The organism is Empedobacter sp. UBA1574, assembly GCF_002322895.1.
Lineage (GTDB): Bacteria > Bacteroidota > Bacteroidia > Flavobacteriales > Weeksellaceae > Empedobacter > Empedobacter falsenii_B.
This window is the reverse complement of record NZ_DCOI01000032.1, coordinates 66,715-182,057: the sequence shown is the minus strand read 5'-3', so window position 1 is coordinate 182,057 and position 115,343 is coordinate 66,715. Positions and strand designations below refer to the sequence as shown.

Here is a 115,343-nt window from a genome sequence, read left to right as displayed (position 1 = left end):
TCCTTTGTCCGATTTTTCGCCACTAAATAGCAAGCGAACCATGTCTTTTATGTAGACTATTTGTAAAAATCCGGTGCGAATAGAGAAGTAAATTCCTGTTAAAGCGCAAAGTCCAATCAAGGCATATGACCAAACGTAGCTACTTATTAGATTGATGATATCATCCATTTGAGTAAAAAATTTTGTTCTTGTGTTTATTTGTGGTGCTAAAATGCTAAAAAAATCTTAATTATAAGATTTAATCTGTTTATTTATTCGAAAAAATAAATACAAGCAAGAATTTTATTCTAAATTTTGAAGATATATTATTTAAACCTTTAGTTTGATAAAAGGTGTGTAATTGGTTAAATACAAATAAAAAAGGTTGCAAATTACTGTAACCTTTTTCTGTTTTTTTATTATGATCGAATGATTTTTAGTTTTGCAAAATTTAAGAGTAATTTTTTTTCTCCTGCATTATCAAAATGAATAATTGCTTTCATATCTGATGGTTCTCCTTGCAAATCTTTCACAATTCCTCGTCCAAAACGATCGTGAACAACAACTTGACCAACTTGCAAACCTTGTGCATTTGCTGTTGATGAAGCGTTACTTTTTGTTTGATTTACTGGTTTGAAATTTGACCTTGGTTGAGCTGGTTCTACACGAGCTCTTGGATTTGGTCTTGCAACTGATTTTTCTCGTTGTTGATAGTTTTGTGGTGTTGGTTCATCTCCAAATAAATCAGCCGATAATCCACTATTATTAGAAGCTCTTGCAGAAATATTCAGATTTTTCCATTCTAAGAAACTATCATCAATTTCTTCTAAGAAACGAGAAGGTTCACAATCGATAATTTTTCCCCAACGAAAACGTGAAACAGAATAGGTCATATAAGCCACTTTCTCAGCGCGTGTTAAGGCAACATAAAATAAGCGACGTTCTTCTTCTAATTCAGCGCGCGTGTTAACACTCATCATAGAAGGGAAAAGATTTTCTTCTAAACCTGCAATAAATACAACAGGGAATTCTAAACCTTTTGCTAAGTGGACCGTCATCAAATTGACCTTATTATCGTCATCTTCTTCGTTATCCGCATCAGTTGCCAAAGCAATATTTTCTAAGAAACCACCTAAAGAAGCATCTCCTTCGTCTAATTGTTGTTGTTCTTCGACATAACCTTGGATCGAATTTAACAACTCTTGAACGTTCTCTAAGCGAGAAACACCTTCTGGTGTAGAATCTTCTTTCAACGCATTCAACAATTGTGTTCTTTTAGCCATTTCCATTGTTACTTCATACACATCATGTGATTTTAGCATCACTTGGAAACGCTTAATCATCAACACAAAATCATTCAATTTGTTTGATGTTCCTGCATTTATTCCAATGGTTGGAGCATACATCGCAATATTTTCAATCAAAGAAAATAAACTAATTTGATGTTGATCTGCCGCAACCAAAAGTTTTGAAATAGTCGTTTGACCAATTCCACGTGCCGGATAATTGATTGTTCGCAATAAAGCTTCTTCATCATTTTGATTAATCAATAATCGCATATAACCAACCATATCCTTAATCTCTTTGCGTTGATAGAAAGATGTTCCGCCATAAACACGGTACTGAATTCCTCTTTTTCTCAAGGCTTCTTCTAACGCACGAGATTGTGCATTGGTACGATAAAGAATAGCAAAATCTTTTGGTTGAAGATGTTCATTTATCTGTCTTTCCCATATCTGCGTTGCAATATAACGCGCTTCATCAGCATCAGAAAGTCCACGATAAACGGCTATTTTTTCACCAGTTTCATTCGCAGTCCAAACATTTTTTTCTAATTGATCTTGATTTTGTTTGATAATCTGATTCGCAGCTTCCACAATCATTTGCGTCGAACGGTAATTTTGTTCCAATGGATACAATTTCGCATCAGGATAATCGGATTTGAATGATAAAATATTTCGAATATTTGCACCACGGAAAGCATAAATAGATTGCGCATCATCACCAACTACACATAGGTTTTCGTAACGAGAAGCCAATGCTTTTACAATCAAATATTGAGAATGATTGGTATCTTGGTACTCATCTACCATAATGTATTTGAAACGTTCTTGATATTTTGCTAAAACCTCAGGAAAACGCGTCAAAATTTCGTTGGTACGCAACAATAAATCATCAAAATCCATTGCACCAGATTTGAAACAACGATCTACATAAGCTCTGTAAATATCACCCATTCGAGGGCGCATTGCTTCATTATCTGCTTCAATTAAAGCTTGATTATTGTGATAAGCTCTAACTGTAATCAAGTTATTTTTGTATTGAGAAATACGTCCCAAAACTTGTTTTGCTTTGTAAATATCTTTATCTAAATGCATTTCGTTAATAATCTTTGTCATTACAGAAACTGCATCTTGTTGATCGTAAATTGTAAAATCTGATGGATAACCTAAAAGCGGAGCTTCAACACGTAGAATACGCGCAAAAACAGAGTGGAAGGTTCCCATCCAAAGTGCTTTTGCATTCGCTTCACCAACCACATGTCCGATACGTTCTTTCATTTCTCGGGCAGCTTTATTGGTAAATGTTAAAGACAATATATTGAAAGCATCAACTCCTTTATTTAGTAAATGAGCAATGCGATAAGTTAACACTCTCGTCTTTCCAGAACCCGCACCCGCAATTACCATTACTGGACCTTCGGTAGCTTCTACAGCCAAACGCTGTGGTTCGTTCAGTTTTTCTAAATAATTTTCTTCCATCGTGTGCAAAGTTAACCTTTGTGGTGTAAAGGATAAAATAATTTTGAAAGATTATACGTTTTCTTATATAGATATATTGTTAATTATACGTTGTTATAAAGATTTACTATCAAGAGATAGAAAAAACGTACGAATTGAAAGTTGTTTCGTTACATTGATAAGGAAATATTCTGTATATTTACACAAATTTTTTATATGACAGACGAATCAGTAAAATCAAGTAATTACGAAATAGTAAAGCAAGTGTTTACGAATTTTTTGGAAGACAATGGACATCGTAAGACACCTGAACGTTATGCTATTTTAGAGGAAATTTATTTTACAGATGATCATTTTGATATTGATATGTTGTATATCAAAATGAAAAATAAGAAATACCGCGTTAGTCGTGCTACTTTATACAATACTATCGAGCTTTTGATGGAAGCAAAATTGGTGCGTAAACATCAGTTTGGAGATCAACAAGCGCATTACGAAAAATCATATTTCGACAAAAATCATGACCATATTATTTTGTCTGATACAGGAGAAGTATTGGAGTTTTGTGATCCAAGAATCCAATCTATCAAACAAACGATAGAAGATATTTTTGATATCAAAATTGATAATCATTCATTATATTTTTACGGAACTCGTAAGAATAAATAACCTTGATTTTATAAAATAAAAAGACCTTTTACGATTTCGTAAAAGGTCTTTTTTGTTATTTTTAATTAGAAAATTGATCTAACAAATCAAAAGAAGGAACAAAAAATAAAGTTCCAGTTTTAGCTTTACTAAAATCTAATATTCGATCATAGTTTCCGATAGGTTCACCAACAAACATGCGTTCTAACATTTCTTCTACAATGCTAAACTTTCTAGCATAAGCAATAAAATAGGTTCCCATTTCATTTGTCGACATATTTCCAAAAGGCATATTATCGCGAACAATTTTTTTGTCATCTCCAACATTTGCTAATGCAGAATGTGAATTCGAGGGTTTTTCATCGTCATTCATTTCAATATCATCAACTTTAGATCTTCCAATTACTTTTTCTTGTTCAGAAATTGGTAAATCTTTCCAAGCTTGCATATCATGAATGTATTTTTGCACAAATAAATAACTTCCATTTGTATAAGCAGAATCTTCATTGCCAATCAAACCAAAATTTATTCTTTCGTTACCTTGTGGATTTTCAGTTCCATCAACAAAACCTAAAATACTACGACCATCCCAATATCTAAAACCATGAATTTCTTCTTGACAAGTAGCAACATCATTCAATAAATCAGTCAAATTAGAAACAATATCAACGCAATAGCTTTGTTGCGTAGAGCGGATATGAAAATGAATATCGCCTTTTGTAGAAACGGCTTCATGCTTTTCTCCTTTAATGGCAACAAAAGGTTTTAATTCTTTCGGCAAAGGTTTTGGTAAATTTAATTTTATCCAAGCATCGTAACTAATTCCTAAAATAACGCTCGATTGCGTTTTCGGAAAACGTGTATTGGCTGAATGATTGAGATTGATAATTAAAGCGCAAAGCTTTTTGAAAGCATCTTTGTAAGCAGTATTTTCCTTAAAATTCCAAACCATAAAAATAGTATTGGTGTTTGGACTGTCTAATACATTTTGATATTGAGGCATTTAATAGATTTATAAAATTGAATATGAAGTTAAGAATTTTAAAACTGAATTTGATGAATAATCGTTATTTTTTTAATTAAATTAAGACTTGAAAATCTATCATATTGATTAAAATATTATGAAAATTTTAAGTATTAAAGCACGTTTTAACGTAATAATTAATTTTTAGGACTAAAAAAATAATACTAATTTTGGCTAGCACTTTTTTGAAGTGAAATAGAGATTAAATAAAAATAATAAGTAATTGTTAATTAATTATATAAATAGAAATAAAACAGGCTTGAAAGTTGCTTTTTTACTTTCATGTTTTATGACGATAAGTGCTTTTGCGCAACAGAAACCTAAAAAAGAAAAAGTTAATCTAAGGCATGCTGATTTAGTAGAACATGATCCGAAACGTTTTGAGGGAAATGATTTTTTATCAGGAAATGTTGTAATCGAATATAAAGGTGATGTAATTTCGGCTGATAGTGCGGTTTTGTATCGTGATAAAAACTTGGCTGTTGTTTGGTCGAATGCACGTTTGGTGAGCAAAGACAAAACAATTACGGCGCATAAAATGGAGTATGACGGAAACACAACAATTGCAAAAGCTTTCAAAGATGTGGTGTTGACTGATCCAAGTTCTCGTATTACGGCAGATTATATGGATTATAATCGTACAACCGAGATTGCGACTGGTATTGGGAAAGTAGAAGTGAAGATACCTACGCAACAAATAAGTTCTGAGAAAATGATTTACGAACGATTGACAGGAAATATTATTGTAAATGATACTTACAAAACAATTGGTTCTGATGGAACTTTAGTCGAAGGACGAAATGTTGTGTATAATGTAAAGTCTAAATCGGCAAATTTTGGTTCAGAAGTTTTTATTACGAATAAAGATTATACGATTTATTCGAGAAAAATGACGACGAATGATATTACGGGAATTACAACTTTCCGCGATTATTCTAAAATTACACGTCGAAATGATCCATCACAATATATCATTACTTCGGATGGAGATTTTAATAAAAAAACAGGTGAAGCTTGGTTAAGAGGAAATTCAAAAGTTTATTATCAAAACAAAACGTTGACGGCTAAAAAACTTTATTTCAACGATAAAACAGGTTTTGGTAAAGGTGAAGGCGATGTTTTTTTGGATGATCCATTAGAAAAAAGATTTTTGAAAGGTGATTACGGAGAAGCTTTTAAATACTTAGATTCGGCTTTTGTAACGAAGAACGCGTATGCTGTGAAAGCGTTTGATAAAGATTCGCTTTACATAAGTGCTGATACGTTGTTGGCGGTAAAACGTCACGATGTTGATTCGACTTCATTGGTGAAAGCTTTTCATAAAGCGCGTTTTTACAAATCGAATGCGAACGGAAAAGCAGATTCTTTGGTGTACAATCAAACTAAAGGATTGATGCAATTTTACAAAGATCCAATTTTATTTTCTGGTGATAACCAAGTTACAGGAGATTATATCGAAGCGTATACAAATGCGAAAACAGAAAAATTAGACTCGATGAAAGTGTTTAATAATGCTTTTGTGATTGCTAAAGTGGATTCGCTTGTGGAAAATGAATATCATCAAATCAAAGGAAAATATTTAACTGTTCTTTTTCAGGATGATAAAATTGATTTTATAAATGTAGAAGAAAATGCTGTCGCGTTGACGTACATGGATGATACGGATCAAAAAACGAAAGTGAAAGAACGTTATGGAGTTAATATTTCTTATTGCGGAATTATAGAAGTTGATGTTGTAGGAAAAGATGTTGAATTGGTTGCATGTCGCATAAAATCGGACGGAAAAATGTATCCATTGTCTAAATTTCCTGAAGAAATGCGTTATTTACCCGATTTTAAATGGCGAATTTCTGAACGATTAAACACTTGGCGAGATATTTTTATCGAATCGAAATAATCTTTTCATAAATTAATCGTTTAATTTCTAAAACTATAAATGAAAACTACATCTATCATATTATCTATTCTATTATTATCAAGTTGTTATACTTACAAAGCTTTTGATCCTGACGAATATGCTTTGGAAATGTCTAAAGGCAATAATCAGACGGCTAACTCTAATGAAAGAAGTCGTTCCAGAGCTGATATTGCTGAATTGAGAAGAGAACGCAAAAGTCCTAATGAAAATGCAATTAGTTCATCTCTTTCAGAAAGTAAAGAAAAATTAGCTGCATTAAAAGCTAAAAAACAAGAGAATAAAGAAGAGAAAGTAGCGATAGATCCTTCTACAATTAATATTTCGGATGTTATCAAACCCGATCAATTTTATAAAGTAGATGCGCAAGGAAAAGAATATACAATAGAGGCAAAGCAATGGAAAGCTGATACCTTATATGCTGTTGTAAAAGGAACAGAAAAAGAATTGAAGTTTCATAAAAATGATATTTCATCGTTCAAAATAAGAAAATTTTCGAAAGGTAAATCAGATGCTCTTACTGTTGCAGCGTATGCAATGGGCGGTGCAGCTGTGCTTTTTTTATTAAAATAAAATGGGAACATTAAAAGAAGGATTTTTCAAATATCAGGCGCAAACAACAAATTTTGCATCTGGTTTTGAAGTCGATTACGCAAAGGGCTCTTATATCTATGGAAAGGATGGAAGAGCCTATCTTGATTTTGTGGCTGGCGTTTCGGTGAATACACTTGGACATAGCCATCCGCGTATCAATCAAGCGATTATAGATCAGGTAAACAAATATATGCATGTCGCTGTTTATGGTGAATATGCGCAAGAAAAACCAGTCGAATTATGCAAGCGATTGGTTGATTTAACACCAGAAGGATTGGATCAAGTTTATTTGGTGAATTCTGGAACAGAAGCGATTGAAGCTTCGCTTAAATTAGCGAAACGTTTTACAGGTCGTCGTCAATTGATTTCTTTTCGTAATGCCTATCATGGGAATACACATGGTTCATTAAGTGTTTCGGGTGATGAACGTAAGAAAGCTGCTTTCCGACCATTGTTACCAGAAGTTTATTTCATCGATTTTAATAACGAAGAAGATTTACAAAAAATTACCAAAGAAACGGCTGGTGTTATTGTAGAAAGTATTCGTGGTGCTTCTGGTTTTAGATTACCAGAAAATGATTTCTTTATCAAGTTGAAAAAGCGTTGCGAAGAAGTTGGTGCATTATTGATTATGGACGAAATTCAGCCAGGATTTGGACGTACAGGGAAATTGTTTGGTTTCGAGCATTTTGGTGTTGTGCCAGATATTGTGGCAATGGGAAAAGGTATGGCAAGTGGTTTACCTGTTGGTGCGTTTATGACTTCTGATAAAATTATGAGTTCTCTTAAGCAAAATCCTCAATTGGGACATATTACGACTTTCGGAGGAAATCCTGTGATTGCAGCTGCAGCTTTAGAATTACTAAATGTTATAGAAGAAGAGAAATTAATGGATGATATTGATCGTAAAGAACAATTATTCAGAGAAAATCTTCAGCATCCAAAAATTAAGAAAATTCACGGAAAAGGTTTGATGTTAGCTCCTGAGTTATCATCGCCAGAATATACGTTGCGCGTTCAGCAAGAATGTATGAATAGAGGCTTGATTCTTTTCTTTTTAATGTATAGCATCGAGAATTTACGAATTACACCGCCAATTAATATTTCGGATGAAGATATTATAAAAGGTTGTGATATCTTAAAATCTGTATTAGACGATTTAGATTAAATTTTAATAAACAAAAAAGAGAATCATAATTGATTCTCTTTTTGTTTAACTCTTTCTTCCATACAACAATATTCTCTTAAAGGAATAAATTGCAGGAAAAGTCTTATAATATTTCTTAATTCTCGTTTTAAATTCTGTCGTAAATAATTCTTGATGTTTAGTCGTTAAACGCTCCATATAAGGAATCAAAGCAGAACCAGAAATGAAATTATAAAATTCTGTTTCGTCATTTCCGTAAATTGGATAAACTTTCATGTTTATGTTCAAATCCTTCAATCCATTATCAAATATGATTTTCGCATAATCATCTATCGTTAACAAAGGAGAATCTCGATGAAAATTATTCAAATAATCCGCAAAAGGTTTTTCTCGTGCTAAATCACTCAAAATAACATTCAATACATTATCTTTTTGACAAGGCATTTGCACTGCAAATTGTCCATTAACATTCAGTTTTGAGATTAATTTAGGAAACAATTCTTCATGATTATCCGACCATTGTAACGCTGCATTACTAAAAATTAAATCCCAAGTTGTATCTGAATTTGCAAAATTTTCAATCGTTTGTTGTTGAAATGTAAGATTGGCTAAATCAAATTCTTTTGACTTTTCGAGCATTTCCTTAGAAGAATCAATTCCTAAAAAATTAGCATGTTCAAATTTATTAGCGAGAATTGCTGTTTGTTCGCCAGTTCCACAACCTACATCTATGCAATTTTTCAAATTATTAGTAGAAATTAAATCCGCTAAATCATAAAAAGGTTGATAACGAATATTTTTGAATTGATTATATCTTTCGGGATTCCAAGGCATTTTATTGAGTTTTGAATGTGATTAAAGTTAATGAAATTTTATAATACTTAATCCACTGTGTATTTTGAATAAAAATTTGTCAGTTCGAGTGATTTGAAGAAATGAAATGAATAAAAATTCTAAAAGAATTTTACTCGAATTGACGGTTTAATTGCTAAAATTATCAAAATGCACAATAGGTAATATTATGATTAATGTAGTTTTTAACATATAATTATTCTAAAATGTCGTTTATTTGAATTTTGTAAGAATAAAGATGAGTCAAGAATTAGAAACTATTGCAGATTATTATAATAAAATTAGTTTAGAACAAGCCGAATTGATGAATTCTGCTAACTTTGAACACGATAAAGCGCATTTTAATATTTCTTTGCGTAAATATTGTAGTTTTAAAAGTCCATATAGTCGGCGAGATTATTACAAAATCAGTTTGTTGATTGGTGAAGGAATTTTTAAATATGGAAATAATGAAAGATATATTTCTAAACCGGTTTTATTTCTTCCATCTCCGCATATTTCTTATACTTGGGAATGTAAATCGAGTTTGCAAGAAGGTTATTTTTGTTTATTCAATCAACAATTTTTTTCTGAAAATAAAGAGTTTGATGTCTTCAAAAAAACATCTTTGTTTAAAGATTGGAGTTCTCCTTTTATTGAGATTTCTGATGAACAATTGCCTTTGATTTTGTCTTATTTTCAGGAAATGTATCGTCTTAATCAATCCAATTATCAATTGAGATATTTTAGTATTCGTAATCATTTATCTGCTATTTTTCATTATGTTTTAGAACAAAAAGTTGATGAAATACATGCGGTTGAATTGCCATCAAATGTGAGATTGTATAAGAAGTTTGATGAATTATTAAATAAACAATTTCCACTAGATTCTCCTGCTCATCCACTTATTTTGAAAACACCCGCTGATTTTGCAACGAAATTAAATATTCATGTAAATCATCTCAACTCATCTGTGAAATCTGTAACAAAACAAACAACGACACAAATTATTAAACAGAAAATAGTTGAAGAAGCTAAAAACCTGTTGTTGTATACTGATTGGGATATTGCGCAAGTTGGTTATACATTAGGTTTTGAGGAACCTGCTCATTTTAATAATTTTTTTAAAAAACATACTTTAACTTCTCCATTAAAATTTAAACAAGAAAATTAATTTATTTGATTTTTGTAATTTTTTATTTGTCTTTTTTAATTCCTCAATTTCACATTCATTTTACTTTTGCATAGTAAAAAATGATTTATGTTGAGAGAAGCATCAGAAAAAAGGAAAAAAATTATAAGTATACTTGGTTTCTTTTCGATTCCAATTTCGGGATTTGTAACAGATATCTATTTGCCGTCATTTCCGTCGATGGCAAAATCGTTGATAGTTCCAGAAAGTAGTATTCAATTAACTCTGACTTGTTTTTTATTGAGTTATGGTTTATCTCAATTGTTTATTGGAAGTATTTTGGATGCAATTGGACGATATTATCCAAAAATTGTAGCATTATTTGTCGTATTAATCACAAGTTTAGTTATCGCGAGTACAGATAGCATTTTGTTGATTTGTTTTCTTCGAATTATTCAAGGAATTTCAGTTGCGATTATTGTTATTGCAACTCGAGCACTTTTTATTGATATTCATACACCAGAAAAGGCGAAACATTATTTAGGTTATTTCACGATTGTTTGGTCATGCGGACCTATTTTGGCTCCATTTTTAGGTGGATATTTAGAAAAGTTGTTCAATTGGCATGCGAATTTTTATTTTTTAGCTATTTACGCTGCTTTAATTTTAATTTTTGAATTGATTTTTAGTGGGGAAAGTATTGTTGAAAAGACTAAATTGAATTTGAAAAACGTTATTGATACTTATAGAATGATGCTTAGCAATCAATTATTTATAGTTGGAATTATGATACAGGCTGTTGCTTATTCTATTGTAATGATTTTCAATATTATTGGTCCGTTTTTAATTGAAAATACCTATCATTTTAATTCTGTAGTGATTGGTTATTCAACTTTAATTTTAGGTTTTTCGTGGATGATTGGCGGATTTGTAGGAAAGAAAAGAATGCATCTTGACTTTAAAGAAAGTATAGCTTTACCTATTATTGTACAATTAGTTTTGATTTCTCTTTTGATTATCGCAGGTTTCTTTGTTCAAAATCTATTTGTTTTATTATTCTTTGCGTTTTTCATTCATATTTGTTCGGGAATTTTATTCACATCATTCTTTACTTCAAATATGATGGCTTTTCCTAAAAATGCTGGTGTTGCTGGTGGTTTGATGGGAGGAATGACGTATATTATTACTTCGCTTACAAGTTTTATTATCTCAAGTACTGGTAAAGTTGATACTCAAAATGGGTTAGCAATCCGATACTTTATTTTTTCATTTCTATTATCTGTAATTATTTACGTTATGTATAGAATGAAGAAATCTACACGAAAAAAAGCTATAATCGTATAATTAAATCCGAGCGAATGCTCGGATTTTTAACATATTATTTTCTTTAAATACTCTTTTAAATCTTAAAACCAAATTCTTAAGGTTTATTAAACGTTTAAATTTCTTGTAACTATTACCTTTTTTATGACTTTTAGTTAAAGCTTTCTTAATTATTAAGTAACACCATATTGTGAGGTAAAAAATAATTTTGGGTTTCAAATAAAACATATACATGAAACTTAATTTATTTCAACTATCAGCAGTTGTTTTTGTGATGGGAGCAACTACTGCAGTTTATGCACAGGGAGATTTAGCAGGTATATCGGGAAAAATTACTGATGCTAATGGTTCGGATTTGCACAATGTAACCATTGTTGTGAAAAATGAATCGACAGGATTTACAGCTTCTACGAAAACGAATGAAAAAGGAGAGTATAACTTAAAGCAGTTGCCATTAGGTTCTCCTTATACAGTTACTATTATTTCGGAAGAACATGGTGAGGAGATCTTAGAAGGATATAGTTTGAATCAAGGAGATTTAATTTGGGTTCCGTTCAAATTTACAAATGGAACGACTGAATTGAATGAAGTGATGGTAAGTGGGCAAACTTTAAAAAGTTCTATTAAACAAGTTGGTGCGTCTACTTCTGTATCGGCAAAAGATTTACAAACTTTACCTGTAAATGGACGAAATTTCACTTCTTTAATAGATTTATCTCCGTTGAGCAATGGAACAAGTATTGGTGGTCAATTATCTTCGTCTGTTGATTATACGATAGATGGAATGTCTAATAGAGGTACTATTGCAGGAGGTTCTACTTCGTCTTCTTATTCTATTTCGATGGAAGCGATTCGTGAGTTTAAAGTGGTAACAAATGAATATGATGTAACAAACGGGCGTGCTGGTGGTGGAACAATTAGTACTGTTACAAAGTCTGGGACGAATAAAATGCAAGGAAGTGCATTTTTGTATGGTCGTACAGATTGGCTTTCGAGTCCGTATGATATTCGTGGAAATAAACGAGATAATGAGTTCTCTACTTATCAATATGGTTTTTCTTTGGGAGGACCAATTAAGAAAGATAAAGCGCACTTTTTTGTTGCTTGGGATAGACAAGTTGATAAACGTCCATTATTCATTGCAAATATTAATAATGAAAGTGATGAAGCTTTATTTAATGTAACGCAATCTACTTTAGATCAATTTTTGAGCATTGCGCGTGAAAAATATGGTGTTTCGAATAATCCTCAGTTTGGATCATTTAATAAGAATAAAGATACAAATGCTGCATTTTTACGTTTAGATTGGCAGATTAATGCGAGAAATTTATTAACGCTTCGTAATAATTTTGTACATGAAAAAGATTTATTATCAGAAGGAGATAATACAACAATCAATATGTACGAATCGTATATTGATCGTAAGAAAACTGATAATAGTTTGATGTTATCGTTGAGAACTGATATTAATGATGATATTACAAATGAATTAAAAGTTCAGTATTTTTTAGAGAACCAATCTGTATTAGCATCAAAGGAATTACCAACTGCATCTATTCCGCGTGCGATTGTAGAAGGAATTAGTTCTACGATTAATGGTAAAAATCAGTTTACAAATATTCAGTTAGGTGGACAACGCTTTTCTCCAGAATGGTTTAAAGGAGATGTTGTGCAATTGGTGAATAATATTTATATCAACCGAAATAATATCAAATATACTTTTGGTGGAGATTTCTCGTATTACAGAATGGTAAATGTGTATGGTAGTGAAATGAACGGACGTTTTTATTTTACTGGTATGGACAATTTTAAGAACATGACACCTTATCGTTATGCAAGAGAGATTAGATTGACGGATGATCCTTCTACAGTTATTAATCAACTAAGTTCTGCGGTTTATGGACAAATGGAAACAGAGCTTTCTCCTGGTTTAGACTTAATGGCTGGTTTGCGTGTAGAGAATATGCAATACTTGAATGGTGCAAACTACAATGAAATTGCTGATAAACAATTGGGTGTTAGAACTGATAATAAGATTAATACGTGGCAAATTCAACCTCGTTTTCAATTGACTTGGGATGTTAATCAAAATAGAAAAGATTTCGTAAAATTTGGTGGAGGTATTTTTGGTTCTTCACTTAATCCTTATTCTATGATTAATAATATGTTGTTTGATGGGACCAAGGTTGCTGCGGTAGATATTGAAGGTGCTTTAGTGCCAACGCCAGATTTTATTGGTTATAGACAAAATCCTGATACTGCTCCGGGAAAAGATTTGTTCAATAATCCTAATATTGAAAAATTAATCACAATAAATGCGAATAGTAAAGATGCGAAAGTGCCAACGGTGTATAAGTTAAATGCTTCTTATAACCATTTTTTTAGTGATCGTTTGCGTGTAGGAATTAGTGCTTATGCTAACTGGGCGCGTAACAACTATATGTATGTGGATCGTAATATGGTTGATGAACCATTTTTTAGAATTGCAGAAGAGGCGAATCGTGGTGTTTATGTGCCAGCGTCAACAATAAACCCTACAAATGGAGCTGCCAATTGGGTAAATGGACGTAAAACGAAAGACTTGGGTCGTGTTTTAGAATTAATTAGTGATGGTAAAAAAGATCAATATGCATTTGTGTTAGATGGTACGTATCGTTATTTCAAGGATGGACAGATTTCTGTTTCATATACTTGGAATGATTCGAAAGATAATACTTCTTATAATGGTAATGTTGCGAATACAGCGACGTTGAGTTTGATGGTTGCTGAAGATCCTCGAAATTTAAGTAAAATGAATTATTCTGATACACATTTCCGTCATAAACTGGTTGTGTATGGACAATCACCAACTTTTTGGGGAATGACTGCTGGTGTTCGTTTTAGTGGAATAGGAGGAACTCGTTATTCGTTGGCAGTGAATGGTAACATGAATGGAGATTTTGTGAATTCGAATGATTTGGCTTATATCTATGATCCAAATAGTGCATCAACACCAGATTATTTAAAGAAAGGAATTCAGGCAATTTTAGATAATCCAGAAGTAGAAAAACATACAAAAGATTATATCCGCAAAAGTTTTGGAAAAATAGCAGAAAGAAATGGAGGTATTAATGGGTTTGCTGGAACGTTTGATTTGCGTTTAACAAAGAAGTTCAATATTGTTGAGAAGCATAAATTTGAAGTTGGTTTTGATATTTTCAATGTAGCGAATTTATTGAGTAAAGATTGGGGTGTTGGTCCTCGTATTGGAAAGCAAAATATTTATTCAATTAAAAGTTTTGATGCGACAGAGAAGCATTTTGTATATAATGTAAATACTAATACAGGAAAAACAAGTTATGCGTTTAGTCCTTATCAAATTCAGATAGGATTTAGATATAGTTTTTAATTATCATTTTTATGAAAAGAATAATTAGTTTATTGAGTGTTTTAGCCACAGTTGCTGTGGCTAATGCTCAGTTGCATACGGTTGATATTAAGAGTTTTGATGAGTTGAAATCATATTTTGAACAAGATGAAAATAAACCTGTTATTATTTCGGGACATAGAGGAGGTATGATGCCTGGTTATCCTGAAAATAGTATTGAGGCTTTTGAGAAAACCTTGTCTATTATGCCTTCTTTTTTTGAGATAGATCCTCAACTTACAAAAGATTCTGTTCTTATTTTGATGCATGATGATACCTTGAATCGTACGACAAATATGCAAGGAAAGGTAAAAGATTATACCTATGCTGAAATAAAACATGCGAAATTAAAAGATAGGGAAGGAAAGTTGACTGATTTTAAAATTCCGACACTAAAAGAAGCTTTGGATTGGAGTCAAGGAAAAACTATTTTTCAATTGGATAATAAAGGTGTTCCGTATGCAACTTATGTGAAATTTCTGAAAGAAAATCCTTATCCTAATGTAGTTTTAGGTTTGCGAAAAGATGATGAGGTTGCTTATTATGCAAAACATCTTGAGTATGTAATGTTTATGAAACCTTTTCATTCGATGAAAGATGTTGAAAGTTTTGAGAAACTAAATGTTTCGTATGATAGAATGATTGCTTGGATTGGTTTGGAAGTGAAAGAAGAACAAAAAGAAATGATAGCTTATTTGCGTAAAAAAGGTGTTATGGTGATGATTGCCATTGCGCCTTCTACGGATAAATTGCCAACCGATATAGAAAGGGCAAGGGGTTATATTCAGCATTTAATTTCTCGACCAGATATTATTGAAACAGATTATCCTTCGCAATTCATTAACTACAAGTAATTTTATTAAAATATTTAGCAGAATACATCCTATTTGTTTCGAATAGGATTTTTTTTTGGTTAACTAAATTTATTTCAGTTGTGCATTTTTCATGTAAAAAGATTCTTTTCATTTTGTGATTTTAGAGTCTTGGATGATTACAGCCTTATTATCTTCTTGAGAGGCTATTTTCTTCATTTATACAACAAGCTTTGTGAGTTAAATGCTTAATATATGGTATTATATTTTATTTATTTGTAAATTAGTCATTATTAAATAATTACCAATGTGTATTGTTTTTATAAAAGCTGTAGTATGAAGGAAACAGAATTTACATTTTTGGAACTTCAGCAAATCTATGCGGAGTTTGTAGAACGTTATAGTACAAAGGATTTTAAATTGACTAAAGATGAGTTGATGACGGATCAAGAGGTTGCTGAATTGTTTGGTATATCTGAAAAGACTCTGGATAGGTGTCGCAAAAAAGGTGAGATTAAGTTTTTTAGATTAGGTTCTAAGAACTACTATTTGAGGAGTTTATTGTTTTTGGATATTTTGAAGAGGTATAATGATTGACAATTTTATGTGGGTCATTTAACTTTAATATTCCTAAGGCTAAATATGATTAGATTATTTTAGCCTTAGGAATATGTTTTTAAGTACTAATGGCACCTAAATAAACTGAGTTTGACACTTGGTCTTCTGTTTGTGAACGGAAGGCAATCCAAAAGTGTAGGGTTTTACCTATTTGAAAGTTGGATAGGCTTAAAGTGTAAGTTTCGTTCATTCGTTCTGTTGCATTTTCAATAAAAAATGTATTGTTTTCGTTTTCTACTGCTACTAATATTTGCAACATATCTGTAGCTGTGTCTGATGTGGGTGAAGCATTGTTCTGCCAGTTTATCTCGACCATTGCGGCTGATACTAAAGTAATAGATAATGGAATGGCGGCTAATAATGCACCTTTGGAGAAACAAATATTTTGGTAATTTGGTGTTATAGTGGCTGTTGAATAGTCTATTACAAGGTTTGTTGTGATGTTGGTAAACGCTTGATTGTAAGAAGATCGCATGCCTGTACGATAACCATAGTGTTTGCAAGCATAGGCTCTGTATGAGGTCATAAAGTCTATGGCAAGTTTCATTCTTTGCTGAACGAGTAATTGTTTTTCTGATGGTGCTTTGGTTCTTTTTTTAGGTCTGATTCTTGAAATCTCGTGACCATTTACATTTGCTACAACTATACGCCCTGTGCGTCCTGAAGAGCCTGCTAAAAGTGAATCATAAATTTTTCCCATTGTTTTATTTTTTTAGGGGTTATTATGCTAAAGTTCAGCAATATATATTGACAAAAATTCTATTTTCTTAAAATTTCTCTAATTGTCAGGTTTTTTCCTTATTTTTCTTTCTTTTTCCTTGGTTATCTGTTTTTGTCTTTTCTATTAATTGATTATCAATTGATTATAAGTTATGTACTGTTTTTATGTGTTTGTTTTTTCGATGATTCTTCGATAGTTCTTCGATGGTTTTATATCTATTCTATATTTGTTCTTCGATGTTTGTTCGATGTTTGTTCGATGAAGTGGAGTAGAAGTTTTTATGTAGAAAATATGTAGAAAATTTTCATAAAGTTTGTTTTGATTGGCTTTGTTTACAAAAAAATATAAGTGCAAATGATGTTATATTGACAAAAAAGGTGCTGCTATATAACTAAAAAATCCGAGCTATGAGCTCGGATTTTTTATGTGTGAATGTATAATTATTTTGCTTGTTTATCAATTTCGTTTTGAATTATTTGCCAATCATAGATTTGGAATGTTTTTCCATTGCTCATAGCAACAAAGAAACCTTTTGGGAATTTAGTTCCAAAATTGAAGTTTATAGCATCAGCTCCGTCACATTCGATAGTAGAAACTGGGATTTTAGCAATCAATTTGTGTTCATTCGGATTTGAAGCTTCACCTTGTCGTTTGTATACATTAAAATAATTTGCTTGTTGATCCGAAATTAAGATATAGCCATCTGTTGCATTGGTTTTATAAATTGCAATTCCTTCGTGGTCGCGTTTAAAATCTTTTTGCCCAAAAAATGCAATTTCTTCGTTTCCTTTTTCTGGATCAGCATAATATTTTCTAATTCCTGCTGTTTCGTCAGCATAATAAATAAAGCCTAATTCTTCGTCAACTGCAATGGCTTCAATCTCTTTATTACCCGAATAATTTCCAAATTTGCGTACTAAAGTTGCTTCTATTTTTCCGTTCTTGTTTTCTAATGCATATTGATGTAGGTATTCGCCACTTACACCATCTTTACGACCAACGATTGCATAAAACTTGTTGTTTTTGCTTTTGTAGAGCGCAATTCCCATTGGGTCTCGTAATGTTTCGTCTTTGAAAACTTCGACTCCGCCATTGTCAATCAATTTAAAATCTGGAAGCGAAACAATTCTAATTTTATTGTTTGCACGTTCGGTAAGTACTGCAATGTCTACGTTTTTTCCATTCAGAGGAAAACCGTACATAACATCTACATTATTTGGACGATTAAGTGGAACGATTTGGTTTACGATTTTACCATTCAAATCATAGGCATATAAACCGCCCGTTTCTTCTTGTTTATCTGTTCCAATAATAAGTGATTTTTCAGGATTCTGATAATTGATCCAAATTGCAGGATCATCAGTGTCATTTGGTGTTTGCTCTGTTGTAACAGTTGGTTTTACTGCATTTGTAGGAACTGGAGCCAGTTTAGAGGATTCACAAGAAAATAGAATAGTGAATAGTGATAATGTGATGAATATTTTTTTCATAATTGTTTAGAAATCAAACTTTAGACCTAAAGTAAAACGTGGTTGATAATATTCGAGTTGCATTGTTTGACTCGAAACTCCTTGGTAGTAACGTAAAGGTTGATTTGTTAAATTGTTTGCTTCTGCAAAAATTCGTAATTGCTTCGAGAATTTATACGACGCATTTGCATCTAAAAATAATTGTTTGTCATAGTAACTATCCTCGAAAGCATTTCCTCCAATTTCGTCTAAATAAGCGGCTGTATAATTAACCGAAATACGTGCAGAGAACTTTTTGTTCTCGAATGCTAACGAACCATTGAACATGTGTGGAGCTGTTTTAGGTAAATCAAGATCTTCTCTCAAATCACCATCTTCATTGGTAATTCCTTTGGCTTTCGAATCGGTGTATGTATAGTTAAGGTAAATTCCCAAATGTTTGAAAAATTCGCCTGGAATGAAATCTAATTGACGCTGAAATGCAACCTCAAACCCAAAAACATTCACGTGATCTCCATTTCTAGCTTGTGTCATTTTCCAGTTTTCTCCAGCAGGAACTGGGTTTGCTACGTCAGGAAAAAGTGTTTGGAAATCATTTGTTGTAAATGTATTGTTTTTGTATGTATAGATGAAATCGTTTAATTTTTTGTAGAAAAATCCTCCCGAAACAATTCCGATATTTTCGAAATAGTTTTCAACCATTAAATCATAGTTTATGGCGTAGGTCGCTTTCAGATTTGGATTACCTGCAAAAAGCTCTGTATCTTCTTTCAAAACACTTACAAAAGGTGCTAAACTGTAATAATTTGGTCGTGCAATACTTGTTGTGAAAGCCGCTCTTAGAATAAAATCATTTGTAAATTTATGTTTCAAAGAAAGACTTGGTAAAACGTTTGTATAATCGTTTTTGTGCTTGATTTCTCCAATTAAATCTTCTTCATCTTGAACATAATTCCCAGTATAATCTATCGAAGTATTTTCGATACGAACACCAACGATCAAAGATGTTTTAGATGATAGATCTTGATCCCAACGAATGTATCCTGCCGAAATATATTCTTTCGCTTTATAGTTAGAGGCTAGATATTCAGAAGGTTCTAAGTTAGATTCGAATAGATTTGTATTGTTTAAATCTAAATTTCCTAATTGATGATTTGAATAGAAATATCCAGCTTGGTATTTTTTACCAGCATTGAAACGATTGCTTGACCAATTTACAGGATTTTGAGTACTCAAATTTCCCATTCCATCTATGCTTTCGTATGAATAGAAAATATTTTCGCGCTCTTTGTCTTTCAATCGAAGGCGACCACCAAAGCGTAAGCGTCCTTTCTGATTTGGAATAAGACTTAAGGGAACTCTGAAATTAAGCTTTGCACCAAATTCTGTTTCATCTGTATAATCGTGTTGTTCTGATAATGATCCAACTTTGAATTTGGTCAAATCTTCTGCAGAAGTTGTTGTTACATTTGGATATTTTGCATCAGATAAATCTTCATTAAACGTAACACCTTTTGCACGATAATCAATGTAGCGCTCATTTGGTCTGTCTTCGCTCGCTTTTGAGTAAGAAACAGCCCAATCCATATCGATTTTTGGTGATAATAAATGCTCTCCTCGTAACGAAACATTGTAAACACGTTGATCTTCTAAACGCGTATTTTTATTGCGGTTATTATCAATTCCACCTTTTGTTTGGCGACGTATATTTCCTTTGTAAGTTCCTGTTTTTTCATCAAATTCTAAATCGCGATAAGTTACTCTATAACGATTTTCTCGGTCGTCACGCCAATTGTAAATAGCAGAAAGATCAATTCTATTGTTTTCATTAAACTTATAATCTGCCGAAAAAGACGCACTTCTTCTTACGCGTTGAATGTCATATTTACGAATCTGAAATTGTGACAAATAGGTTTTATTTTCATCTTTGTCCCAAACTGCTTCGATATTATCCGAACCAAAATTTTGAACCTGATAACTTCCTGAAACAACCACACCTAATTTCTTGTCAAAGAATCTATTTCCATATAAAAAAGCTGAATTGTACAAGCCTTTTTCGCGAATTGGTGCATAACCACCAGAAGCCGTTATAGAAATACGCTCTTTGTTTGGAACAGCACGCGTAATCAAATTTACAGCTCCACCAATTGCGTCTGCATCCATATCTGGTGTCAAAGTTTTGTTCACTTCGATAGATGAAATCATTTCCGCAGGAATCAAATCCATTTGTACATTTCGGTTATCACCTTCGGCAGATGGAATACGATCTCCATTTAACATGACCGAATTTAATTCAGGCGATAAACCTCTAATGATAATGTTTCTGGCTTCACCTTGATCGTTTTGCATTGTAACTCCAGTCACACGTTTTAACGCATCTCCGATGTTAGAATCTGGAAAACGACCAACTTGATCTGAAGAAATAATATTGGTAATATTTCCGTTATTTTTTTGTTGATTCAATGCTTTTGCTTGCCCTTTTAAATAATCTCCAACTATAACAACTTCATTTAGTTCATTGTAACCTGCGTTTAGAGAAAAATCAATAACGGCTGTTTTATTTTCGGTAACTTCTATTTGTTTTGAAATGGTTTCGTATCCCAAATAATCAATATAAATGGTATAAATACCAGGCGTAAGATTTAGAAATTGATAATTACCATTTTGGTCAGATACAGTATATTTATTGGAATTCTCGATGCGAATTGTAGCTCCTGGTAACGAAAATTGATCGTTAGAATCTATAACTTTTCCTGAGATAACGCCGCTTTGAGCCAAAACGAATGGACCTAGAATGAATAAGGAGAGTTTTAAAAGATGTTTCATTAGAAATTAAATTTCGTCAAAAATACACTTGCTATACATCTTAATTGTTAAATATTTATTAAGAAATATTTAACAATTATAAAATTACTTCAATGATTAGTATGTAATTTGATATTTAATCTAGCTTTTTACTAATTTTAGATGCGTAGTAATTGTTACTTTTGCATGAAATAAAACTTCTGATGTCGATTGCTGAATATTTAAAATTCAATCAAAAAATAAATTATAAAAACGAAATATTAGCCGGCTTAACTGTTGCTATGACAATGATTCCTGAATCGCTTTCGTTTGCAATTTTAGCTGGTTTATCACCTTTAATAGGTTTATATGGTGCATTTATCATGGGAATTGTAACGGCGGTTTTTGGAGGAAGACCAGCGATGGTTGCGGGTGGAGCAGGTGCTACCGTTATCACTTTAATCGCGTTGAATGCTACGTATGGTGAGCAATATATTTTTGCTGCGGTTGCTTTAGCAGGAGTTTTCCAGATAGTAGTTGGTGTTTTCAAATTAGGAAGATTTGTTCGTTTAATTCCTCAACCTGTTATGTATGGCTTTCTAAATGGTTTGGCGGTTGTTATTTTTATGTCACAAATAGAACAATTCAAATCAACTACGAATGGAATAACGAGTTGGTTGAGTGGTACACCTTTTTATACGATGGCTGGATTGACGCTAATTACAGTTCTGATAGTTTATTTCTTTCCGAAATTAACGAAAATTATTCCAGCTTCTTTGGTTGCAATTCTTGTGACTTTTCTATTGGTAATCGGATTTCATATTGATACAAAGACTGTTGGTGATATTGCGAGTATCAAAGGAGAACTGCCAAGTTTTCATATTCCGAGTGTTCCGTTTACGTTAGAAACCTTGAAAATTATTTTGCCTTATTCGATTATTATGGGTTCGGTTGGGTTAATTGAAACTTTGCTAACGCTTACTTTGGTGGATGAGGTGACTGAAACGAAAGGTTCGTCGAATAAAGAATGTTTGGCGCAAGGTGCTGCAAATATTACAAATGGTTTTTTCGGTGGAATGGGAGGTTGTGCAATGATTGCTCAGACATTTGTTAATTTAGATGCAGGTTCTCGTTCGAGATTAGGACCAGCAATTGGTGCAATTACAATCTTGATTATTATTCTAATTGGTGCTCCAGTGATTGAGAAAATTCCAATGGCAGCACTTGTTGGTGTAATGATGATGGTTGCGATTTCGACTTTTAAATGGGGATTTTTTAAATTAATAACAAAAATGCCAAAATCGGATGTGTTTGTAAGTATTTTGGTGGCGATTATCACGATTGTGTTACATAACCTTGCTTTGGCTGTTTTTGTAGGTGTTATCGTTTCGGCTTTGGTTTTTGCTTGGGATAATGCTAAACGTATTCGAGCACGTAAATTTGTTGATGAAAATGGACGAAAAATATATGAGATTTATGGACCACTTTTCTTTGGTTCGACTTCTACTTTTTTAGAGAAATTTGAAATTAATTCTGATCCAAGAATAATTGTTATAGATTTGAAAGAGAGTAGAATAGTTGATATGAGTGCAATTGAATCTTTACATATTATTACATCTAAATATGCACAACAAGATAAAATTGTAATTTTGCGACATTTGAGTAAAGATTCTATTCGATTATTAGAAAATGCAAAAAGCGTTATTGAGGTAAATATCGAAGAAGATCCAACTTATAATGTGATGCCGAAATAAAAAAGTCAGCTTTTTAGAAGCTGACTTTTTTTATAAATATCGTTCATTAATTACATTCATATGATGGATGGAATGACCAGCCATTACATAACCGATTTTCTCAACAGAATACTCTCGATTACCAACTTTTCCTATTTTGTTTAAAGTTTGATCATTAAAAGATTCAAACTGAAAGTAAGTTGCTTTCATCAAATTAGTCCATTCTTTTATTAATTCTTCAGGCTTTCTTTCATTTGCATTCGAAGTCAATACATAGGCGTTTTCATCGAAGAAATTTAATGTTTGTGAATCTTCTCTCGCAATATGTTGCGCACGATAAGAAAAAATACGTTCGCAATCTATACAATGTTGTATCATTTCTTTGATAGTCCATTTACCTTCTGCATATGCATAATCCCATTTATCTAATTCTGTTACAATTATTAATGTTTTCTTGATGTCAGCAATACGTGTCTGTAAAGCATCTACAACTTCTATTCCATCGTAAATAGAAGTATAATTGTCGTGGTTTATTGTATTCATTTTTCAGTAATTTTTTACAATTTAAGGATAATTTGATGGAGTTATTTTAAGTATTTGTTAAAAATAAACCTTCATTTTTTTGAATTCATTTTTGATTTTAATAAAAAAATACGATTCTTTTAGAAATCATAAATCTTGTATTTGATAAATTTATTTTCCTGAAAATCGTTGTTAAGTTTGAGTTGGAAAGTAATTTTAAAAACATAGAATATAAGCGCATGATTTCTAACTTATCATACTCAAGTGGTGCATCACAATATCCTCTTTTAGGAGAAACAATTGGCGAAAATTTACGAAATACAGTTGCAAAATATCCGCAACAAGAGGCTTTGGTTTGCGTAGATCAAAATTATAGAGCGACGTATACAGAATTTTATTCACAAACCGAACAAATAGCAAAATCATTGATTGCAATTGGTTTGCAAAAAGGAGATCGCGTAGGTATTTGGGCGCCAAATCGTGCGGAATGGACATTGTTACAATATGCAACGGCCCGTGTGGGAATGATTTTGGTTAATTTGAATCCTGCTTATCGTGAAAATGAACTCGAATTTGTATTAAATCAAGCTGAAATTTCTGCAGTTTTTGCTTCTTTAAGCTTCAAAACAAGTGAGTATAAAGTGATGTTGAATAATGTAAAAGAGAATGCGAAATTACTAAAACATATCATTATTTTTGAAGAAAATTGGGATGATTTTTTGATTAAAGGAGAAGAAATTTCGACTTCAGAAGTGCATCAAATAGAGCAATCTGTTCAGTTTGATGATGCTGTAAATATTCAATATACATCTGGAACAACAGGCTTTCCAAAAGGAGTAACTTTAACGCATCATAATTTATTGAACAATGGTTTTTTTATTGGTGTTCGATTAAATTATACGCATCGTGATCGTGTTTGTATTCCTGTTCCATTTTATCATTGTTTCGGAATGGTAATTGGTAATATGGCGTGTACTTCGCATGGCGCTTGTATGGTAATTCCTTCGGATAGTTTTGATCCTGCAAAGACTTTAAATGCAGTCGAAATGGAAAAGTGTACATCACTTTATGGAGTTCCGACGATGTTTATTGCGGAATTAGAATTACCAAATTTTGATCGTTTCGATTTAACATCTTTGAGAACTGGTGTAATGGCTGGTTCGCCTTGTCCGATTGAAATTATGAAGAAAGTGCAAGCTAAAATGAATATGAAAGAAGTTTCGATTTGTTATGGGATGACAGAAACTTCGCCAGTTTCTACACAAACTATTATCGGAACACCTTTAGAAAAGCAAGTTTCGACGGTTGGAACAGTTCAAGATCATTTAGAAATTAAGATTATTGATCCGCAAACAGGAGATATTTTACCTCGTGGAATTGCTGGTGAATTTTGTACAAGAGGTTATTCCGTCATGCAAAAATATTGGAACAATCCGGAAGCAACTGCGCAAGTTATTGACGAAAATAATTGGTTGCATACTGGTGATTTAGCGACTATGGATGTTGATGGTTATATTAATATTACTGGACGAATTAAAGATATTATTATCAGAGGAGGAGAAAATATTTCACCAAAAGAGATTGAAGATTTTTTGTACGAACATGAATCAATTTCTGATGTTCAAATTATTGGCGTTCCAAGTATCAAATATGGAGAAGAAGTAATGGCTTGGGTGAAAGTGAAAGATGGTATTAGTGTAACAGAAGACGAATTGAAGGCTTATTGTTTATCCATTGCTCATTTCAAACGTCCTAAATATTGGAAGTTTGTACAAGAATTCCCTATGACTATCTCAGGGAAAATTCGAAAAATAGAAATGAGAGAAGTTTCTATAAAAGAATTAGGTTTAGAAAATGCACGAAAAGTGAAAACATCTTAAAAAAAGTATTAAAATCTATATCAAAAGTAGACTCAAAAATAATAATTTCAATTATCTTTGAGTCTATTTTAATTTTACAAAAATAAACGATCTAAACGATGTCAAATATCTTATTAATCGAAGATGAACAGGCAATTCGCAACGTTTTGAAAAGCATTTTAATGGACGAAAATCCAAAATGGAATGTGGATGAAGCTGAAAACGGAGCTATAGGGCTTGAAAAAATAAAAGAAAAAGAATACGACTTAATTATAAGTGATATAAAAATGCCGTTGAAAGATGGGATGGAAGTTTTATCGGAAGCGATGGAATACAATCCTGATTTAACAATGGTGATGATAACGGGGCACGGAGATGTTGATTTGGCTGTAGATGCGATCAAAAAAGGTGCGTACGATTTTATTTCAAAACCACCAGATCTTAATAAATTATTGACGACTGTTCGTAATGCTTTAGACCGTAAATCGTTGCTGTCTTCGAATAAAGAATTGAAGAAAGAAAATAAAGCTTTAAAGAAAAAAGTTGCTAAAAAATATGAAATGATTGGTGATGCTCCTGCAATTGCAGAAGTAAAACAAATTATAGATAAAGTGGCTGCTACAGACGCTCGTGTATTGATTCTTGGTCCAAATGGAACAGGTAAAGAGTTGGTTGCTCATCATTTACACGAGAAAAGTAATCGTAATGTAAAACCTTTGGTTGAAGTGAATTGTGCGGCAATTCCAGCTGAATTAATCGAAAGTGAATTGTTTGGTCATGTGAAAGGATCGTTTACTGGAGCTGTTAAAGACAAGCAAGGTAAGTTTGAATTGGCAAATGGAGGAACAATTTTTTTAGATGAAATAGGGGATATGAGTCTTTCTGCTCAAGCAAAAGTTTTGCGTGCGCTACAAGAAGGAAAAGTTTCGCCAGTTGGTTCTGAGAAAGAGATTAATGTAAATGTTCGTGTAATTGCTGCAACAAATAAAGACTTACGAAAAGAGATTGAGGAAGGTCGTTTTCGCGAGGATTTATACCATCGTTTAGCGGTAATTATCATTAATGTTCCAGCACTTAATGATCGTAAAGATGATATTCCTGCTTTGGTTGAACATTTTATTACTGATACAACAAGTCAAAAATCTTTTGATAATTCAGCGTATGATGCTTTGAAAGAATTAGATTGGTCAGGAAATATTCGTGAGTTAAGAAATGTTGTTGAACGTTTATTGATTTTGGGTGATGATCCAATTTCGAGAAAAGATGTTGAACAATTCGTGAAAAAATAATTCATCTCAGATGAAAAAGATTTTCTTTTTGCTATTTATCAGTCAACTCTTTTTATTTTCTTGTAAAAAGGACAATGTAGAAGTGGATAAAAGTTCAGATAGCTTATCGCATGAAGATGTATTGTCTTTAGAAAAAAATTCTGTTTTTACAAATGAAACGCTTGTTTATAAGGGTGTTTTTGAAGGAAAATATTTTGGGGATAAAATTGTTTTGAAATTAGCAGATGATAAATTTACTGCTGAATACAAAGGTCAATCTTATAACGGAGAATTATTCAAAAAAGATGATGGATCGTTGATGGAGATTGATTCAAAAAAGAAAAAATTACCTTTTCAATTTTTACGTTGGTCGGACAATTCGGAGATTATGATTCTCAATGAAGATGGAATGGCTGATGATAATGGTGAAAATTATTTAACAAGAATTTCAGACAAATGAAAATAAAATTTACATGGATTTTAAGTCTTATTGCAATTACTTTTTTAGTAAGTTGTAATTCTTCTTCAGCCAGTAAAAATGATGAATTAGGAAAACGTTTTTTCGAAAATTATTCATCTCGAAAAGATTACAAGAAAATGTTGTCTTTTTACAATGATAGTTTGGTATATGAAAATGTAGCACAATATTCGGGAGGTTCTACGGTAGACCCGCGTTATTTATTGAATGATATTATTCGTTGGAGTGATCAAACGATGCAATATGAAAATAATAAATTATTGAAAGTAAATGAATTATTTTCTAACGATTCGATGATTATTGCAAACGGAGAATTTTCGCCTTATACCTATAATGGAATGAAGTTTCCAGCGATGAAATTCACGACATATTTGTATTTAGATCAAAATTCGAAAATCAAAAAACAAGTTGATTGGTTTAATTATCCAATTGAGGATATTATAGAGTTGTATCAATTGCAACAAGGTCAAGACAAAATAAAACTAGATAAACAATAGTTTTTAGTAAATCCAGTTAGAGTTTTTTAACTGGATTTTTTTATTTTTAGATATGATAAGAATTGCCGTAGAAAATGATATTCCTGAACTGAAAAGAATGATGATAAAATTGTTACAACATCATCAAGAGTTTAATGCATTGTATCAAATAGATTTGACCTACAAACATGATATTGATGATTTTTTCAAGGGAATTTTACATCAACAGAATATAAAAATATTTGTAGCCGAAATAGAAAATCAGTTGACGGGATATATTATTTGTTCGAAACATCTTCGTCCGAAATATTTTGTGATTAAATCAAAAGGAAGAATAGATTCGTTGTATGTTGATGCAAATTATCGCAATCAAAACATCGCTTCTAAATTGGTTAAAGAAGCGATAAATTTCTTGAACGATCAAGCATATATTGAATTAGAATTTACAGCTGAAAATCAATTTGCAAAAGGTTTTTGGCTGAAAAATGGTTTTGAGATTTTGAATCATCAATGTATTTTGAAATTGAATTAATATCAAAAAAAAAGCTCCAAAATAGGAGCCTTTAATTTATTGTTCAGAATTGAAATAGACTTTATAATAATACATTTTCTTTTCTTCGTCAAAACCACGCTCCAAATATTCTTCAGCTGCATCAGGATTTGTCAAATCTAATTTGATGTTAATCTTTGTATCTAATTTAATTTCACTTTTAATTTTCTTAGATTCTTTCATCAAAGTTGGAACTGAAACTTCGAAAGCTTCCACAAATTCAACACGATTATTTTCGCTATAATCTTTCTTATATTCTTTGAATTCATCAATAATTTCGAAAGGTTTCAAAACTTGATCTTCAAAAATTTCATTCGTTACAACTTCATTCGAATTCAACACATTTATCGAATTTGAGATAAATTCTGCTTGTTGTTTTTTGTCTGTTTTATCCAAAAGAAAATCATTCGAGAAATCTGTAATCAACTCCATATATTTCTTCGTATGGTAATTGTTGTCCTTAATCAAATCAATTTCTAAGAAATTTTTCTTCCAATATTCTGACTCCACATTTTTATCATCGATAGAGTAGACGCGGAAACCTTCGTCGCGATAAGCATCAAGAATAAGACAGGCTTTGTCGATTCCTTCTAGCTTATAACCTTTCCAAATGTTGTAATCTAAACCACGTGATTCGTCAAAACGCAAGAATTTCTTCTTATTCTCTAATTTATAAATTCCAATTCCACGGCAAGGAATTCCGTCGAACATCATATTTTCGAAAAGGGCAATAAAAACTTCACCACTTTTGATCTGCGGATGTAATGATTTCTCGTATAAATGACTTAAAACTTCTTGCGAAAAATCGATAAAATCTATTTCTTCATCAAACATTTGCTTGCATTGATTATACAAAACATTAAATTCTAACTTTTCTGTATAATGCGTGAAACGATTAATTTCGAGTGTTTTTTTGAAAGGACTTAATAAGAAAGGTACCAATTGTTCTTCCTTAGATTCATCGTATTCTAGTGTTTTATCGGCAAAAATGTTAGCTTCTTCTCGAACTTTATGTCCAACTTTTTGTAAACTAATAAAGGCGATGTAAGCATTTTTAACGTCAATCATTTTATATAATTTCTTAAAAACAAAAGTAATCAATTCAGAAATCAATACAAACGATGTCAGGAATAAAAATATTTAACAAAATTGTCAAACAAAATTGTTAATGCAATTCATTGAATTTGAATGGCTTATAAATTATTTTGATTGTTATAACATTTTCTATGGTTTAAACTTATAATTATGGCACGGAAATAGTATTAGGAGAAATGTCTTAATTTATTAAAAAGTTGGGTGATGAAAAAAATTAAATTTACACTTTTAGGAGTAGCTTTTACAGCCATGTTAGCTGTTGGTGTAAATGCTCAAGATAGAGGTCAAAGAGGTGGTGAGAGAAGTTCTTCTTCAAGAGAAGCAACTTCAAGAAGTCAAGGGAATGGACGCTCTGAAATGGCTAGAACAGAAAATAGAACTAGCCGTATTGAAGGAAATAGAACAGAAAGAATAGGTCGTGGAAATTCTACGAATGAATCTTGGAAAAATTCTACAAATAGAACAGAACGTGAAACTAGTACACGTATAGATAGAAATAATACTGCTATTGTAGGTAGCAGACCAAGTTCTAATAAAGATTGGAATAATAGTAGAAATAGCCAAGGAAATCAAGGCAATAGATCTGAGAGTTTAAAAAACAGAGATTTCTACAACAATCCAGTTCGTATAAATTCTAGCTCATACAACAGAGGAAACCGACCAGTTTCTAATGTGAATGTAAGAAACTATAACAAGTATTCGTATAACAGTTATAACTTCTACGGAAACAATGGTATTTACTATCGTCCTTATAACAATGGATATGTGAGATATATGCCATATGTAGGATTTAGAATTAATATTTTACCAGTAGGTTATGTAACAATTAATATTGGTAATAGAAATCCATATTATTTCTACGAAGGTGTTTATTACAGCCCAAATAGAAATTATTATGAAGTAGTTCAAGCTCCACTAGGTGCTATCGTATATGCGTTACCAGCAGGATATGAAAGAGTAGATTATGGAGGAGAATATCTGTATGAATTTGGAGGTGTTTTGTACCAAAAAATTTACAATAGAGGAACAAGAGCTTATCAAGTAGTAGGTTATTTAGATTAGTATAGGTTTTAGTAGTTAAGTAAAAGCCCAAACAGATTGTCTGTTTGGGCTTTTTATTTGTAGCGAAGAGCAGAATCGAACTGCCGACCTCAGGGTTATGAATCCTGCGCTCTAACCATCTGAGCTACCTCGCCTAAATTTTAATTTTTGCAAAGGTAATTTTTTTTTGATTTTATAACAAAACTTATTTTGATTTTCTTTGGTAGATACAATTCATTTTATATCTTGCGACTTCAATAAAATAGAATTATGCCAAAAAAGAAATATCAAGTAGAATTTTCAATCAAGTCTTCACCGTCTTTGCTATATAACTATATTTCAAACCCTTCTGGTTTATCAGAATGGTTTGCAGATAACGTAAATTCTCGTGGAGAAAAATATACTTTTATTTGGGATGGACACGAAGAATCTGCATTTTTGATGAAATCTAAGCAAGATGGATACGTGCGCTTTCAATGGGAATATGATGAAGATACAAAATATTTCTTCGAATTAACAATTGTAGAAGACGATTTAACGAACGATGTATCATTAGTTATTACAGATTTTGCTGATGAAGACGAAGTAGAAGAATCAAAACAATTGTGGGAAAGTCAAATTGAAGATCTAAAAAAAATCTTAGGATCTGTTTAAAATCTATTATTTTGAAAATTAACTTAGGTGGCGTTATTGTCGAAAAAGCAAATGCAGAAATAGGAATTCAGAACAGAGCTTTTCGTAATGGTGATGCTGTAAAAGAAATTTTGCGATTTGTAAATGGTGAAATTATTGATTGGGAAGATCATTATTTCAATTTAATGGCTTCTATGCGTATTTACCGCATGAATATTCCGTTAGATTTTACACCAGAATTTTTTCAAGAACAAATCAATTTATTAGCAGAAGCAAATCAGACCAAATCAGGGAAAGTAGAATTTTTTGCGTTCAGAAATGATGAGGAAGATTATCTAAAAGCATCCATCAATTATTTGATTTCCATTGAAAATAGTGAAAATGATTGGGAGTTTTTACAAGCTGAAAACGAAATTGATGTTTACAAAGATTATGCGATCAATACTGCATTTTATTCACTTGTGAATACGTATCGTCCAGAAGAAAATATTGCAGAAATCTATCGTTTAGAGAATGATTATGCTGATATTATTTTGCTAAATGCAAACAAAAAAATGGCGCGTTCTTTACGAGGAAATATTTTTGTTGTGAATGGAGAAACGATTCGTACACCGAAAAAAGAAGAAGGTGTTATTACTAGTGTTTTGAGAAATAATTTCATTACAAAAATTAATAAAGCCGAAGAATTTAAAGTAGAAGAAGTCGAAATTTTTCCATTTGAAATTCAGAAGGCAGAAGAAGTTTTCATTTTGATTGATGGAATTGGAATTTTACCAATTACCAAAAATCGTAAAAAAGAATACACTTTAGACAAAACAAAATCGATTTTTAAGTATTTATAATTGATTAATTCATAGAAGGATCAGCGGGGGTGTTTAGCCAAATTAAGTTCTCACCTCCAAGCTGTTTCATCAATTTTTTCCACAAATCAGCATCCCAACGCTCAAAAATATCAAAATCCAAATCCGTTACAGCCCACGAATTATTGTTTAATTCATCTTTGATTTGCTTTGGTGCCCAACCACAATATCCAATAAAAAACTTGATTTCATCTTGACTAATCAAATTCTGATTTACTGCATCACGCACATCTTCATATACGCCAGACCAATATAAATTTTTAGTAATTTTTTCACTATTTCTGATTAAATCAGGTCGTTTGTGAATATAATAGATGTTTTCTTTATCGACAGGTCCACCTTCAAAAACAATAGATGCAGACTCCATTTCAGATACAAAAATACTAATCGGAATATGAGAAGAATGATTAAGAATAAAACCAATACTTCCAGATTCTAAGTGTTCTGTAATTAAAATTACACTTCTCTGAAAAATATCGTTACTTAATGTTGGTTTTGCGACCAAAATAACTCCTTTTTTTATACTTTTGATAGACATTTTTGTTTCGGTTTTGTTACGTGAAATCTTAACGAAATATACAATTAGCTGTTTAAAAATATAAAATAATCATTAATGAAACAAGATTTAAGTTATAAAAGAAAAGTTTACGAAAAACAGTCGATGAATTTTGATTCGTTAAGAGAAAATCCGATCGAACAATTTCGTGATTGGTTTCTGCAAGCTGAAGAATCGGATGGAGTGGATGAAGCAAATGCGATGTCTGTTGCAACGATTGGTGAAGATGGATTTCCGAGAACGCGTGTTGTTTTATTGAAAAGATATACGGACGAAGGTTTTATTTTTTATACGAATTACAACAGTCAGAAAGGAAAAGCTTTATTAGAAAATCCGAAAGTTTGTTTGTCATTTTTTTGGCCATTTCTAGAAAGACAGATTATTATAAAAGGTGTGGCTGAAAAAACTTCGGATAATAATTCGGATGGATATTTCGAAACACGTCCAAGAAGTAGCCAGTTAGGCGCTTGGATTTCGGCGCAAAGTTCTGTGATTGATGAGCACGAAGATTTAGCGACAGAGGAATTGGAATTAGAAAAAAAATACGAAGGAAAAGAAATTCCTCGTCCAGCACATTGGGGAGGTTTCTTGATTCGTCCAACTGAGATAGAGTTTTGGCAAGGACGTCCAAGTCGTTTACACGATAGAGTTCGTTATGTTTTACAAGACGATTTTGATTGGAAAAAAGAGCGTTTAGCACCTTAAGATATAAAACAAAAGCCTCTAATTAAGAGGCTTTTGTTTTTGATGTATAGTCTAATAATGGTTCGTATTCTTTTAGGAAAGCAGCTTTTTTTTGAAACAATAAGTTATTTGAAACTTGATCTACAAAGTATAAATTTTCGATTAAATTTTCAAAAGCATTGTTGTTATAACCTGTAGAGTCAAAAAAGAAAATCCAATCTTCATCTATAAAATATTGTGCATTTTCAATTTCTCGAATAGTTATTTTTTCCTTTGCGATTTCACTTTGTAGAATATCTTTTGTTACATTTTTAAGTTGCTCTATTTGATTATTCAAAACTGTTAAAGCTTCGATTCTTAGCTTTTCATGAATGGGTTTTGTTGCAAAATTAATATGAGTTCTAATTTCATTTACCAATTGAATATTTGCTGATAAATCTGCTTCAACTTTGATGCAATCTTCTAACAAAATAGTTTTTTGTTCATCTAAATTAGATTTGAAAAATATTTTGATATTGTCTAAATATTCTGAGAACTCAGCTTCTTTTTCCTTATTTATTTGCTCTAATTCTTCTTTAACTTTCAGTACATCTTGTTTTTTATTGTAAACAACATTGTTGTATTTGAATGGTTGCGGCTTTTTTTGACCAGTAAAAAAATCTAATTGAAGTAAATCAATTTGTAAAGCTAAATATTGTTTTGCAACTAAAATATTTTCATCCGAAAACAATTCATTCGTAGGAATATTTTGTTGTTTATTCGTTAAATCAACTTCTTTAATTCGATCAAAAGGTAAATCATAATTTGTAAAAAAATGATTGTAAACTTTAGGGTAATTGTATTTATTATAAATGGTTTTAAACGTTTCAATAAATTCTGAATTATTTATTTCATTAACACGGTATAAATTTAATTGAAAGAAAAAATTGAATGTAAATTCTTCTTCAAATTCATTATTTTTTTGAAGTAATGTAATTGCTTTTGGAGATTTATCTATTTCAGAATGATGATTTGTAGACGCTATATTTGCCAAACGTTTGTCCATTTCTGGATGTGTCGACCATAAATCTTCAAATTGTAGTAAAGAATGATTTTGATTAAATTCATTAATTCCAACAATAGCTAAATTATTTTCTAAAAAAAGTTCGTAATCATCGATATAAAAGTCAACTAATTGATTCATGTTTTGATAAATATTAGTCGAAAACTTTTTATCATCTTGTAAATTTGTATAAAAATTAGCTAATTCTTGGTAAACAAATTGATACAATTCTATTCTCAATAATGGTTTGCTCATCGTCTCAATTCCCACAACATTTGTTGCAATTTGATCAGCATGAAATTCCATTTCTCGACTTAATTTTAGATAATTGAATTCTAATTTTTTGTGAATTATTTTCAAAATAGATTCAATCATTTTATTGTAAGCAACAGCGCCCATTGAAATAAAACCAACAATTCCATTAATTTGGCCTAAATTATCAACATCAAATTTTAAGGTTTGATTACTGTATAAAATATCTTCCATAATTTTGGTCGCATTTCCAACATGGCTACCAATTGTCATTGATTTTTGAGAAAAATGCCCAAATTCGTGCGCAATAATTCCTTTTAACTCATTTTGAGAAATACCATGAAGCAAACCAACGCCAATGGATAAGTTTTTTCTTGTTGGAAAAACTAAACTTTGCAAATTGTTCGAATAGGAAACATATGCATTTACATCATCAATAATAAATACTTTTTTGGGATGTTTTGTGCCAACTTTATCTGCGGTTGCTTTTATTAATTTGAATAATTCTGGTTGATCCGTTTCAAAAATTTCAATTCCATTTGTAGCTGTTTTTTTGAAAATATTTAGAATAAATTTAATATTATAGTAAACGATTAAACCTCCTAAAGCCAACAGTCCCAAACCTAAAAAAAATGGTAATCCACATTGGTTTAGCAATGACGATAGCGATTCCTCCACAAACACAAATTATGAAAATGATGATGCTCAAAATTGTAGAAAAGAAGAGAGTAATCAAGAAAAGAGCAATCCATACTGCCGATTTTTTTTGCGCCTTTTTGTACGTTTCGGAAACGTTTATTTTAAAAGAATTCATAGTGTTAATTAAAGTTTCGAATATAAAAAAACCTGATGAAATTTCATCAGGTTTTTTCTATATCATTTTATTGTTGATTATTTATTAAACTCTTGTGCAGTTTTACGAATAATCGCTAAACATTCGTGTAATTGTTCTTCGTTCATCACTAAAGGAGGAGCGAAACGAATGATGTTTCCGTGTGTAGGTTTGGCTAATAATCCGTTGTCTTTCATTGCAACACAGAAATTCCATGCTGTTTCAGATTCTGGTGTATCGTTGATTAAAATTGCATTTAATAAACCTTTTCCACGAACTGATTTGAATAATGGAAATTCTTCAGCCATTTTCGTGATTTCTGTTCTAAAAATTTGTCCTAATTTTTCAGAATTTTCAGCTAATTTTTCGTCCAAAACAACTTGCAAAGCTTCTGTAGCAACAGCCGCAGCTAATGGATTACCTCCATAAGTAGAACCGTGTTGTCCTGGTTTGATGACATTCATTATTTCATCATTTGCTAAAACTGCAGATACTGGATAAGCTCCACCTGAAACGGCTTTACCTAAGATTAAAACATCAGCATCAATATTTTCGTGATCGATTGCTAACATTTTTCCTGTACGTGCGATTCCTGTTTGAATTTCGTCCGCGATAAATAAAACATTATGTTGTTTACATAATTCTTCACAAGCTTTCAAATATCCTTCAGAAGGTACATTAACACCAGCTTCTCCTTGAATTGGTTCTACTAAGAATCCACAAATTTTATCTGCTTTTTCTTCTAAAATTTGTTTCAAAGCTTCAACATCATTGTATTCTACAGCTTCGAAACCACTTGTGTAAGGATTGAAATTTTTACGTGCATCTTCATCATTCGAGAAAGAAATAATAGTAGTTGTACGACCATGGAAATTGTCTTTACATACTACAATAATCGCTTCACCAGTTGGAATTCCTTTCTTTTCGTAACCCCATTTACGAGCAATTTTTAGCGCTGTTTCTACAGCTTCTGCACCCGTATTCATTGGCAATACTTTATCGAAACCGAATAATTCTGTGATAAATTTTTCGTATTTTCCTAATTCCGCATTATAAAAAGCACGAGAAGTTAACGTTAATTTTTCGGCTTGATCTTTCAACGCTTTAATAATTCTAGGATGACAGTGACCTTGATTAACAGCTGAATAAGCTGATAAAAAGTCGAAATATTTTTTTCCATCAACATCCCAAACGTAAACACCTTCACCTTTTTCCAATACAACTGGAAGTGGGTGATAGTTATGCGCTCCGTATTTTTCTTCTAATGCAATTAATTCTGCTGATTTTTCCATGTAATGATTTGTTTTTGTTTGTTCGTAATATTTTATAAAAAAACCGACAAATAATGGTCGGTTCTATTTCGTTTCTAAATTTTTCTCAATTAATTGAATATCTTTTCCAAAGAATTTTTTTGCCACTTTTATAATATTATCTGTATTGTCAGAAATATAAAATGTATAGTTTGCAACAGTATCTTTCGCAGCCAATTTTCCTTCTTTTGCCAATTGATAAATTACTTGATTCACGACAATTAAAGGTGAATTTACGATATCAACTTTTCCTTCAAATACTTGATTGATTTCTTTTTCCAGATGTGTATAATGCGTACATCCTAAAATAATCGAATCAATTCCTTCTAATTTTTTGTTCAATAAATACGTTTCTAAAACTGCTTTAGAAATCGTAGAATTTGTAAAACCCTCTTCGATAACAGGTACTAAGAGAGGAGTAGCCATTTCAATAACCGTAATATGTTTATTTCGACGACGAATTGCTTTCTTGTACGCGCCCGAATTTACAGTTGCTTTTGTTGCAATAACACCTATCTTTTCTCTTAATTCGAACGAAACTTTCTCCGCAACAGGCGAAATAACATCGATAACAGGAACATCTTTTCCTGCAGCTTCTCTAATTTCTTTCAACGAATTAGCGGTTGCAGAATTACATGCAACTAAAATCGCTTTACAATTATTGTCTATTAAAAAATTAGTAATGTCTACCGAAAATTGTGTAATCGCTTCTTTCGATTTTTCTCCATAAGGCAAATTTTGAGTATCGCCAAAATAGATCAAACTTTCGTTTGGTAGCAGACGTTTTATTTCTTTTGCAAACGTCAAACCACCAACTCCAGAGTCGAAAACACCAATTGGTCTGTTATCATTCATATCGCAAATTTAACAAATTAATTGATGTAAAATAATCTAGAAGCAATTCCGTCTGCGAAAAATTTTGCTTCGGGTTTCAAAATAATTTTATTTTCTTTCTTTTCGACTAAATTTTCGTTGATTAATTGATTGAGTTCTTGATGAAAAGAATTAACTAAAGGTTGAGAAAATTCTGAATTAATTCGATTTAAATCTATTCCATAAATTGTTCTCAATCCTATCATTATCATTTCATTAAATTTTTCTACTTCATTTAAAACTTCAATTTCTTGAGGTAGATTATTTTCGTTGATAGCTTGTATGTATTTAGAATTATTTGCAATGTTCCAAGCACGAGTTTTTCCGTTATAAGAATGCGCAGAAGGTCCAATTCCTAAATAATGAATTCCTTTCCAATAATTAGAATTGTGTAAAGAAAAATACTCTTCTTTTCCGAAATTGGAGATTTCATATTGAATAAAATCATTCGAAGTTAAAGTGTCAACTAAAAGTTGAAATTGTTCGTTTTGACGATCTTCATCAACCGGTTTTGTGATTCCTTTTTTGATTTGATGATCTAAAATTGTTTTTTCTTCGACTGTTAACGCATAAGAAGAAATATGTGGAACATTCAGCTCAATTGCTTTTTGCAAATTTTGCTTCCACATTTCGTTGGTTGTGGTCGTAGAACCATAAATCAAATCAATAGTGATATTTTCGAAACCAAAATCTTGCGCCAATTTTATCGAAGTTTCAGCTTCTTGTGCATTATGTGCGCGATTCATTAATTTCAAATCTTCTTCAAAAAATGATTGAACACCAATCGAAAAACGATTAATCGGAGTTGATTTTAAGAAATTAAGTTTTTCTTTATTCAAATCATCAGGATTCGCTTCGAGTGTAATTTCCTTTAAATTTTTGGTTGAATAATTTTTATAAATCGTTTCGAAAATACTTTCTAATTCAATTTCGGACAGGATAGAAGGTGTTCCTCCTCCAAAATAAATCGTTTCTAAAGGTGTTGAAATTTCATCTTTTCTGATCTCAAGTTCTTTATTAATTGCTTGAATTAAATTTGATTTATGTTGAAGATTTGTCGAAAAATGAAAGTCGCAATAGCTGCATTTTTGTTTACAAAACGGGATATGAATATAAATTCCTGCCAAAATATTATGATTTGAAGCAAAATTATAATGAAATTATAGGCTAAAAAAATTGTTATAAAAAAAACTAAAAATTAATATTGGTTTTGTAAATAAATCTTATATCTTTATCAACGAAAATAAAATACTATGAATAAAGGAACTGTAAAATTCTTTAATGAAGAAAAAGGATACGGATTTATTAAAGATGACGAATCAGGAAAAGAGTACTTCGTACACGTTTCTGGTTTAACAGACAAAGTAGCTCAAAACGATAAAGTATCTTTTGACTTAGAACAAGGAAAAAAAGGCATCAACGCCGTTAATGTGAAAGTAATCTAATTAATATATTATCTCAACATATTTCTTGTAAGCGACCTATTTAGGTCGCTTTTTTTATTCTTTGATTTCGTCGCTATTTTGATAAAACTCTGCATCACGAAGCAATTCATTCACGAAATGATACAATCTTCCTAGCTGATATTTTGCCAAATAATGACCATATAAACTCGCTAAATAGGTTCCTAAAGTAATCAATAATGCAATAGGAATACTCCAAATCCATACACTATTTCCTTGTACAATATATTCGGAAACCGCATAAGAGCCTAAGGTGATAAAAATAGCTCCGCTCAAACCATACAAAAATGCGAAAAATGTCCAAACATTAGAAGGCGGACCAATAATTCCTCTTACAACCAAATAGTTAGGATGATCATCGTCATCTTCAATTCTGATTTGTAATTGCGGGTGCCAATATTTATCCTTGTCTTTGCGGACACGAATCATCGCAACTTCCTGATTGGCATAACCTCCGTATTCAGTAGAATTTGTTTCAAGGTGTTTTTTGATTAAATCAATAAATTCTTGTTTTGATAAATGCGTAAAAACCTTAAAACGTGGTCGGCTTAAAAGAGATTTAATTGGAACTTTTTGGCTCATATTCTATTACTTTCTTTAAATTTACAATAAATGTTTAGATTATGACAAAAATCATTTCTGATACTTATGAGAAAATTTATGAAATAGTTCGTCAAATTCCCGAAGGACGTGTTTCTACTTATGGTTTGATAGCAAAATATATAGGAGAAAAATTTTCTGCGCGTGTGGTTGGCTATGCGATGAATCATGCACATAATCGAGAAGATGTTCCTGCGCATCGTGTTGTAAACAGAAATGGTTTGTTAACTGGAAAACATCATTTTAATCCTTCGAGTTTGATGCAGCAATTGTTAGAGAATGAAGGTGTGGAGATTATAAATGATAAAGTGATTAATTTTAAAGAAATTGTATGGGATCCGAATGAATCTCATTAAAATCTGTAACAAAATTTACTTTCTTCTTACTAATTTTACAAATCAAATGATATAGAAAATGGAATTTTTATTGCAAGCTCAAGGCTTAACAAGAAAATATAAAGATAAAGTTGCGCTTAATAATTTTAGTATCAATATTCCACAAGGTTCTATTTATGGACTTTTGGGACCAAATGGTGCTGGAAAAACGACTTTTATTCGTATTGTCAATCAAATTACAGCGCCAGATAGCGGGACAATTTTGTTGAATGGAGAACCTTTGACGAAAAAATCAATCGGTCAAGTTGGTTATATGCCAGAAGAACGTGGTTTGTACAAGAATATGAAGGTTGGAGAACAGGCACTGTATTTTGCAAAACTGAAAGGTCTTTCTTCTGCGGAAGCTAAAAAACGTACCGAATATTGGTTCGAGAAACTTGATATGATGTCTTGGTGGAACAAGAAATTGAGCGAGTTGTCGAAAGGAATGGGACAAAAAGTTCAGTTTGTGATTACAGTTATTCACAATCCTTCTTTGCTGATTTTTGATGAACCTTTTAGTGGTTTTGATCCTGTAAATGCACAAATTATTGCGAATGAAATTCTTGAATTAAGAGATAAAGGAACGACAATTATTTTTTCGACGCATCGTATGGAATCTGTAGAGGAAATGTGTGATCATGTTGCTTTGATTAATCAATCGAATAAAGTATTAGATGGAACAATTGAAGAAGTTAGAAATCAATTTAAGACAGGGAAATTTTCGATTCAATTGAATGAAATTCCCGCTGATTCTCTTCAAAATTTAGCGAATGAATTTGAGATTTCGGATGTACGAAACGTTAATCAACGAACTGAATTTAATTTGTTGTACAATAAAGAAACACCAACCAATGTGATTTTAGATAAATTGATGCAAGTGGGGCAAGTTCATCAATTCAAAGAAATTATTCCTTCGATGAATGATGTGTTTTTGGAAGCCGTCAAACAAAGTTCAATTCCTAATCTTTAAGCTAATTTTCAAATGAAAAATATATTTTTAGTTGCACAACGCGAGTTCTTTTCTCAAGTAAAAAACAAAGCGTTTATTGTTATGACTTTTCTTTCGCCTTTGTTGATTGTTGGAGCAGGAGCGGTGATTTTCTTTTTGAGTTCTGCAAATAATTCCGAAGTGAAAAACATTGCAATTGTAGATGAAAGTACAGAGTTTGTAACCTCGTTTAAAACGACTAAACAAATGATGTTCAGTATTTACACGCCTCAAGAATTGCAATCAATCAAAGATACACTGAAAGGAAGCGAATATTTGAATGCGATTCTTCATATTCCGAAAAATACAGATGGAAATTATGATAATATTGAGAAAAATACTGAATTAATCACAAATGGAAATCTTGGAATTACTGATCGTGAAAAACTTTCGAGAACGATTAGTGATAAAATAGTAAAAGAAAAACAGGCAAAATCTGGTATTGACAAAGCGGCTTTAGAAGCTTCTAAGGCACGTGTTAACCTGAATGTTTTTAACGTTACAGACGGAAAAGAAGATAAAGGAATGGAGTTGAAAATCGGATTATCGATGTTTTTAACTTACATTATTTTCATGTTTGTGATGATTTATGGTGTAAAAGTAATGCGTTCTGTGGTTGAAGAAAAAAATAATCGTGTTGTCGAAATTATCATTTCTTCTGTAAAACCTTTCGAATTAATGATGGGTAAAATCTTAGGAACGACAATGGTTGCAGTCACGCAATTTGCAATATGGATTGGAATGACAATGGGGTTATTGATTTTATTTCCAACAATTGCTGCTTCAAGAATGGATATGTCGCAACAAATGATGAATCAAGCACAATTAGCCGAGACTAATCCAGATATGATGCAAAAAGTAACAGAAATTAGCGAAGTATTGTTAACGTTTAATTATCCGTTAATCATTTTTGCTTTTATTTCTTATTTTATCTTAGGATATTTGTTCTACAGCTCTGTTTTCGCGGCAATTGGTTCTGCGGTTGACAATGATACAGATACGCAACAATTTACATATTTTCCTTTAGTTCCGATGATGATTGGACTTTACGGAAGTATGACAACTTTCGAAAATCCTGATGGTCCAGTTGCTTTTTGGTTATCAATGATTCCATTGACTTCTCCCATCTCAATGATTACTCGAATTCCGTTCGATGTTCCGATTTGGCAATTAGCTTTATCCTTATTTTTGCTGTTAATCAGTACAATATTTATGGTTTATATTGCTGGAAAAATCTATAGAATTGGGATTTTAATTTATGGTAAAAAACCAACTGTGAAAGAAATGATTAAATGGGTTTCTTATAAAAACTAATTTTACACAACTTATAAAACTAAAAAAAGAGCTTGATTTATCAAGCTCTTTTTTTAATCGTCTATCGTATCTTTTTTGATGATTTTCGTATTATTTGGTACTTTTCCGTATAAAAAGTCGAGGTATATTTTACTGTAAGAATTAAATAATTGAAGTAATTTGAAATAATTTACATCATTCAATTCTATTTTAGATTCGGTATTTGTTAATGCATTTTCAATGAAATCTCTGATTTTGAATTTCGGAATTTTTAAATCATTTGTGAAATAATCTTCACCAAAATAATTCTTAATTTTTGTAATTTTATCGTATTTATCTTCATAATCAAGCAATGCTTTTCGTTGTTTGGCTTTACCAGAAAAAACATCATAAATACGCCCAATATCCAATCTCGTCAACGTAATATCTCCACTCAAAAATCCAGCTTTCAACGAAGATGTGTCTTTTATAGGTTTGATATCAGGATTAACACCAAGACTTTTATAAAGTTTTGTTACAACATCAGCTTTTTTTCCATTTTTGACATCTTTTTCAAGAATTCCTGTCAATTTTTGACCAATATATGCGGTATTCAATTGAATTGTCTGTACAGCTAAATGCACTACAATTGTTTGTTTATTGAACAAATTTGGTCTTAAGATAATTAGTCGATTTTCGTACCAATCAGATTGTATTTTTAGCGTGTCATTTACTTTTGCTTGAATAAGAAAAGTTCCTGTAAAATTAGAAATTGTTGTATGATTTGTTCTCAGATTTGTAACGTAAACTCCTTCTGCTGTATCGTCAGAATCATCAATGATAATGTTTCCCTGAATCCATTTTTCTTGTGCGAAAATAAAATTCGACAACAGCAATATTAGAATGGTAAATAGTGATTTCAATTGTTCGTGATTATACGTTTAATTATTTGTACGAAGATAAGTCTTAATAAATTAGCATCAATTTTGTTAACGTTTATTGGCTAAATTTTAAAAATCTATTAAGAATTATTGATTTTTGTTTTGATTTAATTCATTCAAATAATCTTTCGCATAAGATTCTAAATCAATCATTATCGTACCAAATTGTCTGCTCAAAACTTTTTCTTGAAGCGGATAACGCGCATTAACATAATATAAAAATTCTTCTATTTTATATTCAGGAATTTGTAATTGATTTGTATAAAAATCTGTAGGATAATAATGTTTAACTTCTTGAACGAGAGAAAGTTTTGTTTCGTAATTACGTACACGACGTTGCTCACGATAAAATCCATTCATATGACCAATCAATCGAACAGGATTTAAAACATCCATTGGCTTGAATTTTGCAATATCTCTTTTAGGTTCTAAATCTCGTAAACGTTGATCAAGTCCCATTTTATCGTACAAATCTGTTTTATTATCCTTGTGATATTTAGGTTGTAAAGGGCCTTTACCAATTGTAGCACCACTCAATTCAATTGTTTCAATATCCAAATGTGCTTGTAAAAAACCTTTGTTGTAAATATTTTGATTGACTACAATTTTTCTTGGAATCAAAAAATCTGCTTCAAACAAAATTGTATCGCCAACATTTGCTTGGATAGAATAATAACCCGAAGAGCTTGTACATGTCTTACTTTCTGACGTCAGATTTTCTATACGAGCACCAGAAACTGAGGAAATATAATCGTTTCCTTCGTCTACAACCACAGAACCAGTAATCAACTTATTTTGTGCAAAGCTGATGAATGGAAATATAAATAGTGTGTATGTTAACCAATATCGCATGTTAGATTTAACCTTTTATTTTTTGTTTCATTTTCGACCAACGATAATTTCGGATGAATTTTTCTTGATCTCGATTTACCATTTTTTTTGTACCATTAATTTTAGCTTCAAAAAAACCTTTCAAATAATACAAAATATATGTGGGTTTCTTTTTACGTAAAGCCAATTTTGTGCCAGCAATTAATGTAATCCAAAATCCATAACCTAATGCATAATAAGCCGCACCTTGTTTGTAAAGCGCCGATTTATTGTAACTCGCGCCAGTTGGTTTTAGATGTTTGATGTGTAAAGATTCGTCTGTAACAACTTTCCAACCATAATATTTACACAACAATTCGTCTACTGTATCCCAACCCATATGTGCGCGTAATCCACCAATTTTTTCGTAACAATTTTTTCTATACGCCTTAAATGCGCCACGAATATGGTCTTTATCTGTCAGATTTTCAAGAATCCATTTTCCGTCCTTATCAATATACGCAAAACCACCAACCATTGCAATATCTTCCTCATGATTAAAATGAGTTAAAATAGTCTCAAAATAATTGAAAGGAATATCTAAATCAGCATCCAATTTAACAATAATATCATAATTAGGATCAATGATTTCGTAACCTTTCAAGAAAGCTTGTATCACTTTGCTTCCTGGCTGATGTTCACCTTTTGATAAGATATTTCTTAATTTGATGAACGGATATTTAGCTGTAAATTCTTCTACAATTTGTTGTGTTTTATCGGTTGAATGATCATTTACAACAATCACTTCATATGGTAAAACAGTTTGATTAACGAGAGAATTTAGCGTAATCGCAATAAAATCTTCTTCGTTATGTGCAGGTATAACAATAGAGTATTTAGTAAGTAAAGTCTTTTTTTCGTTCTGCGTAGACAGCATAATATCTTGGTGTAATTCTTCTTAATAAGGGTCTTATTCCCAGTTTGTTTGATGGATGCGTCCATTTGTGACGATGTATTACATTCCATCCAGCTTTTTCCATTAACATGTCAAATTGCCAATCTTCAAATTCGTGATAATGTACATCTCGCGCATCATTTTGATTACGATAAGCAGGCGAAAACCACAAACGCATCGGAATTGAAGCTAATAATTTATCTCCAGGCAAATTTCTTAGCACTTCCATTGGATTTACCAAATGTTCTAAAATTTCTAAAGCCGTTACAAAGTTAGCATCATAATTTTGCAAATCCTTATAATAATAGTCCAAATCGTCGCCATTTGTATTTTTTACATCAAAACCATTTTCCAACATCACATCTGTAAAAGGATTTTTGATTCCTAAATCAAGAATTTTATCAGTAGGTTGAGCAAATTGTTTCAGCAAAGCTAAGGTTTCATTGTATCTTTTTTGTGGATATATTTTGTACATTGTGTTAGTTGTTTTCGGATGATAAATTTAATCATCTATTTTAATATTGCTCGTTTCTATTTTAAATTTTTTTATTGCAAATTTGCCAGATGAAAACGATTGGATATTATCGATTACGAAACAAAAATAAAGTAGAAGGTTTTGCGAAGGAGATAGATGGAGTGACCTATTTTAAAGGTTATAACGAGTTTTCTTGGCACGAAAATGCTTTACAATTTGATACCATAGATATTGGAATAGATATATTGGATAAACGAAATCGACGATTATTTACCAATGATATTGTGTTGTATAAAGTCTCTAAAAAACCATTCTTGCGTACAGGTTTTGTCGTTTACGAACCAAAACTGAAAGAATTTGGAATCGTAGATCAACAAAGTTTTCATTTTACACCTTTCTATGTTGAAGGTTTGTGTTTATTCGATCATGATAAACTCGAAGTAATTTCTCATTTATTTACGAAGAAAGAGGTTTCTAAGTAAGTTTAACGAGATTTTTCCATTAATTAAATTTGAAAGAAAGCAAAATTGACTGTACATTTGGGTCGTGAAACTATGGGCAACTTAAATTTTAATTTTTTTATATATAACAACTTCAACTCAATTGTGTCAGTTATATAAATTGCCTGTGTTTATTTCTCATTTTATTGAACATGATAAAGGAGGAGACTTTTTGGATGAAATGAAAACTTTTTTAGTTCATCATTATGGTGGACATGAGGTTGATGCGGATTGGGAAACTGACCAAAAATTACCTTTCATGAAAGTTGAGTTTGTTCATATCGACTTTTTTTTCTCTCCCATAAAACTCTTTGATGTTTTACACTTAGATAAAGAAATTTCTACGACTTCAATCAAAACATTTGATGAAGATTTCTTATATACTCATTATTTAGATTCTATTTGGCAACCGCCAAAACAAGCGTGATTTTTTTAGATTTTACGATAGATTGATTCTTTCAATTTATCCAATTTCAGCTATTTACAACTTGTATTTAGCACATTTTTAATCTATACAATTTTACGATGTTAAATAAAATTATTGATTTTTCAATCAAGAATAAATTTATCGTGGGTTTGTTTACGTTGGCTTTGTTGATATTTGGTATTTACGATGCGACAAAATTACCCATTGATGCACAACCTGATATTACATCTAATCAGGTTCAAATTATCACTGTAGCGCCTTCTTTTAGTGCAGAAGATATTGAGCGTTTAGTGACTTTTCCTATCGAACAAGCTAATTCTAATATTGGTGGGATTACCGAAATTCGTAGTTTTTCTCGTTTTGGATTATCATTGGTAACCATTGTTTTTGATGACAATACAGATGTTTATTGGGCGCGACAACAAGTAAGTGAACGATTGATTCAGGTTCAAAATGAGATTCCCGAAGGTATTGGAGAACCACAACTTGGTCCAATTTCGACAGGTTTGGGCGAAATCTATCAATATGTTGTTCGTCCCGCCGAAGGTTACGAAGATCAATATGATGAAACTGAATTAAGAACAATTCAAGACTGGATTGTTCGTCGTCAACTTTTAGGCGTTCCTGGTGTGGCAGATGTGAGTAGTTTCGGAGGAAAATTGAAGCAATACGAAATTGCAATTGATCCGCAACGTTTACAATCTTTTAGTCTGACAATTAATGATTTATTTGATGCACTGAGTGAGAATAATCAAAATACAGGTGGAGCTTATATCGAAAAAGGTCCTACTTCTTTATTCATCCGTTCTGAAGGTTTAATTGGTAACATCGAAGATATCGAAAATATTTTGGTCAAACGTTCGCAAAGTGGAACACCTATTTTATTGAGAGATGTTGCAGACGTAAAAACTGGCTTTGCTACGCGCTATGGTGCAATGACATATAACGATACAGGTGAAGTTTCTGGTGCAATTGTTATGATGTTGAAAGGAGCAAATAGTAACGAAGTGGTTAAGAATGTACAACAACGTATCGAAGAAATCAAAAAGACATTACCTGATGGAGTTGTTATTGAACCTTTCTTAGACCGTAAAAAAATGGTTGACAATACTATTCATACGGTTGAAACGAATTTACTTGAAGGAGCCTTAATCGTTGTCTTTATTTTGGTACTTTTCTTAGGTAATTTACGTGCTGGTTTTATTGTAGCTTCTGTCATTCCTCTGGCCTTATTATTCGCGATTATTATGATGAATATTTTTGGTGTAGGTGGAAACTTGATGAGTTTAGGCGCATTAGATTTTGGATTGATTGTCGATGGTGCTGTGATTATTGTAGAAGCGGCGATGCATCAGTTAGCACACAACAAAAAATTTGGGTTGAAGAATAAATTAACGCAAACTGAAATGGATCAAACAGTTGGTTCTTCAGCTAAAAAAATGGTGAATTCGGCTGTTTTTGGTCAAATTATTATTCTAATCGTTTATTTACCAATTTTTACTTTACAAGGAATAGAAGGAAAGATGTTCAAACCAATGGCGCAAACAGTTGCTTTTGCTCTGATTGGTGCATTTATTCTTTCGTTGACTTATGTTCCGATGATGACTACTTTATTCTTAAGTAAAAAGAAGAAAGTCAAACCAAATTTATCGGATCGTGTAATGGCTAAAATTGAGATTTTCCATCAGAAATATTTAATCAAAGCCTTAAAAGTTCGTACTATTATTCTAGCTGTTGTACTTTCACTTTTCACTATTGCTGTTTTTGTGATGTCTCGTTTAGGTGGAGAATTTATTCCTGCCTTAGAAGAAGGAGATTTTGCTGTAGAAGCGCGTATTTTACCAGGAAGTAATATTACGACAACAATAGAATACACAAATAAGGCAGCTAAAATACTGAAAGATCGTTTCCCTGAAGTTGAAATGGTTGTCACGAAAATTGGGAGTGGAGAGATTCCTACCGAGCCAATGCCAATGGATGCAGGAGATATGATTATTGTTTTGAAACCTAAAAAAGAATGGACTTCTGCCACAACTTTTCCAGAATTATCGGATAAAATGAGTAAAGCTTTGGAAGATGTTCCAGGACTTTCAACGGGATTTCAATTTCCTGTTCAGATGCGTTTTAATGAATTAATGACAGGAGCACGACAAGATGTGGTGGTGAAAATATTTGGTGAAAATTTAGATAGTTTAGCCAATAATGCAGAGAAATTAGGAAAAATAATCAATACTGTAAAAGGAGCGCAAGATTTGTATATCGAACCAATTAATGGAATTCCACAAGTTGTGATTGAATTTGATCGTGCTTTATTAGCGCAATATGGATTGAGTATTGGAGAAGCAAATCGAATTATTAATATGGCTTTTGCAGGACAATCTACTGGAATGGTTTTCGAAGGTGAAAAACGTTTTGATATGGTGGTTCGTTTAGCAGAAGACAAACGCGAGAATATCGAAGATATTCGAAATTTATTGATTCCTACTGCTTCTGGAATTCAGATTCCATTGAATCAATTAGCAAAAGTAGATTATAAAAATACGCCAAATCAAATTCAGCGCGAAGATGCAAAACGTAGAATTGTTGTTGGATTTAACGTAAAAGGACGCGACATAGAAAGTGTTGTACAAGAATTACAACAAAAAGTTGATGCTCAAATAAAACTTCCTACAGGTTATTATACAACCTATGGTGGAGCTTTCGAAAATTTGAATCATGCTAAAGCTCGTTTAGGTATCGCTGTTCCAGTCGCCTTGGTTTTGATTTTTGTCTTGTTATTTTTTGCATTCAAATCAATCAAAGAAAGTTTATTAATTTATACAGCCATTCCGCTTTCTTCAATCGGTGGAATACTATTCTTAGCTGCGCGAGATATGCCTTTTAGTATTAGTGCTGGAGTTGGATTTATCGCACTTTTTGGAATTGCCGTTCTAAACGGAATTGTATTAATATCAGAATACAATCGTCTACGTGATAACGGAATTAAAAATACAACTCGAATTGTTATTATGGGAACACGAACTCGTCTTCGTCCCGTTCTAATGACAGCTGCCGTAGCCTCTTTAGGTTTCTTACCAATGGCTCTTAGTAATGGTTCGGGCGCAGAAGTTCAACGTCCATTAGCAACTGTTGTTATTGGAGGATTAATGGGCGCGACTTTCCTTACTTTATTTGTTTTACCAATTTTATATGTTATGTTCGAAAATATTCATTTTAAAAAGAAATCAACTCGTCATAAATCAATTCCTACAGCTATTTTATTAGTTCTAGCTTTGTTTGGAACAACTGCTAATGCGCAAGAACGTATGAGTTTTGATGAAGTTGTCAAGTTAGCTGACGCGAATAACCTCGAAATTAAACAAGCAGAATTGACTACTGTTTATCACGAGAAAAATGTGTTTGCCAATCGTTCGCTTTCACCTTTAGATATAGCTGCGGAATTTGGACAAGTGAATTCAGGTGAATTTGATAACAAGTTTACTATTTCGCAATCGTTTCAATTTCCTGTGGTTTTTAAACGTCAAAAAGCTTTGAACGAACAAATGATCAGTACTTCTAAAGCAAATGAACAATTGACGAAAGTTGAAATTAAACAACGATTAGCTAATCTGTATGTCAATATGCAAAATACAGAATATCAACAAGATTTATTGAAAGAAAATGAATTGATTTACCAAGAGTTTTTGAAGAAAGCAAATTTACGTTTGAAGAAAGGTGAATCAAACCGAAGTGAGGTTTCTACAGCTATTATTCAATTGAAATCGATTCAAAATCAATTGAGATTAGTTGAGAATGAATTAGAAAATGAATCAAGACAAATTCAATTTTTAACCAATTCATCATTCAAAATTTATCCAACAAAAGATGGTGTAAATTGGAATGAAATTGCAGGATTATCTGTTTCAGGTACACACCCAATGTTAAAATTAGCTGAAGAAAATATTCAGACTTCTACTTTAGAAACTGAAATAGAAAAATCAAAGAAAATTCCAGTTTTAACAGTTGGATATTCAAATCAAAGCTTTTCTGATTTGGATCAAAATCGATACAATTCTTTTCAAGTAGGAGTTGGCTTACCTTTATTTAATAGAGGAATTAATTCGTCAATTGAAGCCTCAAAAGTTAAAACTGATCTTGCAAAACAAGCGTATACTTTACAACAATCGAAGTTGCAACAAGATTTTGATGTTTTAAAAAATAAAGTAAACTCTTACGAAGAAATAGTAGGAGATTTTGAGCAAACTCAACTTCCTGCTGCGAATGATTTACAAAAAACAATTAATCGTCAATTACTAGAAGGAGAGATTAATTTTTTGGATTGGGTGATTCTGAATAATCAAATCATCGAAGTGAAAACAAAGTTTCTAGAAGCAAAGAATCTACGTAATCAGGCTTATGCCGCAATGACTTTTTATACTGCACAATAATATGAAAAAATATATCTTAATGCTTTGTACATCTTTTGTTGTGATGAGTTGTAACAAAGAAGAAACAAAACCTGAAGTAGAGCAAAAAGCAACTATTTCTACTTCAATTTTAAAGTTGACAGATGCTCAATTAAAGAATTTTGAAATTGATACAACCTCTTTACGTCATCAGAATTTACCTACAACTATTCGGCTAAATGCAAAGACGGCAGTAACCCCAGAAAATACTATTTCTATCACCAATGCCTTTGGTGGTTATGTGAAACGAATTGCACTAATTCCAGGAAATTATGTCAATAAAGGACAAGTTTTGGTGGTTTTAGAAGATCCGCAGTATATCCAAATGCAAGAAGATTATCTCACAACAAAAGCTTTGTTAGAGCAGGCTAGTGCAGATTATGTTCGTCAAAAGGATTTGAATGCAGAGCAAGCAGCAAGTGACAAAGTGATGCAACAAGCGAAAGCAACACGTCAATCGTTGATGGTAAAGAAAAGTTCCTTGGAACAGAAACTAAGATTAATGAATATCAATCCTTCCTCAGTTTCGTTGAGTAATATCCGACGTACCATCAATGTTTATGCACCGATTAGCGGAATGGTGAGTCAGGTTTTTGCGAATACAGGACAATATATTTCGCCAGCAGATGCGATGTTAGAAATTATTAATCCAGATCGTTCTTTGTTGAATGTAAAAGTATTTGAAAAGGATCTGAGTAACATTCAGATTGGTCAATTTTTGAAAGCTTATACCAATGCAAAACCAGATCAAAAGTTAGATGCGCAAATCACCTCAATTTCAAATCAAGTGAATGAAGATGGAACGGTTGATGTTTTTGCACGAATTACGAATGCGAATGGTACGCGATTAACAGCGAATATGTATTTCAATATCGAATTGCAAGTGAATTCGCTTGACGCGAATGTTTTACCAGAAGAAGCTGTAATTCAGTTTGAAGGAAAAGACTATGTGTTCGAAAGACAAACTAAAAATCAGTTTCGATTAGTTCTTGTAGAAATAGGAGGTTCTGCGAATAAAATGATTGAAATAAAATCTCCTCAAAATTCAGGAAAAGTCTATGTTTCGAAAGGAGCATATAATCTTTTGACTGCGATGAAAAATAGTGGAGAAGGAGATTAGACTTCGAATTATTGAATATAAAAAACGAGCAATTTATTGCTCGTTTTTTATTGAATTTTGTTCTTTTTAAATTAAAATCCAATTAGAAAATTTGCTATATTCATCTCATCTTGATCAATTTCATTAATTTTGGAAAAATGGAAAGTATATGCAAATTTTAGTAATCGAAGATGATAAGCGAATTAGCGATTTTTTAATCAAAGGATTAGAAGAAAATGGACATTTGGTTACGCTTTGTAAAGATGCGGAAACTGTTTTAGATGAATTTCTTACGATTCAGTTTGATTTGATTATTTGTGACATTATGTTACCAAAAATGGATGGAATTCAGCTTGTACAGACACTTCGTTACAAAAAAATATTCACTCCAATTTTGATGTTAAGTGCATTAAATACAGTTCAAGATAAAGTTTCGGCTTTGGACTATGGTGCAGATGATTACATTACAAAACCATTTCATTTCGACGAATTATTATCGCGAATCAAAGCTTTAACGCGTCGTAATCAGTTTCGTTCACAAGAAATTCCTGAAAATAAATTGATTTTTGATGACTTAGAAATCGATTTGGATCAATACAAAGTTTTTGTCAATCAAGAAGAAACAGAGCTTTCTCCTCGTGAATTTAAGTTGTTGAATTATTTAATCGAAAATATAGATAAAACCGTTACTCGTATCCAAATTTTAAATGCTGTTTGGGGAATAACATTCGATAATCACACCAATGTTGTGGATGTTTACATTTCGTATTTGCGTAATAAAATAGAGAAAAATGGTATGAAATATATTCATACAGTAAAAGGCGTTGGTTATATGTTTAAAGCTTAAATTATGAAGTTAAAACATCGATTAGCGCTTTATTCAGTCATTATTTTTAGTATCATTATTTTGATTGTTTCTACAATTATTTATTTTTCTTTTTATACCGAAATGGAGAAAAAAGAGATCAAATCATTGCAGAATAAGACACTTTTGGCTTCTATTTATTATTTAGAAAAGGACGAATTACCTGTTTTAGAACATAATAATATCAAAAATCAATTAGAGAAGACGATTTCCCGAAAAAATATTTTAATTGTTGATCATAACAACAAAAAATACAATGGAAATATGTCGTCTAATAAAGATATTTCAACCAATTTTATAGAAAATATTCGTGCCAATAAATCAGATTTTTTTACAAGTAAAGATTTCTTTTATAACGGAATTTTTTATCGTGATAATGAAGGTGATTTTGTTGTAATCACGCGTGAATCTAAACAAGAATTTAACGAACAAATGCAATCGTTACTTCAAATTTTGATTTCGGTTTCATTGGTTGGGTTGATTTTTATTTATCTATTTTCTAATTTTTTAGGAGTAATTGCTTATGAACCGATTACAAAAATTATTGAGCAAATAAAAGAGCGTGATGCAAAGAATTTTACTGAACCTTTAAAGCTCAATAAATCGTATGCGGAGATTGAAGATTTAATCAAAACCTACAATCATTTTATTGATCGAATAGCGCAAACTTTTAATGTACAAAAGAATTTTATCGATTATGTTTCGCACGAATTACGAACTCCAATTACAGCATTATTAGGGACTTTAGAGGTAACTAATCATAAAAAAAGAACGCTCGAAGAATATGAAAACGTGATTGTGCAATTGAAACAATATACGAATGATTTGCAAGAAACGTTAGATCAAATGATGTTGCTTTCGGGTGCAAAAACGAGTTTTGAATTTAGTCAAATTCGAATTGATGAGGTAGTTTGGCAAGTGATTGAAAATGCTATTTTGTATCATCAAGCACGTATAAATGTGGATTTACAAGTCGAAAATAATCAATTGTTAACCATTCAAGGAAACGAAAAATTATTAGAAGTAGCTTTGAATAATTTAGTAAGTAACGCGATAAAATATTCGAACAATCAACCGATTTTAGTACAGTTTTTGGAAATCAATCATCGTTTACAAATTCATATTTCCGATTTGGGAATTGGTATTTTAGAAACCGATATCAAACAAATTAAACAAAACTTTTTTCGAGGAAAAAACACGCAAGATTTTCAAGGAAAAGGTATTGGACTTTCGATGGCGAATATTATTTTTACACTTCATCAAATTGATATCGAAATTGTTCCAAATAAACCTAAAGGAACGATTGTTAAACTCATTTTCTAATCTACTTTTAATCTAACTTAAAACTCGCCTTAATCTTACACTTTTACTTTTGAATTTTCAAAAAGAGTAGAAGTGAAGAAGATCTATTATACTGCAATTCCAATTATTTTTGCGATGCAAACACAGGCGCAAAACGTAACGTTGGACAATCTAGAAGCCGCGTTTTTACAAAAAAATTATGCACTCATTGCGAATAAATTCAATGTTGACAGAATTGATGCTGAAATTATTCAGGAGAAATTATGGCAAAATCCAACGTTGAGTATTTCTGAGGTTAATCTTTGGAAAACTTATAATGTAGAAGAACAGCCTTATTTATTCGGTAAATACGGGAAAAATCAACAAATTTCTGTCGAATTAGAGCAATTAATTGAAACGGCAGGTAAACGAAAAAAGCGTGTTGCGATTAAAGAATTAGAAAAGAATTCGGCACTTTTTGAGTATGAGGAATTGTTGCGTGAGCTGAAAAAAGAATTGAGACAAACATATTTTTCGTTGGCGCGTATTCAATCTGAAAAGAAAGAATTGCAAAATAGTATTGATTTATTTGAACAGATGATGACGCAATATCAGCGACAAGCAGATTTAAAAAATGTTCCGAAAGCAGATTTTTACAGACTTCAAACAGAATTAATCGGTTTACAAAAAGATCAAATTGAGCTAGAAAATCAAGAAATTGAATACATTAATAAACTTCGATTGTTAACGCAAAACTCAGATTTAAATGTAAATGAAATCGATTTTTCAAGATTCAATTCTCATTCCAAATCAATCCCATTCAATGCTAAACAATTAGCAAAAGAGCAAAATATAGCGTTAAAAAAACAAGAAAATGAAATCAATTTAGCTGAAAAACAATTGATTTTAGAAAAAGCGCAACGTACACCAGATTTGGCTTTTCAGGTAAATTATGATCGTGGTGGAAATATTATGCGCGATTTTGTAGGTGTAGGTGTAAGCATTGATTTACCGATTTTCAATACGAATAAAGGAAACATCAAAGCTTCAGAAATTGTACTGAATCAACAACAAATTACGAAAAATGCGCTACATTCTGAGTTAGATATTTCGATCGATCGACTTCAAAATCAAATTAGTCAATTGGATAAAGCTCTTATTCAGTGGAAAAAATTGAACAATCAAGAGCAACTAACCATGATTGACAATTACAAAAAACATCTCCAAAATAAACAAATCACTTTATTAGAATTTATTGATTTTACGCAGGCTTATCGCGAATCTCAAAAAGCTTATTTGGATTTATTGGAAAATTATCAAAACACATTCGAAGAACTAAATTATATCGTTGGACAAGATTTATAAAATGATGAAAAAAAGTTTTTATTTTTTAGCTGCTTTTACTTTGGTTTTAAGTAGTTGTAACAAGCAAGAAGCCCCGAAAGAAGCGGTAAAAGAAGACAAATTTTGTTTGAACGAACAATTGAAAAAGTCAACTGAAATTGTAGCTGTTTTAGAGCAGCCGATTCACGAACAATTAACCTTGTCAGGAAAAATTGAATACAACGAAAATGACTTGGTTGGTTTTAAAAGTTTGCTGCAAGGAGTGGTAGATAAAGTGAATTTTGAATTAGGTGATTATGTGCGTCAAGGTCAAGTTTTGGCAGTTGTAAAATCGAACGAAGTGTTGGATTTGGTACAGCAAAAGCGTTATCATCAAAATCAAATGGATTTGATTCGAAAACAAATCAAGTCGAAAAAAGAATTGTTGAATGATGGAATGGCTTCTCAACCCGAAGTTACAGAGGCAGAACACGAATTACAATCAACGCAAATTGAAATTGATAAAATCAATGCAACCTTGAGAATGTATCGTGCGGTTGGCAATGGTCAATTCCAGATTTTATCACCTAAAAATGGTTATATCGTTCAGAAAAACATGAGCGTTGGTCAATCTATTATTTCAGATTCAGAAGATAATTTATTTTCTATTTCTAATTTGAAACAAGTTTGGGTAATGGTAAATATTTACGCCAATAATCTGCAATATGTAAAAAAAGGAGATGCTGTAAAAGTGAAATCTATGGCGTATCCTGATCGAATTTATGTTGGAAAAATTGATAAAATATACAATGTGTTTGATGAAAATGAACACGTTTTGAAAGCGCGTGTTGTGTTAGAAAATCAAGATTTGAACTTGATGCCAGGTTTGAGTGCAGATATTATTATCGATAAACAAAATATTGTAGGAAATGCATTTGCGATACCAAACAAAGCCAAAGTTTTTGAGAACAACAAGGAATATGTGGTGGTATATAAAAATGATTGTACAATGGATATTCGAAAAATTACGACGATTGGTCAGAATGAAGAATTCACATTTGTTAGCGAAAAGTTTGCTCCAAATGAGAAAGTTATTTCTCGAAACGCTCTAATGATATTTGAGGAATTAAATAAATAATAAATGAAAAAGTTAGTACAATCAGTCGTAACTTTTTCGTTACGAAATACAACCTTTGTTTTATTTGCTGTATTTGCATTACTCTTTGCAGGTATATTTTCTTTAAAACATACACCAATAGAGGCATTTCCGGATGTAACAAATACTAGAGCTCGTATTATAACACAATGGCCAGGAAGAAGTGCTGAGGAAATGGAAAAATTGGTGACTCTACCAGTTTCAAAAGTAATGAATAGTATTCCGCATAAATCTAATATTCGTTCAATTTCTCTTTTCGGATTATCTGTTGTAACGGTTCAGTTTGAAGATGGAGTAGATGATTTTTATGCACAACAATATGTATCGAATAAATTGAGTGGAGTTGATTTACCAGAAGGAGCTGATGCAGATATTGAACCGCCTTCTGGTGCTACAGGAGAGATTTTTCGTTATGTGATCAAAAGTGATTTACCGATCAAGGAAGTTACCGCGATACAAGATTGGGTAACAGAACGTGAATTGCTTTCTGTATCAGGAGTTGCAGATGTTGTAAGTTTTGGTGGAGAAGAAAAAACGTATGAAATTAAAATTAATCCAACAGAATTAAAGAATTATAATTTATCGCCTTTAGATGTTTATGAAGCAGTTTCTAAATCAAATATAAATGTTGGTGGAGATGTGATTCAGCAAGGAGATCAAGCTTATGTAGTTCGTGGTGTTGGTTTACTAGATAAGATAGAGGATATCGGAAATATTACTGTCGCTCTAAATGGTTCTACACCAATTTTGATCAAAAATGTGGCAGATGTTGTCATTTCGAATAAACCACGTTTGGGGCAAGTTGGTTACAATAAGCATGATGATATGGTAGAAGGAATTGTTGTGATGTTGCGTGGTGAAAATCCATCCGAAGTCATTGAAAATCTGAAAGCGAAGATTGAAGAATTGAATACAAGAACTTTACCAGATAATGTGAAAATTGAAACAGTTGTAGATCGTACCAAATTGGTGGATAATACAGTACATACGGTTTCTAAAAATATTATTGAAGGTATTTTATTGGTATCATTAATTGTTTTTGTTTTTTTATATAATTGGAAATCAACATTTATTGTAGCTTCGGTTATTCCGCTTTCATTTTTGTTCGCAATTATCATGTTGAAAATACAAGGATTACCAGCGAATTTAATTTCAATGGGGTCACTGGATTTTGGATTGTTGTTAGAAGGAACTTTGGTAATTGTAGAAACAGTTTTTGTTGCTTTAGCTACAATGCAACATAAAGTAGGAGCAGAACGTTTCGCAAAAATGAGTAAAATGGGTGTTATAAAGAAAAGTGCAGGAAGTGTAGCTTCTTATATTTTCTTTGCCTTACTTATTCTTATTGTTGCTTTATTACCGATATTTTCATTCCAAAAAGTGGAAGGTAAAATGTTCTCTCCTTTAGCATTTACATTAGGATACGCATTATTAGGATCTTTAATATTAAGTCTAACTTATGTTCCTGCAATGTGTAAGTTGCTTTTTAAGAAAAATATGGAGGAGAAAGAGAACTTTATTACTCGATTTTTTCAGAAAACTATTTTTGGATTATATGAAACTGCATTTCGTTATAAAAAGGCAACAATAGGAATCTTTTTAGGAATTTTAGCTCTTTGTTTGTTTAAGTTCTCGCATTATGGATCAGAATTTCTTCCAAAACTGAATGAAGGAGCAATTTACATTCGTGCAACTTTACCAAATAGTGTCAATTTACAAGAATCAACTCGATTAACAAAAGAGATGAAAGAGTTGATGCAGAAAGATTGTGATGAAATTGATTTTATTTTAACACAAACAGGTCGTCCAAATGATGGAACAGATCCAACAGGATTCTTTAATATTGAGTTTAATGTTCAATTAAAAGATGAAAAAGATTGGAAGCGCAAGATTTCAAAAGAAGAGATTATTCAAGAGATGCGAGATAAACTAAATCATTATCCAGGAATTGTATTTGGATTTTCGCAACCCATTCAAGATAATGTCGAAGAATATGTAGCTGGTGTAAAAAGTTCATTAGTTATTAAGATTTTTGGTGATGATTTGTATGATTTAGAAAAATATGCAAACAAGGTCGCTACTTCTATCGAAAAAGTAAATGGAATAACGGATATCAATGTTTATAAAAATATTGGTTTACCTGAACTTAGAATAGAATTGAGTGATTCAAAAATGGCGAAATATGGTATTAGTACAGCGGATGTTCAGGCAGTAATTGAAATGACAATTGGTGGACAAGCAGCTACTAAGTTTTATGAAAATGATCGACAGTTTGATGTTATTCTTCGTTTTCAGGAAGCTTATAGAGATACTCCTGAGAAAATTGGAAATATTTTGATTCCAACAAGTAATGGGAACAATGTTCCTTTGCAGGAAATAGCTACAATTGGTTATCAAACAGGACCTGCTTTTATTTATCGAGAAGGAAATAGTCGATATATCGGTGTAGGATTCAGTATAGAAGGTCGTGATTTAGGAAGTACAATCGATGAAGCGAAGAAAGTAGTGGCGAAAGAAGTTAAATTACCGAAAGAAAATTACATGGAATGGGCTGGTGAATTCGAAAGTAAAGAGCGTGCAGCAAAACAATTAGCAATGGTCGTTCCGATTTCGTTAGTTTTGATTTTATTATTATTGTATACCAATTTCGGAAATGTAAAAGACACAGCGATAGCTGCATTAACACTGCCTTTTGCTTTTATTGGAGGATTTATTTCGCTTTGGGTAACAGGAACCATTTTTGGTATATCTGCGGGAATAGGTTTTATTATTCTTTTTGGAGTAGCAACGATTGATGGAATTGTTCTAATTGGTGTTATTCGAGATAATTTAAAGCATAAAATGCAATTAAAAGAAGCAATAGTCAATGGTGTTAAAAGTAGAATACGCCCTGTTGTGATGATTGCGCTTATGGGATCGATGGGATTATTACCAGCAGCACTTTCTACCGGAATGGGATCAGAAATTCAAAAGCCTTTGGCAATTATGATTGTAGGAGGATTAATTATTTGTTTAATCTTATCCTTTACAATTCTTCCAGTTGTATTTTATTATGCATATAGAAAAGAATATCAACAGAAATTCCTGAAATAATTTGTGTAGTTGTTTTATATAAAGGAGTTTTTATCAAAAGGTAAAAACTCCTTTTTTATTGATTATGAATGAGTAAATCTAGAATAATTAATTATAAAGTAGAAGACCACTTAGAACCAAACGTTACGTTACCTTCTTGAAGTACAATATCTGAATGTAAAAATTTTGCGGCATCTGCTGACTTTTTCACTTTAACGCTACTTCGTTCCATCATCTCTTTTTCATATTGTTGTAAAACTTCTTCACGTAAATTAATCTGTTTATTTTGAATATTATTATAAGCTGATGTTATTTTTTGTGCTAACAATAAAGCATCTAATAAAGCTTGATTTGCACCTTGTCCTTTAAAAGGACTCATAGGATGAGCTGCATCGCCAATTAAAGTGACAGAGCCAGCATTTTCTAGTAAATTTGACATTAATAAATCTCGATCATAAACGGGGTATCCAGTGATTTGTTTGGGTTCTGTAGCTGCAATAATTTCAGGAATAGGAGAGTGCCAATGCGTTCTTTTAGCAACTTCTATTTTTAAAGCCTCTGAACCTTTTTTACTCAAAGCTATCGCTTCATTTTCTAACATTGGAAAACTAAATTGCCACATAACCGAATCTTTGTCATAAGGCATCATATACATTCGTTCAGTTCCATTTGCTGTTTGAAATACCGTTGCTCCATCCAACAAATGATTTTCTAAATTAGTTAAAGCATCCAGTTTACAAATACCTAAAATAACAATACACCCCAAATAACGTAATGGAGTATTTTCCTCATTTATAATCAATCGACGAACTATACTTCGTATGCCATCAGCACCAACAAGTAAATCAGCTTTAAAGTGTTTTTGAATTCCATCAACATCAAACGTTAATTCTATTTTATCATCAACATTAAAATCGACTAATTGATGATTCCATAAAACTTGATTATTGCCACCTAATTGATTTAAAAAAGCTAAGCGTAAAGATTGTCTCGCAATGTGAATATTGGTATGTTTATTTTTGTTTTTAGCTTCAATCGCTTCTTTATCTTGCAATTTTCTTATTCCCCATTCGCCAATCACATTTCCTTCTATAGTATGTGCTAAATGCAATGTAGAAACGATTCCTTCCTCTAAAGTTTGGATTCCAAATTTTTTTAATTCTTTACTAGCTTGCTGTAACGTTAGTCCATAACCTTGGGAACGATCGTTGAAAGCTCGATCACGTTCAAAAAGTGTAAAAGGAATTTGACGATGTAAACACGCTAATGCTAATGCAATTCCACCAATTCCAGCTCCGACAATTGCAACATGAGGATATTTTTTTTCGTTGGGTGATGGATGTTCATTTGTAGTTGTCAAACCGGTTCCTGAGCAGACAGTACAGATCTGCATCGAACTTTTTGGTTTATTTGGAGTAATAAAATTTTCATTCTTTTTAGATTGAGCAACAGCTGATTCATAACGCGATAGTTTCCTTTTCGAAACTCCTTGACTTTTTTTTCCAAGTCCATTACAATTCTTGCAACTTATCCAATTTTCTCGAGTACTCAATTTAAAAATTTTTGCAAAAATAAGATTAAAGTAGCTATTTAGAAAAATCTAATCGTAAAAGATAGAATTAATACATGAATAATGAATTTTTCTGTAATAATAGTTTTCATTATTCAACTTCTTTATAGTGATGATTCTACAACCTTTTTCAGAGATTTTAGAATGGGTTTAATATATCCGGACTATCATTTATTATAAAAGTGGAATGTATATACAATCCGTTGGACTTATAATTTTGGTCAAAAATAAAATCAATTGAAAAAATTATTAAATCATATTGTTTTAGAACCAAAATTACATGTAAAGTGGCTTAATACACTTTCGTTTATGGAAAATGCAGGAGCACGAAAGATTTCGGCATGTGAGCACAAAACTTTTGTGAATCTTATCCAATTGAAACATGCAGCTGAGGAACATCGCCATGCTTATTATTTGAAAAAGCAAATTATAAAATTAATTCCAGATGCTTGTGTCAATTATGAGCCTATTTATCTTTTAGCACCAAAAGCAACAATGTATTATTTACATCAATTAGATATTCAGGTTTGTCGTTTGTTGAAGAAAGAATTTAATCTTGATGGGGAAGATTTAAAATACGCAGCTTATTTGTTTGTGACTTACGCTATAGAAGTGAGGGCAGATGAATTGTATCCAATATATCAAGATATTTTGACGGCGCATCAACAAAAAGTGATGGTGAAATCTATTATTGTCTAAGAAGAAGGTCATCTTGAAGAAATGATTTCACAATTAAAAAAATTTCATACTGAATGGTAAATCTATTTAAATCAAGTGATACAACTAGAAGAAGTGTTATTTATGAATTGGATTTCTGCAATTGAAAATGAACTGAATAATATCGAAATTTTTTATTCCATTGCAACTATCTCTATTCGAAAAAGAACAAAAAGGAACAAAAAGGAATTAAAAGTTCGTTCTTCTGGAATTGATTTTTATAGTAATGATTATTTGGAATTAGCTAAAAATGAAATCTTACATCAGCAGATTTTAAATGAGTTTATAGTGCAACCATCTTTACTTTATGGTTCTACTGGAGCACGTTTGATTAGTGGGAATTCTGATTATCTAAGTGAAACGGAAGAGATGATTGTGAAAGAACATAAAGTAGAAGCTGCAACACTTTTTTCATCTGGATATAATGCTAATTTGGCACTTTTCTCTGCGCTTTTAACTCAACATGATATTGCTTTAGTTGATGAAAATATACATCGATCAGTTCATGATGGGATTAAATTATCTAACGCAAAAAAAATAAAGTTTAAACATAACGATTTAAATCATTTAGAAGAACTATTGCAAAGAGTAGAAGAGTGTTGTTTTATCGCGGTAGAAAGTTTGTATTCGATGGATGGTGATTGTGCTCCATTAATTGAACTGGTTGAATTAGCCAATAAATACAATGCAGCATTAGTGGTAGATGAAGCTCATGCTTTTGGTGTTTTTAATTACGGATTGGTTCATCAATTGGGTTTACAACGCAAAGTGTTTGCAACGGTTGTAACTTATGGAAAAGCGATGGGAATGAGCAGTGCCGAGATTTTAGCTAATAAGTTAGTGATTGATTATCTCATTAATTATGCTTCAACTTTTATTTACACCACAGCTATTGCTGATTTTCATGTGACAGGTTTACGAAAAGGTTATCAGTTTATCAAAGAAAATAAATCGCTTCAAGAAAGTTTACAATATAATATTTCACATTTTACAAATAGTGGCTTAACGAGTTTTTCGAATAAAAATAGTCCAATTCAAATTCTAAAGTTTGAGTCTACAAACCAATTAACCAAAATCAAAAATCAATTGGAGTTGGTGGAAATAAACACTTTTGCGGTTTTCAACCTACAGTAGGAGAAGGAGAAGAGCGCTTAAGAATCTGTTTGCATGCTTTTAACACACAAGAAGAAATTAATCAATTAATGGAAAAGATAAAAGAAAATGTCTAAACAATTATTTGTTACAGGAATTGGGACAGGAGCTGGGAAAACGATTGTTTCAGCAATTTTAACTGAAGTTTTACAAGCTGATTATTGCAAACCAATACAATTGGGAGATTTAGATTCATCAGATAGTTTGTTGGCAAAATCGTTAACTTCTCTAGAACTGAAAATTCATCAAGAACGTTATTGTTTGCAAAAAGCCGCTTCGCTACATCAATCTGCAAAAGAAGAAGATATTGAAATCAATCTAAATGATTTTGAACTTCCCAAAACAACCAATTCTCTTATTGTTGAAGGAGCAGGCGGATTATTTGTTCCTATTAATGAAGAAGATTTTATGATTGATCTTATTCAGCAGTTTAATCTCCTAGTAGTCCGGATATTTCTATCATCATTATACCAAAACTCAATTCAATAAACTCAAGCGAAGTGAGAAATATAGCAAAAAACAATTAAGTATCAATTTAATATTTAAATACAATGAAAGTATCAAACGAAACACGCCATGATTGGACGAAAGAAGAAATCGAAAAAATCTATCATCAACCATTATTAGATTTAGTATATCACGCATCCAAAAAACATCGAGAATGGCACAACGCAAGAGAAGTACAAGTATGCACCTTGTTATCTGTAAAAACAGGTGGTTGTCCCGAGGATTGCTCATATTGCGGACAAGCAGCGCGCTACCATACCGATATTAAAGTAGAAGCTTTGTTACCAACAGCAACAGTATTAGCACATGCAAAGAAAGCAAAAGAAGCTGGCTCATCACGTTTTTGCATGGCAGCTGCTTGGAGAGAAGTACGAAATAATCGAGATTTTGATCGAATAATCGAAATGGTGAAAGGTGTAAATGAGTTGGGATTAGAAGTGTGTTGTACATTAGGAATGTTGACAGAAGAGCAGGCAATTCGTTTGCAAGAAGCAGGTTTACACGCTTATAATCATAATTTAGATACTTCCGAAGCTTATTATGATGAGATTATTTCTACACGTAAATTTGATAATCGAGTCAATACGATACAAAATGTGCGAAAGGCTGGGATTACAGTTTGTTCGGGTGGAATTATTGGCTTAGGAGAAACGCATCAAGATCGAATTTCTATGCTATTAACTTTGGCAACAATGCTAAAACATCCAGAATCTGTACCTGTAAATGCTTTAGCAAGAGTAAAAGGAACACCTTTAGAAAATAATCCGAAAGTAGATATTTGGGATATGGTTCGTATGATTGCTACAGCTCGTATTGTGATGCCTTCTTCGATTGTTCGGTTAAGTGCTGGTCGAATAGAAATGACGGAAGTTGAACAAGCTTGGTGTTTTATGGCTGGAGCGAATTCGATTTTTACAGGAGAGCGTGAAACTTTATTGGTGACGCCTAATCCTGGGGTAACAGAGGATATGAAAATGTTTGAAAATTTAGGTTTAATACCAATGGTTAAACAAGAAACAACTCAGACATGTACACATTAAAAGAACGCGATCAGTTGGTGAATTGGCATCCTTATACGCAGATGAAAAAAGCCAATAATATTATTCCAATTGTAAGAGGAGAAGGAAGTTATATTTACGATGAAAATAACAAACAATATATTGACGCTGTTTCATCGTGGTGGGTAACGCTGCATGGACATGCGCATCCGTATATTGCACAAAAAATGCACGAACAGCTAACAACTTTGGAACATGTTATTTTTGCAGGATTTACGCATCGACCTGCAATTGAATTGTCTGAACGTTTGTTGGCTCTTTTACCTCAAAATCAAAAGAAAGCATTTTATAGCGACAATGGATCAACAGCGATTGAGGTAGCATTAAAAATGTGTTTACAATATCATTTCAATAAAAAAGAAGATAGACCTGTGATTTTAGCGTTCAAAAATGCCTATCATGGTGATACTTTTGGCGCGATGTCTGTAAGTGGAAGAGGAATTTGGACAGAACCTTTTAGTGAAAAGCTTTTTGATGTTATATTTATTGATACGCCGAATGCAGAAAATATAGAAGCGATTAAATCGCAAATAAAAGAAGTTGCAACTAAAGTAGCGTGTTTTATTTACGAACCTTTGGTTCAAGGAGCTTCGGGGATGTTGATGCATGAGGCTGAATATTTAGATCAATTGATGAGTTGCTGTAGAGCATATCATATTTTAATGATTCAAGATGAGATTTTTGTAGGATTTGGTCGTACAGGTAAATTATTTGCAGCAAATCATTTGACAGAAGTTCCAGATATTATGTGTTTTTCGAAAGGTTTAACAGGTGGTACTTTGCCTTTGGGCGTTACAACTTGTACAGATAGAATTTACCAAGCCTTTTATGCTGATGATTTGAATAAGACGTTATTTCACGGGCATTCTTTTACGGCAAGTCCATTAGCGTGTACCGCTGCGTTAGCAAGTCTTGATTTGTTATTACAGACTTCTATACAACAGCAAATAGCAAATATTGTACATCAACATCAACATTTTGTTGTGTCTATTCAAGATCATCCTAAAGTAAAAGTGATAAGACAATGCGGCACTATTTTGGCGTTGGAATGGAATACAAATGAAGAAACATCTTATTTTAGTGATATACACGAAAAGCTATATCCTTACTTTTTAGAGAAAGGTATATTATTGCGTCCTTTAGGGAATATTATTTATTTAGTTCCTCCTTATTGTATTTCGACTGATGATCTAAATTATATTTATGATACGATTCGTCAAGCTTTAATCGAATTGTTTTAATGTTAAGTTCTAAATGACGCTTATAAGATTAAAAAGATAAAAAAATCTCCCTTTTGGGAGATTTTAGTTTATATAATATTGTCAAATATTTGAAAATTATCATTTTATGATAAATGTTCTCTTATTTTTTTGATTAAAAAGCTTCCCTTAGTTTTGCAAAAAAAATAGTTTGTCTTTTCGATTTCGAGTCCATTTATCTAATAAATCCATTTATGTTATAGCGCTTATTGTAAGTGTTATTGCTGTTTTTGCTCTTGTTATATTGAGTTTTTTAATTAATAAAGAAAGTCAAAAAAATAATGATGAGTTTGTCAAAAAAAGTTTTTTGAGGAAATATGAAGCAGTTGAATTTGAGTTTAAAAACATCGAAGAATATCAAGAAGTTTTAAAAAAAGTTGTTAAAAAGACAAGTGAAAAAAATGTAGCAGATCATTTTTTGGTTTTGAATGAATTAAATTCAAATCGAAAGTTAATTCGCCATGATTGGTTTTCTATTCATTCTTTAGAAACAAATCATTTTCCTGATGAATCAACCCTTTCAAAAGCTATCAATCAACCAAATATTAAAGAATTTCAATCGATATATACTACAAAAAATCAACAGATTGATAATTTTTTGTTGGATTATAAGGATACATTGTATTGGGTAAATTACGATTCTATCAAGTTGTCTAATGGACAAAATATGTATTACGGTTCGACGATTAATCTGTTTGATTTGTATAATTTTTTTACGACAGTAGATGCAACTTCGTCCAATTATATGTATGTTTTCAATAAAGATGGAATTTGTATTACGCATCCTAATGAAAAATTTATTGGGAAAAATGTTTTCGATTTTACAGATATTCAGCCAAGCGATACGATAACGAGCACAATTAATTCTAATTTTTCGCAAGATTTATATACGTTGAATGATGCTTCGTCCGAGTTTATAAAAGATACGGATATCAAACGTTTTATAAAACCTTTACACACCAAGAATTTTGATGGATATATTGTCGTGAATCATTTGAGTTATATCATTGATGAAAATGTAGAACGAACTAAATTTTATGTAGGTTTTATTTTCTTGGGAACTGTTTTTTTAATTATCATTATCTTTTTGTTATTCAATAAAATAACATCTAAAACATACAAGGAAAAAGCGTTTGTAATCGAAGAAAAAAATAGGTTATCAATTGAAAATGAAAAGATTAAAAATGCGAATACTCTAACGCAATTACAACAATTAAAGAATCAGATTAATCCACATTTTTTATTCAATTCGTTGAATTCACTTTATATGTTAATTGGTTTGAACAAAGAGAATGCGCAGAAATTCACGATGAATCTTTCTAAAATTTACCGATATCTTATTGTTCCGCCAAAGGAAAATATAGTGCTTGTAAAAAAGGAATTAGATTTTATTGCACAATACATGGATTTGCATAAAAGTAGATTTTCGGAAGAATTGATTTTTGATTTACAAATCGAAGATTCGAAAAGCTTAGAAAAAAACATTCCATATTTGGCATTACAGATTGTTGTAGAAAATGCAATAAAACATAATATTGCTACAATTGATCAACCTTTGACTATAAATATTGTTGTAAAATCTGATTTGATTATCGTCAAAAATACTTTTCAGAAAAAAAATAAAGCGACAGAAAATGAGAAATTTGGTTTAAACTATTTACAAAAAATCTATCATTTTTATCAAATTGATAATTTCTCAACAAAAGTAGAAAATGAAGAATTTATTTGTTTTTTACCTTATATCGAACCAAAATATCCATTCACTCCAAAAAACTAACCACTCACTCCAAAAAACTATTATTATAAGAAAACTGCGCTTAAGTTTATGCCATAATTAATGATAATTTAATGTTCGAATGAGTCATAATAAGGAAAGAAAGAATTATAAATTAGCACTATATCTTGGTTTGGCAATGTCTTCGGCTGTTGTTTATGGACAAAAGAAAGAGGATAAAAAAGCTGAAAAAGATAAAACAGAGAAAAAGGATTCTACTGTAACGAAAGTTAAAAAAATAGATGAATTAATCAAGAAAGGAAGCTACAAGAAAGGTTTGTTTAATACCATTCAAGTAAAAACTGATATCTATTTCGAAATTCCAGATAGTTTATTTGGACGCCAATTTTTGGTTGTGAATAAATTGTCTCAAGTTCCAATGGAAGTTAACGAAGCGGGCTTGAACAAAGGAATGAATTACGAAAACAAAGTGATTTCTTTTTATCATGATAAAGTAGCTAAAAAAGTGTGGGTCAAAACAATTGTTCCACAAGTTTCTTCACCTAAAAATGACGCAATCACAGCTTCTGTAAAGGATAATTTCTCAGAATCGATTATTGAGGTTTTTGATATAGAAGCTCAAAATAATGATTCTACAGCTGTTGCGATTAAAGTGAACAAAATTTTTGATGGAAATCAAAAAAGTTTTAATGATGTATTAACGAACATAGGTTTAGGAGGTTCGGTAAAGGCAAATCTATCGTATGTGGAAAATGTGAAAACATTTCCAGAAAACATTGTGGTTAAGTCTCAGTTAACGACAAGTGTAAATGAAGGAGGGGTAGATTTGGCTGTTACCTTAGGTGTTACAAGTAATATTGTTTTACTTTCGACAACTCCTATGCAACCTAGGTTAGCAGATAATCGTGTGGGATATTTCACAGAAAAACATTGGTTTTTTAATGATGCTCAACACAAAATGGAAGATCAACGCTTTATTACAAAATGGCGTTTGGAACCAAAAGACGAGGATAAGGAAAAATATCTAAAAGGTGAATTAGTAGAACCTAAGAAACCAATTATTTATTACATCGATCCTTCGACACCAAAACAATGGCGCCAAAAAATTATTGCTGGTGTACACGATTGGCAAGTTGCTTTTGAGCAAGCTGGTTTCAAAAATGCGATTATAGCAAAAGAACCAACTGCTGATGACAAAGATTTTGATATTGATGATGTACGTTACTCAGTAATTACGTATGCAGCTTCACCAAAGTCAAATGCAATGGGACCTTCTGTGGTTGATCCGCGTAGTGGTGAAATTTTAGAGGCGGATATTATTTGGTGGCACAATGTAATGACTTCTTTGCATGATTGGATGCGTATTCAAACAGGTCCAATTGATCCAAAAGCAAGAGGAAATAAATTTAGTGATGAACACATGGGAGAAGCAATTCGTTTTGTGTCTTCTCATGAAGTAGGACATACATTTGGTCTGAAACATAATATGGGCGCTTCTTTTTCTTATCCAGTAGAATCTTTACGTTCGAAAGAATTTACAGATAAAATGGGTGGAACTGCACCGTCTATTATGGATTATGCGCGTTATAATTATGTGGCACAGCCAGAAGATGGTGTTACAGCAATTACGCCAAAAATCGGTTTGTATGATAAATATGCAATCGAATGGGGATATCGTTGGTTTCCAAATCAAGAAACAGAAAAAGCATCGCTTCGTAAAATGATTGAAAAGCACGAAGATGATCCAATGTATTTTTATGGTGAACAACAAAGCTATTTAAGTACAATTGATCCGCGTTCTCAATCAGAAGATTTAGGTGATGATGCTGTTTTGGCAAGTGAATATGGAATGAAAAATCTAAAACGTGTTTCAGAAAATATCTTGAAATGGACGTACGAAGATGGAAAAAGCTATATCAACACAGGGAAACTTTATTACCAAACAATAGGGCAGTGGGATTTATATTCTAATCATGTTTTAGCAAATGTTGGTGGGATTTATTTAAACAACACTTATTTCGGAATTGATAAAAAAGCATACGAACCAGTTCCTGCAGATATGCAACGTAAAGCAGTTAATTATTTAAACGAAAATGTGATTCAATTACCAAAATGGTTATTCTTTAATGATATTTTAGATAAAACGTATGCAATCAAAAATTCGCCAATGGGACCTTACGAGCAAACGCCGTATACATTAGCGAGAGAAATGCAATATGGATTGATTTATAATTTATTTACTGACGATCGCTTATTGCGCATGTTAGAAAATGAATTGAAACACCAAGAATTAAAATCTAATGAAAAAATTTATACAGTTGAAAATTTATTTGATCAAGTAAGAAGTGCAGCTTTTGATAAAAAATCAAACTTAACTATTCTTGAAAAAATGACTCAAAAAAATTACGTTGATGCCTTAATCGTTTCAACAAACAAATTATTTGAAAAAACAACTGTAGCAGGACTTACAATTGACCAAAACCTACAAGTACCAACTATCTGTAATTATTTAGACGAAGAAAAAATGGCGCGTAACATTAACTATTCTTCTATGAAAAGAGTGTCGGAAGTGACAACCTATAAAAGAGCAGAATTGCAACGTGTTTTGACTTTGTTAAACAAGAAAAAGAATAATGGAGATGCGTCTACAAAAGCGCATTATGCTGATTTAATTATTCGTATTAAAGAAGCTTTAAAGTAAGATATAGAAATGAAAAAGACACTCATTCTTTTGCCACTTTTTGCGGCAAGTATTGCGTTTTCTCAAGAAAAGAGAGTGATTACAGGTTCGGTTCAAGACGAAAAATCGTTGGTTGGAATTGCTGGTGCGTCTGTTAAAATTGAAGCTCAATCAATTTCGACAAAAACAGATCAAAAAGGAATTATAGAAAGTGTAACGGTTGGTACTGTTACAGATGAAGATGGTTTCTTTTCATTAGAAGTACCTGCAGGTACAAAATCTGTATTAATTAGTTATTTAGGTTACGATTCTAAATTAGTTGAACTTTCTACAGATTTATCAACATATCATGTAAGCTTAAAATCAACTTTAGGTGAAGTTCTTCCAGAAAATAATGATTTAAAAGAAGTTGTTGTTACAGGTTATCAAAAAATTGAAAAACGGAAACTAACATCGGCAGTATCAACTGTAAAAATGGATGATATTCAACAAGCTGGTGTTGCTAGTGTTGATCAATTGTTAAGCGGACAAATTGCTGGTGTAGCTGTTTCTACAGAAACTGGTTCGCCTGGTTCACCAAGTAAAATTAGAATTCGTGGTACGGCTTCTCTTTCTGGTCCACAAGATCCGTTATGGGTGATTGATGGTTTACCATTAGAAGGAAATGATGTGCCAAACTTTAACGATAAAGATAACATCGATCAATTGCAAAACTTTTCTATCGCTGGATTAAATCCAAACGATATAGAAGATATTACAATCCTTAAAGATGCTGCTGCAACAGCTATTTATGGTGCAAGAGCTGCAAATGGTGTAATTTCGATTACAACAAAACGCGGTAAAAAAGGCGCTATGACGGTTAATTTTTCTGCGAATACATTTGTAACAGCTCGTCCAGATTTTGGTCGTTTAAATTTACTAAATGCTTCTCAGAAAGTTGATCTTGAATTAATGCTTGCTAGTCGCGATGATTTAACGTATCGTACTGATAAAGGCGAAGTAATGCGAATTTTGCAAAAGAATGGTCAATTAAATGCTTTACGAAATGGAGGTTTTAATTCTTTAGATCTTATCACGCAAAATCAAATTAATTCTTTACGAAATAACACAATCGATTGGGGAAAATTATTGTATCGTAATGCAATTAATACACAATACGGTTTGAGTATTTCAGGAGGAAATGATCGTTCTGATTATTACTTCTCATTAGGATATTATGATGAGCAAGGAACAACGATCGGAACAGGTTTTGAACGTTATAATCTTACTTTAAAAAACAATTATAAACTTAACGATAAATTAGATGTAGGGATTTCTATTTTTGCAACTTCAAGTGATAAAAAATCTTTTGTAACAGATGCAGATGCGTCTATCAATCCGATTAATTATTCACGAAATGCGAATCCATATTTATCTCCATTCAATGCAGATGGTTCTTATCGTTATGACAACGATATTGATGGATTTGAAGATCGTTCTGTTCCATTCAATTTTATCGAAGAAAGAGAAAACACAAATTATACATTAAAAAACCGTTCGTTAAAAGGTATTATTGATCTTAATTATCAATTAGCAAAAGGTTTAAAATTAACATCTCAATTCGGAATTCAGTACGATAGTAACAAAACAGAAAAATACGCTGAGCAAGAAACTTATTTTACGCGTAAAATGAAAGAAGGAACGCGTTATTATAAATCTGGACAATATTTGTATTTCTTACCTGACGGAGGAGTTAAACAAAATTGGGATAACGAATTTTTTCAATATAACTGGAAGTTACAAGGAACATATAGTACTACGATTAACAATCGTCACGAAATTGATTTGATGGCTGGGACAGAAATTCGTCATACACAAAACGAAACGACTTTAACACGTGCTTTTGGTTACAATAAAACGACGAAAACAGGAACGCCAATCGTTTTCCCAAATTCAAGTTTTGCAGCAGAAAAACGTTACGAAACGTATAGAGAAATGCCAACGGAAGAAAATGCTTATGTATCTACATTTGCAACCGCTTCGTATACATTAGACAGAAAATATACAGTTTTTGGTAGTGTTCGTTATGATGGTACAAATTTATTCGGTGTTAATAAAAAATATAAATACTTACCAATTTGGGCAGTTTCTGCTTCTTGGTTAGTTTCAAAAGAATCGTTTATGGAGAACATCGATTTTATTTCGAATCTTCGTTTACGCGCTTCTTATGGTTTACAAGGAAATATTGATCGTAATACTTCACCTTTCTTTATTGGTGAATATAATGATGCAACAATTTTACCAGGTAATAAAGAAGATATTATCAATGCGATTAATTTACCAAATGATTTGTTGCGTTGGGAAAAAACAACGAATACAAATGTTGGGTTAGATTTAGGTCTTTTCAAAAATCGTATCAACCTTGCTGTTGATGTTTACAATCGTAAAGGAACAGATATGATTAGTATGCGCGAAACACCATTAGAAACAGGTTTTGAATATACAATGGTGAATTGGGGAGAATTAACAAACAAAGGTTTCGAGATTGCTTTAACAACTCGCAACATTGATAAGAAAAACTTTAAATGGTCGACAACAATTAATTTTGCGCACAACAAAAGTAAAGTTCTTAAAGAGCAACAACGTGAAAATAGTTTAATTCCATCTCGTGAAGGTTTACCTGTAAATGCAATTTTTGCTTTAAAAACAGCTGGATTTGACGAATACGGAAATCCAATGTTTTGGAAAGGAGATGAAAAAGTTTCTGCAAAAGAATTCTTTGCTTTATATGACTTATACGAAGATTTTTTACCAGGAGAAATTGTGGATTCTAAATTAACAAGCGAAGAAAAACGTAAATTATTTACTTATATCGGAGATCGCGATCCTAAATTTACAGGAGGTATTATCAATAATTTCAAAATTCACAATTTTGATTTAACGATTTCTGCAGCATTCAATTTAAAACAAACGGTGATGAAAACACCTTCTTATCGTGGAATGGAATTGGATCCAGGTCGTAATTATACGCAAGATATTTTCGAGGCAGGTTCTACACTTCCAGGAATTACAAGTCCAATTAAAGGAGATAACGATAGTTGGATGGCGAACAAATGGTTTGCAGGAAACAATGCAAACGCGTACAATTTATTAGACATTTGGGCGAAAGAAATTAGTTATATGCGAATCAGTAGTATTCGTCTTGGTTATACTTTACCAAACAAATATGTTGAGGTTGTCGGTTTCAAAAGCGCTCGTTTTAGCTTAGAAGGACGTAATTTATTTGTATTTAGTAATGGATACAAAGGTTATTTTGATCCAGAAACTTACGGAAATATTTATGCACAACCAATTGCTAAATCTGTAACAGTAGGACTTAATGTTTCTTTCTAAATTTTAAATCAAATGAAAAAAATATTTTTATTATTAAGCATAGTTGCAGTTAGCTTTACAGCAGTTAGTTGTGACAATTACTTGGATATTGAACCAGATGGAAAAGTGATTCCAAAAACGGTAGAAGATTACCGTATGGTTTTAACGAATTCTTATTCAAAATATCCAACACACAAGTCGTTGACAGCTTTACGTACGGATGAGGTTACATTGAATGAATACTCAAATGACTTTATTTCGTACCGAGAAATTGCACAATGGAAGGATACAAATCCAGATCAAATATCAATTCAATTTCCTTGGGTTAGTTTTTATACGGTGATTTTTTATGCCAATCAAATCATCAACGAAGGACCAAAAACAATGGAAAACTCTGCTGAAAAAGATCAATTATTAGCAGAAGCTTATGCGTTACGTGCGTATGCGTATTTTGATTTGGTGAATTTATACGGAAAACCATATAATTCAGCAACAGCAAGTACAGACAAAGGTGTTCCTCTAAATTTAAAAGTAGATTTAGAAGCAACGCTTAAACCATCATCTGTTCAAGAAGTTTATAATCATATTGAGTCTGATTTATTGCAAGCGACAAAGTTGATGAAAATGAATCAGCAATTAGCTGGATTAAATTATAGATTCTCGAATGCAGCTTTAAAAGCTTTAGAAGCAAGAATCGCTTTGTATAAAAATGAATGGCAAAAAGCAATTGATTTTTCTGATTCTACATTAAAAATCAAAGGTGATTTAGTGAATCTGAACACAACAAAACAAGTTCCAAATCATTATACATCTGCCGAATCTATTTTAGCTTTAGACAATACATTGAATCCTGCAATTCAGTATATGTCATATGCTTCACCAGAACTGTTAAGTAGTTATGATACAGAAAATGATCTACGTTTTCCGCTTTATTTTGAGAAAAGTGGATCAAAATATAAAGTTATCAAAGGTGGAAATTCAGAGTTCAAAACGTCTTTCCGCGTAGCTGAATTATATTTTATCAAAGCTGAATCATATTTGAAATTAAATAAGTTAGATCAAGCAAAAGCAACTTTATTTTCAGTTTTACAAAATCGTTATACAGCAACTGGTTTTGCAAAATTACAAACAGAAATTTCTGCGATGAATTCTACTGAATTGATGAAGTTTATTTTAGATGAACGTTTTAGAGAATTTGCGTTAGAAGGACAACGTTGGTACGATTTACGTCGAGCAAATCAAAAACAAATTATACATCAAATTTCAGGTAAAGAGTATATTTTACAAGAAAATGATGTTCGTTATACAATAGAAATTCCACAAGCAGCTAAGCTCAATAATCCTCATTTATAACATTTTTAGACCGTCTTTATTCATCATTTAGACGGTTTTTTTATACTTTTGCATTCATGAAAATTGCAATTGTAGAGGACGAATTATTGGCGGTTACTTATCTAAAAAATCTGTTAGAGGAGCAATCGATTGTTGATATTTCTTCAATTACAATTTTGCGCTCAACAAAGCAAGCAACGGAGTTTTTTAGAGATAATTCGGTTGATTTAATCTTCATGGATATTCATTTGGGTGATGGGAAAAGTTTCGAGATTTTTCAGGAAGTTGAGATTCTAACGCCAATTATTTTTATCACTGCTTATGATGAATATGCGATGAAAGTTTTCAAGCATTTTACGATAGATTATATTCTGAAACCCTTTGAAGTAGAGGAGTTGCATATTGCATTGCAAAAATTCAAGACTATTCGAACTAGTTTTGATATTTCACCAACATTACAATCGATAGCTGTTTTAGAAAATTCACCGTCCGAGATTATGCATCGTTTTTTGGTAACGAATGGTAACAAATTACGTTCGGTAGAAGAACACGAAATTGCTTATTTTTTTGCTTCGGGAAAACATCTTTTTATAAAAACGAAAGATGAACAAACCTATATTTATGATGATACAATAAAGGATATTATAAATAAATTGGATGAAACTATTTTCTTCAAAATCAATCGAAAATTTATTGTTCACATTGATGCAATTACTGAAATAATAAGATATTCAAGTCAAAAAATTGAAATCCATCTTCAACCAAAATCCGAAGCTGAACAAGCTATTTTTATTAGTAAAACACAGATTAATGCTTGGATGGATTGGATGAATAGGTAAAAAAAATCTCACATTTGTGAGATTTTAATTAACTTATAATGTTACTTTTTTATTAAAATCGTCATTTCTAGTGAAATTCTTTTAGAATTTTGTATCGAGAAAAAGATTTTAAAATATTAGTTTATAAATTCTCTAACATCAAGATAATTTCACTTTCGATACGTTGCATCATTTCAGGCAAAATTTCGATTTGATGTTTTACATTTTCGATGGTATTGTACGTCAATTCTCCCGTGTTCAAATTCAAATTATATTCAATTTGTCCTTCCCACGAATTACTCGATTCATAAAATGAAACCATTTCAAAAGGCAATCTTGGCAAAATTTCGCCAAAATGTTCTTCTAATTTGATTCGATTTTCTTGATTAATTGTTAGTTTTTCCATGATCTAATAATCATTGCATTAGCAGAAGTTTCGTAGAAAATAATCGCTAATAATTGTAAAAATTCAGCATGATTTAGCTTTCCAGCAACTACTTCTTCAATATCTGCTTCGTAATATTCTTCAATTGTTTTGGTCATCAAGGCCTTAAAATTCTCTAACGGAATATTTTGATCTTTCAATTCATTTAATAAATAATTATTCGAAGCTAAAAAATCAGGACGAGTTCCGAAAATAGGAGACTTACGAATATTTAACGCATTATGAAAAGTTTGCGAAATCAAAACGCCACGTTCCAATTCTTCGAATTCCCAACCTTTACGAACTCTTCTTGGATTATTTTCATAGAAAATATGGTTGTGAAAAGCGTGAATATGTTTCGCAATATCCGTGTTGGTATGTAAATAAAGAAACTGCAAAATCGAACTAAACAAATGATTTGCGTTCAGATTCGCTGGATAATACGTGTACAATAATGGATAATGAAACAATGTTGTGTACAACGGTGAAAAACTATCAATAATGTTTAGATTCAATACATTTATTCCTTCAAAATCTACTTTCTGATTCGTTTGATAATAATTAATTCCAGCCAAATAAATATCCTCATAACTCAATTCAAACTGATTAAGATACGCTCCAATTTGTTTGAAAAATGATGTATTTAAGTTATGATTTGTAACTAATTTATATTGTTTATTTTCAAATTCTTTAATAAAATCTAACTTAAACTCTGACTTTAAATTATCATTGATAACTTTATCAAAATCAAATGATTTATTTCTAATTACATTGACATAAATTTCGTTGTATGTATAAATAATTTGCTTTATTGGTTCTGTATCCAAAGCTTCAAACGGATTGATGTCAGCATTTGGCGTAGCATACAACGTAAACAAACGACGAAATTCTTGTTGAATCTTTTCTTCTTCCGCAAACATATTCATCAATTGATTGGTGTTCGCAGCAATAATACTTTCACCTAAAAAAAATAAAATACCAGCTTTCAAATCTTCATCAAAACCACATCTTTCAAGGGTTTGATCAAAATAAGTTTTGAATGGATTTTCAGGATTTTGGCTCATATCGAATAATTTTTTTTATCATTTAAAAAGTAAAAGTATTGATTTTTTGAAGATTTAAAACGAAAAAACCTCTGCAAAACAGAGGTTTTTAAAATTTATTTTAGTGAATTTGTTTAACTTGTTAAAATTCAACCATTGAAGGATTCAATCCAGAAAAACCATCAGCTGGCATTTCATCTATCGCTTTTACATCTTCTACACTTAATTTAAAATTATTTGAAGTTAAATTCGCTTCAATATTTTTTTCTGAAGAGGAGCGAGGAAGTGGTAAAATTTCTTTCGCCAAACAATAATTAATACAAATCTGACCAACTGAAACATTGTATTTATCAGCCAAAGAAACAATTAATTCGTTCTCCAAAATTCTTCCAGAACCTAGCGGACTCCATGCTTCAACTAACAAATCGTTTTGTCTACAAAAATCGACTAATTCTGGTTGCGAATGTCCTGGATGAATCTCAATTTGATTAACCATTGGTTTGATTTCAGCCGTTTCAAATAAAGCTTCCAAATGATTGATATTGAAATTACTCACACCAATCGCTTTTGCTTTTCCAGATTTGTAAATTTCCTCAAAAGCTTGCCAAGTTCCAGCATTCAATTCTGCCCAAGTATCAGGAAATTGCGTTTCATTTGCTGGCCAATGAATCAAATATAAATCCAAATAATCTGTCTGTAAATCAGCTAAAGTTTGCTCAAATGCAGCCATTGCTTTTTCGTATCCACGCTCAGAATTCCAACATTTAGATGTAATGAATAATTTACTACGATCTACATTTTCAGCTTTCAAAACTGTTCCAATTTCTTTTTCATTTTTGTAGATTGCTGCCGTGTCAATATGTGTATATCCTTTTGTTAATGCAATTTTTAGAGGTTCTATAACTTTTTCACCTTCCAATAACCATGTTCCAAATCCAATTGCAGGAATTTCGATCCCGTTTGATAGTTTAAAGTTTTCCATTTTTTCAATATTTTTATATTCAAATTTATCTCAAAACAACCAATTTCAATAATTAGTAGACGTTAATTCTTATGTTAAAACTCATTTATAGAAATCTTAAATTTAATTGTTTGTTAATAAAATAGTTCTATATTTATTCTCGAAAAGTGATAGGAAAAAATATTAAAAATGACACAATTTACAGGTACGATTGAGGATTTTATGAATACACATGAAGAATTTATTAATGCTTTGATTCTTAGAAAAATTAATCAACAAGTTGTATTAGATAAGAAAGATGCAGAAGATATTCAGCAAAATGAATTTATTCAACAAAAATTAGATGATTTAAAAGAACATATGACTGATTTGTTTGAAAATGAATTTGGTGATTGGGAAATTACAATGGATTTAGAATCTTTTGAACAAGAATTTGATAAACATTTTCAGATTTCGAAGCAAGAATTAGAAGATAATGTGCTGTTGAAGTAGGTGATTATGGAAGAAAAACAGATTTTACATGTTGATTTCGCAACTTTGAGACAATCGTATATAGAAGTCAAAAATTTTCTAGAAAAAACAACAAAAGAAAAAGTTGAAAATGTTGATGTTCTGATTGAGAAAGATTTATTTTTATCAGGATTAGATAATGAATCACTTTTGATAGCGTTTATAGAAAAATATGATATTGATTTTTCTAAATTTGATTATTCAAAACATTTTTTGTCAGAAGGAGAATTAGCGAATGGATTCCAAGTTGTCTTAAATATAGTTTTTCTTCCGTTATATTTTCTATTTTGGTTGATAAAAGAATTTACTTTTGATTTGATTGACTTAAATAAATATTTGATTAAGATTGTGAAATTATTTTCAACTAATCAAAGAGAAACTCGTGATATGAGTTTTGGAGATTTGTTAACTTCTTATGTCAACAAGAAATATACGTTAAGAAACACTACAAAATTCGTTTTGCATAATCCTAAACTCTCATAAAATCTTCTTCCAACAAGTCTTCTAAAGGACTTTGCATCAAAGATTGTGGTAAATTTCGGAAAGCAAAATTTCGTATATTCATCAAAAATTTATTGTCGACTTGAGCAACTTTTCCAGCCAAACGAGAAGTATCGATAATATAATGTGTTCGTTTCAAACGACGTAAATTATAATGTTCAAAAGCTAACAAAATATCAGTATCTTTTTTGATTAGTTCATCATACAAAACACAAACATCTTCAACAGCCATGCATGCGCCTTGCCCCATGTTTGGTGTGGTTGCATGTGCTGCATCTCCAATTAACAATACACGATTAAATGCATAATTATTAATCGGTTTTATATCCATAATTGGCGTAGCAATGATGCTTTCTGGATTCGTTTTTTGTAAAGTATTTCTGATTTGTCCCGAATAATCTTTGAACTGATTTTTAATATCACTTAAAGCGTAGTTGTAAACTTCAGAATTTAGTTTTGTATTGACACAAGCATACCAATAAATTTGATGATTGATTAATGGCGTCAAACCAAATCGACCATTTGGTCCCCATGTTTCGATGCTCTTTTTTGAATTGTAAGATTTATCCTCTACAATAGCACGCCAACAAATATAGCCTGCATAACGAGGTGTTGAATGTTTTAACAATTGTTGACGAATTGTAGAATTTATCCCATCAGCACCAATTAAATAATCACCTTCTGTAGAAGTTCCATCTTCAAAATGAAGGACAACTTTCTCAAAACTTTGTTCAAAGAATTTTATTTTTTTTGACGTTTTAATTTTATTCGAATCAATTTTCGAGACTAAATAATGATGTAAATCTGCACGATGAATGGCAAAATTTTCGTTGTTGTAATTTTTTCTTAATCGTTCTGTGTCCGCTTTCAGAATTGTTTTTTCTTTCCAATCTTGAATTTCAAAATCTTCTAACATATGCCCCAAAGGCGCAACCTCTTCTGCTAAACCTAGAATTTCAAATGCTTTCATTGCATTAGAAGCCAAACCAAAACCAGCCCCAATTCCTCGAACTTCTGGAGAAGCCTCGAAAATTTCGTAGTTATAATTTAAATCTTGCAAAGCTTTTGCTAAAGTTAAACCCGCAATTCCTGCACCCGCAATTAAGAATTTTTTACTCATTGATAAAAATAAAGTTCAAAATTAATCATTCTACTATAAACCAAAAAGAAAAGCGAATCAATTTGATTCGCTTTTTAGAAGTTATTTTGTCGAAAATTATTGTTCGTTAAAATATTTGTAGAAATATGGAATAGTTTCGATTCCTTTGTAGAAATTGAATAAACCATAATGTTCGTTTGGAGAGTGGATAACGTCAGAGTTTAATCCGAATCCCATTAAAACAGATTTTGTTCCTAATTCTTCTTCGAATAAAGCAACAATTGGAATAGATCCACCAGCTCTTTCGGCTAACGCTTCTTTTTCAAAAGTTTCAGCTAACGCTTTTTTAGCAGCGATAAAACCTGGGTGATTAGTTGGTAAAATATAAGGTTTACCTCCATGATGTGGTTTTACTTTAACTTCTACAGAAGAAGGCGCTAAAGTTGGGAAATAATCTGCAAATTGTTTTGTTACAACTTCTGGATCTTGTCCAGGAACCAAACGCATTGAAATTTTAGCATACGCATGAGAAGGAATAACTGTTTTAGCACCTTCGCCAATATATCCTCCCCAAATTCCGTTTACATCTAAAGTAGGACGAATAGAAGCTCTTTCGATTGTAGAAAAACCTTCTTCTCCTTGGATATCAGCAATACCAATAGATTTCTTGTATTCTTCTACATCAAATGGAATTTTAGCTAAATCAGCTCTTTCGTCTTCTGTTAATTCAAGAATTGGTTCATAGAAACCTGGAATTGTAATGTGACCTTTTTCATTGATTAATTTTCCAATCATTGTTGCTAAAACATTAATCGGATTAGGAACAGCTCCACCATAAACACCAGAGTGCATATCGCGATTAGCTCCTTTTACCTCAACTTCTACATAAGATAAACCACGTAAACCAACAGAAATAGAAGGTTGTTCGTTTGAAATCATAGAAGTATCAGAAATCAAAATCACATCATTTTTTAATTTCTCTTTATTGTTTTTAACGAAATTTACTAATGAAGGAGAACCAACTTCTTCTTCACCTTCGATCATAAATTTAACGTTACAAGGTAATTCGTTTGATTTGTTTAAAGCCTCAAAAGCTTTAACGTGCATAAACATTTGACCTTTATCATCAGCAGAACCACGAGCAAAAATTGCTCCGTCAGGATGAATTTCTGTCTTTTTGATTACTGGCTCGTATGGTCCAGATTCCCATAATTCTAAAGGATCAGCTGGTTGTACATCGTAATGTCCGTAAACTAAAACAGTAGGTTTTGAAGCGTCAACTATTTTTTCTCCGTAAACAACAGGAAAACCTTCTGTTTCGCATACTTCAACATTATCAGCACCTGCTTCTTTTAAATATTTTGCAACCATCTCGGCAGCATCATTTACGTCTTGTGTGTAGGCTGGATCAGCACTAACTGAAGGAATTTTAAGTAATTCGATTAATTCATCAAGAAAACGTTGTTTATTCTCTTGTATAAATTGTTGCGTATTGTTCATTTTTGTTTGTTATGAATAATAGGTAAATTTAAAAATAAAATCTTGATTAGACTTTCTTTTTCAAGAAAAATATAATGCGAAAACCTTTGTATCTTTGCAAAAAATTAGAGAATGATATTATATAATACAACTTTTATTGTTGAACAAGAAGTGCATGATGATTGGTTTGCGTGGATTCAGAAAGAGCATATTAATGATTATTTGAAATCAAATTGTTTTATCGGTGCTCGTTTAGGAAAAATAACTTCTCATATAGAACCTGGGGCGGTTTCTTATTCTTTGCAATTATTTGTGAATGATGAATTGACTTTAGATAAATTCAAGAATAATTTTTTATCAGAAATTAAACAAAAAAGTTTGCAAAAATACGCGACTAAAGTACTAAGTTTCGAAAGTGAAATGGAACATATAGGGGATTATAATTAAACAAAAGCTCGAGAAAATTCTCGAGCTTTTTTTATATTCTTTTTTGAAAAATAACTTCAATATTCAATTCAATCCATTGTTTGGTGCTAAAATCATAATATGACTTTGTAATATTTGTAGATAGACGATTGTAGTCTATAATTTTTAAATTTTCAATAGAAACATTTTTTTTATTTTCCTTGTTACCAGTATAGTTGCTTTCTGTATAACTACTATCTTTTATAACCATTACTTTATCCGATAATGTTGTAGATGTTACAAATCCATATTTTACAAAATCTGCATAACCGCTTGGTATACTTGGATAATCATAATTTATTAATGTTAGAGGAAAATTAAAGGAGATTAATTTTACTTTAGGTCTAACTTCTAAAAAGTTCTCTTGTTTATTAAGAATTTCAATTTCATCCAACAAATTAGTTGATGTTTTTTTATCATTGTTTAAATCAACTGGGATATTAGCTTTATAGGACACAATATTATAAGTCTCAACTACATCTTCTTCCGAAAAACCATCATCATCTTTACATCCAAAATTAATAAGAATTATACTAGATGCAAGTAGTAGTTTAAAGTAATTTGTAATCATATCATTATGAATTTTAGTAAATATAATAATTTCATTGATTTGTATAGTTATCAATTTTTGATTTATGTTTTTTTGACTTTAGTTGAATTATTTCAGAATTGGTTTCGATTTAGATAAAAATACCTATTACGATATTTTACTTCCGAAAAATTATAATTCAAACAAAGCGTTTGTTATTAAAATGGGCAAATCACCTGATAAAACAGAAAAATTGATGGACGCAAAAATGTAGTTCCAAAATAGAATAAAAAAATGCAGTAGTTTTTCTACTGCATTTTTTGTTTATGTTTAACCTTCGAAGCTTCTTACAGCGTCTAATGTTTTATTAATTTCAGCATCTTTAATTGCATCAGAAATAAACCAAGTTTCGTATCCAGAAGGAGCAATGTAAACTTCGTTCGTTAATAAATGATGGAAAAATTTGTTGAATCTTTCGTGGTTACATTTGGTCACATCTGTAAAGTTTTTAATTTCCGTTTGCTCTGTAAAGAAAACAGACATCATCGACCCTAAACGATTGATATGATTTGGAATTCCTTTTTCTGCAAAGATTTTAGAAATTTCAACATCTAAAGTTTCTGTAGCGTTATCAATTCTATTGAATAATGCTCTATCATTATTGATAATATTCAATGTTGTGATACCAGCACGCATAGCAATTGGATTTCCTGATAATGTTCCCGCTTGATAAACAGGGCCAAGAGGAGCAAGGTGATTCATGATTTCGCGACGAGCAGCAAAAGCACCAACAGGGAAACCTCCGCCAATTACTTTACCAAATGTTACAATATCTGCATTGATGTTTAAACGTTCTTGAGAACTTCCCATCGCTTGACGGAAACCTGTCATTACTTCATCAAAAATTAATAAAGCTCCATTTTCATCACAAATTTGTCTTAATCCTTCTAAGAAACCTTTTTCTGGAACAATACATCCCATGTTTCCTGCAATTGGCTCAACAATAATAGCTGCAATTTCGTCTTTATTTTGTTCGAATAAAGCTTTTACATCTTCCAAATTATTGTATTCTGCCAACAACGTATCTTTTGCAGTTCCTTGTGTTACACCCGGAGAATTTGGATTTCCGAAAGTTGCAGCACCAGAACCAGCTTTAATCAAAAATGAATCTGAATGTCCATGGTAACAACCTTCAAACTTTACAATTTTATCACGATTTGTATAACCTCTTGCCAAACGAATTGACGACATACAAGCTTCTGTACCTGAGTTCACCATACGAACCATATCGATGTTTGGAACTACAGAAGTAATTAATTTTGCAATTTCAGTTTCCAATTCAGTTGGTGTACCAAAAGAAAAACCATTTTTCATCTGCTCAACAGTCGCATTCAAAACACGCGGATCTGTGTGTCCAATAATCATTGGTCCCCAAGAATTGATGTAATCTACGTAAGCACGTCCATCTTCATCATAAATATAAGCACCTTCGGCTTTTTTGATAAAAATTGGCGTTCCTCCAACAGATTTAAATGCACGAACAGGAGAATTTACACCTCCTGGAATATATTCTTGCGCGTCTTTGAATAATGCGCTACTTCTTTGATACAACATAATTTTACAAAAATAGTTGCACAAATTTACTGAATCTTAAATGAATTATGAAGTGATTTTGATTAGATTATAAGTTTATGTGAAGATTTATTTTCTAAATACTCAATTAATGTTTTAATCAATTGATTTTCTTTCAAAATCGTTTGATTTCCAATCAAAAATAATTGCTCTTTTGCACGTGTTAACGCCACATTTAGTTTTCGGTCAACATTTCCTTGGTCATTCATATTCACCAACGCATTCAATTGTGAATAATATGTTACCGCAAAACTATACAAAATAATATCGCGCTGACTTCCTTGATAACGCTCAACTGTATCAACCGTTATTTGCTCGTAATTAGGAATATTTGCTAATTCTAATTTTTGTTTAATCAAGGCAATTTGATTACGGAAAGGCGCAATAATTCCAATTGTTTTCTTTGCATCAAATTCTTTTTTATTGATTTCGTATAAATGAATAATTTCTTGTACAAATTTCACAATCAAATCGGCTTCTTGCTCATTCGTTGAAGGCAAATAAGGATTTTCGTCCACATTGATAAACGCAAAACGATGATTCGTAATAAAGTTTTGTAAATCATTTGATTGATTATGATTTTCAAAATGTAAATCTGCACGTTGGCGATGTAAACTTTGCTTAATCTCTTCATTCAAATTTGGAATATCATAGGCAACATTTAATTTTCCATCATAAAAATAATTGTTCGGAAAATCTGCAATTTCAGCATGCATTCTTCCTTGATAAGTCAATTGGTCAAATGAATTTTCGTTATTATTACGCTCACAAAATTCATACAAACGTTCGAAAATTGAGTTTTTACGATTGATTAAACCAATATTTTCTAATAATTCGTTGTTCGTTTTTGCTAATTCAGGATTTTGCAAAACAATTGCAGGCAACTGTTTGTGATCACCAATCATGATAAAACGTTCTGCTTTTGGTAGAATTCCAACAATTTGTGGTTCTAAAATTTGTGAAGCTTCATCAATAATAATTGTATCAAATTTCTTTAATTTCAGAATATCATTTTTACTCGAAATTGAAGCAACCGTCGAAACAAAAATGCGTTGTTTACGAATAATATCTTGAATTGTTTTTCTCGAAAATTTTTCTCCTTTTTGCTCTAAATCAACATCTTTTTGCTCGATAATTTTATTCAATAAATTAGGATGAAATTCAGGAGAAGTAGATAATTCATTCCCAATTCTGATGAACTTTTGTTCAATTTGATCAGAAATAGCCGAATTTATCGATTCACATAATTCATCAACCGCACGATTTGTATACGCCAAAAGCAAAATATTACAATCTTGTTTCTCGTAGATTTCTTTCACCAATTCTTTGATGATAATCGATGTTTTTCCTGTTCCTGGAGGTCCATTCAACAAGAAATAATCTTTAGAAGAAAGCGCTTTTTTCAAGATTCGATTTTGTTCATCCGAAAGATTTGAGTTAAAATACGCATAATCCATTTGATTTCTTGGAATAGATTGCGTTAAAATCAAATCTTTTTTTGCTTTAGAAGAATGAATTAATCCATACAGATTTCGGTACATCGAAACAAAAGAAGAATCCATAAAATCGCGTTCCAAAGCCCATTTTCCTGATGAATCAAACGAATCAAAAAAGCGTGTGTTGGGCTGCTGATAACGAAAACGCAACACAATAAATTCTCTCGAAATACTTTTGATGGTACATTTAAAAACCTGATTTGTTAAAACCGAATCTTTGAAATTATTTCTTGGATAAAGAATGCAAATATCACCTTCGCGAATCGAAATAAAATCATTCGCAGGATTAGTTCTTTTTAACTTGATTTCACGTTTTGGATCAGAAATATGATTTTCTACAATTTCTAAATCATAAATAATCTCGAAATTATTATTTTTTTCTTCGAAAGTATTCAGCCACAAACTCGCCAAACCGTTGTTAGAAGTTGATTGTCCCAAACCAAGTTTCGCCATATATTGCTCTTTCGCAATGAAATTCGTAAACGAATAAAAATAAGCTTTTTCTAACGGTGAACTATTTTTGATCGGATAGATAAATTTATCCAACTGTTCTTCTAAAATTTCTTTGAAACGAGGATTAATTTTTCGTTTGATAAAATTGGCAGGTTTAATCGAATAAATAGTTGATTCAATATCGGTTAATGCATGATTTGCTAACCGATTTTCATTGATAATTATTCGATTTCGTAAATCAAAAATACGTTGAACTCGCGCTAAAGTTGGCACATCAAAACGTAAATTTCCTTGATATACTTTCGAATAGAAGATATAACCTTCGGTGTTTTTTGTGACATCTTTAAACTCTAAATCATATAAAACACCAATAATTTGGTAATATAAAAAGAGCTGCGTCGCATGATTTGGCTTGACACTTTTTCCATCATCAGGAAAAGGTGCACCACCAGATTTCAGCTCGATAATTTTATTTTTTCCTTCGGGATTAATGTCTAATAAATCTAAACGACCCTGAATACCATATTGTTCGCACAAAAATGAAGGCTCTATTAATGCACGATCCAACGAAATATCATATTGAGGAAAATCCTCGGTCAACACTTTTTGAATACGGTCAAAATGACCTTTTGCTTCCAGATAATAATCTTTCAAGTCTTGTGGATTCGTCAAATCGTTGCAAGCCGTATATTCTAATGGATAATTTTTGAAATCATTCTTGAAAATCTCATTAAAATCTGTGTTTTCAATGTTTTCTGTTGAAAAATGATCGACTACTGAATTGGCAAAATTTCCTAAACGAATGTGTTTACTATTTGGCGATTCTTCAAATTTTTTCTGAATATAATGCAATTCAGAAGTTCCATAATCCTGAAAACATTCAGCAATTGCCGAAATATCAACCAAATAATCTGGTTCGAGAATGATAAAACGTGGATGATAAATTCCTTCTTCATCAATCGTCGAATTGACTAAATTTAATTGTGCACCAACCCAAAAATCCTCAACAGAAGTAAAGTTTTCATTTACGCCATCCTCATCAATTTGAACTGTAATATTTTCTTCTGTTTCATTATCTTCATGATCGCAAATCAAACAATCTCGTTTGATTTCAATCACTTGAACACGCAATTTTTTAACCCGATTTCGAGTAAGAATTTTGTTTGTATAAAATTCTTTTTCAGGAAAATAGTAGATAATTTCTGCTGGAATCATTACTTCATAAATCGAAGAAATAAAATCTGCAACATATTTATAATGTGTAAAATATTCGTGTTCTGTCGGTTCGTATTTCTCGCTCAGAATTCGTTGAGCCGTTTTACGAAAGGAATGAATTTTAGTGGAAACTTGGTATTGATTACAGATAAAAGATAGCTTCGAGAAAAAGTTAGAAAACTGTAAAGCTTCGTTTTTTGTCAACTCAAATGCAATATTTTCAACCAAACGTTTTAAATCTAAATATTTAAAATTGATTGGTTTATTGGCAAGTTGAATTTGTAAAACTTCATTTAGCAGTTGATTTCCTATTTCTTCTCGATTCACGGCGATTAATTTGGTGTAAAATTAAGACTAAATATTGTATTAAAAAGACGTTTAATCCCACGTTTTCCAATCATCACTTGTAAACAACCATTTTGGAGTTTTAATTTTACCTTGTTGTAATTTATACCAAGGATTTAATTTTTTATTCATCGGATTATTAAGAATTTGAATTTTTTCAAATTATTTAATTCTCAAAGGTGAAACAATGACAGCAAATCCATCAGGATCTAAGAAAGAAATTCCGTTATCATTCCAATATGGATTTTTAGATTTTATTGGTTTGATATGATGAAATTATAAACGCTCAATAATTTTTTCATATTCTTGTTGTGTTGTTGGATAAAATACCAAACAATTGTCTTCATCAAAGTGATGATTTATATTTTCGTGAGTTGTTGTAAATTTTAGATGCCAGTTTAAATCTGGTTTTCCAATAAAAATACCATCATATCCATTATGATTTTGAAACTCTCCAAGAATTTCAAAATTTAAAACTTTAGTATAGAATTTTTTTATTTAGTTGATTTGATTGGTATGACGAGCGACTCAAAATTGCATAAAATTCACTATTATTATTGATTGAAAATTAGTTTATTTTATTGAATTTTATGGAAATAATTTTAGTACAATGAAGAAAACTCTTTTATTAATTTCGTTTATTATTTTTAGTTTATTTAATGTATTTGCTCAAAAACAAAAAGATTCTAAAAGTTCTGAAGTTATTATTTCAAAAGATTTTAAAAATAAATTAGATCCAATTAAATCAAATTTTAATCGAATTAATTCGATTAAAATTTGGACAAAAATAAAAGAAATTGAAACTGATGATTCTACCGAAGGTGGTTTTATTAATTATTATTTTTTGAACGATAAATTAGAAAAAATTGTGGTTCGAAAATTTGGAAAATCAGGTCAATATTTAGCCGAATATTATTTGTTAAATGATAAATTGTCTTTTGTTTTTGAACAAGGTACAACTTATAATTTTCCTTTATATTGGAAAGGATTTGATGATAAAAAATCGAAAATTGAAGAATTTCGTTATTATTTTGAAGATAGAAAATTGATTCATTTTATAGGAAAATCTAAAAATTACAAAACTGAAAGTAAAGATACTTTGGACGAATTTGATGAGATAATTAAGAAAGAGAAAAGTAATTAGATAAATCAAAATAACTACATTTATTAAAAATTAAACAATGAAAATTGCCATATTAGATGATTATCAAAATGCTGTACCGTATTTGAAATGTTTTGATTTAATAAAAGATTATGATGTTAAGGTTTTAAATCGTTCATATACAAATACAAAGGATTTAGCAAAAGAAATTGAGGATGTTCAAATTTTAGTTTTGATAAGAGAACGTACGAAAATAAATGAAGAATTATTATCCCTTTTACCAAATTTGAAATTAATTAGTCAAACAGGCAAAATTTCAAATCATTTAGATTTAGCCGCTTGTACAAGTAGTGGAGTTGCTGTGTCAGAAGGAATTGGTTCTCCTATTGCTCCAGCCGAATTAACTTGGATGTTGATAATGAATGCAACTCGAAAAATACCTCAAGCTATCGAAGCGATGAAAAAAGGCGAGTGGCAGACTAATATTGGTTCTACAATAAATGGTAAAACAATTGGAATTTGGGGATATGGAAAAATAGGACAGATGATTGCACAATATGCAAAAGCTTTTGGAACGAAAGTGCAAGTTTGGGGAAGTGAAAATTCTCGTCAAAAAGCATTGGAGGATGGTTTTCAAGCAAGTAATTCTAAAGAAGATTTTTTCTCTACAAGCGATGTTGTTACACTTCATATTCGATTAAATGAGCAAACAAAAGGTATTGTGAAATTTGAAGATTTGAAATTAATGAAACATGATGCAATTATTGTAAATACTTCTAGAGCTGAACTAATTAAGAAAAATGATTTAAGTAAAGCTTTAAGTCAAAATACACCAACTTATGCTGCTTTAGATGTATATAACTCTGAACCAATTTATGATAAAAATAATGAATTTCTAACGAATCCGAATGTAATTTGTACGCCGCATTTGGGTTACGTTGAAGAAAATAGTTACGAATTATATTTCTCAAAAGCTTTTGAAAATGTTGTGAATTATATTGAAGGAAATCCAATCAATATTGCAAATCTTGAAGTTTTAGATTAATAAAAAATCCGTCAATTGACGGATTTTTTTAATACACTTCTTCTTTTTTGAAGAAAACCGTGTCGTTTCCTTTTCTAAATTTCAGTTCTGAATATCGAATCGTGTAATCATCAGACATTCCGTAAGTTTCTAAAATAAAATTATCCTTAAAACGATAATTTCTATTGGTTTTATGTTTTGCATTTGAACCTAATTCTTCTTTCAAACTCAATATTACTGGAGAAATTTTGAATCGAGGATCAGTTTCTATTCGATTAATAATGGTATTGACATCGGCAGAATCCATAATCAAAACTGTTTCTTGTTTCATGTTTTTAATTCCAGAAATAACTGTCGAAACAATTTTTAAATTTCCTTTAAACCCAATTCCAGCTTGGTGTAAATCGGTTTTCAAATCATCATTAGAATACATTTGACTTCTGTAACCATATTTCACCATCGGAATCATCACAATAAAAAATATCGCAAGCGAAACTATCATTGCAGCTTTGTTGTAGCCTGCCATTCTCAATCCATAATATATAAATGGAATCAAAATCAATAATACAATTCCGAATATAATGACAGCAATTAATCCTGATTCCATTAGCCGTTAATCATATTTAAAAATTCGTCCTCGGTCAACACGACAACTGTTCCAATTTCTTCTGCTTTTTTCAATTTACTTCCAGCTTTATCGCCAGCAACCAAAAAATTTAAGTTTTTAGAAACTGCAGAAATATTTTTTCCACCATGATCTTCCACCATTTTTTGTGCATCAGTTCGATTGAATTTAGTCAAAGTTCCTGTAAACAAAAACGTTTTGCCTTCCAAAGAATCTGACAAAGGTTTTGCTTCTTCACCAATCTCGAAATTCAACCCGTAATCACGTAAACGTTGAATCAAAATTTGATGCTGTTCTTCTTTAAAATATTCCTTAATCGAAATTGCAATTTTTTCTCCAACATCCGTTACAGAAACTAATTCTTCCATTGTTGCATTCATCAAACGATCAATAGTTTGAAAATGTTTAACCAATTTTTTTGCAACCGTTTCACCTACATGACGAATTCCAATTGCGTACAACACCTTTTCGAAAGGTTGCTCTTTAGATTTTTCGACAGAATTAATAATATTTTGAGCAGATTTTTCAGCCATTCTTTCCAGAGGCAAAATATCTTCTTTTTGTAAAGTATAAAAATCAGCAATGTTATTAAGCAAATTTGCTTTGTGTAGCAAAACAGCTGTTTCACCACCAATACTCTCAATATCCATTGCTTTTCGAGAAACAAAATGCTCTAATTTTCCAATTATTTGAGGTTCGCAACCATTTTCATTTGGACAATAATGCTGTGCTTCGCCATCGTTACGAATTAATTCTGTTCCGCAAGAAGGACAATTTTTAATAAATTCGATTTCTTCCGTTCCAGGTTTGCGAACATCAGTATTAACACCAACAATTTTCGGAATAATTTCGCCGCCTTTTTCCACATAAACCATATCACCAATGCGGATATCCAACTTTTTAATAATATCTTCGTTGTGGACAGAAGCACGTTTTACGATTGTTCCAGCCAAAGAAATAGGTGCAAGATTTGCAACAGGCGTAATCGCTCCAGTACGACCAACTTGATAATCGATGCTCAATAATTCGGTTTCGGCAGCTTCAGCTTTAAATTTATACGCCATTGCCCAACGTGGAGATTTCGCAGTATAACCTAATTCATCTTGTTGCGAAAAAGAATTTACTTTGATCACAATTCCGTCCGTTTCGTAAGGTAAATTTTTACGTTCGATATCCCAATGATCTACAAAAGCTAAAACTTCTTCCAAAGAAGTACATAATTTTGATGTATGCGGAATCTTAAAACCTAATTCATCAGCGGCTTGTAGCATTTCCCATTGTGTAGAATAAGGTAAATTATTTCCGATAAAATAATATGGGAAACATTGTAAACCGCGTTTCGCAACTTCTGTATTATCTTGTAATTTTAATGATCCAGAAGCGGTATTTCGAGGATTTGCATACAATTCTAAACCATTATTAGCGCGTTCTTCATTAATTGAAGCGAATTTATTGAGCGGAATTGTAATTTCGCCACGCATATAAAAACGTTCAGGATAATTTCCTTTCAATTTCAATGGAACAGATTGTATAGTACGTATATTATTCGTGATTTCATCACCTTGTGTTCCATCTCCACGCGTTACAGCCTGCGTCAATTCTCCATTTTCATACAAAATAGAAATCGAAGCGCCATCATATTTCAATTCGCAAACAAATTCTACTTTTTCACCTAACGTTTTCTCAATTCGTTTTTCCCAATCTTGTAAATCTTCAATTGAATATGAATTGTCTAACGAATACATTCTAAATTCGTGTGTAATCGTCGGAAAATTTTTTGTAACCATTCCACCAACGCGTTGTGTAGGGGAATTAACATCAAAAAAGATAGGATTTTCGTCTTCTAATCGTTTTAATTCTTTCAATTTCAAATCAAATTCGAAATCAGAAATTGTCGGATTATCTAAAACGTAATAATTATAATTATGCTGAGTAAGCTCTTCTCGAAGCGCTAAAATTTTGTCTTGTATTTCCATTCTAAAAATGTTACCGAACAAAGATAAACACTTGAATTAATACGAACAATTTTTAAAATAATTTGGAATGATTTATATTTAGGAATATTTATTGCAACGTTTATTGAAAAATAATCAACTATGAATAATTTATTAGAAGTTTTGGACACAAAATCAAAAGGTTTTGAAAATACAGTTTCTATCGTAACAACTGGAGCAGCAGCAGGAATTGCAATTTCGAAAGCAATTAATAAGAACGAAAAAATTGGAGCTGTTGTTGGAGTAGGAGTAGGCTTGCTGGTTTATGCAATGTTTAGTCCTCAAAACAAATTGGAAAAAGAGAATAAAAAATTGGAAAAGCAAATAGAAGAGTTTGAAGCTAAATTGGAAAAATAATCTGTTTTTATTTGTAAGTATTTTAACTTATTTGGTGAGTTTAATTTTGCCTGTTCACTTATTAAGTATTGATTTTATTGAATATTATTCTGGAGATTCTAGAACAGAATATTTGAATTACATATCTAATATTAGGATATATAACGATATCAGAGTTGCCAATTGATTTTATCTGTTGGTTAGGGAACTTTACATTATTATTTTCTTGGATTTTTTATAAGATAAAAATAGGATGAATATTAGGTATTATCGCTGTTATTCAAATGTCATTATACGAAATTAATCATTTAACAAGATTAGATATTTTACAAATACATGAATATGATTTACCACATTTTGGTTATTGGATTTGGTTATTTTCATCCATTTTTGTCCTAATTTATCATTACAAAAAATATAAATTAAAAAGTCAAACATTGTAAAGTTTGACTTTTTAGTTTTGTGATATTCATAATTCGTTCTCGAAGATGATTAGATAGAATTTATTCTTAAGACATTTTAAATGTTTTTATCTTAATAATTATATTGATTTTCGAATTAATTAGCAATCCATACTCTATGAAAACCTTTATTTAATGCCAATTTGGACTGATTTTCTTCTATTTTACGAATATGAAAATTCACTCTCGAAGATGATTTAAGTATAAACAAAATTTGCTTGTATAATTTATTGATTCTATATTATATTATATCTATAAAATTAGTCGAGATTAGTGTTGTTTTAGAAAATTGGAATTAATACATTTGTTAAAATAAATACTCTATAAAAACTATAGATATTATATAAGAAAATGAATCAACTAAAAGAGATATTAGAAAAAGTTACAGGACAAGTAAGTTTAGAAGAAAAATTATTTTTTTTGAATAACAACGTTAAAGAAAAAATAGTTTTTTCGACAAGTTTTGGTTTCGAAGATCAAGTTATTTCTCATGTTATTTTAAGTCAAAAATTAGACAATATTAAGATTTTTACTTTAGATACAGGTCGTGTTTTTCAGGAAACGTACAATACGTGGAACAAAACAGAATTTAAATATCAAGCGAAGATTAAACCATTTTATCCACCAAGAGAGGAGTTAGAAAATTTTGTTGAAGAAAATGGAATTAATCCTTTTTACGATTCGGTTGATTTAAGAAAACAATGTTGCTATATCAGAAAAGTAATTCCTTTGAATCGTGCATTAAAAGAAGCATCAGTTTGGATTACAGGTTTGCGTGCGGAGCAATCGAATAATCGACATGATATGCACGAAATAGAGTTTGACGAAGAAAAACAATTATTCAAATTCAATCCATTGATTGATTTTACAACAGGGGATTGTTTCGAATATTTGAAAGAAAATAGAGTTCCTTACAACCCGTTACACGACAAGGGTTTTATAAGTATTGGTTGTGCTCCTTGCACACGTGCTATAAACGAAGGTGAAGATTTTCGTGCCGGAAGATGGTGGTGGGAAGACAATAGTAAAAAAGAATGCGGTCTACATGCAAAGTAGACTTCAGGTGTTAATTTAATTTGAATGACTCAGCCTATTTTAGGTTGAGTTTTTTGTTTACTTTTACTAGATAAGTTTCAATAATGGAAATAGAACAAATCTTAAATCAAATTTCGCCACTTTCATCACAGTCTATTCAATTGATAGCAGATAAAATTCAATTGATTCGATTACCAAAAAACACCACGCTTATTGATGCTGATAAAGTTGAGAAAAAGTTATATTTCATCAAAAAAGGAATTGTTCGCGCGTATACGATAGACGATGGAAAAGAAATTACGTTTTGGTTTGGGAAAGAAGGCGATTTGATTTTATCGATGCGAAGTTATGTCGAAAATAAAATTAGTTACGAAACAATCGAATTAATGGAAGATTGTGAGTTATATGAAATTAAATCTTCAGACATACAATTGTTTTATGCGACAAATTTAGAAATTGCAAATTGGGGAAGAAAACTTGCTGAAATTGAATTGATAAAAACTGAAGAGCGTTTTATTTCTAGGCAACTAGGAACGGCGATTGATCGTTATAAAAAATTGTTAGAAGAAAATCCAAGTTTGATTAATCGTGTGCAATTAGGTTATATCGCGTCTTATTTAGGAATTTCTCAAGTGACATTAAGTAGGATTCGCACAGAAATTTAAGCGAATAATTTTTTTACAAATGTAAAAAAAATCTATTTTTTTCTAATTCATCTTTGCATCAAAATATTAACAAAATGAATTGGATTTTATTGATTTTAGGAGGATTATTCGAGATTGGATTTACATCATCTTTAGGGAAAGCCAAAGAAACAACAGGCTCAGAAATGTACATTTGGTATGGCGCTTTTGCAATATGTTTGGTTGCAAGTATGACGTTATTAATCAAAGCAACACAAACTTTACCTTTGGGAACTGCTTATGCTGTTTGGACTGGAATTGGCGCTGTTGGAACAGTTTTAATCGGAATTTTTGTATTCAAAGAACCAGCTAATTTTTGGAGAATATTCTTTATTTTTACATTAATTAGTTCAATTGTAGGATTAAAATTTGTTTCGCATTAATGAACGAAGAAATTACAATAAAAAGAGTTGAAGAAAAACACATTACAGAACTTCAAGAAATCTCTAAAAAGACATTTGCAGATACATTTTCTTCTTCTAACACAGAAGAGGATATGCAAAAATATTTGAACGAAAGTTTTTCAGAAGATCAATTATTAAAAGAATTGAAGAATCAAAATTCGTTGTTCTTTTTTGCAATGATTAACCAAAAAATTGTCGGTTATCTGAAATTAAATATTGGTGATGCTCAAACAGAAGTTTATGATATGAATTCTTTGGAAATTGAAAGAATTTATGTGTTAGAATTGTTTCAAGGAAAGAAAATTGGACAAATTCTTTTTAATAAAGCTGTAGAAATAACTAAAAACCTCAACTTGCATACAATTTGGTTAGGAGTTTGGGAAAAGAATATTTCTGCGATTAATTTCTATTTAAAGAATGGTTTCGAAAAATTCGATCAACATATTTTCAGACTTGGTGATGATGAACAAATAGATTATTTAATGAGATTAAAATTATAAGATTTATAATATGTCAAAATGTCTTATTAATTCTATATTTTATCAATAATGTGAAGTGGTATTGTTTTTGACATTGTAACAAAAAAATAATAGATATGGACACAAATAGAGATTATACATTCGAAGAAATACCAGATAGCTCTCACAATGAGCAAGATTTTTATGCAAAATTCAAAGAAAGATTAGATGATGTACAAAAATTTCCAGCTGATTATTTGTTCAAATTCATTTATCCTTCAAGTGAAGAAACGATGGAAAAAATCAAAGATATTTTTGCAGGAACGAATGCTGAATTTGATTACAAAGCTTCAAAAAATAGAAAATATACATCTATTTCGATTAAACTTTATGTGATTGATGCGGATACAGTAATCAATTATTACAAAGAAGTTTCGAAGATAGAAGGCGTTATAATGTTATAAAAAAGGTTGCAAATGCAACCTTTTTTTATCTTTTTAAAAAGAGTAGGGAGGTATCAATTTTTCAATTATGAAATTAATGTTCCCAGAGTAACCCTCTTTATTATGTTAAATACATAATGTGATTATTTTACTTCTTCGATAAAAACAATTGAAATCAATTTTTTAAATTATTATTTTTTTCAACTTGCAAAGATTTATCGGAACTAAATTTTAGTTTATACTTCATTTTATAAAATTTTGAAAGTTAATTTTCAAAATTTTGCATTCTCAATTCATTTCATAAAATCAACTTATTTAGAATAGAATTTTTGCTTTATTAAATTTTCTTAGAAATAGTGAGTTATTAAAGTTATTATTAATCAATTTTAAATACTTGTAAATACTTACAAATATTTGTAAATGGATATATTGCTGAATATAAATTTATTATAATTAATGTAGAATTGTTTTTTAAATGTTTAATCAGATAAATTTTTAGTAAAACTATTTTAATAAGTATAATTGAGCACAAACTTTTGCATCAGATAAAGCTTCATGATGGTTGAGTTGAAGATTAAATCGGCGAGCACAATCGGATAATTTTGTAGGAACAATTCCTTTCTGTTTGAAAATTCTGTATGTACATTCCCACTTTTCGGCAAGGTTAAGTTGAGAGTAATTGAGGCTATAAAACTCCATTGTATTCTTCAAAACAGAACGATCAAACGATTCGTTATGTGCAACAACAAGCTGATTTTGTAAACGATGTTTGATTTCAAAATAGACGTCTTCAAAACTTGGTGCATCAATTGTGTCTTCGGGACGAATTCCATGAACCAAAATATTATGATAATTATATTGATTTTGTGGTGGTTGAATTAACGTGTAATACTCGTCTGTAATCACATTATCTGTCACAGTTACAATTCCAACCGCGCAAGCAGAATTACGATAATTGTTTGCAGTTTCGAAATCGATGGCAACAAAATTTTCCATAATTTATATTTTGTTCGATATAAAATTAATGATATTTTCTTGTTCGAAAGGAGAAAACCAATTGACAGTTTCATCTTTTTTGAACCATGTCATTTGACGTTTTGCAAAACGTCTTGTATTCTTTTTGATTTCTTCTATCGCAAAATCCAATGTAATTTTCTCTTCAAAAAAGTCGAACAATTCTCGATAACCAACAGTTTGCAAAGCATTCAAATCTTTTAAAGGAAATAAATTTTTTGCTTCATTTAATAAACCTTCGTTCATCATAATATCAACTCGACGATTGATTCGGTCGTACATTTCTTCGCGAGGAAGTTCTAAACCGATTTTAATTATGTTAAATGGATGTTTGTTCAAATCTTGATTTCTGAAGTTAGAGAAAGGTAAACCCGAAGATCTAAAAATTTCTAAAGCACGTGTTACACGCTGTTTATTGAAAATATCAACTTCTTCAAAATACTTTGGATCGACTTCTTGCAATTCTTTTTGCAATTTTTCAATTCCAAATTCAGCAAGCTCATTATTCAAATCTTCTCTAATTTTAGGATTAACATCAGGAAATTCGTCAAAGCCAACTGTGATCGCTTTTTCATATAAACCAGATCCACCAACCATGACGCAAATGTCATTTGTTTTGAAATAATTATTCAAAAAAGCTAAGCCATCACGCTCAAAATCACCAACCGAATATTTTTCGTGAATAGAAATATTTTGAATAAAATGATGCTTCACTTCAGTCAATTCTTCCTCAGAAGGAACAGCAGTTCCTATCTTCATTTCTTTGAAAAATTGACGACTATCACAAGAAATAATTTCGGATTGAAAATGTTTTGCAACTTCTATTGCCAAATTGGTTTTACCAATTGCAGTTGGTCCAACAATAGAAATTAAGGTTTTATTATTTTGAATTTTTTGCATGTTATATGAAATCGAGCGCAAGATACTTCGATATTTTATGAAAAGAAAAAGCTTCTATAAAAAATAGAAGCTTTGTAAATTATATTGATCTTTAATTAATCATTAAAGTGGTAAAGGAAAACAACATCCGCCGTATAAGCAGGTTTCGGATTATCTTTAATTTCTAAATTTGCTTCGATGACAACTTTTGCAATTCCTCTCAAATTAGTAATAGATTTCAATTTTGCAGTTAATCTTACCTCACTATCAACCAAAACAGCTTGTCCAAATCTCAAATTTTCAATTCCATAATTGATTAACATTTTGATGTTGCGCACTTCCGCAATTTGATCCCACAAATGTGGAATTAAAGATAGCGTTAAATAACCATGCGCTATTGTTTTTTTGAAAGGTCCTTCGTTAGCTGCTTTTTCAGGATCTGTATGAATCCATTGATGATCTAAAGTTGCATCAGCAAAGCGATTGATTTGTTCTTGATTTATTATATGCCAGTCAGATTTACCGATTTCTTTACCTTCGAAAGCTTTGTATTCATCGAAATTATTAATAATTACCATTATTCAGGTGTTTTAGTTTTTAGTATTGTATTGCTCAAATCTAATGAATAATCGTCAGATAATAAATTTTATTTATGAGAAAGAGAGCATTTTTTGAATAATCTAAAAATAAAAAATCCGACTGAAAATTCAATCGGATTTTTTATAGCTATTTAATTTGTTGCTACTCAATAATTTTTGCATCTTCAACATTTGCATAGGCTCTTTGCGTATCTCTCCATGCAAGATATTTAATAATTTCTTTGTTGAAATATTTCATTCCAAAAAGTAAAATCCCAAAATCATCTATCAAACCAAAAGGTCCAAATAGCGCTTCTGGAATAATATCAATAGGAGAAATAATGTATAAAGTTGCTACAAATCCAAGAAATAAATTCATGTTGTCAGGTTTATAACTTCCTTTTTTGTAATCACCTAACATATTGAAAAAAGCCTTTACTTTTTCAAAAAAAGATTTGTCTTTTTGAGCTGCCATTGCTGCTTCTCCAGCGACTTTAAAGAATTTTGATTTTTTCATTTCACAAAATATGTTTTAAAAACGTATTATGTATTACAAAGTACATGCCAAAACATTTAAATTGATTTTTGTGTCATGTTAAAACTTTATGTTACATTGTTTTACTTGTTTTTCTTTTTCAGTTTAATGATTTTTGCATTCAATATTCTGTCAAGCTTTGGATATCTTTCGCGCATTAATTTTGTGCTGTTAAAAATTTCTTCATCTTCCATTGTTTGTCCAGCGTAACCATCATACAAACTTTCTACAACATTCATTCCGTTCACCACTTTTCCAAAACTTGGAAAACCTACTACATCATTGGAATTGATTGTATCCAAACGATGATTATCTTTCAGATTAATAAACAAATCCAAATCTCTTGTGTTTTTTCCTGCGCGCGCAAAACTCAAAGCTCCTTTATTATTTCCAGCAATAACAGGTTCATCTTCTACAATAAACTTTTTCCATTGATTAGAAACAATTGTGTCTGTATTTCCAAATTGGGCGACAAAGTTCGGAACAACACGATAAAAAGTTCCATCTTCGAAAAAATTGTATTTAACCAATTGATAAAAACGATCAACAGCTTTTGGCGATAATTTTCTTTCAACTTCGATATCAATATTTCCTTTTGTTGTTTCAAATCGAGCAACAAAATTTTCTGGTGCCTGTTTCGTTATCCATTTTTTATGAAAAACCGTTTTGCTAGAAGTACAAGCCGAAAGCGTAATAAGTGTAAATAATGTTAGAGTAATTTGTTTCATGTTCTAATTTTGTGGATTAAACTTAAACAAAAAACGACACTTAGCGTAAGTGTCGTTTCATTATTTTTGCAATTCTTGTTCAATTTTAAAAAACCATTCTGTTTTCTGGTTATAAACTTCCGCTTCGGCAAGCATATAATGTGCTTCTTTGGTTTCTTCATATTTCACGCGATCCATCGTTTCTGGGTTGAAAGGTGGTAAAGGTTGCACTTCTGCACTAAAAGTTTTGGTGTGGCCTTTATATGTAAATGTTTTGGTGATAATTTCTTTTTCCATTGTCTTTTAATCTTTGGTAAAAATACAACTTTTGCAACGGAGAATTTACATTCGGAATAATTTAATTTTTAGGCTGAATTATTTTTTGATAAATAGTAATTTTGCAGCTATATGATTACTCAAAATAATTCTAATCAACAACAAGTTCTTGTCGTTTCTTCGTTTGATGAACTTGTACATACAGCTTTTTCTGGGAAAAATAATGCGATAAATTGGCGGCGAAATTTAGAAGGTGATTTTGAGGAAATTGTGAATCAATTGATTTTAAAAGATGATATTACTGTTATTTCTATTGATGATTTGAATGATTTAGATTTATCTAATGAAGGAATTAAAGCGAGAAATATTTTGATCAATGATTTACAACAATTAACTGATTTTGGCGCTTCGCCAACTTTAAACTTACTGAAATGTTACGAACGCGATACTGAATTTGATTTTATTTCGACAGATGTTTATTCATTTCACGTTGATCGTTCGCCAATTCCTACGGATACTTTTTTGTGCACTTACTATGGCGCTTCCAGTGATATTGTAGCAAATGAAGATGTGGAACAAAAAATTTTGATTCCAGAAATTAGAGAAAAACTATTCGAATTATATGATGGATACATTGATGGTTTTGAAGATTTTTTGAAAGAATATTTCTTTGATTTGCATTATCAAATTCGTCCAGGTGTTGAACCAATTAATTTAGGATTAGGAAATCTTTGGCGATTGGCAGTTGATCATCCAGAACAAAAAGTTTTGCCTTGTGTACATCGCGCGCCGAAAGAAAATAAAGATGAATATCGATTATTGTTAATCTGTTAGGAATAAATTAATCAAATAATATTAATAAAAATTATATAATTTAGATTCAAAAGATTAGGCTTTTGAATGAAGTCAAGCTTTTATTATTACAATGGTTTCACTAAATTTGCGTATATTTATTGATGAATAATTATTGTTAATTTAATTTCTATTATTATGAACAAAGAATCAGATATACTAAAATTAGAAGAAGCAGGAGCGTTAAATCGTTTAGCTAAATCTGCATCGCAAGCTGCAATCAGAGTTTCAGAAGCATTAGATTTATCAGTTCAATATGTTCAAGGAAATCGAATCATCGAGAGAAAACCTAATGGAGAAATTAAGGTGATTAAAACAATAGATCGAGTAAAAGTTCCAGCTGAATTGAAAAAAGGAGCTAAATTATGTCTAAAATAAAACGTTTGCGCGTTTTTGCTGGTCCAAATGGATCTGGAAAGTCTACTTTATTCGATTCAATCTCATCAAAATTTAATGCTGGATATTTTATTAATTCAGATTTGATTGAGAAAGAAATTTCTTTAAAAGGTTTTATTGATTTGGATCGATATGAACTAAAACTTACCGAAAAAGATTTTGAAGATTTTAAAACTGAACCTGCTTCAGTTTCATTATTCGAAAAAGCAAATAACGAAGGAAAAGCAATTGATGTGCAGTTTCGAAATAATGTTTTGGTTGATAAATCTAAATCTACACATAGTTACGAAGCGTCTTTTATTACTTCATTTATTCGAAAACACTTATTGATTAAAGGTAAATCTTATTCATTTGAAACGGTAATGAGTCATCCTTCTAAAATTGATGAAATAGTGGATGCTAAAAATCGTGGTTTCAAAACATATATGTATTTTGTCTGTATTGAAGATCCTTTGATTAATATTTCTCGAATTGAAAATAGAGTAGAAAAAGGTGGTCACGCTGTACCAGATGAAAAGGTGATTAAACGATATCATTCTACTTTAATGAATTTATTTCCAGCTTTAAAAATTGTAGATAAAGGCTATATTTTTGATAATTCAACTCAAGAAATGAGATTATTTGCACAAGTTAAGAGAAATGAACTTGAAATAGTTTCGGATAAAGTTCCAAATTGGTTTATAAAACAACTGCAATAAAAATTTTATCTTTGTAATTATAATGGTACAAATGGACGAATTCTAATTTAGAACGCCATATATTACAAGGATTACATTAAATACTATGGATTTAAAAGATCAATTAAAAAATCTTTTTCCTGATCATATACCTGAGCCAGAAGAAGTATCAAATGAAGAACAACATGAGTTATGGATTCAGAAAGAACCATTGATTTGTAAGTTTGAGAAACGAAAAGGGAAAATAAATACAATTATAGAAGGTTACGAAGGAGAAACAGAAGATTTCAAACTTTTAGCAAAAGAAATTAAGCAATTTTTGGGTGTTGGAGGGAGTTTTAAAGACGAACAAATCATCATTCAAGGAGATTATCGCGACAAGATTATGGCTTTCCTGAAAGATAAAGGGTTTAAAGTGAAAAGAGTAGGTGGTTAATAATTTCTTTACAATTATTACTGATAAAAATTGTATATTGTTCTCTTATTTTTAATTATAAAATCATGAGTAAAGCAGCATCAGAATTAGTTTTAAATGCAGACGGAAGTGTTTACCATTGTAATATAAGACCAGAGCATTTAGCAGATACTATTATAACTGTTGGTGATCCAAATCGTGTCGAAAAAGTTTCAAGACATTTTGATACAATCGAGCACACAGCAAGCAAAAGAGAAATTGTAACGCATACAGGAACGTTGAATGGTAAACGTTTAACAGTTATTTCGACTGGTATGGGAACGGATAATATTGATATTGTTTTATCTGAGTTAGACGCTTTGGCTAACATCGATTTAGAAACTGGAGAGATCAAAAAAGATTTCAGAAAATTATCATTTGTTCGTATGGGAACTTCTGGAGCTTTGCAAGCGGATATTCCTGTTGATAGTTTCGTTATTGGTTCTCATGGTTTAGGTTTAGATGGACTTTTGCATTATTATATTGGGAGTGAAGCGGTGATGAATAAAGAGGCAGAAGATGCTTTTATCAAACATGTTGATTGGTCGCCGAAAAAAGCACGTCCATATTTAGTAAAAGGATCTGATTTGTTGTTAGATAAATTGGCTTCTGAAAAAACAATTCAAGGAATAACGGCTACAGCTTGTGGTTTTTACGGTCCTCAGGGACGTTATTTGAGATTGCAACCAAATCCAGCTGATATTAATGAGCGTTTAACAACTTTTAATTACGAAGGTTTAAGAATCTCTAATTTTGAGATGGAAACTTCTGCAATTTATGGATTATCAGCGATGATGGGACACGAAGCGTTATCAATAAATGCAATTGTTGCGAATAGAATTTTAGGTGAATTTAGTGCCGATTCTTACAAAGCAGTTGATGCAATGATTGAATATTCGTTGGAAAGATTAACGAAATAATTTCAGAATTAATTATACAAAACAAAAGCTCGAGAAAATTCTCGAGCTTTTTTGATTTTATATAATTTAAGAATTTTAATTCAAATTCATTAATTCTTTTGCTTGATTGATTGCTGCATCTGTCAATTCTGAACCAGAAATCATTTGTGCAATTTCTTCTAAGCGTTGTTGTTGAGAAAGCACTGTCACGTTTGTTTGCGTTGTTTCGTTTACGACTTCTTTGTAAACTTTTAGCTGATAATTTCCTTTTGAAGCGACTTGTGGCAAATGCGTAATCACTAAAAGCTGCATATTTTCTGCCATTGTTTGCATTACTTTTCCTGTTTCATTCGCAACTTTTCCAGAAATTCCTGTATCTATTTCATCTAAAATTAATGTAGGCAAATGTTGATGAGTTGCCAATAATTTTTTAATCGCTAACATCAATCGAGAACGTTCTCCACCAGAAACAGATTTCTCAAAAATACGAGGTTCCATTCCTTTATTTGCTGAGAATAGAAACAAAACTTCATCTTTTCCAGTTGCTGTAAAATCTGCTGTTTCGTTTAATTGAATGGTTAATTGAGAATTTTCCATTCCCAATTGTGACAACGTATTCAAGATATTTTTTCGGATAATTTCGATAGAAGAAAATCTATTTTTTCTAATTTTAATTGATTGTTTTTCAAGTTTTTCTGAGATTGAATTCAATTCTTTATTTAAGTGAATAATTAAATCACTCAAATTATCAAAACCAGAAGTTTGACTTTCTAATTCGTCACGTTTAGCAATTAATTCTTCAACAGAAATCACATTATGTTTACGCAATAATTTATGAATCAAATCGTAACGATCAGTAATTTCTTGTAATCTTTCAGGATTAATTTCAGTCGAATCTATCAAACTACTCATTTCACCCGAAATATCTTGTAATTCTATTTTTGATGAAATCAATCGCTCGTAAATCAAATTGTATTGCGAATTATAATCCGAAATTTTATTCAATTTATTGCTTGCTTCATTCAATTGAGAAATTATTCCCATTTCAGGATGCTCCAAAAATTGATAAGTTTCATTCAAAATCGAAATAATTTCTTCTACATTTGATAAAGATTTTATCTCGATTTCCAATTGTTCTAATTCCTCATTTTTTAGCGAAGCATTGTTCAATTCTTCCCACAAATGCAATTTATATTCTAAATCTTGCGATTGATTTTCTAACGAATTTTGAGCATCTTTTATTTTTTTCTTTGTTGAAATATAGTGGTTAAAATCTTTCCTATATTCTTTCAATAAGTCTTTGTTTTCTCCGTAAATATCCAACATCGAAAGTTGAAAATCAGCTTCAAAGATTTTAGGGGTATTAAATTGAGAATGAATATCAATCAATAATTCTGATAATTCCTGTAAAATAGAGACTTTAACAGGTGTATCATTGATAAAAGCACGCGATTTTCCAGAAGGTAATAATTCTCTTCTCAAAATAGATTCGTCTTCATAATCTAAATCATTCTCTTCGAAAAAATCATTTAATTCAAGATTTTTAATCTCAAAAACAGCTTCAATAATACATTTTTCATCAATATTTTTCAAGGCTTTTAAATCGGCACGTTCGCCTAAAACTAATTTTAAAGCACCTAACAAAATCGATTTTCCAGCACCAGTTTCACCGGTAATTGTGGTCATACCTTGATGAAAATCAATCTCCAATTGATCGATAATGGCGAAATTATTAACGCGAAGAGTTTTTAACATTTACTTTTTCAATTTATTCCAATAATTGTCGTTGTATTTTGGCGCGATTGAATTTAAAATTCCTTTCAGTTTCTCGATATTCACCGTAGAAACCTGTCCGCCTGAAAATACTTGACTAATTTCGCTATTTTTTGCTGTTAAGAAAAGTTCTAGCGGATAAAATTGAGAATAATTTCCTCTTTGGTAAAATTCTAATTGCAGTAATGTATTTCCGATCGCGTTTTTACCACGAACTTCGTTCTCAGACATAACGTCTAAGCCATTTCTATGATATTGATAGATGATATTACGAAGTGTTGAATTATCCGATTTTAAAATATTGTTAATTAAGGCTGTACGCGATTTTATTCCATCTAATTCGCTCCAACCAGAGAAATTATTGTTCGCTTGACCGAAATCTGCAATTTTCTTCGCCATTTTGAAATACTCTGTTCCGCCTTCTTTCGCAAATGTATCTGCATCATATCCCAAAACTAAATAAATGTAATACGTCAATACATCTGTCAAATTTTTTCCACTGAATTTACGATCATTGAAAATTAATTCTTCAGATTCTTGGTATTGAAACGTAAAATTATCGTCAGATAAATTAAGAACAGGCGTATAGTACGTTGAGTTAAAAACAGGACGACGAGATTGTACCAAAATAGTACCTTTCATTCTGTTTCCCTCACGTTCCGTTACATTGATGACGAAACTAGCTTCAATTCTTTCGTATGTTTTTAAACGATCATTTGTCCATTTTGTTGAATTAATAAACGTTTTTAATGATCTTTCTAAAGTTTGATAAACCTGTGTATTAGATCCCTGAACCTGAGAATAATCGACTTTTACATCTGCAATAATATTTTGCGAGAAAGCCGAAATAGCTAAACACGACGAAAAGAAAATTGAGGCTAATTTCTTCATAATAAATTTTATAACTTATTTAAAATGACATTCAAAATATCTTTTGCAACATCTGTTTTTGATTTTGCATCAAATTGTTGCATCGATAAATCTTTATCAATAATTGTAATTTTGTTTGTATTCTTCTGAAAACCAGCTTCTTTATCTTGCATCGAATTAAGAACAATAAAATCAAGATTCTTTTTGGCTAATTTTTTCTTTGCATATTCTTCTTCGTTATTCGTCTCTAATGCAAAACCAACCAATAATTGATGTGTTTTGATTTCGCCTAACGATTTTAGAATATCAGGATTTTTCACCAATTCGATAATTAAATTATCATCGTTTTCTTTCTTAATTTTATGCTCAGCCATTTTTTTTGGACGATAATCTGCAACAGCCGCTGACATTACCACAGCATCAGCATCAGCAAAATTAGCGTACATCGCTTCGTACATATCACGAGCAGAAACAACATTTATTCGATCGATAGGAAAACCTGTAACAGATTCGTGACTTGGACCACTAACCAAGGTAACTTTTGCACCCAAATTAGCAGCAGCTTTTGCAATCTCGAATCCCATTTTTCCCGAAGAATAATTACCTATAAAACGAACAGGATCTAAGTTTTCGTATGTAGGACCAGCAGAAACTACTACTTTTTTTCCGTGAAGTGGGAGAGTAGCTTCGATTGTACTTTCCAAAAACGCAATAATGTTTTCAGGTTCAGCCATTCTACCTTCTCCAATTAATCCACTTGCTAATTCACCAGCTTCGGCAGGAATACAAATATTTCCGAAAGATTCTAATTTAGCAATATTTTCTAAAGTTGATGGATGTTTGTACATATCCAAATCCATTGCTGGAGCAAAATATACAGGACATTTAGCCGAAAGATAAGTAGCTAAAACCAAATTATCACACGTTCCATCTGCCATATGAGAAAGTGTATTTGCTGTACAAGGTGCAATAATCATATAATCTGCCCAAAGTGCATATTCTACATGATTATTCCAATCACCTTTATCGCCAAAAAACTCCCATTCAACTGGATGTTTGGAAAGCGTGGAAAGTGTAAGTGGGGTAACGAAGTTTTGAGCTTCTGGTGTCATAATAACTTTGACATCTGCTCCTTTTTTGATAAGCCCTCTAACAAGAAAAGCGGCTTTGTAGGCCGCTATTCCGGCAGAAACTGCCAAAAGAATTTTTTTACTATGTAAAACAGACATTATTTATCCTCATTTGGATTTCTGTAATATACGTCATTGTCTAACCATTCCTTAACCGCAATAGAAGTCGGTTTTGGTAATCTTTCGTAGAATTTTGAAACTTCGATTTGCTCTCTGTTTTCAAAAACTTCTTCTAAAGAATCTGTATGTGCAGCAAACTCATCCAATTTCTGAATTAATTCAGTTTTCATTTCTTGGTTAATTTGTTCTGCTCTTTTACCCATAATTACAATCGATTCGTATAAGTTTCCTGTTTTCTCATCGATTTTATTACGATCATAAGTTTGTGTTGTTGGTGCTGCACCGATATCCTTGAAATTCATAATGAAAGAATTTTATATATTTTACTATTATTTATTATTTTGCTCTTTGCTTAATTCAGCTTGATCAGCTTCAAATTTCTTTTTAGCTACTTCTATATCAGCTAATTGTTTTTTAGTCTCAACCATATCTTTGTCGATTTTCTCCATCAATTTATCAGCTTCTGCTTTAAATTTTGTTTGCGGATAATATCTTGTTAACAAAAGATATTGCGTTCTGGCATCTTGTAAACGTAAATCTTTGTTCTCGATACGAGAGAAATTTAACGCCAATTCTGTTTTAGAACGTAATGAATACATCATTGCTTCTTCACGAAATTTAGAATCTGGATATTCATCAACCATATTGTCAAAAGAAACTCCAGCAGCCTTATATTTCATTGTTTTGTAATAAACTTTAGAAATTTCGAAAGACTTTAATTCTAATTTTTGTCTAAGTTCTGTAATATAATTATTCGCTTCTGCAACGTGTGCTGATTCTGGATACGAATTGATAAATCCTTGTAACTCACTGATTGCTGTGTACGTACTTGTTTGATCCAAGTCATATTTTGGCGAATCTTTGTAATAAGAAAATGCCGATTTGAATAAAGCTTCTTCTGCACGGCTATCCATAGGATAAGCTCCTGCAAAGCTTTTGAATTGATGTCCTGCTAAACGGAAACTTTTTTCGTTAAAGTTACCTTGTGCCATATTATAGGCAATGTCCGCAGATTTTTCTGTTCCTACAAATGATGTAGAAATTTTTTCATACAATTCGTTTGCCAAATCATATTTACCATCTTGATACAATTGTGTAGCCAATGTAAAGATTTCGTCTTTATCCGTACTTTTCATCGCTTTGTTATAGGTCTTGTTACAAGACACTAAAGAAGCGCCAATTAAAACTACTAAGCTTAGTTTTTTAAACATTCTGCAAATTTAATAAAATTTGAGGACTAAAGTATAAAATATTTTTTTCTTATCCTCTTAATAAAATCTCAAAGTTTTGATTTATTCCGCTGTTGTGTCTGTACTTAATGTAACTATATCACGATCAAATAGATATAAACCTCCTTTGTCAGATCCAATCATTTCTAGCTTATCTAAGATATTTCTTGCTAATTTTTCTTCTTCAATTTGCTCAGAAACATACCATTGCAAGAAATTGTGAGTTGAATAATCTCTTTCTTCTAATGTTAAGCCTACAATTTCGTTAATTGATTCAGAAACAAAGCATTCGTGGTTTAAAATTGCAGTAAAAACTTCTTTCAATGTTGTGAAATCTTGTTTTGGTTCTTCAATTTGTGGAACAAACGCTTTTCCGCCTCTTTCGTTAATAAATTTAATTAATTTTAACATATGCATACGTTCTTCGTCTGCATGCGAGTACAAGAAATTTGCAGTTCCTTCTAAACCTTTCACTTCAGCCCAAGAAGCCATAGCTAAATATAATTGAGAAGAATCTCCTTCTAATTTGATTTGTTTGTTTAATGCGTCTAATATTGTATCTTTTATCATAGCTTTATTTTTTTAGATGTTTGATAATAATTGGTTAATTTTTGTTGTCAAATTAGCTGATGCTGGAACTAAAGGTAATCTTGTAAATGGTTTACAAACTCCTTTTTTATCTAAAACAGCTTTTATTCCGCAAGGATTTCCTTCCTCGAAGATAGCACGTGTAATTTCTACAACTTTGTAATGACCTTCGTAAGCAGCAACAACTTCTTTGTTGATTGCTTTGCGAATCATATCTGTAAAAACAGTTGGAACACCTTGTCCAATAACAGAAATAACACCAGAACCTCCAGCTAAAGTCATTGGAACAGCGAATTCATCATCACCAGAAATAATATTGAAATCTTCGCGTGTATTTTTACGGATAATATCTGTTGATTGTAAGAAATCTGGTGAAGCTTCTTTAATCGCAACAATATTTTTGAATTCATTTGCTAAACGAATTGTTGTATCTGCTGAGATATTAGAACCCGTTCTACCAGGAACATTATACAAAATAATGTTGGCGTCTGTACTTTCTGCAATCGCTTTATAATGTTGATAAATCCCTTCTTGATTTGGTTTATTATAATAAGGAGAAACCGTAAGAACTGCGATATAATCACTCAAATCTGTTTCTTGATATCCATTAATAACTTCTGCCGTATTGTTACCTCCAATACCCAAAACCATCGGAACACGATTAGCATTCGCCTTCTTTATTGTTTCGATTACCTGTTTCTTTTCATCTTTTGTAAGTGTTGCTGCTTCTGCAGTAGTTCCTAAAATAACTAAATACTCAACACCGCCATCGATACTATAGTTTACTAAATTTTCTAATGCAGTATAATCTACGGTACCATCTTGTTGAAAAGGCGTAACCAAAGCAACTCCTGTCCCAATTAATTGTTTCATCTTTTATAAATGTTATTAAATCTAATACTAAGTTAAAATTCGGAATTATATCTTGAATAATCAAATAATAGTGCTAATCTATAATTGGTCTTAGATAAAATCCAAAATCTTTCAAAAATAGCGATTAATTTATAGGAATAAAATTAATTTAAGCCAATGTTTTATGATTTTACTTATAAAAAAAAGCCACTCAAAACGAGTGGCTCATATTATTTCTAACTTTAGATTAGTTAAATGTATATTTAAATCCTAAAGAAAAACGACCAGCTTCAAAATCTGAATCATTTGATAATCTCCAATCAGGCTTCCAATCAAAATGTAAAGCCAAAGGAGCAGATGGAATTTTATATTCTAAACCTGCTTGTGGACGAATACCAAATATTGTTTTATCTTCATAATATCCTTTATCTACAAAAGTTAATTGAGGTCCAACCCCTACATACCATCCTAAGCCATTTGTACCAGAAAAAGGTTGATTATATGTATAATCTGCACCTAAAACAGTAACATGATCTCCAAACATCACCTGTACATTACCAGCGTTTTTACCATCAAAAGAGTGTTTGAATTGTGGACCTACTAATGTTTCTCCATCTCCTAAATCTACAACAACACCTAAAGCATTTTTATAGTTTTGAGCATTTACTTGAGAAATTCCTAATGCCATTACAGCAACTAATAATACTTTTTTCATTTTTATTAAATTTTCAGTTTTTAACTTTGTTATACCATCTATTTTACAAAAAGCGTGCAAATGTTATCTTAATGTTAAGTTTTAACATTTTTAATCGAATAATAATTATATATATTGCTTTGTATGAGTAAGATATTTGGTTAATTTAAAATCATTCTAAAGTTTAAACTTTTACATTATTCTCTTAAAAAAGTTAATTTTGTAGAAACAAAACAATAATGATTAAAACTGTAATTTTCGATATGGACGGCGTAATCGTCGATACAGAACCAGTACATAAATATGCTTATTTCGAACATTATAAAGAACTGAATATTCCAGTTACGGAAGAATTATTTGCTACATTTACAGGACAATCGACAAAGAATGTTTATCAAATTCTGAAAGATAAATTTGATCTGAAAGAAGAAGTGAACGATTTGGTTTTGAGAAAACGTACCATCTTTAATGAAGCTTTTGACACAAAACCTGATTTGTATTTGATTGACGGGGTTGAGAGTTTGATTAAAGATTTATACAGTAATGGAATCGAACTGATTTTGGCGTCCTCGGCTTCAAAATCGACAATTGATCGAGTTTTTAATCGTTTTGAGTTGAATCAATATTTTACACATAAAATTTCTGGCGAAAACTTTCCGAAGTCAAAACCAGATCCTGCTATTTTTCTATATGCAGCTGATTTGGCTAAATCTAAACATGCTGAATGTATAGTTATCGAAGATAGTAAAAACGGAGTGGAAGCGGCTTCCCGTGCGAATTTGTATTGTTTAGGTTACAAAAGTGCAAATTCGAAACAACAAGATATTTCAAAAGCAAATTGTATTGTAGATGATTTTAATGCGATTGATGCAAATTTTATTAAAGAATTTGAATTAACAATTTAAGATTAATCAATAATCTTAAATTGTTTCATTAAGAAAATGGCATTCATCATTTTGGTTGTGCCTTTTCTTAATTTATAATCTGAATAATAATTGTTGTCCACGTTTTTTAATTCGAAACAATAATTAATAATATGATCCGGGTTTTCACCTTCCATTTTCGTTAATTCTAAATCGTGAGTCGCGATAAAACCAATCAATTTTGTAGGAGATTTAATCAATTTTTCTAAAAATTTTTGCGAACCAATTAGTTTATCTTCTGAATTTGTTCCTTTTAAAATCTCATCTAAAATGATGATTTGTGGTTGATCATTTTCTAAACGTTCAATCAAAATTTTCAATTTATTAATTTCATTTTTGAAATAAGAATCGCCAGAAGACAGATTATCGACTGTCCTGATACTTGTAAATAAATCCATTGGATAAAATGACATTTTTTCTGCACTCACTTTTGAGCCATTCATTGCCAAAACCAAATTTGTTCCAACTGTTCTCAAAAAAGTACTTTTTCCAGCCATATTTGCACCTGTAATAATCGCAATATTGTTTGGACGATTGGTTTCAAAATCATTTTTCACAACTGTTTTTTCATCTAATAAAAGGTGAAAACCATTCGTAATTTTTAACGCATAAGGTTCATCTACAATTTCGGGATATGTAAATGATGTATGTTTATCATTGAAAATAGCAAAAGAAACGAAGGCCTCTAATTTCGCCAATTCATCTAACCAAGGTTTGATTTGATGAACCGTTTTTTGAACTTCATTTTCAAATTTGATCGAATAATGTAATCGCCATAAGAAAAAAGTATTTAATACAAAGCCTAAAATCGGGAAATTTGCTGCATCTAAAGTTTCTTTTGTTGAAGAAATTGTCTTGATTAAATCCGATGATTTGAAAGGATTTACAAATGTATTTTGAATTTCAACATTTAGTTTTGATTCAAATTTTTCTTCTTCAATATGTCGAAAAACTTCATATAAATTATCCAATTCATCTGCTTTCATTGTCGTATAAGCTGCTATTCGTCGAAGTTGTTGTTTATAAAACATGGAAATTGCATTCGAAATAATAACTGCGCCTAGAATCCAATAAAAAACAATTTCTTTCGGAAAACTAATAATTGCTAAAGCGATAAAACATAAAATATTCAGAACAGAAAAGATTAGTGGAAGTAATTTTATTGAATTAGTATTGAATACACGATTTTCGAACACAAAAATTGAAGATTGATTCATGTTTAATCGCTTTGTAAATGTCAAAAATGTCACTATCCAATTTCTTTTTTCAGCCAATTCTGTAAATGCATTTTGTCTATCAATAATTTCTGATTTGTCTAAAATCAAATTCGATAAAAAATGTTTCAACTGTAAATTTCCAATTCGAGTTTGCGTTTTATTGATCCGATTGAAGATTGAATTTCCTTCCAAAATATCTAAATCTTTGTTGTAAACATTATTGAACTGAGAATTATCTTCAACAAATGGATCGATAGAATCATCAGATTTTATTTGATTAATAATTTCTAAAGCTTGAATTGAATAATTGAGTTCCGAAGAAATTTTAGAAGTTTTAACCACTAAAACGATGAAAACTATAAATAAAATAGAAGAAATAATCAAATATAAATTGTTGCTCGACGTGACGTAAAGCAAGAAAAATACAACCGAAATAATAAATGCAACAAGCCTGATATTGCTGATTTTATTCTTTTTAGATTTCAATAAATTAAAATCATTTTGTAGTTTTTCTTCTATTTTTAGATAGTCTTCCATTCTTAATTTTATTTCTGATTAAAAGTAGTGGTATAAATAATAAAAGAGCGAAATTTCGCTCTTTTATTATTTTTTAACTTCTTGAAATTGTTTTTCTGTAATTATTCCTTTTTCAACCATTTTAGAAAGCCAATCAATAATTTCATGCTTTTCTTTAGATTTTAATTTTGAAAGGTTAATTGTTGAATAATTTCCAATATCATTTTCTATTCCATATTTTTCAGTTATAGCATCCAAATAATCTATATAAGCTTTTTCAAAGTGATATTTTTCTGCCATTATTTTTGAATAAACCATTAAAGAATCTGTTCTACCTTCAAAATTTGAATCTTTTAAATGATAAAATAATTCTGAATAAGCTTCTTCACTTTAGTAGTAATCGAATCGTAATTATCAGAAATTGAATTCATTGTTATTACATTCTCATGAATTACAGGTGTAACAATATTGTTTTCTTTTTTACAAGAAAACAATAAAATATAATAACAAATGAAAATATATTTCTCTTTTTTAATGATTACAATACTTTTATTTCGAATACTTTTTCATCATTCAAATAACCTTCTAAGGTATCTTTTGAATTGATTTTAGAAACTCCCGCTGGTGTACCAGTAAAAATTAAATCACCTTTTTTCAAGGTAAAATATTTAGAACATTCAGCAATTAAGGTATTGATATGAAAAATCATATCTTTTGAATTTCCTGTTTGTACATTTTCTCCATTTCGATCTAATTTGAATGTAAGATTTTCTAAATCAAAATTTTCTTTTGGATGAAAATCAGAAGCAAATGCAGAACCATCAAAAGCTTTCGCAATTTCCCAAGGAAAACGCTTTTCTTTCAATTCTTGTTGTACATCGCGCGCTGTAAAATCAATTCCTAAACCGATTTCTGAAAAATAACGATCTGCAAATTGAGGTTGAATCATTTTTCCAACTCGATCAATTTTAATTACAATTTCCGTTTCAAAATGAACTTCTTTCGTAAAACTTGGAATAACAAAAGGAAAACCCTTTCTTAAAATGGCCGAATCTGGTTTCATAAAAAACATAGGCGATTCTGGAATTGGATTATCTAATTCTTTTGCATGTTCGACGTAATTTCGTCCGACACAAATAATTTTCATCGCTTAAAAACCGTTTTGTAATTTGATTCGAGTAAAAACTTTCTTTGTATATAAAGGAAAATCGGCATTCTGAATCCACGCATAATAACCTGGATCTTTCGCAAAGATATCCGTCACAACTTGTCCTTTATACTTGCCAAACGAAATAATTTCTTGGTCTTTATCATTGTACTGAATAAATCCAGCTAAATCAGCCGTTTTGCGTTGAGAAGAAAATTCGCTCAAAAATTTATTGTCATTTTCAAGCTCGTCATATTTCTCGATTTGCGCCATCAAAACTTCGTAAGTCGCAATTGTATCAGCTTCCGCAGAATGTGCATCAATCAAATCTTTATCGCAATAATACTTATAAGCAGCGCTTAAATTGCGAGGTTCCATTTTATGATAAATCACTTGCACATCAATTGGACGATGTTTTGATAAATCAAAATCAAAACCATTACGTAATAATTCTTCTGCTAAAAGTGGAATATCAAAACGATTTGAATTATATCCTGCCAAATCAGAATCTTTAATCATTTCCATAATCGCAGGGGCAAGTTCTTTGAAAGAAGGCGCATCGGCAACATCTTCGTCAGAAATTCCGTGGATTAAAGTTGTTTCTGGTGGAATTGGAATTCCAGGATTAACTTTCCAAGTTTTTACTTCTTTTGAACCGTCTGTCAAAGCTTTCACGATAGAGATTTCAACAATACGGTCTTTTGAAACATTAGTTCCAGTTGTTTCTAAATCAAAGAAACAGATATTTTTAGTTAATTTCATTTTGTAATTTCTTTTCTAAAAATGATTGAGATAAGGATGTACAATAAGATGATTAGCGGAATTGCAGCAACTTGCAACCAAGCCACTAAACCTAATGTAATG

At 31.1% G+C, this 115,343-nt stretch carries 111 protein-coding genes and 1 tRNA gene (2 of these 112 only partly in view); 60 read left to right on the top strand and 52 right to left on the bottom strand.

The features are described from left to right. Together B3578_RS10405 and B3578_RS10400 are read right to left on the bottom strand one after the other, a co-directional pair. Nucleotides 1–168: the 5' end (the start) of an alanine/glycine:cation symporter family protein gene (locus B3578_RS10405; protein WP_221855076.1), read on the bottom strand. The gene continues 1,296 nt to the left of window position 1, outside the view; the window shows 168 of its 1,464 coding nt (coding positions 1–168); it begins with the start codon at nt 166–168; its stop codon lies beyond the left edge, outside the window. Between the two features lie 230 nt (nt 169–398). Beyond that, complete coding sequence (locus B3578_RS10400) at nt 399–2,741, bottom strand: ATP-dependent helicase (protein WP_286494898.1); 2,343 nt, start codon at nt 2,739–2,741, stop codon at nt 399–401. Between the two features lie 195 nt (nt 2,742–2,936). Between B3578_RS10400 and B3578_RS10395 the strand changes: the two genes are divergently transcribed. Continuing rightward, on the top strand, nt 2,937–3,389 hold the full coding sequence (locus B3578_RS10395; RefSeq protein ID WP_038331681.1) for a Fur family transcriptional regulator: 453 nt from the start codon (nt 2,937–2,939) through the stop codon (nt 3,387–3,389). Between the two features lie 61 nt (nt 3,390–3,450). Here the strand turns inward: B3578_RS10395 and B3578_RS10390 are convergent, their stop codons facing one another. Further along, nucleotides 3,451–4,371, bottom strand: coding sequence for a Dyp-type peroxidase (locus B3578_RS10390; RefSeq protein ID WP_115000647.1), 921 nt, complete (start codon nt 4,369–4,371; stop codon nt 3,451–3,453). 244 nt (nt 4,372–4,615) lie between these two features. Here B3578_RS10390 and B3578_RS10385 point away from each other — a divergent pair, with 244 nt between their 5' ends. Genes B3578_RS10385 through B3578_RS10375 form a run of 3 tightly spaced genes read left to right on the top strand, consistent with a single transcriptional unit; the run spans nt 4,616 to nt 8,069 of the window. Next, nucleotides 4,616–6,289 carry an OstA-like protein gene (locus tag B3578_RS10385; protein ID WP_291048470.1) on the top strand — a complete coding sequence of 558 codons (1,674 nt, stop codon included), beginning with the start codon at nt 4,616–4,618 and terminating at the stop codon, nt 6,287–6,289. A gap of 39 nt (nt 6,290–6,328) precedes the next feature. Continuing rightward, nucleotides 6,329–6,880, top strand: a complete 552-nt coding sequence (locus B3578_RS10380; RefSeq protein WP_291048466.1) for a hypothetical protein — start codon at nt 6,329–6,331, stop codon at nt 6,878–6,880. A gap of 1 nt (nt 6,881) precedes the next feature. Further along, nucleotides 6,882–8,069, top strand: coding sequence for an aspartate aminotransferase family protein (locus B3578_RS10375; protein ID WP_221856827.1), 1,188 nt, complete (start codon nt 6,882–6,884; stop codon nt 8,067–8,069). A gap of 45 nt (nt 8,070–8,114) precedes the next feature. Here the strand turns inward: B3578_RS10375 and B3578_RS10370 are convergent, their stop codons facing one another. Then, entirely contained in the window at nt 8,115–8,882 is a 768-nt protein-coding gene (locus B3578_RS10370; RefSeq protein ID WP_291048463.1) for a methyltransferase domain-containing protein, read from the bottom strand. A gap of 256 nt (nt 8,883–9,138) precedes the next feature. Here B3578_RS10370 and B3578_RS10365 point away from each other — a divergent pair, with 256 nt between their 5' ends. The 5 genes from B3578_RS10365 (at nt 9,139) to B3578_RS10345 (ending at nt 16,149) form a co-directional block, all read left to right on the top strand. Then, nucleotides 9,139–10,053 carry a helix-turn-helix domain-containing protein gene (locus B3578_RS10365; protein WP_125349466.1) on the top strand — a complete coding sequence of 305 codons (915 nt, stop codon included), beginning with the start codon at nt 9,139–9,141 and terminating at the stop codon, nt 10,051–10,053. Nucleotides 10,054–10,140: 87 nt separating this feature from the next. Continuing rightward, on the top strand, nt 10,141–11,355 hold the full coding sequence (locus B3578_RS10360) for an MFS transporter (protein ID WP_291048458.1): 1,215 nt from the start codon (nt 10,141–10,143) through the stop codon (nt 11,353–11,355). Nucleotides 11,356–11,566: 211 nt separating this feature from the next. Next, nucleotides 11,567–14,722 (top strand): TonB-dependent receptor, encoded by a 3,156-nt coding sequence (locus tag B3578_RS10355; protein ID WP_291048455.1) that lies wholly within the window; start codon nt 11,567–11,569, stop codon nt 14,720–14,722. 11 nt (nt 14,723–14,733) lie between these two features. Beyond that, on the top strand, nt 14,734–15,594 hold the full coding sequence (locus B3578_RS10350; RefSeq protein WP_291048451.1) for a glycerophosphodiester phosphodiesterase family protein: 861 nt from the start codon (nt 14,734–14,736) through the stop codon (nt 15,592–15,594). Nucleotides 15,595–15,888: 294 nt separating this feature from the next. After that, nucleotides 15,889–16,149, top strand: coding sequence for a helix-turn-helix domain-containing protein (locus tag B3578_RS10345; protein WP_125349469.1), 261 nt, complete (start codon nt 15,889–15,891; stop codon nt 16,147–16,149). Between the two features lie 79 nt (nt 16,150–16,228). On the opposite strand, the gene B3578_RS10340 is transcribed toward B3578_RS10345, so the two are convergent. From B3578_RS10340 to B3578_RS10330, 3 genes are all read right to left on the bottom strand, one after another. Further along, nucleotides 16,229–16,870, bottom strand: a complete 642-nt coding sequence (locus B3578_RS10340) for a DUF6266 family protein (RefSeq protein WP_125349470.1) — start codon at nt 16,868–16,870, stop codon at nt 16,229–16,231. A 461-nt stretch (nt 16,871–17,331) separates the two neighbouring features. Further along, nucleotides 17,332–18,381 carry a phytase gene (locus B3578_RS10335; RefSeq protein WP_291048446.1) on the bottom strand — a complete coding sequence of 350 codons (1,050 nt, stop codon included), beginning with the start codon at nt 18,379–18,381 and terminating at the stop codon, nt 17,332–17,334. 6 nt (nt 18,382–18,387) lie between these two features. After that, nucleotides 18,388–21,186: a TonB-dependent receptor gene (locus B3578_RS10330; RefSeq protein ID WP_291048443.1), complete on the bottom strand. Its 2,799-nt coding sequence runs from the start codon at nt 21,184–21,186 to the stop codon at nt 18,388–18,390. A gap of 182 nt (nt 21,187–21,368) precedes the next feature. On the opposite strand from B3578_RS10330, the gene B3578_RS10325 reads away from it, so the two are divergent. After that, complete coding sequence (locus B3578_RS10325; RefSeq protein WP_115000408.1) at nt 21,369–22,898, top strand: SulP family inorganic anion transporter; 1,530 nt, start codon at nt 21,369–21,371, stop codon at nt 22,896–22,898. 30 nt (nt 22,899–22,928) lie between these two features. Here the strand turns inward: B3578_RS10325 and B3578_RS10320 are convergent, their stop codons facing one another. Next, a complete protein-coding gene (locus B3578_RS10320; protein WP_084106811.1) occupies nt 22,929–23,420 on the bottom strand; it encodes a DinB family protein in 492 nt (163 codons plus the stop codon). A 218-nt stretch (nt 23,421–23,638) separates the two neighbouring features. On the opposite strand from B3578_RS10320, the gene B3578_RS10315 reads away from it, so the two are divergent. The 5 genes from B3578_RS10315 to B3578_RS10295 all read left to right on the top strand — a co-directional run bounded on the left by B3578_RS10315 (nt 23,639) and on the right by B3578_RS10295 (nt 28,012). Then, complete coding sequence (locus B3578_RS10315; protein WP_038330517.1) at nt 23,639–25,279, top strand: AMP-binding protein; 1,641 nt, start codon at nt 23,639–23,641, stop codon at nt 25,277–25,279. 98 nt (nt 25,280–25,377) lie between these two features. Next, nucleotides 25,378–26,547: a sigma-54-dependent transcriptional regulator gene (locus B3578_RS10310; RefSeq protein WP_125349474.1), complete on the top strand. Its 1,170-nt coding sequence runs from the start codon at nt 25,378–25,380 to the stop codon at nt 26,545–26,547. A 10-nt stretch (nt 26,548–26,557) separates the two neighbouring features. Continuing rightward, the gene (locus B3578_RS10305; RefSeq protein ID WP_038330520.1) at nt 26,558–26,986 is read left to right on the top strand and encodes a hypothetical protein; all 429 of its coding nucleotides are present in this window, start codon (nt 26,558–26,560) and stop codon (nt 26,984–26,986) included. Beyond that, nucleotides 26,983–27,501 (top strand): hypothetical protein, encoded by a 519-nt coding sequence (locus B3578_RS10300; RefSeq protein ID WP_038330521.1) that lies wholly within the window; start codon nt 26,983–26,985, stop codon nt 27,499–27,501. The genes B3578_RS10305 and B3578_RS10300 overlap by 4 nt, the downstream gene beginning before the upstream one ends. 52 nt (nt 27,502–27,553) lie before the next feature. Further along, entirely contained in the window at nt 27,554–28,012 is a 459-nt protein-coding gene (locus B3578_RS10295; protein ID WP_038330524.1) for a GNAT family N-acetyltransferase, read from the top strand. 36 nt (nt 28,013–28,048) lie between these two features. Here B3578_RS10295 and B3578_RS10290 read toward each other — a convergent pair whose 3' ends face one another. After that, entirely contained in the window at nt 28,049–29,098 is a 1,050-nt protein-coding gene (locus tag B3578_RS10290; protein WP_038330727.1) for a nucleoid-associated protein, read from the bottom strand. 231 nt (nt 29,099–29,329) lie between these two features. Here B3578_RS10290 and B3578_RS10285 point away from each other — a divergent pair, with 231 nt between their 5' ends. Then, entirely contained in the window at nt 29,330–30,187 is an 858-nt protein-coding gene (locus B3578_RS10285) for a DUF6515 family protein (protein WP_125349476.1), read from the top strand. 60 nt (nt 30,188–30,247) lie between these two features. Here the strand turns inward: B3578_RS10285 and B3578_RS10280 are convergent. Further along, nucleotides 30,248–30,321: transfer RNA gene (locus B3578_RS10280), tRNA-Met, on the bottom strand. 115 nt (nt 30,322–30,436) lie between these two features. Between B3578_RS10280 and B3578_RS10275 the strand changes: the two genes are divergently transcribed. Both B3578_RS10275 and B3578_RS10270 read left to right on the top strand, forming a co-directional pair. After that, nucleotides 30,437–30,820 (top strand): START-like domain-containing protein, encoded by a 384-nt coding sequence (locus B3578_RS10275; RefSeq protein ID WP_038330532.1) that lies wholly within the window; start codon nt 30,437–30,439, stop codon nt 30,818–30,820. An 11-nt stretch (nt 30,821–30,831) separates the two neighbouring features. Next, nucleotides 30,832–31,641 carry an aminotransferase class IV gene (locus tag B3578_RS10270; protein WP_221855234.1) on the top strand — a complete coding sequence of 270 codons (810 nt, stop codon included), beginning with the start codon at nt 30,832–30,834 and terminating at the stop codon, nt 31,639–31,641. A gap of 4 nt (nt 31,642–31,645) precedes the next feature. Here B3578_RS10270 and B3578_RS10265 read toward each other — a convergent pair whose 3' ends face one another. Continuing rightward, a complete protein-coding gene (locus B3578_RS10265) occupies nt 31,646–32,197 on the bottom strand; it encodes a YqgE/AlgH family protein (protein ID WP_291048426.1) in 552 nt (183 codons plus the stop codon). A gap of 75 nt (nt 32,198–32,272) precedes the next feature. On the opposite strand from B3578_RS10265, the gene pdxH reads away from it, so the two are divergent. After that, nucleotides 32,273–32,920: a pyridoxamine 5'-phosphate oxidase gene (gene pdxH, locus B3578_RS10260; RefSeq protein ID WP_221855228.1), complete on the top strand. Its 648-nt coding sequence runs from the start codon at nt 32,273–32,275 to the stop codon at nt 32,918–32,920. 22 nt (nt 32,921–32,942) lie between these two features. On the opposite strand, the gene B3578_RS10255 is transcribed toward pdxH, so the two are convergent. Beyond that, entirely contained in the window at nt 32,943–34,814 is a 1,872-nt protein-coding gene (locus tag B3578_RS10255; protein WP_291048421.1) for a M48 family metalloprotease, read from the bottom strand. 11 nt (nt 34,815–34,825) lie between these two features. On the opposite strand from B3578_RS10255, the gene B3578_RS10250 reads away from it, so the two are divergent. Beyond that, nucleotides 34,826–35,095 (top strand): hypothetical protein, encoded by a 270-nt coding sequence (locus B3578_RS10250; protein ID WP_291048418.1) that lies wholly within the window; start codon nt 34,826–34,828, stop codon nt 35,093–35,095. Here the strand turns inward: B3578_RS10250 and rocD are convergent. The 3 genes from rocD to hemW all read right to left on the bottom strand — a co-directional run bounded on the left by rocD (nt 35,085) and on the right by hemW (nt 38,335). Continuing rightward, the gene (gene rocD, locus B3578_RS10245; protein WP_115000400.1) at nt 35,085–36,317 is read right to left on the bottom strand and encodes an ornithine--oxo-acid transaminase; all 1,233 of its coding nucleotides are present in this window, start codon (nt 36,315–36,317) and stop codon (nt 35,085–35,087) included. The genes B3578_RS10250 and rocD overlap by 11 nt on opposite strands. A gap of 63 nt (nt 36,318–36,380) precedes the next feature. Then, on the bottom strand, nt 36,381–37,190 hold the full coding sequence (gene murI / locus B3578_RS10240) for a glutamate racemase (protein WP_125349482.1): 810 nt from the start codon (nt 37,188–37,190) through the stop codon (nt 36,381–36,383). Between the two features lie 17 nt (nt 37,191–37,207). Further along, nucleotides 37,208–38,335: a radical SAM family heme chaperone HemW gene (gene hemW, locus B3578_RS10235; protein ID WP_115000397.1), complete on the bottom strand. Its 1,128-nt coding sequence runs from the start codon at nt 38,333–38,335 to the stop codon at nt 37,208–37,210. Nucleotides 38,336–38,461: 126 nt separating this feature from the next. On the opposite strand from hemW, the gene B3578_RS10230 reads away from it, so the two are divergent. Continuing rightward, a complete protein-coding gene (locus B3578_RS10230; RefSeq protein ID WP_038330556.1) occupies nt 38,462–38,653 on the top strand; it encodes a cold-shock protein in 192 nt (63 codons plus the stop codon). 54 nt (nt 38,654–38,707) lie between these two features. Here the strand turns inward: B3578_RS10230 and B3578_RS10225 are convergent, their stop codons facing one another. Then, complete coding sequence (locus tag B3578_RS10225) at nt 38,708–39,253, bottom strand: hypothetical protein (RefSeq protein ID WP_115000395.1); 546 nt, start codon at nt 39,251–39,253, stop codon at nt 38,708–38,710. 41 nt (nt 39,254–39,294) lie between these two features. Between B3578_RS10225 and B3578_RS10220 the strand changes: the two genes are divergently transcribed. From B3578_RS10220 to B3578_RS10210, 3 genes are read left to right on the top strand one after another with little or no spacing between them, the layout of a single operon-like run. Continuing rightward, nucleotides 39,295–39,627, top strand: a complete 333-nt coding sequence (locus tag B3578_RS10220) for an MGMT family protein (RefSeq protein ID WP_115000393.1) — start codon at nt 39,295–39,297, stop codon at nt 39,625–39,627. A gap of 58 nt (nt 39,628–39,685) precedes the next feature. Then, nucleotides 39,686–40,618 carry an ABC transporter ATP-binding protein gene (locus tag B3578_RS10215; RefSeq protein ID WP_280035614.1) on the top strand — a complete coding sequence of 311 codons (933 nt, stop codon included), beginning with the start codon at nt 39,686–39,688 and terminating at the stop codon, nt 40,616–40,618. Nucleotides 40,619–40,630: 12 nt separating this feature from the next. Beyond that, nucleotides 40,631–41,950 carry an ABC transporter permease gene (locus B3578_RS10210; RefSeq protein ID WP_291048408.1) on the top strand — a complete coding sequence of 440 codons (1,320 nt, stop codon included), beginning with the start codon at nt 40,631–40,633 and terminating at the stop codon, nt 41,948–41,950. 53 nt (nt 41,951–42,003) lie between these two features. Here B3578_RS10210 and B3578_RS10205 read toward each other — a convergent pair whose 3' ends face one another. From B3578_RS10205 to B3578_RS10190, 4 genes are all read right to left on the bottom strand, one after another. Next, a complete protein-coding gene (locus B3578_RS10205) occupies nt 42,004–42,798 on the bottom strand; it encodes a hypothetical protein (RefSeq protein WP_260392525.1) in 795 nt (264 codons plus the stop codon). A gap of 138 nt (nt 42,799–42,936) precedes the next feature. After that, the gene (locus tag B3578_RS10200; RefSeq protein WP_280035617.1) at nt 42,937–43,701 is read right to left on the bottom strand and encodes a hypothetical protein; all 765 of its coding nucleotides are present in this window, start codon (nt 43,699–43,701) and stop codon (nt 42,937–42,939) included. A gap of 7 nt (nt 43,702–43,708) precedes the next feature. Continuing rightward, a complete protein-coding gene (locus B3578_RS10195) occupies nt 43,709–44,596 on the bottom strand; it encodes a glycosyltransferase (RefSeq protein ID WP_286494880.1) in 888 nt (295 codons plus the stop codon). Then, nucleotides 44,556–45,089: a methyltransferase gene (locus tag B3578_RS10190; protein WP_125349489.1), complete on the bottom strand. Its 534-nt coding sequence runs from the start codon at nt 45,087–45,089 to the stop codon at nt 44,556–44,558. Before B3578_RS10190 ends, B3578_RS10195 begins: the two co-directional genes overlap by 41 nt. Before the next feature lie 89 nt (nt 45,090–45,178). Between B3578_RS10190 and B3578_RS10185 the strand changes: the two genes are divergently transcribed. The 9 genes from B3578_RS10185 (at nt 45,179) to B3578_RS10145 (ending at nt 59,278) form a co-directional block, all read left to right on the top strand. Then, nucleotides 45,179–45,571: a hypothetical protein gene (locus B3578_RS10185; protein ID WP_125349490.1), complete on the top strand. Its 393-nt coding sequence runs from the start codon at nt 45,179–45,181 to the stop codon at nt 45,569–45,571. A 139-nt stretch (nt 45,572–45,710) separates the two neighbouring features. Further along, on the top strand, nt 45,711–46,016 hold the full coding sequence (locus B3578_RS10180) for a hypothetical protein (protein ID WP_152606051.1): 306 nt from the start codon (nt 45,711–45,713) through the stop codon (nt 46,014–46,016). 98 nt (nt 46,017–46,114) lie between these two features. Continuing rightward, on the top strand, nt 46,115–50,443 hold the full coding sequence (locus B3578_RS10175; RefSeq protein WP_291048394.1) for a CusA/CzcA family heavy metal efflux RND transporter: 4,329 nt from the start codon (nt 46,115–46,117) through the stop codon (nt 50,441–50,443). Between the two features lies 1 nt (nt 50,444). After that, on the top strand, nt 50,445–51,581 hold the full coding sequence (locus B3578_RS10170; protein WP_125349493.1) for an efflux RND transporter periplasmic adaptor subunit: 1,137 nt from the start codon (nt 50,445–50,447) through the stop codon (nt 51,579–51,581). 148 nt (nt 51,582–51,729) lie between these two features. After that, nucleotides 51,730–52,407 (top strand): response regulator transcription factor, encoded by a 678-nt coding sequence (locus tag B3578_RS10165; protein ID WP_125349494.1) that lies wholly within the window; start codon nt 51,730–51,732, stop codon nt 52,405–52,407. A gap of 3 nt (nt 52,408–52,410) precedes the next feature. Beyond that, nucleotides 52,411–53,748 carry a sensor histidine kinase gene (locus B3578_RS10160; protein ID WP_291048389.1) on the top strand — a complete coding sequence of 446 codons (1,338 nt, stop codon included), beginning with the start codon at nt 52,411–52,413 and terminating at the stop codon, nt 53,746–53,748. A gap of 72 nt (nt 53,749–53,820) precedes the next feature. After that, nucleotides 53,821–55,071: a TolC family protein gene (locus tag B3578_RS10155; protein WP_291048386.1), complete on the top strand. Its 1,251-nt coding sequence runs from the start codon at nt 53,821–53,823 to the stop codon at nt 55,069–55,071. 4 nt (nt 55,072–55,075) lie between these two features. Beyond that, the gene (locus B3578_RS10150; RefSeq protein WP_291048383.1) at nt 55,076–56,167 is read left to right on the top strand and encodes an efflux RND transporter periplasmic adaptor subunit; all 1,092 of its coding nucleotides are present in this window, start codon (nt 55,076–55,078) and stop codon (nt 56,165–56,167) included. Nucleotides 56,168–56,170: 3 nt separating this feature from the next. After that, nucleotides 56,171–59,278 carry an efflux RND transporter permease subunit gene (locus B3578_RS10145; protein ID WP_291048380.1) on the top strand — a complete coding sequence of 1,036 codons (3,108 nt, stop codon included), beginning with the start codon at nt 56,171–56,173 and terminating at the stop codon, nt 59,276–59,278. A gap of 91 nt (nt 59,279–59,369) precedes the next feature. Here B3578_RS10145 and B3578_RS10140 read toward each other — a convergent pair whose 3' ends face one another. Then, nucleotides 59,370–60,818 (bottom strand): FAD-dependent oxidoreductase, encoded by a 1,449-nt coding sequence (locus B3578_RS10140; protein ID WP_409410628.1) that lies wholly within the window; start codon nt 60,816–60,818, stop codon nt 59,370–59,372. A 246-nt stretch (nt 60,819–61,064) separates the two neighbouring features. Between B3578_RS10140 and B3578_RS10135 the strand changes: the two genes are divergently transcribed. The 10 genes from B3578_RS10135 (at nt 61,065) to B3578_RS10090 (ending at nt 75,457) form a co-directional block, all read left to right on the top strand. Continuing rightward, entirely contained in the window at nt 61,065–61,526 is a 462-nt protein-coding gene (locus tag B3578_RS10135) for a hypothetical protein (RefSeq protein WP_291048376.1), read from the top strand. Nucleotides 61,527–61,628: 102 nt separating this feature from the next. Continuing rightward, nucleotides 61,629–62,678, top strand: coding sequence for an aminotransferase class I/II-fold pyridoxal phosphate-dependent enzyme (locus B3578_RS10130; RefSeq protein ID WP_291048373.1), 1,050 nt, complete (start codon nt 61,629–61,631; stop codon nt 62,676–62,678). A gap of 87 nt (nt 62,679–62,765) precedes the next feature. Then, nucleotides 62,766–63,185, top strand: a complete 420-nt coding sequence (bioD, locus tag B3578_RS10125; protein WP_291048370.1) for an ATP-dependent dethiobiotin synthetase BioD — start codon at nt 62,766–62,768, stop codon at nt 63,183–63,185. A gap of 62 nt (nt 63,186–63,247) precedes the next feature. Beyond that, nucleotides 63,248–64,243, top strand: coding sequence for a biotin synthase BioB (bioB, locus tag B3578_RS10120; protein WP_291048367.1), 996 nt, complete (start codon nt 63,248–63,250; stop codon nt 64,241–64,243). Beyond that, complete coding sequence (bioA, locus tag B3578_RS10115; protein ID WP_291048364.1) at nt 64,231–65,502, top strand: adenosylmethionine--8-amino-7-oxononanoate transaminase; 1,272 nt, start codon at nt 64,231–64,233, stop codon at nt 65,500–65,502. Before bioB ends, bioA begins: the two co-directional genes overlap by 13 nt. Nucleotides 65,503–65,827: 325 nt before the next feature. Continuing rightward, nucleotides 65,828–67,297, top strand: coding sequence for a histidine kinase (locus B3578_RS10110; protein WP_286494866.1), 1,470 nt, complete (start codon nt 65,828–65,830; stop codon nt 67,295–67,297). A gap of 79 nt (nt 67,298–67,376) precedes the next feature. After that, entirely contained in the window at nt 67,377–69,956 is a 2,580-nt protein-coding gene (locus B3578_RS10105; RefSeq protein ID WP_038335737.1) for a zinc-dependent metalloprotease, read from the top strand. Between the two features lie 9 nt (nt 69,957–69,965). Beyond that, nucleotides 69,966–73,307, top strand: a complete 3,342-nt coding sequence (locus B3578_RS10100; protein ID WP_291048360.1) for a SusC/RagA family TonB-linked outer membrane protein — start codon at nt 69,966–69,968, stop codon at nt 73,305–73,307. 12 nt (nt 73,308–73,319) lie between these two features. Further along, nucleotides 73,320–74,639 carry a RagB/SusD family nutrient uptake outer membrane protein gene (locus B3578_RS10095; RefSeq protein ID WP_221856182.1) on the top strand — a complete coding sequence of 440 codons (1,320 nt, stop codon included), beginning with the start codon at nt 73,320–73,322 and terminating at the stop codon, nt 74,637–74,639. Between the two features lie 56 nt (nt 74,640–74,695). Beyond that, the gene (locus B3578_RS10090) at nt 74,696–75,457 is read left to right on the top strand and encodes a LytR/AlgR family response regulator transcription factor (protein WP_286494864.1); all 762 of its coding nucleotides are present in this window, start codon (nt 74,696–74,698) and stop codon (nt 75,455–75,457) included. 121 nt (nt 75,458–75,578) lie between these two features. Here B3578_RS10090 and B3578_RS10085 read toward each other — a convergent pair whose 3' ends face one another. From B3578_RS10085 to B3578_RS10075, 3 genes are all read right to left on the bottom strand, one after another. Then, complete coding sequence (locus B3578_RS10085) at nt 75,579–75,842, bottom strand: hypothetical protein (RefSeq protein WP_125349508.1); 264 nt, start codon at nt 75,840–75,842, stop codon at nt 75,579–75,581. Next, nucleotides 75,830–76,924 (bottom strand): hypothetical protein, encoded by a 1,095-nt coding sequence (locus B3578_RS10080; RefSeq protein ID WP_221856186.1) that lies wholly within the window; start codon nt 76,922–76,924, stop codon nt 75,830–75,832. Before B3578_RS10080 ends, B3578_RS10085 begins: the two co-directional genes overlap by 13 nt. A gap of 121 nt (nt 76,925–77,045) precedes the next feature. Beyond that, nucleotides 77,046–77,885 carry an aldo/keto reductase gene (locus tag B3578_RS10075; protein ID WP_286494862.1) on the bottom strand — a complete coding sequence of 280 codons (840 nt, stop codon included), beginning with the start codon at nt 77,883–77,885 and terminating at the stop codon, nt 77,046–77,048. A 168-nt stretch (nt 77,886–78,053) separates the two neighbouring features. Here B3578_RS10075 and B3578_RS10070 point away from each other — a divergent pair, with 168 nt between their 5' ends. After that, nucleotides 78,054–78,356 (top strand): hypothetical protein, encoded by a 303-nt coding sequence (locus B3578_RS10070; RefSeq protein WP_221856190.1) that lies wholly within the window; start codon nt 78,054–78,056, stop codon nt 78,354–78,356. Nucleotides 78,357–78,362: 6 nt separating this feature from the next. After that, nucleotides 78,363–78,857 carry a hypothetical protein gene (locus tag B3578_RS10065; protein ID WP_286494861.1) on the top strand — a complete coding sequence of 165 codons (495 nt, stop codon included), beginning with the start codon at nt 78,363–78,365 and terminating at the stop codon, nt 78,855–78,857. Here the strand turns inward: B3578_RS10065 and B3578_RS10060 are convergent. Together B3578_RS10060 and B3578_RS10055 are read right to left on the bottom strand one after the other, a co-directional pair. Then, nucleotides 78,844–79,995, bottom strand: a complete 1,152-nt coding sequence (locus B3578_RS10060; protein WP_286494860.1) for an FAD-dependent monooxygenase — start codon at nt 79,993–79,995, stop codon at nt 78,844–78,846. The genes B3578_RS10065 and B3578_RS10060 overlap by 14 nt on opposite strands. 96 nt (nt 79,996–80,091) lie before the next feature. Then, on the bottom strand, nt 80,092–81,474 hold the full coding sequence (locus tag B3578_RS10055; RefSeq protein WP_038334410.1) for a dipeptidase: 1,383 nt from the start codon (nt 81,472–81,474) through the stop codon (nt 80,092–80,094). Between the two features lie 111 nt (nt 81,475–81,585). Between B3578_RS10055 and B3578_RS10050 the strand changes: the two genes are divergently transcribed. After that, entirely contained in the window at nt 81,586–81,900 is a 315-nt protein-coding gene (locus B3578_RS10050; RefSeq protein WP_284583689.1) for a DUF4286 family protein, read from the top strand. Between the two features lie 31 nt (nt 81,901–81,931). On the opposite strand, the gene B3578_RS10045 is transcribed toward B3578_RS10050, so the two are convergent. From B3578_RS10045 to B3578_RS14405, 5 genes are all read right to left on the bottom strand, one after another. Further along, complete coding sequence (locus tag B3578_RS10045; protein ID WP_291048342.1) at nt 81,932–82,489, bottom strand: hypothetical protein; 558 nt, start codon at nt 82,487–82,489, stop codon at nt 81,932–81,934. 288 nt (nt 82,490–82,777) lie between these two features. Continuing rightward, nucleotides 82,778–84,061 carry a glutamate-1-semialdehyde 2,1-aminomutase gene (gene hemL, locus B3578_RS10040; protein ID WP_291048339.1) on the bottom strand — a complete coding sequence of 428 codons (1,284 nt, stop codon included), beginning with the start codon at nt 84,059–84,061 and terminating at the stop codon, nt 82,778–82,780. A 62-nt stretch (nt 84,062–84,123) separates the two neighbouring features. Then, nucleotides 84,124–87,570 carry an ATP-dependent helicase gene (locus B3578_RS10035; protein WP_219034629.1) on the bottom strand — a complete coding sequence of 1,149 codons (3,447 nt, stop codon included), beginning with the start codon at nt 87,568–87,570 and terminating at the stop codon, nt 84,124–84,126. Nucleotides 87,571–87,750: 180 nt separating this feature from the next. After that, complete coding sequence (locus B3578_RS14410) at nt 87,751–87,846, bottom strand: hypothetical protein (protein ID WP_371875737.1); 96 nt, start codon at nt 87,844–87,846, stop codon at nt 87,751–87,753. A gap of 18 nt (nt 87,847–87,864) precedes the next feature. Then, a complete protein-coding gene (locus B3578_RS14405) occupies nt 87,865–88,086 on the bottom strand; it encodes a hypothetical protein (RefSeq protein WP_371875736.1) in 222 nt (73 codons plus the stop codon). Nucleotides 88,087–88,198: 112 nt separating this feature from the next. Between B3578_RS14405 and B3578_RS10030 the strand changes: the two genes are divergently transcribed. Both B3578_RS10030 and B3578_RS10025 read left to right on the top strand, forming a co-directional pair. Further along, a complete protein-coding gene (locus tag B3578_RS10030; protein WP_291048334.1) occupies nt 88,199–88,732 on the top strand; it encodes a hypothetical protein in 534 nt (177 codons plus the stop codon). Between the two features lie 37 nt (nt 88,733–88,769). Beyond that, nucleotides 88,770–89,735 carry a D-2-hydroxyacid dehydrogenase family protein gene (locus tag B3578_RS10025; protein ID WP_221854490.1) on the top strand — a complete coding sequence of 322 codons (966 nt, stop codon included), beginning with the start codon at nt 88,770–88,772 and terminating at the stop codon, nt 89,733–89,735. Between the two features lie 28 nt (nt 89,736–89,763). Here the strand turns inward: B3578_RS10025 and B3578_RS10020 are convergent, their stop codons facing one another. Both B3578_RS10020 and ligA read right to left on the bottom strand, forming a co-directional pair. Beyond that, the gene (locus B3578_RS10020; RefSeq protein ID WP_291048330.1) at nt 89,764–90,321 is read right to left on the bottom strand and encodes a hypothetical protein; all 558 of its coding nucleotides are present in this window, start codon (nt 90,319–90,321) and stop codon (nt 89,764–89,766) included. Next, nucleotides 90,321–92,315, bottom strand: a complete 1,995-nt coding sequence (gene ligA / locus B3578_RS10015) for an NAD-dependent DNA ligase LigA (RefSeq protein WP_291048327.1) — start codon at nt 92,313–92,315, stop codon at nt 90,321–90,323. The genes B3578_RS10020 and ligA overlap by 1 nt, the downstream gene beginning before the upstream one ends. Before the next feature lie 120 nt (nt 92,316–92,435). Between ligA and B3578_RS10010 the strand changes: the two genes are divergently transcribed. The 6 genes from B3578_RS10010 to B3578_RS09985 all read left to right on the top strand — a co-directional run bounded on the left by B3578_RS10010 (nt 92,436) and on the right by B3578_RS09985 (nt 96,174). Next, nucleotides 92,436–92,690, top strand: coding sequence for a hypothetical protein (locus B3578_RS10010; protein WP_038334370.1), 255 nt, complete (start codon nt 92,436–92,438; stop codon nt 92,688–92,690). Between the two features lie 791 nt (nt 92,691–93,481). Next, entirely contained in the window at nt 93,482–94,186 is a 705-nt protein-coding gene (locus B3578_RS10005; protein ID WP_291048322.1) for a phosphoadenylyl-sulfate reductase, read from the top strand. A gap of 83 nt (nt 94,187–94,269) precedes the next feature. Beyond that, nucleotides 94,270–94,830: a Crp/Fnr family transcriptional regulator gene (locus tag B3578_RS10000; protein ID WP_219034624.1), complete on the top strand. Its 561-nt coding sequence runs from the start codon at nt 94,270–94,272 to the stop codon at nt 94,828–94,830. Nucleotides 94,831–94,904: 74 nt separating this feature from the next. Next, the gene (locus tag B3578_RS09995) at nt 94,905–95,231 is read left to right on the top strand and encodes a DMT family transporter (RefSeq protein WP_219034623.1); all 327 of its coding nucleotides are present in this window, start codon (nt 94,905–94,907) and stop codon (nt 95,229–95,231) included. Further along, nucleotides 95,231–95,752, top strand: a complete 522-nt coding sequence (locus B3578_RS09990; protein WP_221854488.1) for a GNAT family N-acetyltransferase — start codon at nt 95,231–95,233, stop codon at nt 95,750–95,752. Before B3578_RS09995 ends, B3578_RS09990 begins: the two co-directional genes overlap by 1 nt. 95 nt (nt 95,753–95,847) lie before the next feature. Continuing rightward, nucleotides 95,848–96,174 (top strand): DUF493 family protein, encoded by a 327-nt coding sequence (locus B3578_RS09985; protein WP_219034621.1) that lies wholly within the window; start codon nt 95,848–95,850, stop codon nt 96,172–96,174. 483 nt (nt 96,175–96,657) lie between these two features. Here B3578_RS09985 and B3578_RS09980 read toward each other — a convergent pair whose 3' ends face one another. From B3578_RS09980 to B3578_RS09955, 6 genes are all read right to left on the bottom strand, one after another. Then, nucleotides 96,658–97,149: a 3'-5' exonuclease gene (locus B3578_RS09980; protein WP_038334348.1), complete on the bottom strand. Its 492-nt coding sequence runs from the start codon at nt 97,147–97,149 to the stop codon at nt 96,658–96,660. Between the two features lie 3 nt (nt 97,150–97,152). Then, nucleotides 97,153–98,067, bottom strand: a complete 915-nt coding sequence (gene miaA / locus B3578_RS09975) for a tRNA (adenosine(37)-N6)-dimethylallyltransferase MiaA (RefSeq protein WP_286494844.1) — start codon at nt 98,065–98,067, stop codon at nt 97,153–97,155. A gap of 95 nt (nt 98,068–98,162) precedes the next feature. Further along, a complete protein-coding gene (locus B3578_RS09970; RefSeq protein WP_038334338.1) occupies nt 98,163–98,624 on the bottom strand; it encodes a MaoC family dehydratase in 462 nt (153 codons plus the stop codon). A gap of 163 nt (nt 98,625–98,787) precedes the next feature. Then, nucleotides 98,788–99,141 (bottom strand): YkvA family protein, encoded by a 354-nt coding sequence (locus B3578_RS09965; protein ID WP_115000587.1) that lies wholly within the window; start codon nt 99,139–99,141, stop codon nt 98,788–98,790. A gap of 101 nt (nt 99,142–99,242) precedes the next feature. Then, nucleotides 99,243–99,887, bottom strand: coding sequence for a peptidylprolyl isomerase (locus B3578_RS09960; protein WP_291048312.1), 645 nt, complete (start codon nt 99,885–99,887; stop codon nt 99,243–99,245). A 60-nt stretch (nt 99,888–99,947) separates the two neighbouring features. Then, complete coding sequence (locus tag B3578_RS09955; RefSeq protein ID WP_038334324.1) at nt 99,948–100,163, bottom strand: hypothetical protein; 216 nt, start codon at nt 100,161–100,163, stop codon at nt 99,948–99,950. Between the two features lie 111 nt (nt 100,164–100,274). Here B3578_RS09955 and B3578_RS09950 point away from each other — a divergent pair, with 111 nt between their 5' ends. The 5 genes from B3578_RS09950 to B3578_RS09930 all read left to right on the top strand — a co-directional run bounded on the left by B3578_RS09950 (nt 100,275) and on the right by B3578_RS09930 (nt 103,441). Then, complete coding sequence (locus B3578_RS09950) at nt 100,275–100,976, top strand: DUF1826 domain-containing protein (protein ID WP_219034616.1); 702 nt, start codon at nt 100,275–100,277, stop codon at nt 100,974–100,976. 156 nt (nt 100,977–101,132) lie between these two features. Next, nucleotides 101,133–101,372 carry a hypothetical protein gene (locus B3578_RS09945; protein ID WP_291048307.1) on the top strand — a complete coding sequence of 80 codons (240 nt, stop codon included), beginning with the start codon at nt 101,133–101,135 and terminating at the stop codon, nt 101,370–101,372. Then, entirely contained in the window at nt 101,360–102,088 is a 729-nt protein-coding gene (locus B3578_RS09940) for a hypothetical protein (protein WP_221854480.1), read from the top strand. Before B3578_RS09945 ends, B3578_RS09940 begins: the two co-directional genes overlap by 13 nt. An 85-nt stretch (nt 102,089–102,173) precedes the next feature. Further along, nucleotides 102,174–102,503, top strand: a complete 330-nt coding sequence (locus tag B3578_RS09935; protein WP_291048303.1) for a translation initiation factor — start codon at nt 102,174–102,176, stop codon at nt 102,501–102,503. Nucleotides 102,504–102,568: 65 nt separating this feature from the next. Beyond that, nucleotides 102,569–103,441 (top strand): nucleoside phosphorylase, encoded by an 873-nt coding sequence (locus B3578_RS09930; RefSeq protein WP_291048300.1) that lies wholly within the window; start codon nt 102,569–102,571, stop codon nt 103,439–103,441. A 75-nt stretch (nt 103,442–103,516) separates the two neighbouring features. Here the strand turns inward: B3578_RS09930 and recN are convergent, their stop codons facing one another. The 8 genes from recN to B3578_RS09890 form a co-directional block, all read right to left on the bottom strand. Continuing rightward, on the bottom strand, nt 103,517–105,175 hold the full coding sequence (gene recN / locus B3578_RS09925) for a DNA repair protein RecN (RefSeq protein WP_291048297.1): 1,659 nt from the start codon (nt 105,173–105,175) through the stop codon (nt 103,517–103,519). Further along, a complete protein-coding gene (locus B3578_RS09920) occupies nt 105,176–106,084 on the bottom strand; it encodes a DUF4835 family protein (protein WP_291048294.1) in 909 nt (302 codons plus the stop codon). It abuts the gene before it with no gap. A gap of 8 nt (nt 106,085–106,092) precedes the next feature. Then, entirely contained in the window at nt 106,093–107,292 is a 1,200-nt protein-coding gene (gene coaBC / locus B3578_RS09915) for a bifunctional phosphopantothenoylcysteine decarboxylase/phosphopantothenate--cysteine ligase CoaBC (RefSeq protein WP_286494839.1), read from the bottom strand. Next, entirely contained in the window at nt 107,292–107,615 is a 324-nt protein-coding gene (locus tag B3578_RS09910; RefSeq protein WP_019973784.1) for a DNA-directed RNA polymerase subunit omega, read from the bottom strand. Before B3578_RS09910 ends, coaBC begins: the two co-directional genes overlap by 1 nt. Before the next feature lie 27 nt (nt 107,616–107,642). Next, entirely contained in the window at nt 107,643–108,524 is an 882-nt protein-coding gene (locus B3578_RS09905) for an outer membrane protein assembly factor BamD (protein ID WP_038334250.1), read from the bottom strand. Nucleotides 108,525–108,605: 81 nt separating this feature from the next. Further along, the gene (locus B3578_RS09900; RefSeq protein ID WP_038334248.1) at nt 108,606–109,112 is read right to left on the bottom strand and encodes a ferritin; all 507 of its coding nucleotides are present in this window, start codon (nt 109,110–109,112) and stop codon (nt 108,606–108,608) included. 12 nt (nt 109,113–109,124) lie between these two features. After that, complete coding sequence (gene dapA, locus B3578_RS09895) at nt 109,125–110,003, bottom strand: 4-hydroxy-tetrahydrodipicolinate synthase (protein ID WP_115000572.1); 879 nt, start codon at nt 110,001–110,003, stop codon at nt 109,125–109,127. A 226-nt stretch (nt 110,004–110,229) separates the two neighbouring features. After that, a complete protein-coding gene (locus B3578_RS09890) occupies nt 110,230–110,697 on the bottom strand; it encodes a hypothetical protein (RefSeq protein WP_038334238.1) in 468 nt (155 codons plus the stop codon). A 218-nt stretch (nt 110,698–110,915) separates the two neighbouring features. Between B3578_RS09890 and B3578_RS09885 the strand changes: the two genes are divergently transcribed. After that, entirely contained in the window at nt 110,916–111,581 is a 666-nt protein-coding gene (locus B3578_RS09885; RefSeq protein ID WP_221854475.1) for an HAD family hydrolase, read from the top strand. A gap of 2 nt (nt 111,582–111,583) precedes the next feature. Here the strand turns inward: B3578_RS09885 and B3578_RS09880 are convergent, their stop codons facing one another. From B3578_RS09880 to B3578_RS09860, 5 genes are all read right to left on the bottom strand, one after another. After that, nucleotides 111,584–113,353, bottom strand: coding sequence for a MutS-related protein (locus tag B3578_RS09880; protein ID WP_286494837.1), 1,770 nt, complete (start codon nt 113,351–113,353; stop codon nt 111,584–111,586). Nucleotides 113,354–113,419: 66 nt separating this feature from the next. Continuing rightward, nucleotides 113,420–113,632 (bottom strand): hypothetical protein, encoded by a 213-nt coding sequence (locus B3578_RS09875; protein WP_291048275.1) that lies wholly within the window; start codon nt 113,630–113,632, stop codon nt 113,420–113,422. Nucleotides 113,633–113,870: 238 nt separating this feature from the next. Further along, nucleotides 113,871–114,479, bottom strand: coding sequence for a fumarylacetoacetate hydrolase family protein (locus B3578_RS09870; RefSeq protein ID WP_115000569.1), 609 nt, complete (start codon nt 114,477–114,479; stop codon nt 113,871–113,873). Nucleotides 114,480–114,482: 3 nt separating this feature from the next. Continuing rightward, complete coding sequence (locus B3578_RS09865) at nt 114,483–115,241, bottom strand: 3'-5' exonuclease (RefSeq protein WP_038334216.1); 759 nt, start codon at nt 115,239–115,241, stop codon at nt 114,483–114,485. Next, on the bottom strand, nt 115,238–115,343 hold the end of the coding sequence (locus tag B3578_RS09860; protein WP_286473582.1) for a CDP-alcohol phosphatidyltransferase family protein. Its footprint extends 635 nt past the window's final position; the window shows 106 of its 741 coding nt (coding positions 636–741); its start codon lies off the right edge, out of view — the gene reads right to left on this strand; the stop codon is at nt 115,238–115,240. The genes B3578_RS09865 and B3578_RS09860 overlap by 4 nt, the downstream gene beginning before the upstream one ends.

Excerpts from the sequence above, each read along its gene's own strand:
- B3578_RS10025 (WP_221854490.1), top strand. The coding sequence starts at position 88,770 with ATGAAAATTGCCATATTAGATGATTATCAAAATGCTGTACCGTATTTG.
- B3578_RS09960 (WP_291048312.1), bottom strand. The coding sequence starts at position 99,887 with ATGAAACAAATTACTCTAACATTATTTACACTTATTACGCTTTCGGCT.
- B3578_RS10345 (WP_125349469.1), top strand. The coding sequence starts at position 15,889 with ATGAAGGAAACAGAATTTACATTTTTGGAACTTCAGCAAATCTATGCG.
- B3578_RS09880 (WP_286494837.1), bottom strand. The coding sequence starts at position 113,353 with ATGGAAGACTATCTAAAAATAGAAGAAAAACTACAAAATGATTTTAAT.
- murI (WP_125349482.1), bottom strand. The coding sequence starts at position 37,190 with ATGAATGATAACAGACCAATTGGTGTTTTCGACTCTGGAGTTGGTGGT.
- B3578_RS10375 (WP_221856827.1), top strand. The coding sequence starts at position 6,882 with ATGGGAACATTAAAAGAAGGATTTTTCAAATATCAGGCGCAAACAACA.
- B3578_RS09865 (WP_038334216.1), bottom strand. The coding sequence starts at position 115,241 with ATGAAATTAACTAAAAATATCTGTTTCTTTGATTTAGAAACAACTGGA.
- B3578_RS10200 (WP_280035617.1), bottom strand. The coding sequence starts at position 43,701 with ATGCGATATTGGTTAACATACACACTATTTATATTTCCATTCATCAGC.
- B3578_RS10225 (WP_115000395.1), bottom strand. The coding sequence starts at position 39,253 with ATGAGCCAAAAAGTTCCAATTAAATCTCTTTTAAGCCGACCACGTTTT.
- B3578_RS10150 (WP_291048383.1), top strand. The coding sequence starts at position 55,076 with ATGAAAAAAAGTTTTTATTTTTTAGCTGCTTTTACTTTGGTTTTAAGT.
- B3578_RS10395 (WP_038331681.1), top strand. The coding sequence starts at position 2,937 with ATGACAGACGAATCAGTAAAATCAAGTAATTACGAAATAGTAAAGCAA.
- B3578_RS10000 (WP_219034624.1), top strand. The coding sequence starts at position 94,270 with ATGGAAATAGAACAAATCTTAAATCAAATTTCGCCACTTTCATCACAG.
- B3578_RS09950 (WP_219034616.1), top strand. The coding sequence starts at position 100,275 with ATGATTACTCAAAATAATTCTAATCAACAACAAGTTCTTGTCGTTTCT.
- B3578_RS10325 (WP_115000408.1), top strand. The coding sequence starts at position 21,369 with ATGTCGATTGCTGAATATTTAAAATTCAATCAAAAAATAAATTATAAA.
- B3578_RS10145 (WP_291048380.1), top strand. The coding sequence starts at position 56,171 with ATGAAAAAGTTAGTACAATCAGTCGTAACTTTTTCGTTACGAAATACA.
- B3578_RS10185 (WP_125349490.1), top strand. The coding sequence starts at position 45,179 with ATGAAAACGATTGGATATTATCGATTACGAAACAAAAATAAAGTAGAA.
- B3578_RS09995 (WP_219034623.1), top strand. The coding sequence starts at position 94,905 with ATGAATTGGATTTTATTGATTTTAGGAGGATTATTCGAGATTGGATTT.
- B3578_RS09910 (WP_019973784.1), bottom strand. The coding sequence starts at position 107,615 with ATGAATTTCAAGGATATCGGTGCAGCACCAACAACACAAACTTATGAT.
- B3578_RS10070 (WP_221856190.1), top strand. The coding sequence starts at position 78,054 with ATGACACAATTTACAGGTACGATTGAGGATTTTATGAATACACATGAA.
- B3578_RS10065 (WP_286494861.1), top strand. The coding sequence starts at position 78,363 with ATGGAAGAAAAACAGATTTTACATGTTGATTTCGCAACTTTGAGACAA.
- B3578_RS09890 (WP_038334238.1), bottom strand. The coding sequence starts at position 110,697 with ATGAAAAAAGTATTATTAGTTGCTGTAATGGCATTAGGAATTTCTCAA.
- B3578_RS09965 (WP_115000587.1), bottom strand. The coding sequence starts at position 99,141 with ATGAAAAAATCAAAATTCTTTAAAGTCGCTGGAGAAGCAGCAATGGCA.
- B3578_RS10230 (WP_038330556.1), top strand. The coding sequence starts at position 38,462 with ATGAATAAAGGAACTGTAAAATTCTTTAATGAAGAAAAAGGATACGGA.
- B3578_RS10020 (WP_291048330.1), bottom strand. The coding sequence starts at position 90,321 with ATGGAATCAGGATTAATTGCTGTCATTATATTCGGAATTGTATTATTG.
- B3578_RS10300 (WP_038330521.1), top strand. The coding sequence starts at position 26,983 with ATGAAAATAAAATTTACATGGATTTTAAGTCTTATTGCAATTACTTTT.
- rocD (WP_115000400.1), bottom strand. The coding sequence starts at position 36,317 with ATGGAAAAATCAGCAGAATTAATTGCATTAGAAGAAAAATACGGAGCG.
- B3578_RS09885 (WP_221854475.1), top strand. The coding sequence starts at position 110,916 with ATGATTAAAACTGTAATTTTCGATATGGACGGCGTAATCGTCGATACA.
- B3578_RS10400 (WP_286494898.1), bottom strand. The coding sequence starts at position 2,741 with ATGGAAGAAAATTATTTAGAAAAACTGAACGAACCACAGCGTTTGGCT.
- B3578_RS10100 (WP_291048360.1), top strand. The coding sequence starts at position 69,966 with ATGAAAAAGACACTCATTCTTTTGCCACTTTTTGCGGCAAGTATTGCG.
- miaA (WP_286494844.1), bottom strand. The coding sequence starts at position 98,067 with ATGCAAAAAATTCAAAATAATAAAACCTTAATTTCTATTGTTGGACCA.
- bioA (WP_291048364.1), top strand. The coding sequence starts at position 64,231 with ATGTACACATTAAAAGAACGCGATCAGTTGGTGAATTGGCATCCTTAT.
- B3578_RS09970 (WP_038334338.1), bottom strand. The coding sequence starts at position 98,624 with ATGGTAATTATTAATAATTTCGATGAATACAAAGCTTTCGAAGGTAAA.
- B3578_RS10030 (WP_291048334.1), top strand. The coding sequence starts at position 88,199 with ATGAAGAAAACTCTTTTATTAATTTCGTTTATTATTTTTAGTTTATTT.
- B3578_RS09875 (WP_291048275.1), bottom strand. The coding sequence starts at position 113,632 with ATGGCAGAAAAATATCACTTTGAAAAAGCTTATATAGATTATTTGGAT.
- B3578_RS10160 (WP_291048389.1), top strand. The coding sequence starts at position 52,411 with ATGAAGTTAAAACATCGATTAGCGCTTTATTCAGTCATTATTTTTAGT.
- B3578_RS10190 (WP_125349489.1), bottom strand. The coding sequence starts at position 45,089 with ATGTACAAAATATATCCACAAAAAAGATACAATGAAACCTTAGCTTTG.
- B3578_RS09870 (WP_115000569.1), bottom strand. The coding sequence starts at position 114,479 with ATGAAAATTATTTGTGTCGGACGAAATTACGTCGAACATGCAAAAGAA.
- B3578_RS09955 (WP_038334324.1), bottom strand. The coding sequence starts at position 100,163 with ATGGAAAAAGAAATTATCACCAAAACATTTACATATAAAGGCCACACC.
- B3578_RS10090 (WP_286494864.1), top strand. The coding sequence starts at position 74,696 with ATGAAAATTGCAATTGTAGAGGACGAATTATTGGCGGTTACTTATCTA.
- B3578_RS09930 (WP_291048300.1), top strand. The coding sequence starts at position 102,569 with ATGAGTAAAGCAGCATCAGAATTAGTTTTAAATGCAGACGGAAGTGTT.
- B3578_RS10105 (WP_038335737.1), top strand. The coding sequence starts at position 67,377 with ATGAGTCATAATAAGGAAAGAAAGAATTATAAATTAGCACTATATCTT.
- B3578_RS10360 (WP_291048458.1), top strand. The coding sequence starts at position 10,141 with ATGTTGAGAGAAGCATCAGAAAAAAGGAAAAAAATTATAAGTATACTT.
- B3578_RS10050 (WP_284583689.1), top strand. The coding sequence starts at position 81,586 with ATGATATTATATAATACAACTTTTATTGTTGAACAAGAAGTGCATGAT.
- B3578_RS09935 (WP_291048303.1), top strand. The coding sequence starts at position 102,174 with ATGGATTTAAAAGATCAATTAAAAAATCTTTTTCCTGATCATATACCT.
- B3578_RS10315 (WP_038330517.1), top strand. The coding sequence starts at position 23,639 with ATGATTTCTAACTTATCATACTCAAGTGGTGCATCACAATATCCTCTT.
- B3578_RS10175 (WP_291048394.1), top strand. The coding sequence starts at position 46,115 with ATGTTAAATAAAATTATTGATTTTTCAATCAAGAATAAATTTATCGTG.
- B3578_RS10320 (WP_084106811.1), bottom strand. The coding sequence starts at position 23,420 with ATGAATACAATAAACCACGACAATTATACTTCTATTTACGATGGAATA.
- B3578_RS10055 (WP_038334410.1), bottom strand. The coding sequence starts at position 81,474 with ATGAACAATACGCAACAATTTATACAAGAGAATAAACAACGTTTTCTT.
- recN (WP_291048297.1), bottom strand. The coding sequence starts at position 105,175 with ATGTTAAAAACTCTTCGCGTTAATAATTTCGCCATTATCGATCAATTG.
- B3578_RS09905 (WP_038334250.1), bottom strand. The coding sequence starts at position 108,524 with ATGTTTAAAAAACTAAGCTTAGTAGTTTTAATTGGCGCTTCTTTAGTG.
- B3578_RS10075 (WP_286494862.1), bottom strand. The coding sequence starts at position 77,885 with ATGGAAAACTTTAAACTATCAAACGGGATCGAAATTCCTGCAATTGGA.
- B3578_RS10335 (WP_291048446.1), bottom strand. The coding sequence starts at position 18,381 with ATGAAAAAAATATTCATCACATTATCACTATTCACTATTCTATTTTCT.
- B3578_RS10250 (WP_291048418.1), top strand. The coding sequence starts at position 34,826 with ATGGTAATCCACATTGGTTTAGCAATGACGATAGCGATTCCTCCACAA.
- B3578_RS10330 (WP_291048443.1), bottom strand. The coding sequence starts at position 21,186 with ATGAAACATCTTTTAAAACTCTCCTTATTCATTCTAGGTCCATTCGTT.
- B3578_RS10060 (WP_286494860.1), bottom strand. The coding sequence starts at position 79,995 with ATGAGTAAAAAATTCTTAATTGCGGGTGCAGGAATTGCGGGTTTAACT.
- bioB (WP_291048367.1), top strand. The coding sequence starts at position 63,248 with ATGAAAGTATCAAACGAAACACGCCATGATTGGACGAAAGAAGAAATC.
- B3578_RS10305 (WP_038330520.1), top strand. The coding sequence starts at position 26,558 with ATGAAAAAGATTTTCTTTTTGCTATTTATCAGTCAACTCTTTTTATTT.
- B3578_RS10290 (WP_038330727.1), bottom strand. The coding sequence starts at position 29,098 with ATGATTGACGTTAAAAATGCTTACATCGCCTTTATTAGTTTACAAAAA.
- bioD (WP_291048370.1), top strand. The coding sequence starts at position 62,766 with ATGTCTAAACAATTATTTGTTACAGGAATTGGGACAGGAGCTGGGAAA.
- B3578_RS09940 (WP_221854480.1), top strand. The coding sequence starts at position 101,360 with ATGTCTAAAATAAAACGTTTGCGCGTTTTTGCTGGTCCAAATGGATCT.
- B3578_RS10295 (WP_038330524.1), top strand. The coding sequence starts at position 27,554 with ATGATAAGAATTGCCGTAGAAAATGATATTCCTGAACTGAAAAGAATG.
- coaBC (WP_286494839.1), bottom strand. The coding sequence starts at position 107,292 with ATGTCTGTTTTACATAGTAAAAAAATTCTTTTGGCAGTTTCTGCCGGA.
- ligA (WP_291048327.1), bottom strand. The coding sequence starts at position 92,315 with ATGGAAATACAAGACAAAATTTTAGCGCTTCGAGAAGAGCTTACTCAG.
- B3578_RS09945 (WP_291048307.1), top strand. The coding sequence starts at position 101,133 with ATGAACAAAGAATCAGATATACTAAAATTAGAAGAAGCAGGAGCGTTA.
- hemL (WP_291048339.1), bottom strand. The coding sequence starts at position 84,061 with ATGTTGTATCAAAGAAGTAGCGCATTATTCAAAGACGCGCAAGAATAT.
- B3578_RS10215 (WP_280035614.1), top strand. The coding sequence starts at position 39,686 with ATGGAATTTTTATTGCAAGCTCAAGGCTTAACAAGAAAATATAAAGAT.
- B3578_RS09985 (WP_219034621.1), top strand. The coding sequence starts at position 95,848 with ATGGACACAAATAGAGATTATACATTCGAAGAAATACCAGATAGCTCT.
- B3578_RS10355 (WP_291048455.1), top strand. The coding sequence starts at position 11,567 with ATGAAACTTAATTTATTTCAACTATCAGCAGTTGTTTTTGTGATGGGA.
- B3578_RS09990 (WP_221854488.1), top strand. The coding sequence starts at position 95,231 with ATGAACGAAGAAATTACAATAAAAAGAGTTGAAGAAAAACACATTACA.
- pdxH (WP_221855228.1), top strand. The coding sequence starts at position 32,273 with ATGAAACAAGATTTAAGTTATAAAAGAAAAGTTTACGAAAAACAGTCG.
- B3578_RS10350 (WP_291048451.1), top strand. The coding sequence starts at position 14,734 with ATGAAAAGAATAATTAGTTTATTGAGTGTTTTAGCCACAGTTGCTGTG.
- B3578_RS10210 (WP_291048408.1), top strand. The coding sequence starts at position 40,631 with ATGAAAAATATATTTTTAGTTGCACAACGCGAGTTCTTTTCTCAAGTA.
- B3578_RS10010 (WP_038334370.1), top strand. The coding sequence starts at position 92,436 with ATGAATAATTTATTAGAAGTTTTGGACACAAAATCAAAAGGTTTTGAA.
- B3578_RS10170 (WP_125349493.1), top strand. The coding sequence starts at position 50,445 with ATGAAAAAATATATCTTAATGCTTTGTACATCTTTTGTTGTGATGAGT.
- B3578_RS10380 (WP_291048466.1), top strand. The coding sequence starts at position 6,329 with ATGAAAACTACATCTATCATATTATCTATTCTATTATTATCAAGTTGT.
- B3578_RS10080 (WP_221856186.1), bottom strand. The coding sequence starts at position 76,924 with ATGAGCCAAAATCCTGAAAATCCATTCAAAACTTATTTTGATCAAACC.
- B3578_RS10045 (WP_291048342.1), bottom strand. The coding sequence starts at position 82,489 with ATGATTACAAATTACTTTAAACTACTACTTGCATCTAGTATAATTCTT.
- B3578_RS10165 (WP_125349494.1), top strand. The coding sequence starts at position 51,730 with ATGCAAATTTTAGTAATCGAAGATGATAAGCGAATTAGCGATTTTTTA.
- B3578_RS10370 (WP_291048463.1), bottom strand. The coding sequence starts at position 8,882 with ATGCCTTGGAATCCCGAAAGATATAATCAATTCAAAAATATTCGTTAT.
- B3578_RS10005 (WP_291048322.1), top strand. The coding sequence starts at position 93,482 with ATGAATCAACTAAAAGAGATATTAGAAAAAGTTACAGGACAAGTAAGT.
- B3578_RS10195 (WP_286494880.1), bottom strand. The coding sequence starts at position 44,596 with ATGCTGTCTACGCAGAACGAAAAAAAGACTTTACTTACTAAATACTCT.
- B3578_RS09920 (WP_291048294.1), bottom strand. The coding sequence starts at position 106,084 with ATGAAGAAATTAGCCTCAATTTTCTTTTCGTCGTGTTTAGCTATTTCG.
- B3578_RS10275 (WP_038330532.1), top strand. The coding sequence starts at position 30,437 with ATGCCAAAAAAGAAATATCAAGTAGAATTTTCAATCAAGTCTTCACCG.
- B3578_RS09900 (WP_038334248.1), bottom strand. The coding sequence starts at position 109,112 with ATGATAAAAGATACAATATTAGACGCATTAAACAAACAAATCAAATTA.
- B3578_RS10085 (WP_125349508.1), bottom strand. The coding sequence starts at position 75,842 with ATGGAAAAACTAACAATTAATCAAGAAAATCGAATCAAATTAGAAGAA.
- B3578_RS10095 (WP_221856182.1), top strand. The coding sequence starts at position 73,320 with ATGAAAAAAATATTTTTATTATTAAGCATAGTTGCAGTTAGCTTTACA.
- dapA (WP_115000572.1), bottom strand. The coding sequence starts at position 110,003 with ATGAAACAATTAATTGGGACAGGAGTTGCTTTGGTTACGCCTTTTCAA.
- B3578_RS10310 (WP_125349474.1), top strand. The coding sequence starts at position 25,378 with ATGTCAAATATCTTATTAATCGAAGATGAACAGGCAATTCGCAACGTT.
- B3578_RS10390 (WP_115000647.1), bottom strand. The coding sequence starts at position 4,371 with ATGCCTCAATATCAAAATGTATTAGACAGTCCAAACACCAATACTATT.
- B3578_RS10365 (WP_125349466.1), top strand. The coding sequence starts at position 9,139 with ATGAGTCAAGAATTAGAAACTATTGCAGATTATTATAATAAAATTAGT.
- B3578_RS10285 (WP_125349476.1), top strand. The coding sequence starts at position 29,330 with ATGAAAAAAATTAAATTTACACTTTTAGGAGTAGCTTTTACAGCCATG.
- B3578_RS10340 (WP_125349470.1), bottom strand. The coding sequence starts at position 16,870 with ATGGGAAAAATTTATGATTCACTTTTAGCAGGCTCTTCAGGACGCACA.
- B3578_RS10220 (WP_115000393.1), top strand. The coding sequence starts at position 39,295 with ATGACAAAAATCATTTCTGATACTTATGAGAAAATTTATGAAATAGTT.
- B3578_RS09980 (WP_038334348.1), bottom strand. The coding sequence starts at position 97,149 with ATGGAAAATTTTGTTGCCATCGATTTCGAAACTGCAAACAATTATCGT.
- B3578_RS10130 (WP_291048373.1), top strand. The coding sequence starts at position 61,629 with ATGAATTGGATTTCTGCAATTGAAAATGAACTGAATAATATCGAAATT.
- B3578_RS10265 (WP_291048426.1), bottom strand. The coding sequence starts at position 32,197 with ATGTCTATCAAAAGTATAAAAAAAGGAGTTATTTTGGTCGCAAAACCA.